At 71.3% G+C, this 114200-nt stretch carries 98 protein-coding genes, 1 pseudogene and 1 riboswitch (2 of these 100 running past the window's edge); of the genes and pseudogenes, 58 read left to right on the top strand and 41 right to left on the bottom strand.

Going from position 1 to position 114200, the window contains the following annotated elements; all coding sequences use genetic code 11:
- The 3 genes from ACIPSJ_RS14135 to ACIPSJ_RS14145 all read left to right on the top strand — a co-directional run.
- On the top strand, positions 1-210 hold the 3' portion of the coding sequence (locus ACIPSJ_RS14135; protein WP_401345740.1) for a type II toxin-antitoxin system RelE/ParE family toxin. Its footprint begins 54 nt before the window's first position; the window shows 210 of its 264 coding nt (coding positions 55-264); its start codon lies beyond the left edge, outside the window; its stop codon occupies positions 208-210.
- Positions 211-307: 97 nt separating this feature from the next.
- On the top strand, positions 308-1555 hold the full coding sequence (locus ACIPSJ_RS14140) for a hypothetical protein (RefSeq protein ID WP_401345741.1): 1248 nt from the start codon (positions 308-310) through the stop codon (positions 1553-1555).
- Positions 1556-1643: 88 nt separating this feature from the next.
- The gene (locus ACIPSJ_RS14145; protein WP_401345743.1) at positions 1644-2543 is read left to right on the top strand and encodes a tetratricopeptide repeat protein; all 900 of its coding nucleotides are present in this window, start codon (positions 1644-1646) and stop codon (positions 2541-2543) included.
- A 102-nt stretch (positions 2544-2645) separates the two neighbouring features.
- Here ACIPSJ_RS14145 and ACIPSJ_RS14150 read toward each other — a convergent pair whose 3' ends face one another.
- From ACIPSJ_RS14150 to ACIPSJ_RS14165, 4 genes are all read right to left on the bottom strand, one after another.
- On the bottom strand, positions 2646-4631 hold the full coding sequence (locus ACIPSJ_RS14150) for a tetratricopeptide repeat protein (RefSeq protein ID WP_401346256.1): 1986 nt from the start codon (positions 4629-4631) through the stop codon (positions 2646-2648).
- 88 nt (positions 4632-4719) lie between these two features.
- On the bottom strand, positions 4720-5574 hold the full coding sequence (locus ACIPSJ_RS14155; protein WP_401345745.1) for a 5'-methylthioadenosine/S-adenosylhomocysteine nucleosidase: 855 nt from the start codon (positions 5572-5574) through the stop codon (positions 4720-4722).
- Positions 5575-5631: 57 nt separating this feature from the next.
- On the bottom strand, positions 5632-6081 hold the full coding sequence (locus ACIPSJ_RS14160; protein ID WP_401345747.1) for a type II toxin-antitoxin system VapC family toxin: 450 nt from the start codon (positions 6079-6081) through the stop codon (positions 5632-5634).
- Entirely contained in the window at positions 6075-6197 is a 123-nt protein-coding gene (locus tag ACIPSJ_RS14165) for a hypothetical protein (RefSeq protein WP_401345748.1), read from the bottom strand. The genes ACIPSJ_RS14160 and ACIPSJ_RS14165 overlap by 7 nt, the downstream gene beginning before the upstream one ends.
- 94 nt (positions 6198-6291) lie before the next feature.
- On the opposite strand from ACIPSJ_RS14165, the gene ACIPSJ_RS14170 reads away from it, so the two are divergent.
- Positions 6292-6852: a hypothetical protein gene (locus tag ACIPSJ_RS14170; RefSeq protein WP_401345750.1), complete on the top strand. Its 561-nt coding sequence runs from the start codon at positions 6292-6294 to the stop codon at positions 6850-6852.
- A gap of 52 nt (positions 6853-6904) precedes the next feature.
- Positions 6905-9307 carry a tetratricopeptide repeat protein gene (locus ACIPSJ_RS14175; RefSeq protein WP_401345751.1) on the top strand — a complete coding sequence of 801 codons (2403 nt, stop codon included), beginning with the start codon at positions 6905-6907 and terminating at the stop codon, positions 9305-9307.
- Here ACIPSJ_RS14175 and ACIPSJ_RS14180 read toward each other — a convergent pair.
- Together ACIPSJ_RS14180 and ACIPSJ_RS14185 are read right to left on the bottom strand one after the other, a co-directional pair.
- Positions 9195-9872 carry a response regulator gene (locus ACIPSJ_RS14180; protein WP_355727956.1) on the bottom strand — a complete coding sequence of 226 codons (678 nt, stop codon included), beginning with the start codon at positions 9870-9872 and terminating at the stop codon, positions 9195-9197. The two genes, ACIPSJ_RS14175 and ACIPSJ_RS14180, sit on opposite strands and share 113 nt — an antisense overlap.
- On the bottom strand, positions 9872-11500 hold the full coding sequence (locus ACIPSJ_RS14185; RefSeq protein WP_359224298.1) for a sensor histidine kinase: 1629 nt from the start codon (positions 11498-11500) through the stop codon (positions 9872-9874). Before ACIPSJ_RS14185 ends, ACIPSJ_RS14180 begins: the two co-directional genes overlap by 1 nt.
- A gap of 130 nt (positions 11501-11630) precedes the next feature.
- On the opposite strand from ACIPSJ_RS14185, the gene ACIPSJ_RS14190 reads away from it, so the two are divergent.
- The 5 genes from ACIPSJ_RS14190 (at position 11631) to ACIPSJ_RS14210 (ending at position 17235) form a co-directional block, all read left to right on the top strand.
- Positions 11631-13025 carry a cation:dicarboxylate symporter family transporter gene (locus ACIPSJ_RS14190; protein WP_401345754.1) on the top strand — a complete coding sequence of 465 codons (1395 nt, stop codon included), beginning with the start codon at positions 11631-11633 and terminating at the stop codon, positions 13023-13025.
- Between the two features lie 225 nt (positions 13026-13250).
- Positions 13251-14024: a DUF2127 domain-containing protein gene (locus tag ACIPSJ_RS14195; RefSeq protein WP_355727960.1), complete on the top strand. Its 774-nt coding sequence runs from the start codon at positions 13251-13253 to the stop codon at positions 14022-14024.
- Positions 14025-14053: 29 nt separating this feature from the next.
- Positions 14054-14482, top strand: coding sequence for a MerR family transcriptional regulator (locus ACIPSJ_RS14200; RefSeq protein ID WP_401345756.1), 429 nt, complete (start codon positions 14054-14056; stop codon positions 14480-14482).
- Positions 14479-14814 (top strand): thioredoxin family protein, encoded by a 336-nt coding sequence (locus ACIPSJ_RS14205; RefSeq protein WP_401345757.1) that lies wholly within the window; start codon positions 14479-14481, stop codon positions 14812-14814. Before ACIPSJ_RS14200 ends, ACIPSJ_RS14205 begins: the two co-directional genes overlap by 4 nt.
- 180 nt (positions 14815-14994) lie before the next feature.
- Positions 14995-17235: a HelD family protein gene (locus ACIPSJ_RS14210; RefSeq protein WP_401345759.1), complete on the top strand. Its 2241-nt coding sequence runs from the start codon at positions 14995-14997 to the stop codon at positions 17233-17235.
- Here the strand turns inward: ACIPSJ_RS14210 and glgB are convergent.
- From glgB to ACIPSJ_RS14235, 5 genes are all read right to left on the bottom strand, one after another.
- Complete coding sequence (gene glgB, locus ACIPSJ_RS14215) at positions 17210-19393, bottom strand: 1,4-alpha-glucan branching enzyme (protein ID WP_401345761.1); 2184 nt, start codon at positions 19391-19393, stop codon at positions 17210-17212. The genes ACIPSJ_RS14210 and glgB overlap by 26 nt on opposite strands.
- A gap of 17 nt (positions 19394-19410) precedes the next feature.
- Complete coding sequence (locus tag ACIPSJ_RS14220) at positions 19411-20781, bottom strand: maltokinase (RefSeq protein ID WP_401345762.1); 1371 nt, start codon at positions 20779-20781, stop codon at positions 19411-19413.
- Between the two features lie 100 nt (positions 20782-20881).
- Positions 20882-22585: a maltose alpha-D-glucosyltransferase gene (treS, locus tag ACIPSJ_RS14225; RefSeq protein WP_401345763.1), complete on the bottom strand. Its 1704-nt coding sequence runs from the start codon at positions 22583-22585 to the stop codon at positions 20882-20884.
- Complete coding sequence (locus ACIPSJ_RS14230; protein ID WP_401345765.1) at positions 22582-24636, bottom strand: alpha-1,4-glucan--maltose-1-phosphate maltosyltransferase; 2055 nt, start codon at positions 24634-24636, stop codon at positions 22582-22584. Before ACIPSJ_RS14230 ends, treS begins: the two co-directional genes overlap by 4 nt.
- A 268-nt stretch (positions 24637-24904) precedes the next feature.
- Positions 24905-26107 (bottom strand): S8 family peptidase, encoded by a 1203-nt coding sequence (locus ACIPSJ_RS14235; RefSeq protein WP_359218656.1) that lies wholly within the window; start codon positions 26105-26107, stop codon positions 24905-24907.
- 192 nt (positions 26108-26299) lie between these two features.
- Between ACIPSJ_RS14235 and ACIPSJ_RS14240 the strand changes: the two genes are divergently transcribed.
- A complete protein-coding gene (locus tag ACIPSJ_RS14240; RefSeq protein WP_401345767.1) occupies positions 26300-28924 on the top strand; it encodes a glycosyltransferase family 1 protein in 2625 nt (874 codons plus the stop codon).
- A 39-nt stretch (positions 28925-28963) separates the two neighbouring features.
- Here ACIPSJ_RS14240 and ACIPSJ_RS14245 read toward each other — a convergent pair whose 3' ends face one another.
- The 7 genes from ACIPSJ_RS14245 to ACIPSJ_RS14275 all read right to left on the bottom strand — a co-directional run bounded on the left by ACIPSJ_RS14245 (position 28964) and on the right by ACIPSJ_RS14275 (position 41095).
- Positions 28964-29476 carry a DUF1990 domain-containing protein gene (locus ACIPSJ_RS14245; protein WP_359218660.1) on the bottom strand — a complete coding sequence of 171 codons (513 nt, stop codon included), beginning with the start codon at positions 29474-29476 and terminating at the stop codon, positions 28964-28966.
- 73 nt (positions 29477-29549) lie between these two features.
- On the bottom strand, positions 29550-31199 hold the full coding sequence (locus ACIPSJ_RS14250; RefSeq protein WP_359218662.1) for a M4 family metallopeptidase: 1650 nt from the start codon (positions 31197-31199) through the stop codon (positions 29550-29552).
- A gap of 251 nt (positions 31200-31450) precedes the next feature.
- Positions 31451-33484, bottom strand: a complete 2034-nt coding sequence (locus tag ACIPSJ_RS14255) for a M4 family metallopeptidase (RefSeq protein WP_401345770.1) — start codon at positions 33482-33484, stop codon at positions 31451-31453.
- 294 nt (positions 33485-33778) lie between these two features.
- Complete coding sequence (locus tag ACIPSJ_RS14260; RefSeq protein ID WP_401345772.1) at positions 33779-35521, bottom strand: ABC transporter ATP-binding protein; 1743 nt, start codon at positions 35519-35521, stop codon at positions 33779-33781.
- On the bottom strand, positions 35518-37407 hold the full coding sequence (locus ACIPSJ_RS14265; protein ID WP_401345774.1) for an ABC transporter transmembrane domain-containing protein: 1890 nt from the start codon (positions 37405-37407) through the stop codon (positions 35518-35520). Before ACIPSJ_RS14265 ends, ACIPSJ_RS14260 begins: the two co-directional genes overlap by 4 nt.
- Positions 37408-37430: 23 nt before the next feature.
- Positions 37431-39293 carry an ABC transporter ATP-binding protein gene (locus ACIPSJ_RS14270; RefSeq protein ID WP_401345776.1) on the bottom strand — a complete coding sequence of 621 codons (1863 nt, stop codon included), beginning with the start codon at positions 39291-39293 and terminating at the stop codon, positions 37431-37433.
- On the bottom strand, positions 39290-41095 hold the full coding sequence (locus ACIPSJ_RS14275; RefSeq protein ID WP_401345778.1) for an ABC transporter ATP-binding protein: 1806 nt from the start codon (positions 41093-41095) through the stop codon (positions 39290-39292). Before ACIPSJ_RS14275 ends, ACIPSJ_RS14270 begins: the two co-directional genes overlap by 4 nt.
- Before the next feature lie 192 nt (positions 41096-41287).
- Here ACIPSJ_RS14275 and ACIPSJ_RS14280 point away from each other — a divergent pair, with 192 nt between their 5' ends.
- From ACIPSJ_RS14280 to ACIPSJ_RS14295, 4 genes are all read left to right on the top strand, one after another.
- On the top strand, positions 41288-42196 hold the full coding sequence (locus ACIPSJ_RS14280; protein WP_401345780.1) for an ABC transporter ATP-binding protein: 909 nt from the start codon (positions 41288-41290) through the stop codon (positions 42194-42196).
- A complete protein-coding gene (locus ACIPSJ_RS14285; protein WP_359218676.1) occupies positions 42193-42927 on the top strand; it encodes an ABC transporter permease in 735 nt (244 codons plus the stop codon). Before ACIPSJ_RS14280 ends, ACIPSJ_RS14285 begins: the two co-directional genes overlap by 4 nt.
- Positions 42928-43012: 85 nt before the next feature.
- On the top strand, positions 43013-44257 hold the full coding sequence (locus ACIPSJ_RS14290; protein ID WP_401345783.1) for a sensor histidine kinase: 1245 nt from the start codon (positions 43013-43015) through the stop codon (positions 44255-44257).
- Positions 44247-44891 carry a response regulator transcription factor gene (locus ACIPSJ_RS14295; RefSeq protein WP_359218678.1) on the top strand — a complete coding sequence of 215 codons (645 nt, stop codon included), beginning with the start codon at positions 44247-44249 and terminating at the stop codon, positions 44889-44891. The genes ACIPSJ_RS14290 and ACIPSJ_RS14295 overlap by 11 nt, the downstream gene beginning before the upstream one ends.
- Here the strand turns inward: ACIPSJ_RS14295 and ACIPSJ_RS14300 are convergent.
- The gene (locus ACIPSJ_RS14300; RefSeq protein WP_359218680.1) at positions 44888-46285 is read right to left on the bottom strand and encodes a sulfatase-like hydrolase/transferase; all 1398 of its coding nucleotides are present in this window, start codon (positions 46283-46285) and stop codon (positions 44888-44890) included. The genes ACIPSJ_RS14295 and ACIPSJ_RS14300 overlap by 4 nt on opposite strands.
- A gap of 89 nt (positions 46286-46374) precedes the next feature.
- A complete protein-coding gene (gene glgX, locus ACIPSJ_RS14305) occupies positions 46375-48606 on the bottom strand; it encodes a glycogen debranching protein GlgX (RefSeq protein ID WP_401345786.1) in 2232 nt (743 codons plus the stop codon).
- A gap of 244 nt (positions 48607-48850) precedes the next feature.
- On the opposite strand from glgX, the gene ACIPSJ_RS14310 reads away from it, so the two are divergent.
- From ACIPSJ_RS14310 to ACIPSJ_RS14335, 6 genes are all read left to right on the top strand, one after another.
- A complete protein-coding gene (locus tag ACIPSJ_RS14310) occupies positions 48851-50086 on the top strand; it encodes an Ig-like domain-containing protein (RefSeq protein WP_401345788.1) in 1236 nt (411 codons plus the stop codon).
- Between the two features lie 157 nt (positions 50087-50243).
- Positions 50244-51479 carry an Ig-like domain-containing protein gene (locus tag ACIPSJ_RS14315; RefSeq protein WP_401345790.1) on the top strand — a complete coding sequence of 412 codons (1236 nt, stop codon included), beginning with the start codon at positions 50244-50246 and terminating at the stop codon, positions 51477-51479.
- An 88-nt stretch (positions 51480-51567) separates the two neighbouring features.
- Positions 51568-52335 carry an enoyl-CoA hydratase-related protein gene (locus ACIPSJ_RS14320; protein WP_355722952.1) on the top strand — a complete coding sequence of 256 codons (768 nt, stop codon included), beginning with the start codon at positions 51568-51570 and terminating at the stop codon, positions 52333-52335.
- A 184-nt stretch (positions 52336-52519) separates the two neighbouring features.
- The gene (locus tag ACIPSJ_RS14325) at positions 52520-53128 is read left to right on the top strand and encodes an ATP-binding protein (protein ID WP_401345792.1); all 609 of its coding nucleotides are present in this window, start codon (positions 52520-52522) and stop codon (positions 53126-53128) included.
- 55 nt (positions 53129-53183) lie between these two features.
- Positions 53184-53975, top strand: a complete 792-nt coding sequence (locus ACIPSJ_RS14330; protein ID WP_359218691.1) for a polysaccharide deacetylase family protein — start codon at positions 53184-53186, stop codon at positions 53973-53975.
- A gap of 11 nt (positions 53976-53986) precedes the next feature.
- A complete protein-coding gene (locus tag ACIPSJ_RS14335) occupies positions 53987-55180 on the top strand; it encodes a beta-propeller fold lactonase family protein (protein ID WP_359218693.1) in 1194 nt (397 codons plus the stop codon).
- Positions 55181-55192: 12 nt separating this feature from the next.
- Here the strand turns inward: ACIPSJ_RS14335 and ACIPSJ_RS14340 are convergent, their stop codons facing one another.
- Positions 55193-55876 (bottom strand): GNAT family N-acetyltransferase, encoded by a 684-nt coding sequence (locus ACIPSJ_RS14340; RefSeq protein ID WP_359218695.1) that lies wholly within the window; start codon positions 55874-55876, stop codon positions 55193-55195.
- Here ACIPSJ_RS14340 and ACIPSJ_RS14345 point away from each other — a divergent pair.
- On the top strand, positions 55875-56786 hold the full coding sequence (locus ACIPSJ_RS14345) for a MerR family transcriptional regulator (RefSeq protein ID WP_401345795.1): 912 nt from the start codon (positions 55875-55877) through the stop codon (positions 56784-56786). The two genes, ACIPSJ_RS14340 and ACIPSJ_RS14345, sit on opposite strands and share 2 nt — an antisense overlap.
- Before the next feature lie 58 nt (positions 56787-56844).
- Positions 56845-57057, top strand: coding sequence for an EF-hand domain-containing protein (locus tag ACIPSJ_RS14350; protein ID WP_355722936.1), 213 nt, complete (start codon positions 56845-56847; stop codon positions 57055-57057).
- A 56-nt stretch (positions 57058-57113) separates the two neighbouring features.
- On the opposite strand, the gene ACIPSJ_RS14355 is transcribed toward ACIPSJ_RS14350, so the two are convergent.
- Together ACIPSJ_RS14355 and ACIPSJ_RS14360 are read right to left on the bottom strand one after the other, a co-directional pair.
- Positions 57114-57902, bottom strand: coding sequence for an ABC transporter ATP-binding protein (locus ACIPSJ_RS14355; RefSeq protein ID WP_401345797.1), 789 nt, complete (start codon positions 57900-57902; stop codon positions 57114-57116).
- Positions 57899-59619, bottom strand: a pseudogene (locus tag ACIPSJ_RS14360) (2-isopropylmalate synthase). The gene ACIPSJ_RS14355 and the pseudogene ACIPSJ_RS14360 overlap by 4 nt, the downstream one beginning before the upstream one ends.
- Before the next feature lie 210 nt (positions 59620-59829).
- On the opposite strand from ACIPSJ_RS14360, the gene ACIPSJ_RS14365 reads away from it, so the two are divergent.
- Entirely contained in the window at positions 59830-60507 is a 678-nt protein-coding gene (locus tag ACIPSJ_RS14365) for a FadR/GntR family transcriptional regulator (RefSeq protein ID WP_401345799.1), read from the top strand.
- Positions 60508-60631: 124 nt separating this feature from the next.
- Positions 60632-61294, top strand: a complete 663-nt coding sequence (locus tag ACIPSJ_RS14370) for an NADPH-dependent F420 reductase (RefSeq protein ID WP_401345801.1) — start codon at positions 60632-60634, stop codon at positions 61292-61294.
- Between the two features lie 532 nt (positions 61295-61826).
- On the opposite strand, the gene ACIPSJ_RS14375 is transcribed toward ACIPSJ_RS14370, so the two are convergent.
- The 3 genes from ACIPSJ_RS14375 to ACIPSJ_RS14385 form a co-directional block, all read right to left on the bottom strand.
- The gene (locus ACIPSJ_RS14375) at positions 61827-62504 is read right to left on the bottom strand and encodes a Crp/Fnr family transcriptional regulator (protein ID WP_401345803.1); all 678 of its coding nucleotides are present in this window, start codon (positions 62502-62504) and stop codon (positions 61827-61829) included.
- 58 nt (positions 62505-62562) lie between these two features.
- A complete protein-coding gene (locus tag ACIPSJ_RS14380; RefSeq protein ID WP_401345805.1) occupies positions 62563-63123 on the bottom strand; it encodes a glycoside hydrolase family 25 protein in 561 nt (186 codons plus the stop codon).
- Between the two features lie 100 nt (positions 63124-63223).
- Complete coding sequence (locus tag ACIPSJ_RS14385; protein ID WP_401345807.1) at positions 63224-64267, bottom strand: phosphatidylinositol-specific phospholipase C domain-containing protein; 1044 nt, start codon at positions 64265-64267, stop codon at positions 63224-63226.
- Between the two features lie 211 nt (positions 64268-64478).
- Here ACIPSJ_RS14385 and ACIPSJ_RS14390 point away from each other — a divergent pair, with 211 nt between their 5' ends.
- Positions 64479-65378: a PfkB family carbohydrate kinase gene (locus tag ACIPSJ_RS14390; RefSeq protein ID WP_401345809.1), complete on the top strand. Its 900-nt coding sequence runs from the start codon at positions 64479-64481 to the stop codon at positions 65376-65378.
- A gap of 374 nt (positions 65379-65752) precedes the next feature.
- Here the strand turns inward: ACIPSJ_RS14390 and ACIPSJ_RS14395 are convergent, their stop codons facing one another.
- The 5 genes from ACIPSJ_RS14395 to ACIPSJ_RS14415 are packed head-to-tail and all read right to left on the bottom strand — an operon-like array spanning position 65753 to position 69979.
- Complete coding sequence (locus ACIPSJ_RS14395) at positions 65753-66403, bottom strand: VWA domain-containing protein (protein WP_393667425.1); 651 nt, start codon at positions 66401-66403, stop codon at positions 65753-65755.
- A gap of 14 nt (positions 66404-66417) precedes the next feature.
- Complete coding sequence (locus ACIPSJ_RS14400) at positions 66418-67524, bottom strand: hypothetical protein (RefSeq protein WP_401345811.1); 1107 nt, start codon at positions 67522-67524, stop codon at positions 66418-66420.
- A complete protein-coding gene (locus tag ACIPSJ_RS14405; protein ID WP_401345813.1) occupies positions 67521-68735 on the bottom strand; it encodes a protein phosphatase 2C domain-containing protein in 1215 nt (404 codons plus the stop codon). The genes ACIPSJ_RS14400 and ACIPSJ_RS14405 overlap by 4 nt, the downstream gene beginning before the upstream one ends.
- Positions 68732-69148 carry a hypothetical protein gene (locus tag ACIPSJ_RS14410; protein ID WP_401345815.1) on the bottom strand — a complete coding sequence of 139 codons (417 nt, stop codon included), beginning with the start codon at positions 69146-69148 and terminating at the stop codon, positions 68732-68734. Before ACIPSJ_RS14410 ends, ACIPSJ_RS14405 begins: the two co-directional genes overlap by 4 nt.
- Positions 69149-69157: 9 nt before the next feature.
- Positions 69158-69979, bottom strand: a complete 822-nt coding sequence (locus tag ACIPSJ_RS14415; protein ID WP_401345817.1) for a hypothetical protein — start codon at positions 69977-69979, stop codon at positions 69158-69160.
- 173 nt (positions 69980-70152) lie between these two features.
- Between ACIPSJ_RS14415 and ACIPSJ_RS14420 the strand changes: the two genes are divergently transcribed.
- The 3 genes from ACIPSJ_RS14420 (at position 70153) to ACIPSJ_RS14430 (ending at position 73624) form a co-directional block, all read left to right on the top strand.
- Entirely contained in the window at positions 70153-70887 is a 735-nt protein-coding gene (locus ACIPSJ_RS14420) for a Crp/Fnr family transcriptional regulator (protein WP_359218727.1), read from the top strand.
- 80 nt (positions 70888-70967) lie between these two features.
- The gene (locus ACIPSJ_RS14425; protein WP_401345819.1) at positions 70968-73376 is read left to right on the top strand and encodes a hypothetical protein; all 2409 of its coding nucleotides are present in this window, start codon (positions 70968-70970) and stop codon (positions 73374-73376) included.
- A 32-nt stretch (positions 73377-73408) separates the two neighbouring features.
- Positions 73409-73624 (top strand): hypothetical protein, encoded by a 216-nt coding sequence (locus ACIPSJ_RS14430; RefSeq protein ID WP_401345821.1) that lies wholly within the window; start codon positions 73409-73411, stop codon positions 73622-73624.
- A 55-nt stretch (positions 73625-73679) separates the two neighbouring features.
- Here ACIPSJ_RS14430 and ACIPSJ_RS14435 read toward each other — a convergent pair whose 3' ends face one another.
- Complete coding sequence (locus ACIPSJ_RS14435) at positions 73680-74474, bottom strand: FHA domain-containing protein (RefSeq protein WP_359218733.1); 795 nt, start codon at positions 74472-74474, stop codon at positions 73680-73682.
- 180 nt (positions 74475-74654) lie between these two features.
- Between ACIPSJ_RS14435 and ACIPSJ_RS14440 the strand changes: the two genes are divergently transcribed.
- A complete protein-coding gene (locus tag ACIPSJ_RS14440; protein WP_401345823.1) occupies positions 74655-76334 on the top strand; it encodes a serine/threonine-protein kinase in 1680 nt (559 codons plus the stop codon).
- A gap of 4 nt (positions 76335-76338) precedes the next feature.
- Here the strand turns inward: ACIPSJ_RS14440 and ACIPSJ_RS14445 are convergent, their stop codons facing one another.
- The 4 genes from ACIPSJ_RS14445 to gcvT form a co-directional block, all read right to left on the bottom strand.
- Positions 76339-77706 (bottom strand): L-serine ammonia-lyase, encoded by a 1368-nt coding sequence (locus tag ACIPSJ_RS14445; protein WP_401345824.1) that lies wholly within the window; start codon positions 77704-77706, stop codon positions 76339-76341.
- Between the two features lie 57 nt (positions 77707-77763).
- Positions 77764-79026 (bottom strand): serine hydroxymethyltransferase, encoded by a 1263-nt coding sequence (gene glyA, locus ACIPSJ_RS14450; protein WP_401345826.1) that lies wholly within the window; start codon positions 79024-79026, stop codon positions 77764-77766.
- Between the two features lie 14 nt (positions 79027-79040).
- The gene (gene gcvH, locus ACIPSJ_RS14455; RefSeq protein WP_401345827.1) at positions 79041-79418 is read right to left on the bottom strand and encodes a glycine cleavage system protein GcvH; all 378 of its coding nucleotides are present in this window, start codon (positions 79416-79418) and stop codon (positions 79041-79043) included.
- Between the two features lie 98 nt (positions 79419-79516).
- Positions 79517-80644 carry a glycine cleavage system aminomethyltransferase GcvT gene (gene gcvT / locus ACIPSJ_RS14460; protein WP_401345829.1) on the bottom strand — a complete coding sequence of 376 codons (1128 nt, stop codon included), beginning with the start codon at positions 80642-80644 and terminating at the stop codon, positions 79517-79519.
- 164 nt (positions 80645-80808) lie between these two features.
- Positions 80809-80906: riboswitch (glycine riboswitch) on the bottom strand.
- A 156-nt stretch (positions 80907-81062) separates the two neighbouring features.
- On the opposite strand from gcvT, the gene ACIPSJ_RS14465 reads away from it, so the two are divergent.
- The 10 genes from ACIPSJ_RS14465 to ACIPSJ_RS14510 all read left to right on the top strand — a co-directional run bounded on the left by ACIPSJ_RS14465 (position 81063) and on the right by ACIPSJ_RS14510 (position 92504).
- Positions 81063-81746, top strand: coding sequence for an AAA family ATPase (locus ACIPSJ_RS14465; protein ID WP_401346259.1), 684 nt, complete (start codon positions 81063-81065; stop codon positions 81744-81746).
- Positions 81747-81813: 67 nt separating this feature from the next.
- Positions 81814-82605: an enhanced serine sensitivity protein SseB gene (locus ACIPSJ_RS14470; protein WP_401345830.1), complete on the top strand. Its 792-nt coding sequence runs from the start codon at positions 81814-81816 to the stop codon at positions 82603-82605.
- A gap of 173 nt (positions 82606-82778) precedes the next feature.
- On the top strand, positions 82779-83534 hold the full coding sequence (locus ACIPSJ_RS14475; protein WP_401346262.1) for an enhanced serine sensitivity protein SseB C-terminal domain-containing protein: 756 nt from the start codon (positions 82779-82781) through the stop codon (positions 83532-83534).
- A gap of 354 nt (positions 83535-83888) precedes the next feature.
- Positions 83889-84887, top strand: coding sequence for an ABC transporter permease (locus tag ACIPSJ_RS14480; RefSeq protein ID WP_359218752.1), 999 nt, complete (start codon positions 83889-83891; stop codon positions 84885-84887).
- Positions 84888-84924: 37 nt separating this feature from the next.
- Complete coding sequence (locus ACIPSJ_RS14485; RefSeq protein ID WP_401345832.1) at positions 84925-86700, top strand: ABC transporter substrate-binding protein; 1776 nt, start codon at positions 84925-84927, stop codon at positions 86698-86700.
- A 72-nt stretch (positions 86701-86772) separates the two neighbouring features.
- Complete coding sequence (locus ACIPSJ_RS14490) at positions 86773-87780, top strand: ABC transporter permease (protein ID WP_359218756.1); 1008 nt, start codon at positions 86773-86775, stop codon at positions 87778-87780.
- Entirely contained in the window at positions 87777-88868 is a 1092-nt protein-coding gene (locus tag ACIPSJ_RS14495) for an ABC transporter ATP-binding protein (protein ID WP_401345834.1), read from the top strand. The genes ACIPSJ_RS14490 and ACIPSJ_RS14495 overlap by 4 nt, the downstream gene beginning before the upstream one ends.
- Complete coding sequence (locus ACIPSJ_RS14500) at positions 88865-90298, top strand: ABC transporter ATP-binding protein (protein WP_401345837.1); 1434 nt, start codon at positions 88865-88867, stop codon at positions 90296-90298. The genes ACIPSJ_RS14495 and ACIPSJ_RS14500 overlap by 4 nt, the downstream gene beginning before the upstream one ends.
- Before the next feature lie 100 nt (positions 90299-90398).
- The gene (locus ACIPSJ_RS14505; protein ID WP_401345839.1) at positions 90399-91790 is read left to right on the top strand and encodes a M1 family metallopeptidase; all 1392 of its coding nucleotides are present in this window, start codon (positions 90399-90401) and stop codon (positions 91788-91790) included.
- A 54-nt stretch (positions 91791-91844) separates the two neighbouring features.
- Complete coding sequence (locus ACIPSJ_RS14510) at positions 91845-92504, top strand: trimeric intracellular cation channel family protein (protein WP_355717010.1); 660 nt, start codon at positions 91845-91847, stop codon at positions 92502-92504.
- Here ACIPSJ_RS14510 and ACIPSJ_RS14515 read toward each other — a convergent pair.
- Positions 92413-93633: an alpha/beta hydrolase gene (locus ACIPSJ_RS14515; protein WP_401345842.1), complete on the bottom strand. Its 1221-nt coding sequence runs from the start codon at positions 93631-93633 to the stop codon at positions 92413-92415. The two genes, ACIPSJ_RS14510 and ACIPSJ_RS14515, sit on opposite strands and share 92 nt — an antisense overlap.
- Before the next feature lie 165 nt (positions 93634-93798).
- Here ACIPSJ_RS14515 and ACIPSJ_RS14520 point away from each other — a divergent pair, with 165 nt between their 5' ends.
- Together ACIPSJ_RS14520 and ACIPSJ_RS14525 are read left to right on the top strand one after the other, a co-directional pair.
- Positions 93799-94650 (top strand): thioesterase family protein, encoded by an 852-nt coding sequence (locus ACIPSJ_RS14520; protein WP_401345844.1) that lies wholly within the window; start codon positions 93799-93801, stop codon positions 94648-94650.
- 194 nt (positions 94651-94844) lie between these two features.
- On the top strand, positions 94845-95222 hold the full coding sequence (locus ACIPSJ_RS14525) for a hypothetical protein (RefSeq protein WP_359218769.1): 378 nt from the start codon (positions 94845-94847) through the stop codon (positions 95220-95222).
- A 73-nt stretch (positions 95223-95295) separates the two neighbouring features.
- Here the strand turns inward: ACIPSJ_RS14525 and ACIPSJ_RS14530 are convergent, their stop codons facing one another.
- Positions 95296-95925, bottom strand: a complete 630-nt coding sequence (locus ACIPSJ_RS14530) for a TetR family transcriptional regulator (protein ID WP_359218770.1) — start codon at positions 95923-95925, stop codon at positions 95296-95298.
- Between the two features lie 122 nt (positions 95926-96047).
- Between ACIPSJ_RS14530 and ACIPSJ_RS14535 the strand changes: the two genes are divergently transcribed.
- From ACIPSJ_RS14535 to ACIPSJ_RS14550, 4 genes are all read left to right on the top strand, one after another.
- Entirely contained in the window at positions 96048-96215 is a 168-nt protein-coding gene (locus ACIPSJ_RS14535) for a hypothetical protein (protein WP_355717023.1), read from the top strand.
- A gap of 33 nt (positions 96216-96248) precedes the next feature.
- A complete protein-coding gene (locus ACIPSJ_RS14540; RefSeq protein WP_401346265.1) occupies positions 96249-96527 on the top strand; it encodes a DUF4190 domain-containing protein in 279 nt (92 codons plus the stop codon).
- A gap of 156 nt (positions 96528-96683) precedes the next feature.
- Positions 96684-97847, top strand: coding sequence for a cysteine desulfurase family protein (locus ACIPSJ_RS14545; protein WP_359218773.1), 1164 nt, complete (start codon positions 96684-96686; stop codon positions 97845-97847).
- A 122-nt stretch (positions 97848-97969) separates the two neighbouring features.
- Positions 97970-98827 carry an intradiol ring-cleavage dioxygenase gene (locus tag ACIPSJ_RS14550; RefSeq protein WP_359218775.1) on the top strand — a complete coding sequence of 286 codons (858 nt, stop codon included), beginning with the start codon at positions 97970-97972 and terminating at the stop codon, positions 98825-98827.
- A 72-nt stretch (positions 98828-98899) separates the two neighbouring features.
- Here ACIPSJ_RS14550 and ACIPSJ_RS14555 read toward each other — a convergent pair whose 3' ends face one another.
- The gene (locus tag ACIPSJ_RS14555) at positions 98900-100225 is read right to left on the bottom strand and encodes a hypothetical protein (RefSeq protein WP_401345848.1); all 1326 of its coding nucleotides are present in this window, start codon (positions 100223-100225) and stop codon (positions 98900-98902) included.
- Between the two features lie 174 nt (positions 100226-100399).
- Between ACIPSJ_RS14555 and ACIPSJ_RS14560 the strand changes: the two genes are divergently transcribed.
- The 8 genes from ACIPSJ_RS14560 (at position 100400) to ACIPSJ_RS14595 (ending at position 109327) form a co-directional block, all read left to right on the top strand.
- On the top strand, positions 100400-101236 hold the full coding sequence (locus ACIPSJ_RS14560; RefSeq protein ID WP_359218779.1) for an SDR family NAD(P)-dependent oxidoreductase: 837 nt from the start codon (positions 100400-100402) through the stop codon (positions 101234-101236).
- Positions 101229-102158, top strand: a complete 930-nt coding sequence (locus tag ACIPSJ_RS14565; protein ID WP_401345851.1) for an amidohydrolase family protein — start codon at positions 101229-101231, stop codon at positions 102156-102158. The genes ACIPSJ_RS14560 and ACIPSJ_RS14565 overlap by 8 nt, the downstream gene beginning before the upstream one ends.
- Before the next feature lie 192 nt (positions 102159-102350).
- On the top strand, positions 102351-103721 hold the full coding sequence (locus tag ACIPSJ_RS14570; RefSeq protein ID WP_401345852.1) for an FAD-binding oxidoreductase: 1371 nt from the start codon (positions 102351-102353) through the stop codon (positions 103719-103721).
- Between the two features lie 26 nt (positions 103722-103747).
- Positions 103748-104755, top strand: coding sequence for an ABC transporter substrate-binding protein (locus tag ACIPSJ_RS14575; protein WP_401345855.1), 1008 nt, complete (start codon positions 103748-103750; stop codon positions 104753-104755).
- A complete protein-coding gene (locus ACIPSJ_RS14580; protein ID WP_401345858.1) occupies positions 104752-105519 on the top strand; it encodes an ABC transporter permease in 768 nt (255 codons plus the stop codon). The genes ACIPSJ_RS14575 and ACIPSJ_RS14580 overlap by 4 nt, the downstream gene beginning before the upstream one ends.
- Positions 105516-106340 (top strand): ABC transporter permease, encoded by an 825-nt coding sequence (locus ACIPSJ_RS14585; RefSeq protein WP_359218789.1) that lies wholly within the window; start codon positions 105516-105518, stop codon positions 106338-106340. The genes ACIPSJ_RS14580 and ACIPSJ_RS14585 overlap by 4 nt, the downstream gene beginning before the upstream one ends.
- Entirely contained in the window at positions 106337-107146 is an 810-nt protein-coding gene (locus ACIPSJ_RS14590; protein WP_359218791.1) for an ABC transporter ATP-binding protein, read from the top strand. Before ACIPSJ_RS14585 ends, ACIPSJ_RS14590 begins: the two co-directional genes overlap by 4 nt.
- 138 nt (positions 107147-107284) lie before the next feature.
- Positions 107285-109327, top strand: a complete 2043-nt coding sequence (locus ACIPSJ_RS14595) for a hypothetical protein (RefSeq protein ID WP_401345862.1) — start codon at positions 107285-107287, stop codon at positions 109325-109327.
- 202 nt (positions 109328-109529) lie between these two features.
- On the opposite strand, the gene ACIPSJ_RS14600 is transcribed toward ACIPSJ_RS14595, so the two are convergent.
- Complete coding sequence (locus ACIPSJ_RS14600) at positions 109530-110312, bottom strand: SDR family NAD(P)-dependent oxidoreductase (RefSeq protein WP_401345865.1); 783 nt, start codon at positions 110310-110312, stop codon at positions 109530-109532.
- A 32-nt stretch (positions 110313-110344) separates the two neighbouring features.
- Complete coding sequence (locus tag ACIPSJ_RS14605; protein WP_401345868.1) at positions 110345-111085, bottom strand: SDR family NAD(P)-dependent oxidoreductase; 741 nt, start codon at positions 111083-111085, stop codon at positions 110345-110347.
- Positions 111086-111192: 107 nt separating this feature from the next.
- Here ACIPSJ_RS14605 and ACIPSJ_RS14610 point away from each other — a divergent pair, with 107 nt between their 5' ends.
- The 4 genes in view from ACIPSJ_RS14610 to ACIPSJ_RS14625 are tightly spaced (at most 7 nt apart) and all read left to right on the top strand, a layout consistent with a single transcriptional unit that may run on beyond the window.
- Complete coding sequence (locus ACIPSJ_RS14610; RefSeq protein ID WP_355717052.1) at positions 111193-112077, top strand: fumarylacetoacetate hydrolase family protein; 885 nt, start codon at positions 111193-111195, stop codon at positions 112075-112077.
- Between the two features lie 7 nt (positions 112078-112084).
- On the top strand, positions 112085-112903 hold the full coding sequence (locus tag ACIPSJ_RS14615; RefSeq protein WP_401345871.1) for a fumarylacetoacetate hydrolase family protein: 819 nt from the start codon (positions 112085-112087) through the stop codon (positions 112901-112903).
- Positions 112900-114117, top strand: coding sequence for an amidohydrolase family protein (locus ACIPSJ_RS14620; RefSeq protein WP_401345874.1), 1218 nt, complete (start codon positions 112900-112902; stop codon positions 114115-114117). The genes ACIPSJ_RS14615 and ACIPSJ_RS14620 overlap by 4 nt, the downstream gene beginning before the upstream one ends.
- Positions 114114-114200 carry the beginning of a carboxylesterase/lipase family protein gene (locus ACIPSJ_RS14625; protein WP_401345876.1) on the top strand. It continues 1377 nt past the right edge of the window, so only the first 87 of its 1464 coding nucleotides appear in the window; its start codon is at positions 114114-114116; the stop codon falls past the right edge of the window. Before ACIPSJ_RS14620 ends, ACIPSJ_RS14625 begins: the two co-directional genes overlap by 4 nt.

The raw sequence follows: 114200 nt of genomic DNA on the forward strand, positions 1-114200 counted from the left end.
ATCCCTCGGGACATGGCGCTGCGCATCCTGGTGAAACTGACGGAGCTGGAGACCGACCCGCTCGGTTTCAGCACCACCGCGCTTGTCTCCCAGCCGGACCGGCGGCGGCTGCGCGTCGGCGACTATCGCGTCATCTACACCATCGACAACGGTGAACTCGTGGTGTGGGTCGTGCAGGTGGGACACCGCTCCACCGTTTATGGCGCATGACGTGACGGGGCGCTGACCGGGGCGTCGAGGAGGGACTGTCTCGCAGTGATAGCCGGCGTACCGTGCGGGCATTGGAAGATCTCGGACAGGCGACACAGTGCAGGGCGAATCCAAAGGTCCCATCTTCGGCGGTGATCACGTCGATTTCCGGGACTCCGTGTTCCTCGGTCCAGTGACCGGAAAGACCGAGCATCACCACAGTCATCATCACTGCGGTGCCGCCCCCACCGCTCTGGAATCCCTTCCCGCCATGCCGTCGGGCTTCACCGGGCGCGAAGCGGAACTGCGTACGCTCCTCGATGCCCTCGAACCCGGTGCGGCGAACGCTTCTACGTCCGTCCCGGTCACGGCGGTCTCGGGCCTCGGTGGTGTCGGCAAGACTGCGCTCGCATTGGCGGCGGCGCACGAGGCTCGCGGCAGAAAATGGTTCCCCGGCGGTGTTCTCTTCGTCGACCTGCACGGTTACGAGGGCACTCCCGTCACAGCGGACCTTGCCCTTCAGGCGCTGCTCCGGGCACTCGGCGTGCCGCCCGGCCAACTCCCCACAGGTACCGAGGAACGCGGCGCGCTGTACCGCACGAAGCTCACGGAGATTGCCCGAGACCGAGGTCCCCTCCTCCTGTTTGCCGACAACGCCTCGTCCGCCGGCCAGGTCCGGGACCTGCTGCCCGGCTGTCTCGGACACCGAGCCCTGATCACCTCCCGGCACCGGCTCGCCGCACTGGGCGCGCGCCTTCTGACCCTCGACGGGTTGCCGGCGGCCGCTGCTGTCGGCCTGCTCGACCGTGCCTTGCGGACAGCGGACCCCGCTGACACGCGAGTTGCGGACGACACGAAGTCGGCTTCCCTGCTGGCCGAGTTGTGCGGTCGGCTACCACTCGCACTGCAGATCGCCGCCGCTCTGCTGTCCACCGACCCCGGTACTCCGGTGTACGAACTCGTCACCGAACTGATCGAAGCCCAGAGTCGTATCGACTGTCTGGACGACGGCGAACTCAGTGTGCGTCTCACCTTCGACCTCTCCTACCGCAGGCTGCCCGAAGCAGAAGCCCGCCTGCTCCGTCTCTTTGCGCTTCTGCCGGGTACGGAGTCGGGCCTGGCCGCTGTCGAGGCTCTCCACGGAAAGCGGGGCCGCACGGTGCGTGTCCTGCTGGCCGCCCTCGAACGAGCGCATCTGGTGGAGCCGGGGAGTTGTCCGGGGCGGTGGAGGCTGCACGATCTCGTCCGGGAATACGCGGCGCAGGAGGCCACAGCGACGGAACGCGGGGCGGCCCGGACCCGGGTGATGTCCTTCTATCTGGAGCGTGCCAGGGCGGCGGACGTGCATGTGCGTACCGGCCCTTGACAGGCCTCCGCCGAGAAGCATCCGATTCCAGCCGTTCCGGGACCGGGGAGAGGCCCTCATCTGGCTCGACGAGGAACGCCAGAACCTGGTGGCGGCCACCCGGTGGGCTGCCGATCCGCAGTTCGCCCGCGATGCCTTCCTGTTGGCCGGCTACCTGGCCGAGTATCTCCAGTTCCGCCGTTACTCCGATGACGGAGTCGTCGTGGGGCGCGCCGCCCAGGGCGCCGCTCGGCGGGCCGGTGACAGGAAGTGCGAGGCCGAGGCCTGGAACAGGACGGGCATCTCGCTGCGGGACACAGGGCGAGTCTGGGAGGCGATCGAGGCATACCGGCAGGCATTCTTCCTCTACCGGGCCGTCGGGCAGGAGCGTGGTGCGGCCCAGGCCGCGTGCAACATTGGCTACACGCTGGGCGATGTCGGGCAGTTCGACGATGCCATCCGTGCTCTCACTGACGCACTCGGCTGCTTCCAGCGCACGGGAGACCTGCACTCCGAGGCCGGTGTCCGGACCAACCTGGCGGTCATCCTCCGTAAGTGCTGCAGGGTCCAGGAGTCGGTCGAGACAGTGCGGCGGGCCATCCAGCTCTACCGCGAGACGGGCGATCGACTTCGTGAAAGCCGTGCCTGGCACGGCTACGGCCAGGCGCTCGACGCGTTCGGGAAGCCGCGCGAGGCGGTGGACGCCTGCCTGCAGGCCCTGGCCGTGTCCGAGGAGTTCGAGGACTGGCACGGGTGCGGCAAGACCCTGTACGTCCTTGGGATGATCCATGAGAGGGCGGGCGAACCGGCGCGGGCGCGCTCGTCATGGCTGCGTGCCGCCGAGTTCTACGACCGCGCGGGCGCCGTACGGGACGCCGCACTGGCCCGCCGTGCGGCCAGGCTCACCGGCTCTGCGGAACCCGCTGGCAAACCGACTCCGGCCTCCCCACCTGTCGGCAAAACGGCTCCGAGTACCGGGTCGGCGGGTCGCGGAGCGGCGCGGAGGTGAATGCGGACAAGACCGCTGTGACGTCTGCCTGATGGCCCGCCACCCGCCCCGCGCACATCACATGCGTGTCCGCTGCCACCGACGCCCGGAGCCAGGGGGCGGTCAGTCCTGGAGCTCGGAGGCCTGGGTTCGGGCTTGGGCGGCTTCGGCGGGGGCCTTGGCTCGGGTGAAGGCTTCGGCGGCTTGGAGGAAAGCGGAGCGGGCTGCGGCTTCGGCCTGGAGGGCCGTGTGGGCGCGGCCCAGGTTTCCGAGGGTCTGGCCGGCTCCGTACCAGTCGCCGGACTCCTGACACATGGCCAGTGCTTCGCCGTATGCCTCGACGGCCTTCTGCACCAGCCCTGCCTCGCGCAAGCACACGCCGAGGTTGCCCCAAGCAATGCCCTCCTGGCGGCGGTCGCCTGCCTCCCGGAAGAGGTCACGGGCACACGTGAACGCTTCGATCGCCTCCTGCACTCTGTCTGCGTTCGCAAAGAAAGCGCCAATGTTGTTCCACGCCATGCCCGCGCCCTGGACGTCCCCGGCCTCCTCGAACAGGGTGCGGGAACGTGTAAGAGCCTCGACCGCCTCCTGCACCTGGTTCGTGCTCAGCAAGGCCGAACCGAGGTTGCCCCACACCATGCCCTCCCGGCGGCGGTCGCCTGCTTTCCCACAAAGTGAGCAGGCACGGGTGAGTACCTCGACAGCCTCCTGGCCCCGATCCACCTCTCGCAGAGCTATTCCCAGGCCGGTCAGGGCGGCGACTTGGACGTCCATGTCTCCGACTCGCCTACCTGCATCCAGCGCCAGCGACATCGCTGTGATCTTGTCATCGAAAGCCCGCCGCCGATCCAGGTACTCCGCGAGCCACAGCGCCAGATCCGCCCCCTTTCGCTCGAACCGCTCCTCCCGCGTCCAGCCGACGGCTGCAAGCAGTCCGACCCGCTCCTGGTCCAGCCAGGCCAAAGCCGCTTCCTGCCCTCTGAACAGGCCGGGTATCTGCTTGCCCGGCAGCCAGCGCAACCAGCGGTCCGCCGCCCGCGCACCCTTTCCGTAATACGCGAGCACCCGCTCCCGCGCGGCAGATCCCTCCTCGAACAGCTTCACATCCTCCCGCACCACGTCCAGTCCGAATTCGCGCACCAGATCGTGCAGCCGCCATCGCATTCCGGACTCGGTGGGCCCTGCGCCCCGGACGGGCATGACGAGATGGGCGGCTGCAAGCCCTTCCAACACCTCCAGCACATGGTGCGACGCGAGTTCCGCCAGAACCGCCGCTGTCTCCGTCGATGTCTCCGCCCCCGGCCCGCGGGCGAGCAGGCGCAACAGACGGGCCTGGTCCGCCGAGAGCCGGGCGTATGACGTCGCCAGCACAGGGCGTAGGGTCAGCGAGCGGCCGTACCAGTCGGGGCCGAGCTGCGGGCGGTCGAGGGCGCCGATCGTGCTGCCGGTACTCCTGATCTCGGCGACCAGCGACGCGATGTCCCGGTGTCGTCGGCGCAGCATCGCCGCGGCGATCTGGAGAGCCAGGGGTAAGTGGCCGCACAGGGCGGTCAGTTCGCGCAGTGCCTCCGGTTCGCGGGCCGGGCGGCCGTCGGCCGGGTCGGTGGAGTGCAGGGCGTCGGTGATGAGGGCGACGGACTCCTCCGGATCGAGTGTTCCGAGGCCGACGACGTGTACGGGGACGCCGCCCGGGAGGTCCCGGGACGTGATCAGCACCCGGTGGTGTTCAGTGCCGGGAAGGAGGGGGAGGTACTGGGAAGCAGCCGAGGCGTTGTCCAGGATCACCAGCATCCGCTCCTGCCGCTTGTCGAGCAGGTCGCGGTATACGTCGTACTGCCTTGCCGTCGTCAGCGGCAGATTCGCCCCCTGCACTCCCATCGCGTCGAGCAGGGCCAGAACCCCCTGATCCGCCGTCACGGGATTGTCGTCGTAACCGCGCAGGTCGACGAAGAGGAACCCACCCGGGAACCACCCCTCCGCACGTGCTCGATGCGCGGCCTCCGCCGCGAGCGCCGTCTTGCCGATGCCTCCCATGCCGGTGACCGCGGAGATGAGGAGTGGGAGGCCATTCTCCGAGGTAGGTGCCAGGCGGGAGAGCAGGTGGTTCAGTTCCGCCGAGCGACCGGTGAAGCCGGGAAGGCGGGGTGGGAGGGCGGTGTTCGCGACCGGGACAGCGCCGTGGACCGTACCGCTGCCGCTATCGCTGCTGTCCGGTCTGCTTGCCGACGACGGGCCCGTGGAAGGTCCCGCCCCGGAAATCGATGTGGTCGCCCCCGTACCGTGCTTGGGGATCCTCCTCGGAGTCGGTGGACTCCCGGGGCTGGTGTTTGCGCAGCACGCCCGCCGCCACCGACGCGGCACGCTCGGCGGCGAGTCGCTGTGAGCCCGAGGCGTCGGCCGCGTGCTTGTCAGCGTCGGCGTGGTCGCTGATGCCGCGGATGACCAGGGCGTCCAACTGGCCGTTGAGATGGGCCGCGTGGGCGGCGCCCGTGCCTTCCATCTCGATCGCGCAGGCGTCGTTGTAGTGGTGGCGGATGTGGGTGGTGAAGGCCGAACGGTCATCGGCCAGTACGACGTCGCCGACCGCGATCGGCTTCCGGTGCCCCCGCACCTCCGGCATGTTCCGCAACGCGGAACGCGCCGCCTGCACCAGCCGGTGCGAGCCCTGCCAGACCTCGGGCCGGGCCTGGAAGCCCTCCGGGGTCTGTTTGCCGCCGTGGATGGCGTACACCTTCGTGCCGACCACGACGTCACCGATCTCGATGTCGTCCTTGAGCCCGCCCGCAACCCCGACGAAGAGCACCGCCTCGGGGTCGAGCCAGTCGACGATCTGTGTGGTGAGCGAGGCGGCGGTCAGCGCACCCACACCCAGTTCGGCGATCGCCACGGTCCAGGAGGTGTCGGCGAGCCGGCCGAGTTCGACCCGGGTGCCGTTTCTGGGATGGGTGAACTCCTCTGCGTCGATCAGGTGGGCGCGTACGGCGTCGTACTCCTCCGGCAGTGCGGTGAGGAGGACGGCACCGGCGGTGGGGCGCGGTCGCTTCGCGGGCATCTGCCCAAGGTAGCGCCAAGTCACCCGTACGACCGGTCTGTTGGCCTGCTCCGACGATCAGACGGTGATCAGGCCGATCTCGGGCTGTTGCGGCAGTTCACGTGCGGCCGCGGTCGGCGTGGGTATGTGAGAGCGGTCCGATGTCACCAGTCGTACCGGCGGCAGACACAGAGCCGTGGTGGCGACCACGACCGCGTCCACCAGATATTCGTGGCCGTCCAGACCTGTCGTGCCCAGAAGGCGGCCCGCTGTGTGCAGGACTGCCTTGTCGACCGGTCTGACGTCGAATCGGGCGAGCAGGAATGCCAGGCGTCGGCCGGCCTGCTCCGAACGCCGGACTTCCAGGGGTGTCAGGGCCGACAACGCCACTCGGCGGCCGTTCAGCTCCGCTGCCTTGATCCGGGCGCGCATCCCCGTATCGCCGTCGACCTGGCGGGAGAGGCTCCGCGCGTCCAGTACCAGGGTGCCTCCGCCCTTGCCCGTGGCCTTGAGGCGCTTGCTTACCACTCGTCCTCTGCACGCCGCGGAGCCTCGGCGTCGACCGGGCCGATCTCCTGTTCGTCGGCCTCGACGACCTCACGCAGCTTGGCCATGGCCGGCCACTGTTCCAGGGCCTCGGACACGACGGCCGAGAAATCGTACGAACGGAGGAAAGGGGCAGTTCGGAGGCGGTATGGTCCTGCGACGTGAGTCGGCCTGTGAGGTGGGGAGAGCTGTATGCCGGAGCCGCGCGTCAGCGTCGGGCAGTTGCTGCTCGCCGAGTACCAGACGGTCAAGGACGAGCAGAAGGCGCGGATCGGGTTCCGGGACAACCTGCTGTACGTGACACTCGGCGTGGTGGCCGCCGTCATCGCCGCGGCGGCGCAGGCGAAGCAGCCGTCGATGCTGTTGGCGTTGCCGCCGGTGTGCGTGGTGCTCGGGTGGACGTACCTGGTCAATGACGAGAAGATCTCGGCGATCGGGCTGTACGTGCGGGACGAGTTGGGTCCCCGGCTGGCACAACTCGCCTCCGACGGAGCGGAGTTCGCCACCTTCGGCTGGGAGGCCTACCACCGGACCGACACCCGGCGGCGGACCCGCAAGACCATCCAGGCCGTGATCGATCTGACGGCGTTCTGCGCGGTGCCGCTGGCCGCGCTGGTGGTCTTCTGGGCGGGCGGCGACGGCGGCGGACTGCTGGTCGGGCTGTCGGTGCTGGAGGCGCTCGCCGTGATCGGGCTCGGCGTGCAGGTCCTGCTGTACATGCGGCCGGCGAGACCGGCCCGGACCCCGGCCTGACGCCGTACCGTTGACGCTCACGTAGCAGGGGCACAGGGGGACGGAACGGCACATGAGAGCGGCTTTATCGGCTCTGCTGGCGGCCCTGACCGAGGGCGCGGGCGGCGATGCCGGGCGGGTACTGGCCGAGGCGGCGGAGGGTTCTGGGCGGCCGGAGGCGTTACGGGCCTGGGGTGACCGGGTCAGGGCGCTGCTCGGCGGTGATCCGCGGGTGGCGGGTGCGGTTGCGGCGGCCATGGAACGGCATGCGCCGGGCAGCGCCGACGCCTGGTACGGCCGTGATCACTCCGACTTCCGTGGCGGGGTCTTTCTGCGCGAGGTGGTCGGGGTCCAGGTGGTCGTCCAGCAGGGTGGTGCGGCCGCGGCGCCGGAGGCGCTGGCCTCGCTGCCGCCACGGCCCGGTGGGTTCACGGGGCGGGAGCAGGAGACGGCCGAGCTGTTGCGGGCGCTCGACGACTCCGCGGCCGTTCTGGTGACCGCGGTCTCCGGGCTCGGGGGCATCGGGAAGACGGCGCTCGCTGTCGGGACCGCACATCTGGCGTGCGGGAAGGGGTGGTTCCCCGGCGGGGTGCTCTTCATCGACCTCCACGGGTACGACGAGCAGCCGGTCAGCGCCGACCAGGCTCTGCAGTCGTTGTTGCGGGCGCTCGGGGTGGCGCCGGAGCACATTCCGACTACGGCTGATGACCGGGCGGTTCTCTATCGGTCGGTGCTCGCCCAGCGCGGGGCGGTGCTGGTGCTGGCGGACAACGCCTCGTCGCCGGACCAGGTGCGGCCGTTGCTGCCGGGGGAGGGGCGGCATCGGGTGCTGGTGACGTCACGCGATCGATTGTCCCAACTCGGGGCGCGACTGGTGCCGTTGGATCAGCTCACGGCGGAGGAGGCGCGGCGACTGCTCGAACTGGCCCTGGAGATCGCTGATCCTGAGGACCGCCGAGTGGCGGACGACCCTGGGGCCGCCGCACAACTCGCTGATCTGTGCGGGCATTTGCCGCTCGCTCTTCAGATCGCGGCAGCGTTGCTGGCGGAGGATCCGGGCATGCCGCTCGCGGAACTCGTCGGAGAGTTGGCGGCCTCGCATGACCGGCTTTTCCATCTCGACGACGGGGAGCGCAGTGTTCGCGCAGCCTTTGAGCTGTCCTACCGTCGGCTGCCGCCTGGGCAGGCACGGCTGCTGCGCCTGCTTGCCCTTGCGCCGGGGCCGGAGGTGAGTGACGAGGCCGCCGCCGCGCTGGTGGGGGCTGATGTCCCCCCGCTGCGGGACCTGAGGGCATTGGCTCGTGCACATCTTGTCGAGCGGGGGAGCGAGCGCGGGTGGTGGCGGTTGCATGACTTGGTGCGGGCCTACGGGGTGGGGGTGGTGGCCGGTGATCCGGGGTTGCGTGAGGAGGGGGAGGCGGCGCGGGAGCGGGTGCTGGGGTTCTACTTGCGGTGGGCGGATGCTGCGGATGACTGGTTGCGGTGGCTGCCGGGGAGGGCGGAGCCGGAACGGTTCGGCGATCGGGTAGAGGCGTTGGCCTGGTTCGACGGGGAGCGCGCCGGGCTGGTGACGGCGGTGGGGTGGGCGTGGGAGGAGCGGTACGCGGACGCCGCCGTGCGGCTGGCAGCCTGCTTGGGCATGTACCTCGAATGGCGGCGCTACTTCGAGGACTGGCTCGCCATCGCCCGGGTAGCACTGCGAGCCACTCGTCGCTTGGGGAACCCTTTTCATGAGGGCAACGCTTGGAACAACCTCGGCGTGGCGCTGCGAGAGGTTGGCGAGACAGCACAGGCGATCGAGGCTCATGAACGCGCTCGCGACCTGCACCGGGCTGTCGGCAACCCTTACGGGGAGGGCACGGCGTGGATGAACCTCGGGATCGTTCTGCGCGGGTCGGGCGAGGCGCGAAAGGCGATCGAGGCACAAACGCGTGCCTGCGACTTGTACCGGACCATCGGAGACGGCCACCGAGAGGCGAGCGTACGAAACAACCTCGGCTCCGCGTTGCGGGAGGACGGTCGTCAGGACGAGGCGATTGACGAATACAGCCGTGCCATCAGTCTGTACGAGCAGGTCGGCGATGGTCAGCGCCATGCCGTCGCCCTCATGAACCTCGGCGCTGCCTTCGCCGAGGTGGGCCGCCTGGATGAGGCGTTCGACGCCTACGGCAAGTCACTTGAGATGCGAAGGGCATATGACGACTGGTACGGCATGGGGCTGACCTTCGTAGGTCTCGCCGAAGCCTGGGAAATGGTGGGTCGCACGGCGGAGGCATGCGCCGCCTACCTGCAGGCCGCTGACGCCCTCTCCCGTGGCAACGCCCCAACCGAAGCCGTCCAAGCCCGCATCCGGGCCGCCGCTCTCACCGCTTCCCCCACCGATACACCAACTCCGGCCTCCCCACCTGCCCGTACAGCGGACTCCGTCCGGCCCGGCCCGCCTCGACCAGATGTTCCAGGTACCGCCGGGCCGTGATGCGGGAGATGCCCACGCTCTCTGCCAGGGCTGCGGCGGTCAGCCCTTCTTTCGACTCGCGCAGGGCGACGGTCACCCGTTCCAGCGTCGGGGCGCTGAGGCCCTTCGGGAGGGCTGCGGGGGTGGGGGCGCGCAGGGCGGCCAGGGCACGGTCGACCTCGTCCTGGCCGCTGGCCTCGCCCACGGCCGCGCGGAATTCCGAGTAGCGGGTGAGGCGGTCGCGGAGGGTGGCGAAGGTGAAGGGTTTGAGGACGTACTGGACGACGCCGAGCGAGACGCCTTCGCGGACCACGGCCAGGTCCCGTGCGGAGGTCACCGCTATGACGTCCGCCTGGTGCCCCGCCGCGCGGAGGGAACGGGCGAACTGGAGGCCGTGGACGTCCGGCAGGTGGAGGTCCAGGAGGAGCAGGTCGACCGGGGTGCGGTCGAGGATGCGGCGGGCCTCCGCTCCGGTGTGCGCCTTGCCCACCGCCACGAATCCCGGGACCCGGCCCACGTACATGACGTGCGCGTCCGCGGCCACCGGGTCGTCCTCGACGACCAGGACCCGAATCGGCTCGGCCATCACACGTCACCCCCGACCGCCGCCGCCCGCAGCGGCAGCCGCACCTCGAACACCGCGCCGCCCTCCGCCGCCTCCGTCACGGTCAGGGTGCCGTCCAGCCGTGCCACGGCCTGCCGGACCAGTGCCAGTCCCAGGCCCCGTCCGCCGGGTCCGGCCGGCTTCGTCGAGAAGCCGCGCTGGAAGACCAGCTCGGCGTGGGCGGGGTCGACCCCCGCGCCCGTGTCCGTCACCCTCATCACCAGTTCGGCGTCGTCATCGTCGGCGTAGGCGGTGACCGTCACGCGCGCCCGTACCGTTCCCTGGGCCGCGTCCACCGCGTTGTCGATCAGGTTGCCGAGGATGGTGACCAGATCGCGCGCCGACAGGCTCTCCGGTAGCAAACCGTCATCCAGCCGGCTCTCGTCCGAGACCACCAGCTCCACGCCCCGCTCGTTCGCCTGGGCGGTCTTGCCCAGCAGCAGGGCGGCGAGGACCGGTTCGCTGACGGCGGCCACCACCTGGTCCGTCAGCGCCTGCGCCAGTTCCAGCTCGGCCGTCGCGAAGTCGACGGCCTCCGGGGCCCGCCCGAGTTCGATCAGGGAGACGACCGTGTGGAGGCGGTTCGCGGCCTCGTGGGCCTGGGAGCGCAGTGCCTGGGTGAAGCCGCGTTCCGAGTCCAACTCGCCCATGAGGGACTGGAGTTCGGTGACGTCGCGGAGAGTCACGACCGTGCCGCGGCGCTCGCCGCCGGAGACCGGGGAGGTGTTCACCACCAGGACCCGGTCCGCGGTCAGGTGTACCTCGTCGACCCGGGGCTCGGAGGCCAGCAGCGCGCCCGTCAGGGGCGCCGGCAGGCCCAGCTCGGCCACCGAACGGCCCACCACGTCCCCCTCGGAGTCCACGCCCAGCAGTTCCTGGCCGCCGTCGTTGATCAGCGCGACCCTGTACTGCCCGTCCAGCATCAGCAGCCCCTCGCGCACCGCGTGCAGCGCCGCCTCGTGGTAGTCGTGCATCCGGCTCAGCTCGGCCGCGTTCATGCCGTGGGTGTGGCGGCGCAGGCGGGCGTTGATGACGTAGGTGCCGACCGCGCCCAGGACCAGGGCTCCGGCCGCGACCCCCAGCAGCGCCGTGACCTGTTCCTGGACCCGGCGGCTGATCGCCTCCACCTTGATGCCGGCGCTCACCAGGCCGATCACCCGGTCGTTCTCCTCCACCGGGGTCACCGTGCGCACCGACGCGCCGAGGGTGCCCTTGTAGGTCTCGCTGTAGGTGTAGCCCTGCTGGGCGGCCTCGATATGGCCCAGATAGTGCTTGCCGATCTCGTTCTTGTCGGGGTGGGTCCAGCGGATCCCGTCCGGGGTCATGATCGTGATGAAGTCGACCTCGGTGTCCCGCATCACCTGGAGGGCGTACGGCTGCAGCCGGGCCGACGGGTCGCGGGTGTGGATCGCCGAGCGGACCGACGGCGAGTCCGCGACGGACCGGGCCACCGCCGTCGCCTGCCGGGTCGCCGCCTCCTCGGCCTGGTGACGGTCGCTGACGTAGGTGAACAGCGCGTAACCGGCGACCAGCACCGCTATCAGCACGGCCTGCATGGCGAACAGCTGGCCGGCGAGGCTGCGGGGGCGGGGGACGGACGGGAAGCGCATGTCAGCAGTGTGCCTCCCGGGTTACGCGCGAACTAAATGAACGGAAGGGTGACCGCCCTCACAGAACGGGAGATAGTCACGGCATCCCCCACATCCCCCGGACGTGAGCCGCACGCCGGTCGCAACGACGATGACGTCAAGGAGGCGAGCCGTGACGACGACGCCTACGGCCCCAGCCGCACCCACCGTGAAGAGAGACCGCACCCACTACCTCTATATCGCGGTCATCGCCGCGGTGGCGCTCGGTATCGTCGTGGGGCTCATCTGGCCCGACGCCGGTGTCGAGCTCAAGCCCCTCGGTACCGGATTCGTCAATATGATCAAGATGATGATCTCGCCGATCATCTTCTGCACGATCGTGCTCGGGATCGGGTCCGTACGGAAGGCCGCCAAGGTCGGTGCCGTCGGCGGTATCGCGCTCGGCTACTTCCTCGTGATGTCGCTGGTGGCGCTCTCCATCGGCCTCGTCGTCGGCAACATCCTGCACCCCGGTGACGGGCTGCACCTCACCGAGGCCCTGAAGGCCACCGGGCACAGCCAGGTGGACGCCGAGGCGCTCGGCCCGGTCGACTTCGTGCTGTCGATCATCCCGACGACCTTCGTCTCCGCCTTCACCGAGGGCCAGGTGCTGCAGACGCTGCTCATCGCGCTGCTCGCCGGGTTCGCGCTGCAGGCCATGGGGTCGGTGGGCCAGCCGGTGCTGCGCGGTGTCGAGCACATCCAGCGGCTCGTCTTCCGCATCCTCGGCATGATCATGTGGGCCGCGCCGATCGGTGCGTTCGGCGCGATCGCCGCCGTCGTCGGGTCCGCCGGTCTCGACGCGCTCAAGAGTCTCGCCGTGCTGATGCTCGGCTTCTACGTGACCTGTGTGCTCTTCGTCTTCGTGGTGCTCGGCGCGCTGCTGCGGATCGTCGCCGGACTGAACATCTTCACGCTGTTCAAGTACCTCGCCCGGGAGTTCCTGCTGATCCTGTCCACCTCCTCCTCCGAGTCCGCGCTGCCGCGGCTCATCGCGAAGATGGAGCACCTGGGCGTCAGCAAGGCCGTGGTCGGCATCACCGTCCCGACCGGCTACTCCTTCAACCTCGACGGCACCATGATCTACATGACCATGGCCTCGCTGTACATCGCCGACGCCCTCGGGACGCCGATGTCGATCGGCGAGCAGATCCCGCTGCTGCTCTTCCTGCTGCTGGCCTCCAAGGGCGCGGCGGGCGTCAGCGGCGCCGGTCTGGCCACGCTGGCCGGCGGTCTGCAGTCGCACAAGCCCGCGCTGGTCGACGGCGTCGGCCTGATCGTCGGCATCGACCGCTTCATGAGCGAGGCCCGCGCCCTGACGAACTTCGCGGGCAACTCCGTCGCCACCGTCCTGATCGGTACCTGGACGAAGGACATCGACAAGACGCGGGTGCAGCAGGTACTCGCGGGCGAGCTGCCCTTCGACGAGACGACGCTGCTGGACGAGGGCCAGGGCGGCACCACGCCCGAACTGCCCGAGCAGCGCGAGGAGCTGGCCAAGGCGTAGGGCCCCCGCATACCGCCGGACGTCCGGCCCGGCCTGAACCCGGGCCGGCCGTCCGGTCACCGCTCTCCGGGCGGCTGAGAACTCCCCCGTTGCTCAGCCGCCCGGAGGCATGTCCACCGGCAGTGCCCTCCCGCCCGCTTGTCGGCCGTATCCACTAACGTGCCGTTCCTGTTCCACCGGAACACCGGAACGGCACGTCGGCACGTCTGCAGGGAGGCACGGGGGATGAAGATCGACTGGGATCGGCGGCACTGCGCGCGCAAGGGACATGTGACCTATGCCCCGGACGACCCGCGGCTGCGGGTCCGGCTGCACGCGCAGACCGCCGTCGGGGACGTGTGGCGCTGTCTGCGCTGCGGGGACTTCGTGCTCGGCGAGCCGCACGGCTCGGGGCCGGCCGACGACGCCCCGCTGGTGCCGCGCGGGAAGGTGCTGCGGGACCTGTTCATCCTGCGATTCCTCGCGATCGAGCGGGCCGTGCGCGGGGTGTTCATCGTGCTGGTCGCGGTCGCGGTGTGGAAGTTCTCCAACAGCCAGGACGCGGTGCGCCGGCTGTTCAACGAGTACCTGGACACCTTCCGGCCGGTCTTCCGGCACTTCCACTACGACCTCGACCACTCACCGGTCGTCGGTTCCATACAGAAGGCCTTCGGCTACAAGCACTCCACGCTGCTGCTGGTGGCGGGACTGCTGCTGGCGTACGCGCTGATCGAACTCGTCGAGGCGGTCGGCCTCTGGTACGCCAAGCGCTGGGCCGAATACCTGACCGTGGTGGCCACGGCCGCCTTTCTGCCGCTGGAGATCTACGAACTCACCGAGAAAGTCAGCTATCTGAAGATCGCCACTCTGGTGCTGAACATCCTCGCGGTGCTCTATATCGCCCTCGCCAAGCGGCTGTTCGGGCTGCGCGGCGGGCGCCGGGCCTTCGAGGAGGAGCGGCACAGCGCCTCGCTGCTGGAGGTCGAGGAGTCCGCGGGGGTCGCGCCGGGCTTGCGTTGACGTCGGCGTCAAGTCGTACGGTCGTGGACATGCGAATCGGCGAGCTGGCCGCACGGGCCGGGACCACCACGCGCACCCTGCGGTACTACGAGGCGCGCGGGCTGCTGCCCGCGCGGCGTTCCGGGAACGGTCACCGGACCTACGACGAGAGCGATCTGAGGCTGCTCACGCAGATCCGGACGTTGCAGGACTTCGGGTTCGAGCTGGAGGAGACCCGGCCGTTCGTGGAGTGTCTGCGGGCCGGGCACCCGGAGGGCGACACCTGCCCCGCCTCGCTCGCGGTCTACCGGCGCAAGCTGGCGGAGCTGGACGCGCTGATCGGCGAGTTGCAGGCGGTGCGGGCGACCGTCGGGGCCCAGCTGGTGCGGGCGGAGCAGGCGCGGGAAGAGCTGGCCGCCGAGGCGCTGGTTCCGGGGGGTCCGGAGCCGACCTGCGAACTGGGAGGGTCCAGGCGATGATCAAGGCGGCGGGTGTGGCCGAGGTGACGGACGCGGACTTCGCGGCGGAGGTGATCGGGGCGGAGTTGCCGGTGCTGGTGGAGTTCACCGCCGACTGGTGCCCGCCGTGCCGGCAGATGGGGCCGGTGCTCACCGCGCTCGCGCGGGAGGAGGGCCACCGGCTGAAGGTGGTGCAGCTGGACGTGGACACCAACCCGGAGACGACCAACGCCTACAAGGTGCTGTCGATGCCGACGTTCATGGTGTTCCGGGGCGGTGAGCCGGTGAGGGCGATGGTGGGTGCCCGGCCCCGGCGGCGGCTGCTGGCGGAACTGGCCGACGTACTGGACTGAACCGGCCGCTTATACGAAGAATCCCCCGGGCAATTGCGCTCGGGGGATTTCTTTGCGTATATTCAAGAGTTCGCGACTTCAAGTCGACGATGAAATCGGCCGAGTCGCGAAGAAGTTCAGTGGGCACAGTATATCCGGGCGGGAGCGGAATTGTCAAACACCGAATTTCCAGATGATGAATTGCGGCACGAGCAGGAATTCATCGACGGACTGTACGCACGGGTGGACGCCCTGCGCGGCGACACCGAGGACTCGGTCGCGGACGCCCTCGCCCTCGGCGACAAGCCGATGCAGGCCCGCCTGGAGCGGGACATCCTGGTCGCCGAGCGCTCCGGACTGCTCGCCGCACTGAACGCCGTGGACGGCTCGCTGTGCTTCGGCCGCATCGACCTCACCTCCGGCACCAGGCACCACATCGGGCGCATCGGGCTGCGGCTGGACGACACCGAGCGCACCCCGGTCCTCGTCGACTGGCGTGCCGAGGTCGCCCGCCCCTTCTACCTGGCCACCGGCCACACCCCGATGGGCCTGCGCCGCCGCCGGCACATCGCCACCGACGGCCGCCGGGTCAGCGCCCTGCACGACGAGATCCTCGACCTCGGCGACCGGGAGCGCACCGGGCACGAGGACCCGTCCGGCGACGCGGTGCTGCTGGCCGCCCTCGATTCGGCCCGCACCGGCCGGATGAACGACATCGTGCAGACCATCCAGGCCGAGCAGGACGAGATCATCCGCGCGCCCCACCGGGGAGTCCTGGTGGTCGAGGGCGGCCCGGGGACCGGAAAGACGGCGGTCGCGCTGCACCGCGCCGCCTTCCTCCTCTACGAACACCGCGAACTGCTCGCCAAGCGTGCCGTCCTGATCGTCGGCCCCAATCCCGCCTTCCTCGGCTACATCGGCGAGGTGCTGCCCTCGCTCGGCGAGACCGGAGTGCTGCTGGCGACCGTCGGCGAACTGTTCCCCGGGGTGAAGGCGACGGCCGCCGACACCCCCGAGGCGGCCGCCGTGAAGGGCCGCGCCGACATGGCCGACGTGCTCGCCGCCGTCGTACGGGACCGGCAGACGCTGCCCGACCCCGTCCTGGCCATCGAGCACGACCGCGAGGTCCTGATGCTCGACGACGGCCTGGTGAACATGGCCCGGGAGCGCACCCGCGCCGCCGGGCTCCCGCACAACGCGTCCCGCGAGTACTTCGAGGGCCACATCCTCAACACCCTCACCGAGCTGTACGCCGAACGCGTGGGCACCGACCCCTTCGACGGCAGCAGCCTGCTCGACGCCTCCGACATCACCCAGATCCGCGACGAACTCGCCGAGAACCCCGAGGTCTGGTCCGCCGTCGACCAGCTGTGGCCGCTGCTCACCCCGCGGCGCCTGCTCGCCGACTTCCTCGCCGCCCCCGAGGGGTACCTCGGCGCCGAGGACGCGGCCGCGGTCCGCCGCCCGGTGACCCGGGCCTGGACGGTCTCGGACGTCCCCCTCCTCGACGAGGCGGCCGAACTGCTGGGCGTCGACGAGCGTGTCGCCCGGGCCCGGGCGGAACGCGAGCGCGAGACGCAGATCGCGTACGCCCAGGGCGTCCTCGACGTCTCCTACGCCTCCCGGACCTACGAGTTCGAGGACAAGGAAGACGATGATCCCGACTCCTCGGAGGTGCTGTCCGCGCACGACATCATCGACGCCGAGCGCTTCGCCGAGCGCCAGGAGGAGGAGGACTTCCGCAGCGCGGCCGAACGCGCGGCGGCCGACCGGACCTGGGCGTTCGGGCACATCATCGTGGACGAGGCGCAGGAACTCTCCCCGATGGCCTGGCGGCTGCTGATGCGCCGCAGCCCGACCCGCTCGATGACCCTGGTCGGCGACCCGGCCCAGACGGCGGAGGCGGCGGGCGTGGGTTCCTGGTCGGAGATCCTGCACCCCTACGTGGAGGACCGCTGGGACCACACCCGCCTCGGCGTCAACTACCGCACCCCGTCCGAGATCATGGACCTCGCGGCGGCCGTGGTCCGCGCGGAGAACCCGGACTTCGAGCCGCCCAGCTCGGTCCGCTCGACGGGCGTACGGCCGTGGATCCGGCGGGCGGCCGACGACCTGCCGAGCGCGGTCGCGAAGGCGGTCGTCGAACTCACCCCCGCCGAGGGCCGCCTCGCGGTGATCGCCCCGCGCGACCTGCACCGCTCCCTGGCCGCCCGTCTGGACGGCGTCACGGCGGGCGCCGAACCCGACCTGACGCGGACCGTCGTCCTCCTCGACCCGCGCCAGGCCAAGGGTCTTGAGTTCGACTCCGTCCTGGTGGTGGAACCGGGACGGTACGGCACCAGCGACCTCTACGTGGCCCTGACCCGGGCGACCCAGCGACTGGGGGTGCTGCACACCGGCGGCCTGCCGGACGGGCTCAGGCAGGCCGCAGCCACACCGTAGCCAGCGGTGGCAGGGACAGGCGGATGCTCGTGGGGCGGCCGTGGGAGGGGTGGTGTTCCGGCTTCACCGGGTCGGGGTTGGCGACACCGCTGCCGCCGTAGCGGGCCGCGTCCGTGTTGAGGGTCTCGTGCCAGGCGGGGATCTCGTCCGGGACGCCCAGGCGGTAGTCGTGGCGGACCACGGGGGAGAGGTTGGCGACCGCGAGGAGCGGGGTGCCGTCGGCGTCCAGCCGAAGGAACGCGAAGACGTCGTCCTCCGCCGCGTCCCCCACGATCCACTGGAAGCCGCTCGGGTCGGTGTCCCGCTGCCACAGGGCCGGGGTCGCGGAGTAGACCGTGTTGAGGTCGCGGACCAGGTCGCGCACGCCCCGGTGGTCGGCCTCGGCGCCGTAGCCGGGGTCGAGCAGCCACCAGTCCGGGCCGCGCGCCTCCGACCACTCCGCGCCCTGGGCGAACTCCTGACCCATGAACAGGAGCTGCTTGCCGGGGTGGGCCCACATGAAGCCCAGGTAGGCGCGGAGGTTGGCGCGTTGCTGCCACCAGTCGCCGGGCATCTTCGAGACCAGCGAGCGCTTGCCGTGCACGACCTCGTCGTGGGAGATGGGCAGGACGTAGTTCTCGCTGTACGCGTAGACCATCGAGAAGGTCATCTCGTGGTGGTGGTACTTGCGGTGCACCGGCTCGTGCTGCATGTACTCCAGCGAGTCGTGCATCCAGCCCATGTTCCACTTCAGGCCGAAGCCGAGACCGCCGGAGTCGGTGGGGCGGGTGACGCCCTCCCAGGCCGTCGACTCCTCGGCGATCGTGACGACACCCGGGGCCCGGCGGTACACGGTCGCGTTCATCTCCTGCAGGAACGCCACCGCGTCCAGGTTCTCCCGGCCGCCGTGCTCGTTCGGCGTCCACTGGCCCGGCTCGCGCGAGTAGTCGAGGTAGAGCATCGAGGCGACCGCGTCCACCCGCAGCCCGTCGATGTGGAACTCCTCGCACCAGTACACCGCGTTGGCGACCAGGAAGTTGCGCACCTCGCGGCGGCCGAAGTCGAACTCCAGGGTGCCCCAGTCGGGGTGGGCGGCGCGCAGCGGGTCCGCGTGTTCGTACAGCGGGCGCCCGTCGAACTCGGCCAGCGCCCAGTCGTCGCGCGGGAAGTGCGCCGGCACCCAGTCCATCAGCACGCCGACGCCGGCCCGGTGCAGCGCGTCGACCAGGTACTTGAAGTCGTCGGGGGTGCCGAGGCGGGCCGTCGGTGCGTAGAAGCCGGTGACCTGGTAGCCCCAGGAGCCGCCGAAGGGATGCTCGGCGACCGGCATCAGCTCGACGTGCGTGAAGCCCAGGTCCCGGACGTAGGCGGGCAGCTGCTCGGCCAGCTCGCGGTAGGTCAGGCCCGGCCGCCAGGACGGGAGGTGCACCTCGTAGACCGAGAAGGGGGACTCGTGGACGGGGGTGTCGGCCCGGTGGGCCATCCACTCCGCGTCGGCCCACTCGTGCCGGGACGCGTCCACGATCGACGACGTGTCCGGCGGGGTCTGGGTACGGCGGGCCATCGGATCCGCCCGCAGGGTGTGCGAGCCGTCCGGGCGGGTGATGTCGAACTTGTACAGCTCGCCCTCGCCGATGCCCGGCACGAACAGCTCCCAGATCCCGGAGGATCCCAGCGACCGCATCGGATACCCGGTGCCGTCCCAGAAGTTGAAGCCGCCGGCCAGCCGCACGCCCCGCGCGTTCGGCGCCCACACCGCGAACCGGGTGCCGGCGACGCCCTGGTGGGTCGTGGGGTGCGCGCCGAGCGCCTCCCACAGCCGCTCGTGCCGGCCCTCGCCGATCAGATGGAGGTCCAGATCGCCCAGGGTGGGCAGGAAGCGGTACGCGTCCTCGACCTCCTGGACCGTCCCGTCGTACTCCACGAGGAGGCGGTGGACCGGCACCTCGGTGAGCGGGAGCAGGGCGGAGAAGAAGCCGTCGCCGTCGTCGTGGAGTTCGGCGCGCAGGTCCTCTCCGGCGACGACCGTCACCGCGCGGGCGTACGGGCGGAACGCGCGCACGGCGACCCCGCCCGGGACGGAGTGCGCGCCGAGGACCGCGTGCGGGTCGTGATGGGTGCCGTGCAGCAGCCGCTCACGGTCGCCGTCGGCTACGGACACGGGGTTCTTGGAGGTCACGGACGCGTCTCCCGGGATCAGTTCGGGTCGGGGGTGGCCAGGCGGTGTACGGCCGACAGCGGTACGGGGAGCCAGTCGGGGCGGTGCCGGGCCTCGTAGACGACCTCGTAGACGGCCTTGTCGGTCTCGTAGGCCCGCAGCAGGACGGGATCGGTGCGCGGGTCGGTGCCGGTGATCTCGGCGTAGCCGGAACAGTAGGCCGCCCGGCAGCGGTGCGCCCAGCCGGGGTCGGCCGGGGTCACGGAGTGGGCCGCGTAGTCGAAGGAGCGCAGCATCCCGGCGATGTCCCGGACCACCGGCTGCGGCATCCGGCGCTCGGCCAGCGGGCGGGCCGGCTCGCCCTCGAAGTCGATCAGCGACCACTCGCCCGACGGCGAGCGCAGGCACTGCCCCAGATGCAGATCGCCGTGCACCCGCTGGGCGGTCCAGGTACTGCCCTCGGCGGCCAGCTGGGCCGGCGCCCGGTAGGCGGACCGCAGCCCGTCCTCGTACGGCCGCAGCGCCGGTACCGCCTGTGCGGCCGCCTCCAGCCGCTCCACCATCCCCGCGACCTGCGACTCCAGCTGGCTGCGCCCGAGGGTGACGGTCGGCAGCGCCCGGGCCAGCGCGGTGTGCACCTCGGCGGTGGCCCGGCCCAGCGCCCGCGCCTCGGCCGTGAAGTCCTCGCCCTTGGCCAGCTCCCGCAGCGCCAGCTCCCAGCCGTCGGTCGCGCCGCGCACGAAGGGCTGGAGCACGGCCAGCACATACGGTTCCCCGCCCAGCTCTGCCCGCAGCCAGGCGGTCGGGGCGGGCACCCGGGCACAGCCCTCGCGGGCCAGCGCCAGGGGTATCTCCAGGTCGGGGTTGACGCCGGGCACCACCCGGCGCAACAGCTTCAGGATGAACGTATCTCCGTAGACGACCGAGGAGTTGGACTGCTCGGCGGTCAGCAGGCGGGCCACCAGCCCGTCGCGTATCTCCTGGCCGGGGTCGCGCTCGAAGCGCAGCCCGCCGATGCGGGCCCGGGTGCGCAGGGCCTCCAGCAGCATCTCCGCGGGCCGGGGGTCGTACAAGGCGTCGTACACCGTGCGTCCGGCCAGCGGGCCGTCGGTCACGTGTCCGATCAGCGCGGGCGCCAGCCGGGGCGGCAGCGCCTCGCGCACGCCTATGAGGAGCTGGTAGCAGTCGCCGGCCCCGGCGGTGGCGGGCGGCTGGTGGGCGCGGACCAGCAGATGGTGCAGGCCCAGCCGGCTGTCGGACGGCAGCAGTTCGGTCTCGGCCACCGTGGCGAAGCCCGTGACCGGGCGGCCCTTGCCGGCGAACCAGCGCTGCCGGGGCAGCCAGTCGCGCAGGAGCGGGTCGAGCGAGGCGAGCAGAGGGGGCGTGGAGGGGGTGACCGTTTCCGCCATGGCGGTACGTCCTTTCCCCGGATCGTCGGGGGTGTGAGTGATGCGTGCCCCGGGCGGGCCGGGGGAAACCGGGCCCGCCCGGGCTCTCGTCGGTCGAGCTCTATTGGGCCGCGTCCGCGCGCAGCCGGAACCAGTAGAAGCCGTGCCCCGCCAGGGTGAGCAGGTACGGCAGCTCGCCGACCGCCGGGAAGCGCACCCCGCCGAACAGTTCCACCGGATGGCGTCCGTTGAAGCGCCGCAGGTCCAGCTCGGTGGGTTGGGCGAACCGGGAGAAGTTGTGCACGCAGAGGACGAGATCGTCCTCGTACTCCCGCAGGAACGCGATCACCGCCGGGTTCGACGACTGGAGCTCGGTATAGGACCCCAGTCCGAAGGCAGGATTCTGCTTGCGGATCTCGATCATGCGGCGGGTCCAGTGCAGCAGCGAGGACGGCGACGACATGGACGCCTCGACGTTGGTGACCTGGTAGCCGTAGACGGGATCCATGATGGTCGGCAGGTACAGCCGCCCCGGGTCGGACGACGAGAAGCCGGCGTTGCGGTCGGGGGTCCACTGCATGGGGGTGCGGACGGCGTCGCGGTCGCCGAGCCAGATGTTGTCGCCCATGCCGATCTCGTCGCCGTAGTAGAGGATCGGCGAGCCCGGGAGCGAGAGCAGCAGGGCGGTGAACAGCTCGATCTGGTTGCGGTCGTTGTCGAGGAGGGGGGCCAGGCGCCGCCTGATGCCGATGTTGGCGCGCATCCGTGGGTCCTTGGCGTACTCGGCCCACATGTAGTCGCGTTCCTCGTCGGTGACCATCTCCAGGGTCAGCTCGTCGTGGTTGCGCAGGAAGATGCCCCACTGGCAGCCGGACGGGATGGCCGGGGTCTTGGCGAGGATCTCGGAGACGGGGTAGCGGGACTCCCTCCGCACGGCCATGAAGATCCGGGGCATGACCGGGAAGTGGAACGCCATGTGGCACTCGTCGCCGCCGCTGCGGTAGTCGCCGAAGTAGTCGACGACGTCCTCCGGCCACTGGTTCGCCTCGGCCAGCAGCACCACGTCCGGGTACTGGGCGTCGATCTCCTTGCGGACCCGCTTCAGGAAGTCGTGGGTCGCGGGGAGGTTCTCGCAGTTGGTGCCCTCGCTCTGGTAGAGGTACGGCACCGCGTCCAGCCGGAAGCCGTCGATGCCCAGGTCGAGCCAGAAGCGGAGCGCGGAGAGGATCTCCTCCTGGACGGCCGGGTTCTCGTAGTTGAGGTCCGGCTGGTGGGAGAAGAAGCGGTGCCAGTAGTACTGCTTGCGGACCGGGTCGTAGGTCCAGTTGGAGACCTCGGTGTCGACGAAGATGATCCGCGCGTCCTGGTAGCGGTCGTCCTTGTCGTCCCACACGTAGTAGTCGCCGTACGGACCCCCGGGGTCCTTGCGCGACTCCTGGAACCACGGGTGCTGGTCGCTGGTGTGGTTCATGACGAAGTCGATGATGACGCGCATGCCGCGCTGGTGGGCGGCGTCGACGAACTCCACGAAGTCGGCGAGGTCACCGAACTCCGGGAGCACGGCCGTGTAGTCGGAGACGTCGTAACCGCCGTCCCGCAGAGGGGACTTGAAGAAGGGCGGCAGCCAGAGGCAGTCGACGCCGAGCCACTGCAGATAGTCGAGTTTCGCGGTCAGGCCCTTGAGGTCGCCGATGCCGTCGCCGTTGCTGTCCTGGAAGGAACGGACCAGGACCTCGTAGAAGACGGCGCGTTTGAACCAGTCGGGATCCCGGTCCTTGGCGGGCGTGTCCTCGAAGGTGTCCGGGACGGGTTCGTTGACGATCATTGTGTGGGTGACCCTCCGATCCGCGGGGACGGTCGCAGGACGGTGAGGATGTGCGCGGCCCGGTGACCCGGCTCCAGGCGCACATAGTTGGCCCTGCCCCAGTTGTAGGTTTCGCCGGTGAGCTCGTCGCGCACCGGCACCGACTCATGCCAGTTCAGGCCGAGTTGCGGCATGTCCAACGAGACCGTGGCCTCCTGGGTGTGGTGGGGGTCGAGGTTGACGACCACCAGAACCGTGTTCGATCCGCTCCGCTTGCTGTAGACGATCACCTCCTCCTTGTCGGCATGGTGGAAGTGGATGTCGCGCAGCTGCCGCAGGGCCGGGCTGCCGCGCCGCAGGGCGTTCAGGCGGGTGATGAGCGGGGCGATACCGGCCGTCTCGGCTTGCGCCCAGTCGCGGTTTTTGAGCTGGTACTTCTCGGAGTCGAGGTACTCCTCGCCGCCCGCACGCAGGGGGGTGTTCTCGCAGAGTTCGTAGCCGCTGTAGATGCCCCAGGTGGGGGAGAGGGTGGCGGCGAGCACGGCGCGGGCCTCGAAGGCGGGGCGGCCGCCGTGCTGGAGGTAGGCGTGCAGGATGTCCGGGGTGTTGGCGAAGAAGTTCGGCCGCATGTAGGAGGCGGTCTCGGCGGCGAGTTCGGTCGCGTACTCGGTGAGTTCCTGCTTGGTGTTGCGCCAGGTGAAGTACGTGTACGACTGCTGGAAGCCGACCTGGGCGAGGGTGCGCATCATCGCGGGCCGGGTGAACGCCTCGGCGAGGAAGATCACGTCCGGGTCGGCCGTGTTGATCTCGGCGATGACCCGCTCCCAGAACACCACCGGTTTGGTGTGCGGGTTGTCGACGCGGAAGATCCGCACCCCGCAGGACATCCAGTGCCGCAGCACGCGGACCGTCTCGGCGATCAGGCCGTCCAGGTCGGCGTCGAAGGCGATGGGGTAGATGTCCTGGTACTTCTTCGGCGGGTTCTCGGCGTAGGCGATGGTGCCGTCGGGCCGGTGGTGGAACCACTCCGGGTGCTTCTCCACCCAGGGATGGTCCGGGGAGCACTGCAACGCGAAGTCCAGGGCGACTTCGAGTCCGTGCGTCCGGGCCTGTTCCACGAACCACTGGAAGTCCTCAAGCGTCCCCAGGTCCGGATGGACCGCGTCGTGCCCGCCCTCCGGCGAGCCGATCGCCCAGGGCACGCCCACGTCCTGGGGGCCCGGGATGAGGGTGTTGTTGCGGCCCTTGCGGAAGGTGGTCCCGATGGGGTGGATCGGGGGCAGGTAGACGACGTCGAAGCCCATGTCCGCGATCGGCTTCAGCCGCCGGGCCGCTGTCCGGAACGTGCCGTGCGGCCGCTCCGGCGTCCCCTCCGAACGCGGGAAGAACTCGTACCAGGAGCCGTACAGGGCGCGTTCGCGCTCGACGAGCAGCGGCAGCGGCTCGGAGGCGGTGACCAGCTCCCGCAGCGGATGCCGGGCCAGGACCTTGTCGACCTCGGGGGTGAGGGCGGCGGCCAGGCGCCAGGGGGCGGGCCGTTCCTCGTCGCGCAGGGCGGCGACGGCGGCCAGCAGGATCTCCCGCTTCCTGGCCTTCGGGACCCCGGCGGCGGCCCGTTCGTAGAGCCGGGCGCCCTCCTCCAGGACCAGTTCGGTGTCGATGCCCGCCGGGATCTTGATCTCGGCGTGGTGGCGCCAGGTGGTGACCGGATCCCCCCATGCCTCGACCTGGTAGGTCCAGCGGCCCGGTTTCCCGTCCGCGGTGACGGTGGCGCCCCAGCGGTCCGTGCCGGGGGCGAGCTCCCGCATCGGCGTCCAGGGGCCCGGGCGGCCCTTGGGGTCCTTCAGTACGACGTTGGCGGCGACGGCGTCATGGCCCTCGCGGAAGACGGTGGCGGTGACCTCGAACGACTCCCCGGTCACCGCTTTGGCGGGCCGGCGTCCCTGCTGGATCAGGGGGCGGACGTCGAGGACGGGTATGCGGCCGACGGCGGTGGCCTCGTCCGCGGGGGGTGTGGCGCCGGGTGGCGTGCGCCGTATCGGAGGTGCTGACGGCTGGTGCGTGGCGGGCATGACCGCTCCTGTCCGCGGCAACGAGGGTGTGGGCGGATGGGTGGTGGGGAGATGGGTCCTGCGGGTGTGTCCGGAGGGTGTACCTGAAGGTTGTACCGGTGCGCGGTATCTGTGCTGTGTCTGCGGGGTGTACCGGAGGAGCCTTCCCACCCTATTCGGGTGGGCAATCCGGCACTTTGTTAACTACTCAGCCGTATGTCTACGCACAAGACCGGCCCCGTTCTCGACCGAACGGGGCCGGTGGCGTGATCCCACACCAGAAACCGCTTTACGCCTTCGGCACCCGCAGGAGCCTGTTGGGCGAACCGAGCCCCGCACCGGACACCTTCCCGCTCGCCGCCCCCGCAATCAGGGCCTTGGCGACCTGGGCCGGGGGCGCCTTGGAATGGCCGGAGAGATAGAGCGCGGCGGCGCCCGCCACGTGCGGTGCCGCCATCGACGTACCCGAGTAGGTCGCCGTCGCGGTGTCGCTCGCCTTCCCGTCCGAGGTGATGGCCACGCCCGGGGCGAACAGGTCGACGGCGGCGCCGTAGTCGGAGAAGCCGGCGCGGGCGTCGGTGCGGTCGGTGGCGCCGACGGTGAGGGCCTGCGGGACGTCGGCCGGTGAGGAGCGGGCGACCGGTACGCCCTCGTTGCCGGCCGCGACCGTGTAGGTCACCCCGGATGCGATCGAGTTCCGTACGGCGGCGTCGAGCTGGGCGCTGTGCGGGCCGCCCAGGCTGAGGTTGGCGACCGCCGGTCTGCGGGCGTGCGCGGTGACCCAGTCGATCCCGGCGATGACCCGGGCGGTGGTGCCCGCGCCCGTGTTGTCCAGGACCCGCACGGAGACGACCCGGGCCTTCTTGGCGACGCCGTACCGGGTGCCGGCGATGGTGCCGGCGACATGGGTGCCGTGGCCGTTGCCGTCGCCGGCGGAGCCGTCGTTCCCGACGAAGTCCCAGCCGTAGCTCGCGCGTCCGCCGAAGTCGGCGTGGGTGATCCGGATGCCGGTGTCGATCACGTAGACGGTGACGCCCGCGCCCCCCGACGCCGGCCAGCTGTAGGACCGGTCCAGCGGCAGACCGGCCTGGTCGACGCGGTCGAGGCCCCAGGACGGCGGGTTCCGCTGGGTGCGCTCCAGCTGTACGCGGCTGTCCTGGACGACGGAGGCGACCCGCGAGTCGGCGGCGAGCCGTCTGGCCTGTCTCGCGTTCGCCTCGACGGCGTAGCCGTTCAGCACACTGTCGTAAGTATGGCTTATTTTCGCCCCATAGCGGGCGGCCACGGCCTTCCCGGCCGCCGACGCCCCCTCGATCCCCGCTTTCAGGGTCACCAGATAACTTCCGCCGACCGAGCCGGGCCGGCCGGCCCCGACCACGGTCCCCTCCGAAACGGCGTGCGCGGGCAGGGTGGCCGACGACAGCACCGCGGCCGTGACGACCGCGGTCAAGCCCCCCGCCAGACGCAGACGCCGGGTGCGCGTCCGTGACATGGCTGTGAGTCCCCCTCCTCAGCTCAGGCAGGCAGGGTCTCGCGCGGGGCCGGACCCCACAAGAAGGCGTGACGGCAACCGGCCCGTCCGGCGCCGCAACCCCCGACGGCACCCCCGGCACCGGTACTGTCTGAGGGACTCCGAGCCGCACACCGCCGTACGGCTCTCACCGCGAACGCGTGGAGTGGAAACGTGAAGGCGATCCGTCGGTTCACCGTCCGTCCCGTTCTCCCCGACCCCCTGCGCCCCCTCAGCGACCTGGCCCGTAACCTGCGCTGGTCCTGGCACACCGAGACACGTGACCTCTTCCAGTCCGTCGACCCCGAGGGCTGGGCCGCCTGTGAGGGCGACCCGGTGCGGCTGCTCGGGAGCGTGCCCCCGGCACGGCTGGCCGAGCTGGCCGGCGACCGGCGGTTCCTGCGCCGGCTGACCGCGGTCGCCGACGACCTGGGCGACTACGTGACCGGCGACCGCTGGTACCAGACCCGGCCCGAGTCCGCCGGACTCCCGGCCGCCGTCGCCTACTTCTCACCCGAGTTCGGCATCACGGCCGCCCTGCCCCAGTACTCGGGCGGCCTCGGCATCCTGGCCGGCGACCACCTCAAGTCGGCCAGCGACCTCGGCGTCCCCCTCATCGGGGTCGGTCTCCTCTACCGGCACGGCTACTTCCGGCAGACCCTGTCCCGGGACGGCTGGCAGCAGGAGCACTATCCCGTCCTCGACCCCAACGAACTCCCCGTCGCGCTGCTGAAGGAGGCCGACGGCACCCCCGCCCAGGTCTCCCTCGCGCTGCCCGGCGGCCGGCTGCTGCGCGCCCGGATCTGGCTGGCCCAGGTCGGCAGGGTGCCGCTGCTGATGCTGGACTCCGACGTGGAGGAGAACGACCTCGGCGAACGCGGGGTCACCGACCGGCTCTACGGCGGCGGCAGCGAACACCGACTGCTCCAGGAGATGCTGCTGGGCATAGGGGGTGTGCGCGCCGTACGGACGTACTGCCGGCTCACCGGCCACCCGGAGCCCGAGGTCTTCCACACCAACGAGGGCCACGCGGGCTTCCTGGGCCTGGAGCGGATCGCCGAACTGGCCGCCACCGGGCTGGACTTCGACGCGGCCCTGGAGGCGGTCCGCGCGGGCACCGTCTTCACCACCCACACCCCCGTCCCGGCCGGCATCGACCGCTTCGACCGCGAGCTGGTCGCCCACCACTTCGGCCCCGACGCCGAACTCCCCGGGATCGCCGTGGAGCAGATCCTGCGCCTCGGCATGGAGACCTATCCCGGCGGTGAGCCCAACCTCTTCAACATGGCCGTGATGGGGCTGCGGCTCGCCCAGCGCGCCAACGGGGTCTCGCTGCTGCACGGCAGCGTCAGCCGGGAGATGTTCTCCGGACTGTGGCCGGGGTTCGACCCCGACGAGGTGCCGATCACCTCCGTGACCAACGGGGTGCACGCGCCGACCTGGGTGGCTCCCGAGGTGGTGCGGCTGGGCGCCCGGCAGCTCGGCGACCGCCGTACCGAGGAGGCGCTGACCGTCGGCGGGCCCGAGCGCTGGGACGCCGTCGGTGACGTCGCCGCCCAGGAGATCTGGGACCTGCGCCGCAGCCTGCGCGAGCAGCTGGTCCTGGAGGTGCGGGAGCGGCTGCGGGCGTCCTGGCGGCAGCGCGGCGCGGGCACGGCCGAGCTGGGCTGGATCGACCGGGCCCTCGACCCCGACGTGCTGACCATCGGGTTCGCGCGCCGCGTCCCCTCGTACAAGCGGCTCACGCTCATGCTGAGCGACCGGGACCGGCTGATGGACCTGCTGCTCCACTCCGAGCGGCCGATCCAGATCGTGGTGGCCGGAAAGGCGCACCCGGCGGACGACGGCGGCAAGCGGCTGGTCCAGGAACTGGTCCGGTTCACCGACGACCCCCGGGTCCGGCACCGGATCGTCTTCCTGCCCGACTACGGCATGGCGATGGCCCAGAAGCTGCTGCCCGGCTGCGACATCTGGCTCAACAACCCGCTGCGCCCGCTGGAGGCGTGCGGGACGAGCGGCATGAAGGCGGCCCTGAACGGCGGCCTCAACCTCTCGGTCCTGGACGGCTGGTGGGACGAGTGGTTCCAGCCGGACTTCGGGTGGGCGATCCCGACGGCGGACGGCGCCGGCACCGATCCCGACCACCGGGACGACATCGAGGCCGCCGCCCTCTACGACCTCCTCGAACAGCGCGTCACCCCCCGCTTCTACGAGCGCGGCCGGACCGGGCTGCCCGACCGCTGGATCGAGATGGTCCGGCAGACCCTGACCCTGCTGGGCCCGAAGGTGCTGGCGGGCCGCATGGTCCGCGAGTACGTCGAACGCCTCTACACCCCCGCGGCCCACGCCCACCGGTCCATGACCGGGGACGCGGCCCGTGAACTGGCCGTCTGGAAGGGCCGGGTGCGGGCCGCCTGGCACGGTGTCTCGGTGGACCACGTGGCGACCACCACCGCCACGGCCACCGCCGAACTCGGCACCACCCTCGCCCTGCGTGTCCGCGTCCGCCTCGGCGACCTCGGCCCCGACGACGTGGAGGTCCAGGCGGTCTCCGGCCGCGTCGACCCGGAGGACCGCATCACGGACGCCACGACGGTCCCGCTGAAGCCGACCGGCGGCCCGGACCTGGAGGGCCACTGGACCTACGAGGGCCCCCTCGCCCTGGACCGCACCGGCCCCTACGGCTACACGGTCCGCGTCCTGCCCTCCCACCGGCTGCTGGCGTCCGGCGCGGAACTGGGGCTGGTGACGGCTCCTTCGGAGGGCGCGGTGGAGGGGGCCGGGGTGCTGATGCGCTGACCCGGCACCGGGGCGAGGCAGCCGGCTTCGCCCCGCTGGTCAGTCCTCGGAGAACTCCGCGCACAATCGGCGCAGTACCGCCCCGCAGCGACGGGCGTACGCGTGCTGGAGGCCGCGGGTGGCCGGTCCTGCCGCCCGGGCGTACCACTTGGCGGGCCTGCTGAAGGCGGCGACGGTGAGCCAGACCGTGCCGTCGCCGGTGCGGTCGACGAGGAAGGCCTCCTCGCCGCTCTCGGGATGGCCGGCGAGGGTGCCGTAGGCCCAGCCGGCCCGGCGGGACTCCTCCGCCGTCCAGACGATCCGGCAGGGGGCCTTGATCAGGCCGGCCAGGGTGACGGTGACATCGACGCCGGGGGCCGCGCGGTCGGCGGCGGCGTCGATGCCCACGCCCAGGGCGCGGTGGAGTTCCCAGGTGAGGACGGCCTCTGCGGCCTTGTGGAAGACTTCCCGGCCCTCGCCTATGCGGGTGCGTACATGGAGGGGGTGGAAGCCCGGCGGGCAGGCGGCGAGGTTCTCGCGGGTCGCGCCGACCGCCTCGTACGTGAAGGACATGGGAGCCAAGAGTAGGGCGGGCCCCCGGGACGGTTGCGTCCCGGGGGCCCGTTCCGTACCTGGCGCTAGTGCGTCACGAGGCGACGTTGACCGCGGTCCACGCGGCCTTCACCGTCGCGTACTCGGTGCTGCTGGAGCCGTACAGCGCGGCCGCCGCCGACAGGGTGCCGGCGCGGGCGCCCGAGTAGTTGGTGGTGGACGTGAAGTACGTGGTCAGCGCCTTGTACCAGATCTGCAGCGCCTTGGCGCGGCCGATGCCGGTGATCGTGGAGCTGTTGTAGGTCGGGGAGTTGTACGACACCCCGTTGATGGTCTTCGAACCGCTGCCCTCGGACAGCAGGTAGAAGAAGTGGTTGGCGACACCGGACGAGTAGTGCACGTCCAGGTTCTTGACCGACGAGGACCAGTAGTTGGCGGAGCCGCCGTCCTTGCTGGGCTGGTCCATGTAGCGCAGCGGGGTGCCGTCGCCGTTGATGTCGATCTTCTCGCCGATGAGGTAGTCGCCGACGTCGGAGGAGTTGCCGGCGTAGAACTCGACGCCGGTGCCGAAGATGTCGGAGGTGGCCTCGTTGAGGCCGCCGGACTCACCGCTGTAGTTGAGGCCCGCGGTGTTGGCGGTGACGCCGTGGCTCATCTCGTGGCCGGCCACGTCCAGCGAGGTCAGCGGGTGGGTGTTGCTGGAGCCGTCGCCGTAGGTCATGCAGAAGCAGTCGTCGTCCCAGAAGGCGTTGACGTAGCTGCTGCCGTAGTGGACGCGGGAGTAGGCGCCGACACCGTCGTTCTTGATGCCGCTGCGGCCGAAGGTGTCCTTGTAGAAGTCCCAGGTCTCCTGCGCGCCGTAGGCGGCGTCCGCGGCCGCGGTCACGTCCGTGGTGGAGCTGGAGGCGGCACCGGTGCCCCAGGTGTTCGTGGTGTTGGTGAACAGGGTGCCGGTGCCGGAGCTGGTGGTGTGCTTCAGGTTGTACGTCTTGTGGCCGCCGCGGGAGGCGTCGGTCAGCGAGTACGTCGAGCCCGACAGCGTGGTGGTGAGGCTGACCGTGCCGGAGTACAGCGTCTTGCCGGTGCCGGTCGCGTTCTCGATGCCCTGGTACTCGAAGAGCTTCTTGCCGGTGGCCGCGTCGGTGATGACGTGCAGCTTGTTGGGGGTGCCGTCGTCCTGGAAGCCGCCGACGACCGTCTCGTAGGCGAGGACGGGGGTGCCGGAGCCGGCCCAGATCACCTTGCGGGCGCCGTCGGCGGCCGACTTGGTGGAGCCGAGGGTCTTGGCGGCGGACAGCGCCGTCTTCTCGGCCTTGGCGGCGGTGACCTGCGGCTTGAGCGAGGCGACCTTGATGGTGGCCTTGGTCGCCTTGGTGACGCCCTCGGTCTTGCCGGCCTTCGAGGTGTGCACGACGACATCGCCGCCGAGGACCGGAAGGCCCGCGTAGGTGCGCTCGTAGCGCGTGTGGACCGTGCCGTCGACGTCCTTGACGACGTCCTTGACGATCAGCTTCTCCTTGGCGCCGAGGCCTATCTGCTGCGCGGTCTCGGTGACGTCGGCCTGCGCCTCGTGGATCAGGGCGGCGCGGGCGGAGTTGGAGAGCAGGGTCGGGGCGCCGGCCAGGGGCTGCTTGGTGGCGGCCGAGGCGTTGGCGGTCAGACCCGTGGTGAGCAGGGCGCCGGCGGCGACAGCGGTGGCGATGGCGAGCGTGGTGCGCTTGTGACGCGCGTAGAGGGGGCTCACTCAAGCTCCTTCATGATGTGGGGAGTCCGGGCGGAGTGGGGTTACCGGCCCGGCTTTGGTGATGTGAAGTTGCTGTGCTGTGCGACGGGTGAGGGAAGAGTGACATCAAGGTCGCGTACATGTCAGGACCCTGAAGTGATGTTGGCCGAAAAGCAGGTGTTGGGTGAACGTTGCGGCCATGTAAAACGGGCGCCGCCCGAGGGCCTGAAGCCCCCGGACGGCGCCCGCGTCGCACCCTCGTGTCCTGCGGTTTACGGGAAGGTCAGCTTCCAGCTGTTGATCGTGCCGACATCCTGAGCGGCCTGGTCCTGGACCTTCAGCTTCCAGGTCCCATTGGCCGATTCCGAGGAGGCGTTGACCGTGTAGGTGTCGGTCACGTTGTCCGCCGAGTCGGACGAGCTGAAGTTCTTCAGGCGGTACGACGTACCGGACGGGCCGACAAGATCGACCACCAGGTCACCGCGCCACGTGTGGCTGATATTCGGCGTTACCTGCAAGTTGCTCGGCGCGTTGCCGGTCCGGCCGGAGACCGTGATCGACGAGGTGACCGCAGGCCCGTTGTCCGGAATCGACACGGCCGTGGTGCTCTCGTACGAGGTGCCCGTACCGCCACCGCCGCCGGAGCGCGAGCCGACCGCCACGGCCGCCCAGGCGTCCTGCACCGCCTTGTACTCGGTGCTGGTGGTGCCGTACAGCTCACCCGCCGCCGCGAGGGTGCCGGTGCGGGCGGCCGCGTAGTTGGTGGTCGAGGTGAACTTGGTGGTGAGCGCCCGGTACCAGATCTGGAGGGCCTTGTCCCGGCCGATGCCGGTGACCGGAAGGCCGTCCTTCGTGGGCGAGTTGTAGCTGACGCCGTTGATGACCTTGGCGCCGCTGCCCTCGCTCAGCAGGTAGAAGAAGTGGTTCGCGACGCCGGACGAGTAGTGCACGTCGAGGCCGCCGACCGAGGAGGACCAGTAGTCGGCGCTGCCGCCGTCCTTGCTGGGCTTGTCCATGTAGCGCAGCGGCGTCCCGTCGCCGTTGATGTCGATCTTCTCGCCGATGAGGTAGTCACCGACGTCGGAGGAGTTGGCCGCGTAGAACTCCACGCCGGTGCCGAAGATGTCCGAGGTCGCCTCGTTCAACCCGCCGGACTCGCCGCTGTAGTTGAGACCGGCGGTGTTCGAGGTGACGCCGTGGCTCATCTCGTGGCCGGCCACGTCGAGGGCGGTCAGCGGGTCCGCGTTGCCGGAACCGTCGCCGTACGTCATGCAGAAGCAGCCGTCGTCCCAGAACGCGTTCACGTACGAGTTGCCGTAGTGGACGCGGGAGTAGGCGCCGACGCCGTTGTTCTTGATGCCGCTGCGGCCGAAGGTGTTCTTGTAGAAGTCCCAGGTCTCGGCGGCCCCGTAGTGCGCGTCGGCGCCCGCGGTGGCGGCGTTCGACGTGGTGCCGTTGCCCCAGGTGTTGCTCGACTGGGAGAACAGCGTGCCGGTGCCCGAGGTGCCGTGGTTCAGGTTGTACGTCTTGTGGCCGCCGCGGTCGCCGTCGGTCAGGTTGTACGTCGAGCCCGACTGGGTCGTGGTCAGCGACACCGTCCCGCTGTACTGGGTGTTGCCGGTGCCCGTGACGTTCTCGATGCCCTGGTACTCGAAGAGCTTCTTGCCGGTGGCCGCGTCCGTGATGACGTGCAGCTGGTTGGGCGTGCCGTCGTCCTGGAAGCCGCCGACGACCGTCTCGTAGGCGAGGACGGGCTTGCCGGAGCCGGCCCAGATCACCTTGCGGGCGCCGTCGGCGGCCGACTTGGTGGAGCCCAGCGTCTTCGCGACGGCGAGGGCGGTCTTCTCGGCGCTCGCCGCGCTCTTGGCCGGGGTGAGGCCGGCGACCTTGATCGTGTTGTTGTTCGCCTTGACGACGCGCTCGGTGGCGCCCGACTTGGCGGTGTCGACGATCAGGTCGCCGCCGAGCACCGGCAGCCCGGCGTAGGTGCGCTCGTAGCGCGTATGCAGGGTGCCGTCGGCGTCCCTGACGACGTCCTTGACGACCAGCTTCTCCTGCGCGCCGAGGCCTATCGCCTCGGCGGTGGCGGCCCGCTCGGAGGTCGCGTCGCGGAGCAGCTCGGCGCGCTGCGAGGGCGAGAGCTGCAGGGCCGCGTGGGCCGGGTTGACCTGGCCGGCCCGCGGGGCCGCGGGGGCGGCGCTGGCGGCGCCCGACTGGACGGCCGCGGCGATCAGGGCGGTGACGCCCGCGAGGGCCACTACTGCGGTGCGGTGGGGGGTGCGTCTGCGAGAGGAACTGCTGCTCAACACTGACTCCTTCTGCGTGGCCGCGGGTCACACGGCCAGGGGAGATCCGGGCCGCGGGTGGGCGGTCCGGGCAGAACAGGGCGGAACCACGTGCGCGTGCAGTGCCGACCCGGCAGCAGCGAGAGGGTGATTCTGTGGGGTTGCTGTGAGTCGGCCGTGGGAAGAGTGGCACCAGAAAACGCCATCTGTCAGGACCGCGTCAGAAACTTGGCCGGAAATGGTTCGTTGACCGGATGTTCATGTTCGGTATGCGGAGAGTTCGGGCAGTCCGGACGTGCATGCGGGGGACCGGGGTCAGGGCGCCCGGTCGCCGTGCCAGGTCGCCCACAGCGCCGCGTACGCCCCGCCCGCCGCCACCAGCTCCTCGTGGGTGCCGAGTTCGGAGAGCAGGCCGTCCTCCATCACGGCCACCCGGTCGGCGTCGTGGGCGGTGTGCAGCCGGTGCGCGATGGCGATGACCGTACGGCCCTCCAGCACGGCGGCCAGCGCGCGCTCGGCGTGCCGGGCGGTGGCCGGGTCCAGCAGCGCGGTCGCCTCGTCCAGGATCAGCGTGTGCGGGTCCGCCAGCACCACCCGGGCCAGGGCGAGTTGCTGGGCCTGGGAACCGTCGGTGGCGCGACCGCCGGTGCCCACCAGGGTGTCGAGACCCTCGGGCAGTGCACGGACCCAGCCGTCGGCGCCGACGGCCGTGAGCGCCGTCCACAGGGCGTCGTCGCCCGCGGTGGGTTCGGCGATCAGCAGGTTGTCCCGGACCGTGCCGAGGAAGACGTGGTGCTCCTGGGTGACGAGGACGACCTGGCGGCGCAGCCGCTCCGGCTCCAGCCCCGCGATCGGCACCCCGCCCACGGTCACCGTCCCCGCCCCGGGCGCGTCGACACCCGCCAGCAGCCGGCTCAGCGTGGTCTTCCCGGCGCCGGACGGCCCCACCACCGCGAGCCGCTCCCCGGGCCGCACGGTGAGGTCCACCCCGCGCAGCACCTCGCCGCCGCGCTCGTAGGCGTACCGGACCTCGCGGACGTCGATCCGGTCGTCCGCCGGCGCCGGTGCCGCCCGGTCCGCCGCCGCCCGGGGCGCCTGCGCCAGCCCCTCCACCCGGGCGAACGAGGCGCTGCTGGACTGGAGTTGCTCCACCCGCACCAGGATCTGGTCCAGCGGCTCGGTGAACTGCCGCAGATACAGCGCCGCCGACACCACCACGCCGACGCCCGTGTGCAGCAGGCCGCCGACCAGCAGCACCCCGGCCACCGGCACGGTGTAGGACACCTCGACCGCCGGGAAGAACACGGTCCGCAGGTACAGCGTGTAGAAGCGGGCCTTCCGGTTGGTCTCCAGCGCGTCCCGGCTCGCCGCGATCCGCCGCTCCTGGAGCCGGAACGCCTCCACCGTGCGGGCGCCCGCCACCGTCGCCGTGACGATCTCCGCGACCCCGGAGGTGGCCGCGCCCTCGGCGAGATAGCCGTCCCGGGCCCGGCGCAGATACCAGCGCAGCGCGAACCAGATCGGGGTCAGCCCGACCACCCCGAACAGGCCGAGCATCGGGTCCAGCACGAACACCGCGCCCATCACGAACAGCGCCTGCACCGAGGAGACCAGCAGCTCGGGCCCGATGTCCCGCAGCGTGACGCCGACGGCGTTCACGTCGGAGGTGCCGCGCGCGGTCAGGTCGCCGGTGCCGGCCCGCTCCACGACCGACGCGGGCAGCGCGAGCGCCCGGTCCACGAACTCCTCGCGCACCCGGGCCAGCGTGCGCTCGCCGAAGCGGTGGCCGAGGTAGCGGGCGGAGCGGGCGAGCAGCAGCTGGGCGAGCGAGCAGAGCAGGATCCACAGGGCGAGGCGGTCCACGGCGCCGACGCCGTGGCCGGCCCGGACCGCGTCCACGATCCGGCCCAACAGCCAGGGGCCGGCGAGACCGGTGGCGGCCGCCGCCGCGTTCAGCAGCAGGGCGACGGTGAAGGCGACGCGGTCGGCCTTCACCAGGCGGACGGCCGCGCGGCGTACGGCGGCCCGTCCCGCGACGGGGAGCTGGTTCGTCGTCACCTGGCGATCTCCTCCTCCGCGTCCCGGGTGACGAGGGCGCGGTAGCCGGGGGTGTCCGCCAGCAGTTCCTCGTGTGTGCCGGTCGCCGCGACCTTGCCGTCGACCAGGTAGATCACCTCGTCGGCACGGGCCAGCATCAGGGGAGAGGTGGTGGTGAGGAGGGTGGTGCGGCCCGCGCGGGCGCTGCGGAGGCGCTCCGCTACCAGGGCCTCGGTGTGGGCGTCCAGGGCGGAGGTGGGTTCCACGGCGAGCAGGATCTCCGGGTCGGTGAGCAGGGCGCGGGCCAGGCGGACGCGTTGGCGTTGGCCGCCGGAGAGGTTGCGGGCCTGGGCGTCGATCGGGGAGTCGAGGCCGTGGGGGAGGCCTTGGACGATGTCGTTCGCCGCGGCTGCGTGGAGGGCCTGGGTGAGGTGCGCGTCAGGGGGTGGGGCCGGGGGCGCGTCGGCGGGTGCGCCGCCGTTGTGGCTGGTCGCGCAGTTCCCCGCGCCCCTTTGGGGCGCGTTGTGGCCGGCGTTCTGAGGTGCTTCGGCGGGTTGATGGGGGCTGGTCGCGCCCGCGCGGCGGCAGCCGCAGATTTGATGCAGCCCCGCGCCCCTTTGGGGCGCGTTTGCGCCTCCGGTGAGTACATGGCTCAGGGGGCCTTCGAAGAGGTCGGCGTCGTTGTCGGCGACCAGGATGCGGGTGCGGACTTCGGGTAGCGGTACGGCGTCCAGGCGTACGCCGCCCCAGGTCGCGTCCGACGGCGCGTACCTGCCCAGGCGGTCCACCACCGCCGTCGTCTCCGTGGGGCCGGCGCCGACGAGGGCGTGGAGGCGGCCGGGGCGGACGCGGACGCCGGACTCGGGGTCGTGGAGGACGGCTGGTTCGGCCGGCGGGTGTGCGGTGCCGGTGTCGGGTTCCGGGGGTGTGCGCAGGAGGCGGACGACTCGGCGGGCGGCGACCACGCCCCGGCTGAGTTCGTAGCCCATGTCGACGAAGAAGGCGACGGGGCCGACGAGGACCGCGACATAGCCGTAGACGGACACCAGCTGGCCGACCGTGATGTCGCCCTGGGCGGCCGAGCGGGCCGCGAGCCAGGTCACGACCGCCAGGTACACCGTGGGCAGGCCCACGCCCAGCGCCTGGACCCAGCTGGCGATCGCACCCACCCGGTAGCCCTGGGCGCGCAGGTGCTGGGAGTCGCGCCGGAAGGCGTCCGCGAACAGGCCCTTGCCGCCGAGGCCGTTGAGGACACGCAGGCCGCCGGCGAGGTCGCCGATACGGGCGGTGAGGACGCTCTGGCGTTCCCGGTACTGGGTCTCCCTGCCCTGTAGCCGCCGGGCCGGCGGGCCCGCCAGCAGGGCCAGCACCGGCATCCCGAGCAGCACCACGCCCGTCAGCAGCGGGGAGATCGGCAGCAGCAGGCCGGCCACCACCCCGTACACCACGACCGCGCCGACCCCGGGACCGACGACGGTCAGTGCCTGGGCGATGGTGTGCACATCGCCGACGCCGATGGTGACGACCTCGCCGACCCCGCCCCGCCGGGGCAGCTCCGCACCGAGCCGGACCGCGTGCCCGACGACCACCTTGATCGTGCGGAAGTAGGCGTCCATGCGGACCCGGGTCATCGTGCGGTGGCGCATGATGCTGATCCACGAGTTGACCGCGCCGAGGACGAAGATCGCCGCGGTCCAGCCGGCCAGTACCGCCATGTCGCCCGGCACCAGACCGTCGTCGACGGCCCGGGCCATCATGTACGGCGTCCCGGCCATCAGGGTCAGCCAGGTACTGCCCAGCAGCGCCCCGGCGAGCGAGCGGCCCGGCTGGCAGCGCACCAGCCACCACAGGTAGTGCCAGCCGCCGCGCGCGTCGGGTGTGCCCGGATCCTCGTACGCGTCGATCACCCTGAGTGCCCCCGTTCTCCCGTCTAGGCCAGGCTGTCCCGCCAGGCGCGGTGCAGATCCGCGAACCGGCCGGTCCCGGCGATCAGTTCGGCCGGGCGGCCGTCCTCGACGATCCGGCCGTGCTCCATCACCAGCACCCGGTCGGCGATCTCCACGGTGGACAGCCGGTGCGCGATCACCACCGCCGTACGGCCCTTCAGGACCGTCGACATGGCCCGCTGCACGGCCCGTTCACCGGGGACGTCCAGGGAACTGGTCGCCTCGTCGAGGATCAGCACCGCCGGGTCGGCGAGCAGGGCGCGGGCGAACGCGACCAGCTGGCGCTGTCCCGCCGAGATGCGCCCGCCGCGCTTGCGGACGTCCGTCTCGTACCCGTCGGGCAGCGCGGCGATGAACTCGTGCGCGCCGATCGCCTTGGCCGCCTGCTCGATCTCCTCGCGGGTGGCGTCCGGCCGGCCGATGGCGATGTTCTCGGCGACCGTGCCGGAGAACAGGAACGCCTCCTGGGTGACCATCACCACCCCGCGGCGCAGCTCGGGCACGGCCAGTTCGCGCAGGTCCACGCCGTCCAGCAGGACCCGCCCGTCGGACGGGTCGTAGAAGCGGGCGAGGAGTTTGGCGAGGGTCGACTTGCCGGCGCCGGTGGAGCCGACGACCGCGACCGTCTGCCCGGCGGGGAGGGCGAGGTCGAAGCGGGGGAGCACCTCGCCGCCGGTGCGGTAGGCGAACCGGACGCCTTCGAAGACGACCCCGCGGCCCGGCAGGCTGCTCTCCGGCGCGGGCAGCTCCCGCGGCACGGACGGCTCCGGCACGGTCGGGGTCTGGGCCAGCAGACCCGCGATCTTCTCCAGCGAGGCGGCCGCCGACTGGTACGAGTTGAGGAACATGCCGAGCCGGTCGATCGGGTCGTAGAGCCGTCGCAGGTAGAGGACGGCCGCCGCGAGGACGCCCAGTTCCAGCGAGCCGGACGCCACCCGGTACGCGCCCCACAGCACGATCACCGCGACCGACGTGTTGGCGACCAGCCGGGAGCCGACCACGTACCGCGCCATCTCCAGCAGCGCGTCGCCGTTGGTGCGCTCGTGGCGGCGGTTGAGCACGGCGAACTCGGCGTCGTTGGCGGTCTCCCGGCGGAACGCGCGCACCGGGCGGATGCCGTTCATCGTCTCCACGAACTTCACGATCACCGAGGCGATCGCGGTGGACCGCGCCTTGTACACCCGCACGGCCCGCCGCTGGTACATCCGCACCAGCAGGTACAGCGGGACGAACGAGGCCACGGCCACCGCGCCCAGGCCCAGGTCCAGCCAGAGCAGCATCGCCGAGATGTAGAGGAAGGAGAGGATGACCGTGATCAGCTCCTGGAGCCCCTCGCTGAGGAGTTCGCGGAGCGACTCGACGTCCGTGGTGGAGCGGGAGATGAGCCGGCCGGACGTGTACCGCTCGTGGAAGTCGATGCTGAGCGCCTGCGCGTGGCGGAAGATCCGGCCGCGCAGGTCGAGCAGCACGTCCTGGTTGACGCGCGCGGAGGCCTGGATGAACGCGTACTGGAGGCCGCCGGAGAGCAGCGCGCTCAGGGCGTAGCCGACCGCCACGGCGATCAGCGGGCCGTGGTCGTGGCGGCGGAACGCCGGTACGGCCCGGTCGATGGCGTACGCCACCAGCAGCGGGCCCGCCTGCACCGCCGCCTGCTGGAGCAGCAGGAGCCCGGTGGTGCCGGCGACCCGCGCCTTCATGGGGGCGAGCAGCGAACGCAGCAGGTCCGCCGTGGCGCCGGGCGGGGTGGGCAGGACGTCGTGGTCGAAGGGGTCGCCGGCGGCGGCTTCGGCCGGGCGGGGGAGTTCGTCGTCCTCGTCGGGGGCGGGCAGGGAGGTGGCGGCGGTCATCGGCGGTGATCCTCCCCGGACATCAGACGGGCGTACTCGGTGTTGCCGCGCAGCAGTTCCTGGTGGGTGCCGACGGCGGTGATGCGGCCGCCGGAGAGCAGGGCGACGCGGTCGGCGAGCAGCACGGTGGAGGGGCGGTGGGCGACGATCAGCGCCGTGGTGTCGGCGAGCACGTCGCGCAGGGCCGCCTCCACGGCGGCCTCGGTGTGGACGTCCAGGGCGGAGAGGGGGTCGTCCAGGACGAGGAAGCGGGGCCGGCCGACGACCGCCCGCGCGAGCGCGAGGCGCTGGCGCTGGCCGCCGGAGAGGCTGAGGCCCTGCTCGCCGACCTGGGTCGCGGTGCCCTGGGGGAGGGCGTGCGCGAAGTCGGCCTGGGCGACGGCGAGGGCGCGGGCCAGCTCGGGCTCGCCGGCGCTGTCGTCGGCTCCCATCAGCACGTTCTCGCCGACGGAGGCGGAGAAGAGGGTGGGTTCCTCGAAGGCCACGGAGACCAGGGTGCGGAGTTCCTCGCGGGACAGGGCGGTGATGTCGGTGCCGTCCAGGGTGATCCGGCCGGAGGTCGTCTCGTGCAGGCGGGGGATGAGGGCGGTGAGGGTGGTCTTGCCGCTGCCGGTGGCGCCGACGAGGGCCATGGATTCGCCGGGGCGGATGTGGAGGTCGATGTGGGCGAGGGTGGGGGTGGATTCGGGGGAGGCGTCGGGGTAACGGAAGGAGACCGAGTGGAAGCGGATGCCATCGTTGTCGGGTGCGGGTTGTCCGTGGCTGGTCGCGCAGTTCCCCGCGCCCCTGACGGGGCGCTTGTCCTCGCCCTCCTCCAACGCGTCCCGTGCCTCGAAGTACCGCTCCGTCGCCGTCGCCGCCTCCTGGCTCATCGCCAGCAGGAAGCCGATGGACTCGACCGGCCAGCGGAGGGCGAGGGCGGTGGAGAGGAAGGCGACGAGGGTGCCGGCGCTGAGGTCGCCGTCGGCGACCTGGACCGAGCCCCAGAAGAGGGCCGCGCCGATGGCCAGTTCGGGGAGGGTCACGATGACGGCCCAGATGGCGGCCAGCATCCGCGCCTTGCGCAGCTCGGTGCCCCGCAGCGTGCGGACCAGTTCGCGGAAGGCGCGGGCCTGGCTGCGGTGCCGGCCGAAGCCCTTGATGATGCGGATGCCGAGCACGCTCTCCTCGACCACCGTCGTCAGGTCGCCCACCTGGTCCTGGGCGAGCCGGGCCACCTCCGCGTACCGCCTCTCGAAGAGCACGCAGGTCCACACCATGGGGACGGCGGGGGCCAGGATGACCAGGCCGAGTGTCCAGTCCTGGGCCAGCATGATCAGCACGCCGACGAGGATCGTCACCGCGTTGACCAGCAGGAAGGTCAGCGGAAAGGCGAGGAACATGCGGAGCAGCATGAGGTCGGTGGTGGCCCGGGAGAGCAGCTGGCCGGAGGCCCAGCGGTCGTGGAAGGCGACCGGCAGGCGCTGGAGATGGCCGTAGAGGCCCGCGCGCATCGACGCCTCGACATGGGAGAGGGGTCTGGCGACCAGCCAGCGCCGCAGCCCGAACAGCAGCGCCTCCGCGCATCCGAGCAGCAGCAGGTACAGCGCGCCGAGCCAGACCCCGCCGGGGTCGCGGTCGGCGACCGGGCCGTCCACCATCCACTTCAGGACGAGGGGGATCACGAGCCCCGTACAGGAGGCGACTATCGCCACCAGCGCGGCGCTGAACAGCCGTACCCGCACCGGCCGCACGTACGGCCACAGGCGCAGCAGGGTACGGACGGCGGACCGTTCCTCGGTGGTTGCACGTGTCGGAGGCATCAGGGGCGAGCCTACGGACCGGCACTGACAACGCCTACCGAGTTTTGGCCGGACCGGATTCCGTCGCCATGGCTGCGACCAGCGCGTTCGAAGGGTCGTACAACTGGACGGGCGGCATCAGCCGATCGGTTGATGCCGGTTCGAGCGGGCCGGGCGATGTGGCGGCGGGGGGCCGGACGGGACCCTCGGGGTATGCCAACCGTCATCGAAGTGACAGACCTGCGGAAGACGTACGGCGGCCGGGCCGTCGTGGACGGGGTGGGTTTCGCCGTCGAGGAGGGGGAGATCTTCGGGATCCTCGGACCGAACGGCGCCGGCAAGACCACCACCGTGGAGTGTGTGGAGGGGCTGCGGGTGCCCGACGGCGGGCGGGTCCGGGTCGCCGGGTTCGATCCCGTCGCCGAGCACGAGAAGGTCGCCCGGGTCCTCGGCGCCCAGTTGCAGCAGAGCGAGCTGCAGGCCAAGCTCACCGTCCGCGAGGCCCTGGAACTGTACGCCTCCTTCTACGACAGCCCGCCGGCGTGGGCGCCGCTCGCCGAACGCCTCGGGCTCGCCGACAAGCTCTCCACCCGGTTCGGCAAGCTGTCGGGCGGGCAGCGGCAGCGTCTGTTCATCGCGCTGGCCTTGATCGGGAATCCGCGGGTGGTCGTGCTCGACGAGCTGACCACGGGGCTCGATCCACGGGCCCGGCGGGACACCTGGGAGCTGATCGAGGACGTCCGGGACCGCGGGGTCACCGTGCTGCTCGTCACGCACTTCATGGAGGAGGCGCAGCGGCTCTGCGACCGGATCGCGGTCATCGACGGGGGGCGGGTGGCCGCCCTGGACACCCCGGCCGGGCTGATCCGCCGCACCGCGGGTGCGACCGTCATCAGCTTCACCCCGTCGGCCCCGCTGGACGACCGGGACCTCAGCGCCCTCCCGGCCCTCGCCTCGGTCGAGCGCAAGGACGGCCGGATCACGCTCTCCGGCACCGACGAGACCGTGAACGCCGTCATCACCCTGCTCGCCCGGCACCGCGTCACCGCCCACCAGCTCCGGGTCGTGGACGCGACCCTCGACGACGCCTTCCTGGACCTGACGAAGGAGGAGACGGTATGAACACCGCCGTCCTGCGGACCGAGTTCCGCCTGTTCCGCCGCGAACCCGGCGCGGTCTTCTGGGTGTTCCTGTTCCCGACGCTGCTCCTGGTGATCCTCGGCTCCATCCCGTCGTTCCGGGACGCCGACGCGTCGCTGGGCGGGCTGCGGCCGGTCGACGCCTATGTGCCCATCGCCGTACTGATCGCGCTGATCATGTCCGGGGTGCAGACGTTGCCGCAGGCGCTGACCGGCTACCGGGAGCGGGGCATCCTGCGCCGGATGCGGCTCACCCCGGTACGGCCGTCGGCGCTGCTGTCGGCGCAGATGGCGGTGCAGGGCACGGTCGCGCTGGGCTCGGCGCTGCTCGCGCTCGCCGTCGGGCGGCTAGCGTTCGACGTACGACTGCCGAGGCAGCCGGGCGGGTACCTGCTGGCGCTGCTGCTCGCGGCCGCCGCCGCGCTCGCCCTCGGCTCCGTCGTCTCCGCGCTCTCCCGCACCACGAAGATCGCCGGTGCGATCGGCTCGGCGGTGTTCTTCCCGATGATGTTCTGCGCGGGGGTGTGGATCCCGGTGCGGGAGATGCCGCACGCGATGGCCCGCGTGGTGCAGCTGACCCCGTTCGGCGCGGCGGCCCGCGCGCTGGACCAGGCCGCCGCCGGGCACTGGCCCGGCTGGGACCACCTGGGCGTGCTCGCGGCCTGGGCCGTGCTGCTGACGGCCGGGGCCGCCCGCTGGTTCCGCTGGGAGTAGACGGCCGGCCGTGCAGACTGGGGACATGACGGAGGGGGAGATGGCGGAGGGGGGCATGAGGGAGGGGGACATGAGGGAGGGGGACATGGCGGAGGACGACGGTCGGATCGACCGGCGCTGGGAGCAGCTGCACACCTGGGTGCCGTACGGGTTCCTCGGCATCAGCGTCGTCCTCGGGATCGCCACCGCCGACCCGCAGACCGGCCCGGCGACGTGGTACACCGCCTGGGCCCTGGTCGGGGCCGCGCTCGTGCTCCAGCTGTGGTGGCACGGCACCCGGTCGCGCCGCCTCGACCGCGGCCGGACGCCGACCCCGGCCGGGACGGCGTACTACGTCGTGCGCTGGGCCCTGGCCTTCGTCCTCACCTGGCTCAGCCCGTTCTTCGCGTTCTACGCCGCCAGCGGCTACATGGACGCCGACGAGTTGCTGCCGCGCCGGTGGCGGCGGCTCGGACTGCTCGCGAGCGCGGTCACCGTGGCCGGCGCGCAGACCGGCGGCATGCCGTTCCGGAGCGCGGTCCAGTGGGTCGTCTTCACCGTCCTGCTGGTCGCCAACTCCGTCCTCCAGGTGGGGATCGCCCACCTCACCGAGCAGGAGAAACAGCGCTCCGCCGAGCGCACCGAGACCATCGCCGCCCTCCGCCAGGCCCTCGACGAGAACGCGGCCCTGCACGCCCAGCTCCTCGTCCAGGCGAGGGAGGCCGGGGTCGCCGACGAGCGCCGGCGGCTCGCCGCAGAGATCCACGACACCATCGCCCAGGGGCTGGCCGGGATCATCGCCCAGCTCCAGGTCGTCACCAACACCCCCGACCCGGACCAGGCCCGGGAGCACGTGGGCCGCGCCCTGGCCCTGGCCCGGCACAGCCTGGGCGAGGCCCGCCGTTCCGTGCACAACCTCGCCCCGGTGGCGCTGGAGCACGACGGACTGCCCGAAGCGCTACAGAAGACGGTCACCGAATGGGGCGAACGCACCGGCACCCGTGCCGAGTTCACCGTCACCGGCACCGCCGCGCAGCTGCACGAGGAGATCGCGGCGACCCTGCTCCGTATCGTCCAGGAGGCGCTGTCCAACACGGCCCGGCACGCGCGCGCCTCCCGGGTCGGCGTCACCCTGTCCTACCTGGGCGAGGAGGTCATTCTCGACATCCGCGACGACGGGACCGGCTTCGACCTGCTCGCCGTGCCCGCCCGCAGCCGCGCCGGCGGCTTCGGCCTGGACGGCATGCGGGCCCGCGCCGAACGGATCGCGGGCACCCTGACGGTGGAGTCCGAACCCGGGCTCGGCACCGCCCTGTCGGCCCGCGTACCGTTGGTCCGCGATGACCGCTGACCCGCCCATCTCGCTGCTGATCGTCGACGACCATCCCGTCGTCCGCGACGGGCTGCGCGGCATGTTCGCGTCCGCGCCCGGGTTCACGGTCCTCGGTGAGGCGTCGAGCGGTGTCGAGGCCGTCGCGCTGGCCGCGTCCCTCGACCCGGACGTGATCCTGATGGACCTGCGCATGCCGGGCGGCGGCGGGGTCGACGCCATCCGCGAACTGACCCGGCGCGGAGCCCGCGCCAAGGTGCTGGTCCTCACCACGTACGACACCGACTCCGACACGCTCCCCGCGATCGAGGCGGGCGCCACCGGCTATCTGCTCAAGGACGCCCCGCGCGAGGAGCTGTTCACCGCGGTCCGGGCCGCCGCCCAGGGCCGGACCGTGCTCTCCCCGGCGGTCGCCTCCCGGCTGGTCTCCGCCGTCCGCACCCCCGGCGCCCCCGGCAACGAACCGCTCTCCGCCCGCGAACGCGAGGTGCTCGCCCTGGTCGCCCGGGGCACCTCGAACCGCGAGATCGCCCGCGAGCTCTTCATCAGCGAGGCCACGGTGAAGACGCATCTCACCCACCTGTACGCCAAGCTGGGCGTCAACGACCGCGCGGCGGCGGTCGCGACGGCCTACCAGCGGGGGATCCTCGGCTAGCCCGGATAGGGCAGCAGGGTGGCCGCGGTCCTCTCCCAGGACGCCTTCAGCTCGGCCAGCAGCTCGGGCCGGTCCGGGGCGAGGTCGGCCTGTTCGCGGAGGTCCGCGCCGAGGTCGTAGAGGTGGTCCTTGCCGGCCGCGTCCCGGTAGTACTTCCAATCACCCCGCCGCAGCGCCCGGTTGGCCCTGACCCGCCAGAACAGGTCGCGTTCCGGGAGCCGTTCGCCGCGCAGCAGGTAGCCCGCGAGGCTGGTGCCGTCCAGCGGGTACGCCGGGTCGGGGCGGGCGCCCGCCAGTTCCAGCAGGGTCGCCGTCCAGTCCGGGGTGAACAGGGGCTCGTGGCTGACCTGGCGGCCGTCGACCCGGGCCGGCCAGCGCAGGATGGTCGGCACCCGGATGCCGCCCTCCTGGAGCACGAACTTCTCGCCGCTGAGCGGCCACAGGTACGACCAGCGCTCGCCGCCGTTGTCGCTGGCGAAGAGGACGAGGGTGTTCTCCTCCTGCCCGGACCGGCGCAGCGCGTCCAGCACCTCGCCGACGGCCGCGTCCAGGCTCTGCACCATCTCCGTGTACTTGGCGACCGAGCCGCCGTCGTAGTGGTTGAGCGCGGTACTGACCTCGGCCTGGCTCTTCGCGGCCCTGATCTTCGCGGCGATCTCGGCGCCGGTCCCGGCGTCGCCCTCGGCCAGCCACGGCCAGTGCGGGGTGGTGAAGTTGAGGTTCAGCAGCCAGGGCGTGTCGTGCTTCCGGCCCACGTACTCGACCGCCCGCTCGGTCAGCACGGTCGTGTAGTACCGCAGGTCCTGGTACTCGGCGTCGCCCTCGTAGAGGTCGTAGGTGCCCAGCTGGCCGAGCTTGGAGAAGTATTCGAGCACCCCGCCGAAGTTGCCGAAGAACTCGTCCCAGCCGGACTTGGTGGGGCTGTAGTCGGGCAGCCAGCCGCAGTGCCACTTGCCGATCAGCGCGGTCGCGTAACCGGCCTTCTTGAGGAGGGAGGCGAGGGTGGGGTGGCGGGGGTCCAGGCCCTGGGTGCGGTCCGCGACGGGCTCGGCGAGACCGCCCGGCGTACGGCCCGGGTAGCGGCCGGTGTAGAGGCTGAACCGGGTGGGGGAGCAGGTCGCCGAGCCGGAGTAGGCGTCCGTGAAGCGCACGCCCTGGCGGGCCAGCCGGTCCAGGTGCGGCGTCCTGATGTGCGGGGCGCCGTAGGAGGAGAGGTCGGCCCAGCCCAGGTCGTCGCCGAGGACGACCAGGAGGTTGGGGCGCCTGCCGGAGGCGGCCGGACGGGCCTCGAAGGGACGCTCGGCGGCCTCGGCGGCGGGGGCCGCTCCGGCGACGGCGGTGACCGCGCCGCCGCCGACGAGACCACCGAATGCACGACGGGATATCTCAGGCATGCGCTTCAGTGGATCAGCGGACCCTTCGCCCCCGCCAGCCGACCGCCCCGGATTTCACGGGCCTGCAACGTTGCCTCAGCCGACCACCTTCAGCCGACCACCTTCAGCAGCAGCACCGACCGCCCCGGCACCGTGATCGCCGTCCCGGCCTCGTGCACCACCCCCGGTGCCTCGCCCTGGTCCTCCCGCGCGGTGTCCACGAGCACCTCGTAGCGCGCGGCCCACGGCGGGCCCGGCAGGACGAAGTCCACCGGCCGGTCGCCGGCGTGCAGGACGGTCAGGAAGCTGTCGTCCAGGACCGGCGCCCCGCGCTCGTCGCGGCCGGGGATGTCCCGCCCGGACAGGTACATGCCGAGGGTGGCGGCCGGCGCGTACCAGTCGCCCTCCGTCATCTCCGCGCCGTGCGCCGTGAACCAGGCCAGGTCGCGCAGCCCGTCCGCCGAGTGGGCGCGGCCGGAGAAGAAGGCGCGGCGGCGCAGCACGGGATGGCGGTGGCGCAGCGCGATCAGCCGCGAGGTGAGGTCGAACAGCGGCCGCCACTCCGGGTCCGCCGGCAACTCCCAGTCCAGCCAGCTGATGTCGTTGTCCTGGCAGTACGCGTTGTTGTTGCCGCGCTGGGTGCGGCCCAGCTCGTCCCCCGCGACCAGCATCGGCACGCCCGTCGACAGCAGCAGCGTGGTCAGCAGGTTCCGCAACTGCCGCCTGCGCAGCGCCCGTACGCCCTCGTCGTCGGTCTCGCCCTCCACCCCGCAGTTCCAGGAGCGGTTGTCGCCCGAGCCGTCCCGGTTGTGCTCGCCGTTGGCCTCGTTGTGCTTCGTCTCGTACGACACCAGGTCGCGCAGGGTGTAACCGTCGTGCGCGGTGACGAAGTTGACGGAGGCGTAGGGGCGGCGGCCGCCCCACGCGTAGAGGTCGCTGGAGCCGGAGAGCCGGTAGCCGAGGTCGCGGACGTCCGGGAGGGCGCCGCGCCAGAAGTCCCGGACGGCGTCGCGGTAGCGGTCGTTCCACTCCGTCCACAGGGGTGGGAAGGCGCCGACCTGGTAGCCGCCCGAGCCGACGTCCCACGGCTCGGCGATCAGCTTCACCCGGCGCAGCACCGGGTCCTGGGCGATGACCGCGAGGAAGGGGGAGAGCATGTCGACGTCGTGCATCGAGCGGGCCAGCGCGGCGGCGAGGTCGAAGCGGAAGCCGTCCACGCCCATCTCCGTGACCCAGTAGCGGAGCGAGTCCGTGATCAGCCGCAGCACATGTGGCCGGACCACATGGAGCGTGTTGCCGCAGCCGGTGTAGTCGGCGAAGCGCCGGGCGTCGTCCTGGAGCCGGTAGTAGCCCCGGTTGTCGATGCCCTTCAGGGACAGCGTCGGGCCCAGCTCGCCCGCCTCCGCCGTGTGGTTGTAGACCACGTCGAGGATGACCTCGATCCCGGCCGCGTGCAGCGCCCGCACCATCCGCTTGAACTCGCCGACCTGCTGTCCGGTCGTACCGGAGGCCGCGTAGGCCGCGTGCGGGGCGAAGTAGCCGATGGAGTTGTAGCCCCAGTAGTTCCTGAGGCCGCGCCCGAGCAGGTGGTCCTCGTGCGCGAACTGGTGGACCGGGAGCAGCTCCACGGCCGTCACGCCGAGTTTCACCAGGTGCTCGACGGCGGCCGGGTGCGCCAGCCCCGCGTAGGTGCCGCGGAGCTCCTCGGGTATCCCCGGGTGCAGTCTGGTGAAGCCGCGCACATGCAGCTCGTAGATGACGGAGTCCGCCCACGGGGTCTTCGGACGGTGGTCGTCGGACCAGTCGTCGTCATCGTGGACGACCACGCCCTTGGGGACGTACGGCGCCGAGTCCCGGTCGTCGCGCACGGTGTCGGCGACCTGCTGGTCCGGCCAGTCCCGGACATGCCCGTACACCTCGGGCGGCAGCCCGAACTCGCCGTCCACCGCCCGCGCGTACGGGTCCAGGAGCAGCTTCGCCGGGTTCCAGCGGGCGCCGGTCCACGGGTCCCAGCGGCCGTCCACCCGGTAGCCGTACCGCTGCCCCGGCAGCACACCCGGCACGAAGCCGTGCCAGATCTCGTGCGTGAGTTCGGTCAGCGGGATCCGGGTCTCCCGCCCCTGCTCGTCGAAGAGGCAGAGCCGGACCGCCTCCGCCCCGGCCGCCCACAGCGCGAAGTTGGTCCCCGCGACCCCGTCCGGGCCGACCCGGAACCGGGCGCCGAGCGGCGTGGACGCCCCCGGCCAGGCCGACGGGACGGGGAGGGCCGTCCCGTTGACCGCGGGGGCGTCGGCCCTCGGGGCCCGTGCCCGTGCCCCCTGCTGCTCGGCTGCGCTCGTCACCTGTCGGCCCCTTATTGTGTCCCGCGGCTCGCCGACCGCCGGGGCGCACGCGACCCGCGTCCGGGCAGCCGACCGGGCCCGGACTCCCGGTCCCGGGCACGGTCGGCGGCTCGCTACGGACGCGCCCGCGACGGCTCTCGCACGGGCGCGGCGGCTCCCCAGCTCGTCGTCCTTCCCTCTGTTCTGCCCAGTGCCGGCGTCGCACTCACGTTTCCCCGGGGCATGCACGCTCGTTGAGCCGCGCGTGAGGCATGGACAAGGGCGCGCACGGCGCGCGGGGGCCGCGTTGGCCGCGGTACTGACATGGGCGGGACTGCTGGCGGGGGCCGCCGGCTGCTCCTCCGACGACACGGGCGGACTGGGCGTCGACCACGTCCTCGGGGGCCCGCCCCCGGCCCCCCAGGACGTCATCCGGATCTCCCCGGACGACGGCACCAAGGCCGTACGCCCCGGCCGACCGCTGACCGTACGGGTGCCCGGTGGCCGGCTGGAGTCGGTCACCGTCGTCCGGTCCCAGGACGCCCAGGACTCCCCGGTCCCCGGGCACATCGCGGCGGACGGCACGACCTGGCGGCCCGACGACCCGACTCTGGCGCTCGCCGCCAAGTACACCGTCGACGCGGTCGCCGTCGACGGCCACGGCCGCCGCTCCGCCCGCCACACCACCTTCACCACCCTGGTCCCCGGGGAACGCTTCATCGGCTACGTCACCCCGGAGAACCGCGCCACCGTCGGCACCGGGATGATCGTCTCCCTCGCCTTCAGCCGCGAGATCCAGAACCGGGCCGCCGTCGAACGCGCCGTCCACGTCACCGCCGAGCCCCCGGTCGAGATCCGCCCGCACTGGTTCGGCAAGAACCGCCTCGACTTCCGCCCCCGGCGCTACTGGGAGCCCGGCACCGTCGTCACCGTCGACCTGGGACTCCGCGACGTCGAGGGCGCCCGCGGCGCCTACGGCCTCCAGCAGAAGACGTTCACCTTCACCGTCGGCCGCAGCCAGGTCTCCCTCGTCGACGCGACCCAGCACACGATGGAGGTCCGCCGCGACGGCGAGCTGCTGGCCACCGTGCCGATCACCGCGGGCGCGCCCGACCACACCACCTACAACGGGAAGATGGTGGTGATGGAGATGCACGAGGTGACCCGCATGAACGGCAGCACGGTCGGCTTCGGCGGCGAGTACGACATCCCCGACGTCCCGCACGCCCTCAAACTCACCGACTCCGGCACCTTCCTGCACGGCAACTACTGGGCGCCGGACGCCCCCGGACGCGAGAACGTCAGCCACGGCTGCGTGGGTCTGCGCGACGTGAAGGGCGGCAGCTCGGCCACCCCCGCGGGCTGGTTCTACGACCGCACGCTGATCGGGGACGTGATCGAGGTCGTCAACAGCAAAGACAAAAAGGTCTCTCCCGACAATGGCCTCGGAGGGTGGAACATGGGATGGAAGGAGTGGAAGGCGGGCAGCGCGGTCAAGTAACCAGGTGGGGGGCCGGGTCGGTGGGGGCGGAAGTTGCGACGCAACGGTGACATTCGCCCAACACCAAGCTCAAAACCCTCCGGTTACTATGCGCCAGTGCGCCCGCCGGGACGCGCCGGGGAGGGGCCTGACCAGGCCCCTGGGAGGGGAGAACGACTTGAACGTGCGGCCGATATCGGGGGCGTCGGTGCGGACTCGGGGGAAGGGCGGACTGGCACTCATAGCCGGCGTTCTGCTCATGGCCGTCACCGCGTGCGGGGGCGGCTCCTCCGACAAGGGATCCGGTGCCGGAGACGGCAAGGCGAAGGATTCGACGACCCAGGCGAGCAAGCAGTCCGTCGCCACGGTCAGTATCAGTCCCAAGTCCGGTGCGACCGGTGTGGACACCAGCGGGGCCCTCAAGGTCACCGCCGCCAAGGGCAAGCTGACCGACGTCGAGGTCAAGGACGCCAAGGGCAACAAGGTCGACGGCGCGATCGCGGCGGGCGGTGCCAGCTGGTCGCCGTCGACGCATCTGGCCAACTCCACGAAGTACACGGTGCACGCGGTCGCGAAGGACACCGAGGGCCGGGAGTCGGCGGAGGACTCGTCCTTCACCACCCTCACCCCGAAGAACACGTTCATCGGCTACTTCACGCCGGAGGACGGTTCCACGGTCGGGGTCGGCATGCCGTTCTCCGTCCGGTTCACCCGGGGCATCACCGACCCGGCGGCCGTCGAGAAGGCGATCACCATCAAGACCGAGCCGGCGGTCGACGTGCAGGGTCACTGGTTCGGCAACGACCGCCTCGACTTCCGGCCCGAGAACTACTGGAAGTCCGGCACCAAGGTCTCGGTCACCCTCAACCTCAACGGCGTCGAGGGCCGTGACGGGGTGTACGGCGAGCAGGCCAAGACCGTGAAGTTCACGATCGGGCGCAACCAGGTCTCCATCGTCGACGCCAAGAAGCACACGATGAAGGTCATGCAGGACGGCAAGGTCGTGAAGAACCTCGCGGTCACCACCGGCAAGCCCGGCTACGACACGTGGAACGGCCAGATGGTCATCAGCGAGAAGCTGCGCGTGACCCGGATGAACGGCGAGACGGTCGGCTACGGCGGCGAGTACGACATCAAGGACGTGCCGGACGCGATGCGGCTGACGACGTCCGGGACGTTCATCCACGGCAACTACTGGGGTGGCGACGCGTTCGGCAACTACAACGCGAGCCACGGGTGCGTCGGACTGCGCGACATCCGGGGTGGGGGTGACCGGTCGGTGCCGGCCGCCTGGTTCTTCGACCACTCGATCATCGGGGACGTGGTGACGGTGAAGAACTCGAACGACGAGACGGTGTCGCCGGACAACGGTTTGAACGGCTGGAACATGTCTTGGGCGGACTGGACGAAGTAGTCGCTTGGCCGCGGGTGCGTGGGGGCTGGTCGCGCAGTTCCCCGCGCCCCTCGGGTAGGGGTGGTGAACGCCCGCTAACCTGCGAGGCATGACTGTAACCCTCGAAGTCTCCGAAGGTGTGGGCACGCTGCGGTTGGATCGGCCGCCCATGAACGCGCTGGATGTGGCCACGCAGGACCGGATCAAGGAGCTGGCGGAAGAGGCCGGCCGTCGTGCGGATGTGCGGGCCGTCGTCGTGTACGGCGGGGAGAAGGTCTTCGCGGCCGGGGCCGACATCAAGGAAATGCAGAACATGGACCACGCGGCCATGGTGCTGCGGGCCCGGGACCTCCAGGACTCCTTCACCGCCGTCGCCCGGATTCCCAAGCCGGTCGTGGCCGCCGTCACCGGGTACGCGCTCGGCGGCGGTTGTGAGCTCGCGCTCTGCGCCGACTACCGGATCGCCGCCGACAACGCCAAGCTGGGCCAGCCCGAGATCCTGCTCGGGCTGATCCCGGGGGCCGGCGGTACCCAGCGGCTGCCGCGGCTGGTCGGGCCCTCGAAGGCCAAGGACCTGATCTTCACGGGCCGTATGGTCAAGGCGGACGAGGCGCTCGCCATCGGGCTCGTCGACCGGGTGGTACCGGCGGCCGAGGTGTACACCGAGGCGCATGCCTGGGCCGCCCGGCTCGCCCAGGGCCCGGCGATCGCGCTGCGGGCCGCCAAGGAGGCGATCGACACCGGCGTCGAGACCGACCTGGAGACGGGGCTCGCCGTCGAACGGAACTGGTTCGCCGGGCTGTTCGCGACCGAGGACCGGGAGCGCGGTATGCGGAGCTTCGTCGAGGAAGGGCCTGGCAAGGCGAAGTTCCTGTGATCTTCGCCCTGTTGTGAAAGTGCCGAACCCCTTGCAATTGACGTGATGTCTGATTCCGGGTCCCTCGATGGGGCGGTTTATGGGAGCCTTAAGGCACCCTTAAGTCTGCCTTGTCGAGGGGGTCTGGCGATTGCCCGGAGAAGAGTCGTCGTCGCAGGTCGGGCGGGTTGTGGAAGGTCCCGAGATGCCGATGGCATATGCCGATCGACCGGTGTGGGGCGGGAGCTTCCCGGGGGCGTATTCCGCCGGAACGGCCCCGGAGGGCGCTCGCGGCGGCCATGATGGGGGCATGGCGGGGCTGGAGGGCATCGAACAGCCGCGGGGACAGAGCCGTGCGGCCGCGGCGCGCTGGTCGCCTGCGGTCGAGGACGAGCGGGCACTCAAGGCGATCGACCTGTTCGGCAACCCGACGGAGGCGGAGGTTCCGCTGCCGTCCCGCCCCGAGTCCGCGGCGACCGCCCGCCGGCTGGCCCAGGTGGTCGTCCTCCGTCAGTGGCGGCTCAGCCCCAAGATGACCGAGGACGCGGTCTTACTCGTCTCCGAGCTGGTCGGCAACGCGGTCCGGCACACCGGGGCCCGGGTGTTCGGCCTGCGGATGCGCCGCCGCCCCGGATGGATCAGGGTCGAGGTCCGCGATCCCTCGCGGGGGCTGCCCTGTCTGATGCCGGTTCAGGAACTGGACATCAGCGGACGGGGCCTGTTCCTGGTCGACAAGCTGTCCGACCGGTGGGGCGTCGACCTCCTGCCGCGCGGCAAGACGACATGGTTCGAGATGCGCGTGGCCGACCGCTAGCGAAGAACAACCCTTATCCGGTCAATCGCCCATTTTCTTACCTGTCCCCTTTTAAATGGTGCGGGTGACCCCCACCAACCGACGCGACCTCCTCCGCGCGGGCGCCGCCTTCACCGCCACAGGCACGCTGGCCACCGGTTGCGGCACCACCGGTACGGCCACCGCAGCGCCCCCCGCCACCACCCCCGCGCCGACGCCGCCCACGGCCTCCGCCACGCCTTCCCCCACGGCGTCCCCGGCCCGGACGCTCCCCCGCCAGATCACCCACGGCCCCCGCGCCGGCACCTCCGTCGCGCTCACCTTCCACGGCCAGGGCGACCCCGCCCTGGCCACCCGGCTCCTCACCACCGCCGAGCAGCACGGGGCGCACGTCACCGTGCTGGCCGTGGGCACCTGGCTCGACGCGCACCCCGCCATGGCCCGCCGTGTCCTCGACGGCGGTCACGACCTCGGCAACCACACCCAGCGGCACATCTCCATCAACGCCATGGCGGAGGCCGACGCCCGCAAGGAGATCACCGACTGCGCGGACCGGCTGAAGCGGCTCACCGGGTCGGTCGGCCGCTGGTTCCGCCCCTCCCGGGCGGCCACCGCGACCCCGCTCGTGGTCCGGCTCGCCGCCGAGTCCGGCTACCCGCATGTGCTGTCGTACGACGTCGACTCGCTCGACTACACCGAGCCCGGCGCGCCGGCCATCACCCGCAAGGTGCTCGCGGAGGTCAGGGGCGGCTCGGTGGTGAGCATGCACTTCGGGTACCCCGACACGGTCGCCGCCCTCCCCGCCGTACTCCAAGAACTCCACCGCCGTGGACTGCGCGCGGTCACCACCACGGAGCTGCTGAGCTGATGCGAACGCCGATGCAAGCCACGAGAGTCGCCCGTCTGTCGGTCGCGGGCACCGCCCTTGCCGCCCTGGCGCTGCTGTCCGCCTGCGGCGGCGGATCCGGCGGCCCCGAGGAACCGGCCGCCCTCAGCACCGCGCCCGCGCAGCCGCAGGCGAAGAAGGTCGAGCCGGTCGTCGACGCCCTGCCGGGCATGCCCCCGGTCCTCGACCCGAACGACGTGTACGCCGCCGACCGCCCCGGCCGGCTCTCGCCCGTGGTCAAGGACTTCCCGTCCCGGATCTACGTGCCCAACACCAACTCCGACACCGTCTCGGTGATCGACCCGAAGACGTACAAGGTGACCGGGACCATCCGGGTCGGCCGGCAGCCCCAGCACGTCGTCCCGTCCTGGGACATGAAGACGCTCTGGGTCAACAACGACCTGGGCAACAGCCTCACCCCCATCGACCCGAGGACCGGCCGGGCGGGCAAACCGGTCGCCGTGCACGACCCGTACAACCTGTACTTCACGCCCAACGGCAAGTTCGCGATCGTGATGGCCTCCATGGACCGCGCCCTGGTCTTCCGGGACGCGCACACCATGAAGACCGTCAAGTCCCTCCCGGTCAGCTGCTACGGCGTCAACCACGCCGACTTCTCCCTCGACGGCCGCTACTTCATCGTCTCCTGCGAGTTCAGCGGCGAGGTGCTCAAGGTGGACACCGAGAAGATGAAGGTGCTGCGCCAGGAGAAACTGCCGTTCCACGGGGCGATGCCCCAGGACGTCAAGGTCTCGCCCGACGGGAAACTGTTCTACATCGCCGACATGATGGCCGACGGGCTGTGGATCCTGGACGGCGACAGCTTCTCCAAGCCCACCTTCCTGCACACCGGCAAGGGCGCCCACGGGCTGTACGTCAGCCGGGACTCCCGCGAGATGTACATCTCCAACCGGGGCGAGGGCACCATCTCCGTCTTCGACTTCCCGGAGAACCGGCTGACGAAGAAGTGGCGGCTGCCCGGCGGCGGCAGCCCGGACATGGGCGGGGTGTCGGCGGACGGCAAGGTGCTGTGGCTGTCCGGCCGCTACAACTCCGAGGTGTACGCCATCGACACCGGCACCGGCAAGGAGCTGGCCCGCATCCACGTCGGCAGCGGCCCGCACGGCCTCGCCGTCTACCCGCAGCCGGGCCGCTACTCGCTCGGCCACACCGGCATCTTCCGCTGAGCCTCGTGGGTTTCAGGACTTGAGCAGCAGCGCCTCGGCGCCGACCGGCACATAGCCGGCCGCCTGGAACGCCCGTGTGCTGCGGGCGTTCCCCGGGGCGACCTGCGCCCACAGCGGTTCGTCCGCGAGCTGCCGGGCGGCGGTCACCAGGGCGCGGCCCAGCCCCCGCCGTCGTACCCCCTCGTCCACCTCCACCGAGACCTCCAGGCGGCCCGCGACGCCCCGGCCCAGCACCAGCACCCCGCCCTCCGCCGCCCAGGCCCGCACCTCGGCACGGCGGCCGTGGGCGTAGGCGACCCGGGAGTGGCCGGGGCCGGTCAGTTCCGTCAGGGGGAGCTCCGGGCGGCCGGGGAGCGGGCCGGCCACCAGCAGCGCGTCGATCGTCTCGTGCTCCCGGCCCGTACGGTCCATCAGGGCGGTGAGGAAGCGCGCGTTCATCGGCGCGCTCAGCGCGTCGGTGGGGATCGCCCGCAGGGTGTCGTACACCCACCGCGGGTCCTCGTCGACGAAGACGACCGCGTGCGCGGTGAAGGCGAGGACCCCGGCGTCCCGGGGGGACGGCTGCGGGACGACGGTCGTCCGGCCGTCGGGCGGCGGGAAGACACCCCGGGCCGCCGCGTCGAGAATGTCCCGCAGAGTCTCCGCCACCGTGCTCCTTGAGTCTCCACCCGCTGGAAGGCCCACACTCGCAGACATGATCGAAGACGGCACCGGACTTTTCACCATCGGCGAGCTGGCGCGCGCCACCGGGCTGACCGTGCGCACCATCCGCTACTGGTCCGACGAGGACGTCCTCACCCCGGTGGGCCGGTCGCCCGGCGGCTACCGGCTCTACGACGCCGGGTCCTTCGCCCGCCTGGAGCTGATCCGCACCCTGCGCGAACTGGGTCTCGGCCTGGCGCACGTGCGGGCGGTGCTCTCCGGCGAGCAGACGGTGGCGGAGGTCGCGGCGGCGCATGTGGCGGCGCTGGACGCGCAGATCCGCTCCCTGAAGGTGACCCGGGCGGTGCTGTCGACCGTGGCGCGACGCGGATCGAGTGCGGAGGAGACGACCCTGATGAACAAGCTGGCGCGGCTGTCGGCGGCGGAGCGGCGGCGGATCCTGGAGGAGTTCGTCGAGGAGACGCTGCACGGGCTCGACACCGTCGATCCGGAGATCCGCAAGCGGATGCTCGCCACCGTGGCGGAGCTGCCGGACGACCCCACACCGGAGCAGGTCGACGCGTGGGTGGAGCTGGCCGAGATGGTCCAGGACCCGGCGTTCCGCGCCCAGATGCGCAGGGCGACCGAGTTCAACGCGGCCGACCGGGGGCCGGACGTGCCGCCCGGAGCCTCGTTGTGGTTCATGAAGCGGCTCGTCGACCTGGTGGGCGAGGCGCGGCGCCGGGGTGTCGTACCGGATTCGCCGGAGGCCGACGAGGCGCTGCGCGGGGTGCTCGGCGACGCCGACCCGGCCGCCGTGCTGGCGCGGCTGGACGCGGCCTTCAACGACCGGGTCGCCCGCTACCGCGAACTGCTCTGTGTGCTCAAGGGGCAGCCCCTCGCCGTGTACGCGGAGGAGTTCGCCTGGCTGGCCGCTGCGCTGCGGGCTCGCGTGGACCGTTAATCTGACCTGCGACAGTACGTCTGCATGACGATGGAAAACGAATAAAAGGGGCGGATCGGTGGCGGACATCGACGAGGCACGCGCGCATTTCCAGCGGATCGACGCGGACGGTGACGGATTCATCACCGCCGCCGAGTTCAAGTCCGCGCTTGCGCAGGAGGGCGACTGGAACGTCACCGAGACGGTCGCCCAGGCGATCATCAACAGCCGGGACCTGAACGGTGACAAGGTGCTGTCGTTCGACGAGTTCTGGGCGCACCTGAGCAAGTAGGCGCCAGGAGTGCAGGGGGCCCGCGGATCGCGGGCCCCCTTCTCATGCCCCGGTTCTCATGCCCTGGACTCGACGCGGACGGTCCAGCGGCCGCCGTGGCGTTCCAGGGTGAGCGGCAGGTCGAAACACTTGCCGACCTGGTCGCCGGTGAGGACTTCGGCCGCCGGGCCCTGTGCCAGGGCGCGGCCGTCGCGCAGCAGCAGGGCGTGGGTGGTGCCCGCCGGGAGCTCCTCCAGGTGATGGGTGACGAGCACGGTCGCCAGCCCGGGATGCGCCCGGCGCAGCGCGTCCAGCGCCGTGAGCAGCCGCTCGCGGCCCGGCAGGTCCAGGCCGGTGGCCGGTTCGTCGAGCAGCAGCAGCCGGGGCTCGGGCATCAGCGCGCGGGCGATCAGGGTCCGCCCGCGCTGCCCCTGGGAGAGTGTGGGCCAGCGGGCCGTCCGGTGCGCGGCCAGCCCCAGCGTGTCGATCAGCCGGTCGGCGCGCTCCTCCTGTTCCGGGGTCGGACGCCAGCGCGGCAGCAGCGCCACGGAGTTGGTCAGCCCGGTCAGGACGACGTCCCTGACCCGCAGCGGCTCGCCCAGCGGGTGGCGCGGGTCGACATGGCCCACCCGTGTCCGCAGCTCGCGCAGGTCCACGCGGCCCAGCCGGCTGCCGAGGACCTCCACCGTGCCCCGCGTCGGATGGACCAGGGCCCCGAGCAGGCCGAGCAGGGTGGACTTCCCGGCGCCGTTGGCCCCCAGCAGCGCCCAGTGCTCACCGGCCCGGACGGTCAGCGACACCTCCTGGAGGATCGGCCGCCCGTCGCGCACCACGTGTACGTCCTCCGCGTGCAGGACGACGCTCATCGCACCCCCGCCCGGTTCACCGCGGACAGCACCGCGCCGACCGAGGCGGCCAGTGACGAGGGGCCCTCCGCCGCGCCCCAGACCGTCGTCGTCCCGTATACCCGGCACTCGGCGAAGGCGTGGGCCCCGCTGTGGGTGACCTCCAGGACCTGGGTGGCGTGGCCTGCGCCGGTCAGCGCGTCGGCGAGGGCGGTCAGCGGGCCGGGGCCGGTGCCCTCGTGGTCGCCGGCCCGGTCGCCCGTGCGCAGGGTGCAGACGAAGCGGTGCCGGCCCGGCGCCTCCTCGTGGACCGACCAGGCGTCAAGCCGGACCTCGCCGTCGGCCGGGTAGGCGGCGCGGAAGAGGTCGTACAGCTCCTTCGGCGTGGCCTCCCGGCCGCTCGCGTCCGTGGCCTCCTGGACGAGCCGGGCGAACTCCGGACGCATCCGCTCCGGCAGGTCGATGCCGTGGTGGGTGCGCAGCAGGTAGGCCGAACCGCCCTTGCCGGACTGGGAGTTGACGCGGATCACGGCCTCGTACGTCCGCCCCAGATCGGCCGGGTCGACCGGCAGATAGGGGACGGACCAGGGCGCCCGGGACTCGGGAACCCCCGACTCCCGTGCCCTGCGGGCGTGTTCCGCGAACCCCTTGGCGATCGCGTCCTGGTGGGTGCCGGAGAACGCGGTGTGCACGAGGTCGCCGGCGTAGGGGTGGCGGGGGTGCACCGGGAGCCGGTTGCACTCCTCGACCGTCGCGCGGACCGCGTCGAGGTCGCCGAGGTCGACCATCGGATCGACCCCCTGGGCGAACAGGTTGAGCGCGAGGGTGACCAGGTCCACGTTGCCGGTGCGCTCGCCGTTGCCGAACAGACAGCCTTCCACCCTCCCCCAGACTTCGTCCGGGGGGACCCCCAGGCACCGGCCAGCACGGCGAGTTCGGCGCAGGCGACGCCGGTGCCGCGGTCGTTGTGCGGGTGGACGGAGAGGATCACCGAGTCGCGCCGGGCCAGGTGGCGGTGGGCGTACTCGATCTGGTCGGCGTAGATGTTCGGGGTGGCGATCTCCACGGTCGCGGGGAGGTTGTGGGTGACCGGGCGGTCCGGGCTCGCGTCCCACAACTCGGTGAGTCCGTCGCAGAGTTCGAGGACGAAGTCGGGTTCGGTGAGGTTGTAGGTCTCCGGGGAGAACTGGAAACGGACGCCGGGCGTGTCCCCGGCCCGGCGCGCCATGTGCTCGGCTGCCTCGCGCACGGTCCGCCACACCTCGGCCCGGTCCCGGCGCAGCACCACCTCCCGCCACACGGGAGAGGTGGCGATGTACAGGTGGACGACGGCCCGGGGCAGCCCTTCGATCGCGTCGAAGGTCCGGTCGATCAGGCCCCGCCGGGCCGGGGTGAACACCACCGGGGTCACGTCGTCCGGCACGGCCCCGCTCGTCACCAGGTGCCGTACGAAGTCGAAGTCCGTGCGGGAGGCGGACGGGTAGCCGACCTCGATCTCCTTGAAGCCGGTGCGGACCAGCAGATCGAAGAAGCGGCGCTTGCGCGGGGTGTCCATCGGCTCGGCGAGGGCCTGGTTGCCGTCGCGCAGGTCGACCGGCACCCACAGCGGGGCGCGTTCGATCCGGGCGGACGGCCAGCTCCGGTCCGCCGTGGCGGGCACGTGCACGCGTTCGTGGAAGGGCCGGTAGCGGTCGTACGGCATCGGGCTGGGGCGCTGCGGGTTCCACAGCAGGGTCATCGGGGCGGCTGCCTCTCGGCTCGTCGGTCGGACGGTGACCGGCGGCACGGCGACCCGCGGCGGGGTGCCGGTCGCGTCAGGCCCCGCCGCGGCAGCCGAGAAGAAGACCGCGGAACGTCATGACGGGTACGCTAGCGAGTCCTCAGGTCCTCAGACAAGTGAGAATCCCTGTGAACCGGTCCGGCCCCCGAACGTAGTTGGTGACACCGCATGCCGCTTGGCCCCGTCCGCCCGAGCCCCCTGGTCGAACAGGCCGCCGCCCGGCTGCGCGAGCAGATCACCGGCGGTACCTGGCCCGTCGGCACCCGGCTGCCCGGCGAGACCACCCTGGCGAAGGAACTCGGCGTGGGCCGCTCCACCGTCCGCGAGGCGCTGCGGGCGCTCGCGGGCGCCGGACTGGTGCGGCCCCGGCAGGGCTCGGGGGTCTTCGTCATCGCCACCGAGCCCGCCGAGGACTGGCCGACGCGGCTGCGCCGGGCCGCGGTGACCGATGTGTACGAGGTCCGGACGGCCGTCGAGGTGCACGCGGCCCGGCTCGCCGCGGAACGCCGTACGGCGGAGGACGTCACGGCGATCGAGGCGGCACTGGCGGGCCGCCGGGCGGCGGGGGCGGCGGCCGACCCCGCCTTCGTCGACGCCGACATCGCCTTCCACGCGGCGGTGGTCGCGGCCGCCCACAACCCCGTCCTCGCCGACCTGTTCACCGAGTTCACCCCGGTGCTCCGCGAGGGCCTGATCGAACTCCTCGCCCTGACCGGCCTGCGCACCACCGACCCGGACACCGGGGACGCGGCCCACGAGGCACTCGTCCGGGCGCTGGCGGCCGGGGACGCGGAGGGCGCGGCGGAGGTGCTGAGGGCGGAACTGGCGGACCCGTTCGCCGGCTAGCCGGGGTTTTCCGCGCGGGGCCTCACCCGATCGCCGCGCCCGCGGAATAGGTCCCGCGCCCCCGGGGTTGTCGCCGCACAGCGGACGAATGCATGCATGTGCAACGACTCTCGGAAGGCATGTCATGAAGATCGGCATCATCGGGGCGGGCAACATCGGCGGCAACCTCACGCGGCGGCTCACCGCCCTCGGACACGACGTGTCCGTGGCGAACTCGCGGGGCCCCGAGACGCTGGCCGCGCTGGCCGAGGAGACCGGGGCGACGGCGGTACGGGCCGAGGAGGCGGCGCGGGACGCGGCGGTCGTGGTCGTCACGGTCCCGCTGAAGGCGGTCCCGGACCTGCCGTCCGGCCTCCTGGACGGGGCCGCGCCGGACGTCGCGGTGATCGACACCGGCAACTACTACCCCCGTGAGCGGGACGGCCGGATCGGCGGGATCGAGGACGAGGGCGTCGCGGAGAGCCGCTGGACCGAGCGGCAGATCGGCCACGGCGTGATCAAGGCCTTCAACGGCACCTACGCCCAGGACATCCTGGACCGCGGCCGCCCCGCCGGCGACCCCGACCGCCAGGCCGTCCCGGTCTCCGGCGACGACGAGGCCGCCAAGCGGGTCGTCCGGGCCCTGATCGACGAACTCGGCTTCGACACCGTCGACAACGGCGGCATCGACGACTCCTGGCGCCAGCAGCCGGGGACGCCGGTGTACGGCCTGCGCGCGGACACGGAGGGCGTACGGAAGGCGCTCGCGGAGGCGTCCCCGGAACGCCCGGAGAACTTCCGGGGCTGACCGCCCCCGCCCCCTCCCCTCTCCGCCGGGATCGGCTCCCTGTGCGCCAGATGGCGTAGACATCCACGTCCCCGGCAGGTTCCATCCACGTATGCGCGGGGCGCACCACGACCCGCGCCGGCGCCGTCCTGACTCCCCGCGGGCCCGGGGGACCGCCACGTGCGAGAGCGACATCGGGGGACGCTCCCGGCACGGGCAGTCCGCGGGGGCGACCGGTGGCGGGACCGATCTGGGGAGCCCGGTCCCGCCACCACCGCCGCGCGCGGAACTCCGGGGCGGGGGGCCGACTCGGTCCGCACTTGTCGGTCAGCTGCCGGGCGTCCGCTTCGCCAGTTGGTCTGCGGGCGTGGAATTCCTGGGCGGGGCCGACTGGGTCCGCCCGTGTCCGTCGGCTGCCAGGTGCCTGCTTGGCCGGCCGGTGTCCGCGTGCGGACCTCCTGGTCGGAGGCCGACCCTGGTCCGCCCCCGTCCGCCAGTAGGTCTGCGGGCGCGGAACTTCCGGTCGGGGGCGCATCCGGTCGGTACTCGTCCGTCAGTCGTTGGAGGTCTGCTCGGCCAGGCGGTCCGGTGCTCGTATCGCCAGGGACTGGCGGCCGGTGACGATCCAGCCCTGCGCTCGCCACTGTTCGAGGACCCGGCTGACGGTTCGTCGGGAGGTCAGCAGGAGGCCGGCCAGGTCGTCCTGGGAGAGGCTGAGGCCGAGGCGGCGGCCGGGGCCGTGCGGTTCCGGGAGGCCGCACCGGTCGACGAGGTCGAGGAGGAGGGCGGCGAGGCGGGCGGGGACCGGTTCGGTGATGCCGGCGCGCTGGGCGTCGGCCTCGCGCAGCCGTCGTACCAGAGTCTGTTCCAGGGCCGCGGCGATGCCGGGGCGGGCACGGGCCAGGACGTGGAAGCGGCTGGCCGGGAGGTGCAGGAGCTCGGCGGCGGTGGCCGTGACCAGGGTGGCGGAACGGCGGCCGTTCTCCACCGCCGCCTGCTCGCCGAGGAGTTCGCCCGGACCGCGCAGCGCGAGCAGGGCGCGGTAACCGGCCTGCGACTGGGCGACGACCTTGACCCAGCCGTCCAGCAGCACCACCAGATGGTCGGAGCCCTCCCCCTGGGCCAGGAACTGCCGGTCGGCGGCGAGCGGCACCCGCGTCGCCGCCCGCAGCAGCGCCGCCCGGTCACCGGCGTCGAGGGCCACCCAGAAGGAGGCGGGGCTGCTCACCACGGTTCACAGTGTCGCCCGGGCACCCCGCCCCGAAACCTGCCGGACGGTCCCCCGGCGCTCAATCCTCCTTCTTCGCCCAGGACTTGAGAGCGTCCTCGTCGTCGAAGTCCGCCACGTTCTTGTCGTGCGGGTCGCTGGTGTACTGGTGGAAACGCCACTTGGCCTTGATGCGGGGGTGGCCGGCGCTGACGTAGTCGGCGATCCAGAGGCCGTCGCCGGCGTACGAGGTGGTGTCGATGTTCAGCCAGAAGTCGCGGTTGGTGTAGAGCACGACCCGGTGGTTCGGGCGGAGTTCCTTGACCTTGCGGATGAAGGTGTCCTTCTCGGCGTTGCTCGCGTGGGTGCCGTCGCCGGTGGTCTCCCAGTCGACGGCGAGGATCTCGCCGGCCTTCTCGGGGGCGTGTTTGACGAAGTACTCGGCCTGGGCGGTGAGGTTGCCGGGCCAGAGGAAGTGGTAGAAGCCGACGACCAGTCCGGCGTCGCGCCCGGTCTTGGTCTGCGCGGCCAGCCTGGGGTTGACGTACGAATGCCCCTCCGTCGCCTTGATGAAGACGAAGGAGAGGTCATCCGTGTCGTAACTGGAGGACTGGTACGCGCTCACGTCGATTCCGTGCAGCATGTGGGAGGCTCCCTGGGTGCCAGTGGGGTGACACGCGTTGCAGTTGCGTATTCCGTATTCCCCACCTTGGCACGGGAGATCCGCGCGGGCGCGGGATTTGTCAGCTTCGGCCCGCCACCTCGCCGAGCACGGCCGCCGACTTGGTCGACCAGTCGGAGGTGATGATGCTGGCGTGGTCGGCGGCGAGCAGCGCCAGCCGGGCCGCGACCTCGGCGTCGGTCGGGCCGGTGGAGGAGATCGCCGGTGACACTCCGGCGGCGTCCGTCATGATCAGGACGTAGTGGTTCGCGGAGTAGAACGACGTGTCGTAGGCGTTGTCGACATAGGTGGCCGCGTCGCCGTCGAAGAACACGAACCAGGGCCGGATGGAGGCGTCGTAGCGGCTGGTGCGCGGGTCGCCGGCGGCCGCGCCCAGCACGGCAGGGAAGGCCTGGGCCTCGGAGATCTTCCCGGCGGCGGACAGGTCCCGCAGGTGGTCGCCGTACTCCTGGTCGGTCCAGTAGTGGTCGAAGGGGTTGGCCTGTTCGACCGTGCCCGGGATCAGTTCGAAGACGAACTTGCCCTTGAGCTGGTCGCGGGTGGGCCAGGCGTCGGCCTTGGCGGCCGCGTCGAGCGTGGAGTACGAGGAGCCGAGCAGGTCGGCCGGCTTGTACACGCTGCTGCCGAGCTTCTGCGAGACGAGCGTGTCCAACTCGTCGGGGCCGAGGCCGACGTTGTTGTTGAAGCCGACCTTCAGCTCGACCTTGACGACGACGGGCGCGTGGTCCGGGTGCAGTTGCTCCCAGGCGGCCATGTTGTCGAGGCAGCTGCCGAGGTCCTGGTTGCGGTTCTGGCTGTACAACTCGCCCGGGGTGTCGGCGTGTTCGCAGTTGTTGTCGTTGCCCCAGGGATTGCTGTGGCTGACCCGCCACCGCTTGCTGATGCTGTCCGCGTACACGTCCAGCTCCAGCAGCGAGGCCCCGGAGTCCAGTGCCTGCGCCCAGTAGGTGTACTTGTCCTTCTCGTACGCGTTGTGCGTGCCGATGGTGGTGGTCGCGGAGAACTTCGCCGCGTCCGGGTCCGTGTCCGCGTGCGCGGCGGAGCCCGCCATCGCGAACAGGGCCCCGGCCGCCACGACCGCCGCCAGCCGTCTCCGTACCCGCATGACCCAACTCCCTCGGTTCGGTGGTGAGTTGGCGGCAGCGTACGAGCAGGCGGTTACTTATCGGTAGCCCCTGGGGACAGGCGGGCCACCCTCGCCGTGGCCGACTGTGTGTGGAGGACCCCGGACAGCAGCGCCACGGTGCTGACCCGGCCCGCTCCGAGGGCGGACATATGTCTCCTGGCCGGGGAAACGGGTTGCATACACTGGCCGCGTGGCGAGGACCGAGGGGCTCTTCGTGGGCCTGTGCACCCTGGACGTCATCCAGCTGGTGGACCATGTGCCCGGGCCGGACGAGAAACTGACGGCCCGTGAGCAGGTGGTCGCCGCGGGCGGACCCGCCACCGGGGCGGCCGTGGCCTTCGGCCGGCTCGGCGGCCGGCCCCATCTGCTCACCGGCATCGGCTCGCATCCGCTGGCCCTCGGCATCAGGGCGGACCTCGACGCGCTGGGGGTGCGCGTCACGGACCTGGCCGCCGGGCGCGCGGAGCCGCCCGCGGTGTCCTCGATCCTGGTCACCGCCTCGACCGGCGCACGCGCCGTCGCCTCGACCAACGCCGCCGGCTGGCGGCTGCGCCCCCCGACCGATCCGGACGACCTGAACGAGCTGGAGGAACTGGTCGCGTCCTGCGACATCGCCGAGTTCGACGGGCATCACCTGGAACTGGCCCTCGCCGTCGCGGCCGCCGCCCGCACCGCCGACCGGCCCACCGTCCTCGACGCGGGCAGCTGGAAGGACGGCACGGACCGGCTGCTGCGCTCCATCGACGTCGCCGTGTGCTCCGCGGACTTCCACCCGCCGGGCACCGCCACCCCCGCAGACACCCTGGAGTTCCTCAGGGACCACGGGGTGACCTGGACGGCCGTCACCGACGGCGGGGCGCCGATCGCCTGGGCGGGTCCCGGGGGCGGCGGCCTCGTCGACGTCCCCGGGACCCGGGTGGTGGACACCCTGGGCGCGGGGGACGTCCTGCACGGCGCCCTCACCCATCACCTGACCGCGCACGCCGCCCTCGACGGCCCGGCCTTCGCCGACGCCCTGGCACGAGCCGCGGCGGTGGCGTCCCGCGCGTGCGCCTCCTTCGGCACGCGGGCGTGGCTGACGGAGGGGTGACCGGCATCCGCCGGCCGGCCCTGCCCTCTACTGCCTGGTGAACGAGTTCCCTGTGGCAGTGGGGGTGGGAGTGGGACTGAAACCGAAACTGGGGATGGGACTGGGACTGGGACTGGGACTGGGTAGATCGGTGGGTGAGGACGAGGGCGAATGGTGCGGCGACGGCGCCCGCGAGGTGCGGGAGCGCCCGTGGGTCGGGGGCACGGTCCTCACCGGGTGCGAGTCGCCGCCGTCGCCCTTCGCGGCGGAGTCGAGGACATTGCCCGTCACCTCGATCGCGGCGCCGCAGGTGAGCAGCGCCACGGCCAGCGCGGTCAGTCCGACGGAGGCGCGCGGTGCCCAGGACGACGCGGCACGCGGGTCGACGTCCCTCATCAGTCGACGTATTCCTGGGCGACCTGGACGTACTCGAAGCCCTTGACGTCGGTGGCGATCTGCATCTGACCGGTCTTCGACGAGGCGATCAGGGTGTTGAGCAGACCGGTGATCGCCGCGCTCAGCGCCGACTCGGTGTCCGAACCGTCGGCGATGAACAGCGCCTTGGTCGCCACCTGCTCCAGCACGTCGCGCTTGGCGCCGCCGAAGCCGTAGGCGATCACGTGCGGATGACGCGGCCAGTCCCGGTCCACCAGCGTGCGGAAGGAGTTCTGCCAGCGCGCGTCGGTCGGCCCGCCGTCGGTCAGGAAGAAGACCGTCGGCCGCAACACGCTGAAGTGCTGCGCCCTCAGGTCGCTGACGTCCTGTTCGATGCATTCCCGTACCCGGTCGAAGGTCTTGCCGTACTCCGTGCGCCCGCCGCAGATCACCTCGGGCATGGCCGGCACCTGCTCCATGTCCGACATCGGGATCACCACGTGCACATCGGTGGAGAAGGCGACCACGCAGACCCGGGCGAACTCCGAGACGCGGGGATTGGTCGCCAGGTTGTAGTGGAGACGGGAGAGGGTCGCGTTGAGCACCGCCTCGTGCGGCTTCATCGACGAGGACGCGTCGATCACCACATAGGTGGGAAGGCAGAGTGACATGGTGCACCTCTGGGCTAGTGGTTGGAGGCGATGACGAGGAGCAGGATCACGGCCACGACGAGCACGACGATCCACACGTCGTGCGAGGTGGACGAGGGCTTCTCCACGGTGGGTGCCGTGGGCGCCGATGCCGCCTCGACGGGCGCCGGCTTGTGTTTCCTCACGGCCGTGGCGGCGCCGGCGGGGGGCAGCGGAGGCAGCGCGGTGCGCGTCGGACGCGGCACGGTCCTGAGATAGGGCCCGCTGTTCAGCGCCTGGTGCAGCTGGGCGGCCGAGGGCCGTCGCTCGCGGTCTGCCGCGAGCAGCATGTCGAGCAGTACCTCGGAGACGGCGGGCTGGTTCTGCCAGTGCGACCCGGCGACGGTGTGGAAGACCCGCGCGTCGCGCTGGCCCGTCATGCTCTTCGCGACGAGCAGTCCGAGCCGGTAGCGGTCGGTGAACTCGTCCGCGTCGGTGCCCGGCGGGGTGAGCGGGTCGGCCCAGTTCGGCTGATGGATGTCGGGCATCTTCTTCGACTGGCAGCCGTCGACGTCGATGAGGTAGACGGAACGCCGGTCCGGGCTCCAGAAGGCGTTGGAGAACGACCAGTCCGAGTAGACCAGGCCCAGGCTCTCCAGGATCGCGGCGAGCTCCGTCAGCCGGCGGCAGGCGTCCAGCCTGCCCGCGAAGCCGGGGGACGGCAGCCCGATGCCCCGGATCGACTCGTCGGACTTCGCCAGCCAGTCGATCTCCACGAAGCGGCGCTCGCTGAACGCGCCGCGCCGCAGCTCGGCACGGTACTGCTCGGGCGCCATCGGGATCACGCAGCCGACGGCCGGGTTGCCGGGCCCGTGGATCCGGGCCGCGGGCCAGCAGGTCCCGGCGTACAGGGCCGCACGCTCCGCCTCGGGCAGCGTGCCCGGAGCCGCGATCAGCAGGTCGAGCCGGCGGGCGTCCTCCGGGTGCTGGTCCGGCCGGTAGAGCTTGGCCAGCCAGCCCGGATGGTCCTCCAGCGGTCGTACGGCGACGGCCTGGCCGTTGTGTTCGGAGATCGGCTCGGCCAACGGCCCGAGCTCGTCGACGCCCACGGCCCGCGGCAACTCCCAGCCTCGCGGATCGGCCAGGAGAGGGGGTTCGGTCATGCCCGGCCACCGTTCCACACCACGACGGCCGTACGGTCGTCGAGGCACTGCGGTGCGTCGAAGCCGACGTCGGCGGTGAACCGGGTGGCCGGCACCGGCGAGCGCCAGGCGTTCGCGAAGTAGGCGTTGACGTCGCCGGCCGGGTCCGCCCACGCGTCGCCGATCCCGTCCGTGACCAGGGCGAGGGCGGCGCCGGGGGCCAGCGAGACATAGTGGTCCCTGGCCAGTTGCGGGGTGTCCGGCAGCTGCCCGGCGACCTCGTTGGAGACGACCGTGGCCGCGCGGTCCTTGGTGTCGCCGGCGGATGTCCGCCACAGCGGGAGGCGCGGATCGAGTGTCCAGGCCGAACTGTCGCCGAGCCACGCGACCCAGGCCTCCGCGACGCCGTTCGCGTCCGGCTCCGCGAGCACCGCGGTGATCAGCACGGTGGCCACCTGCGAGGTGGCGACGCCGCGTCCGGCCGCGTGCGCGGCGACCGATTCCGCGATCCGTCCGTACAGTTCCTTCCCGTCGAGGCCGCCGAAGCCCCGCGTCTCGACCTGCTCGCGCAGCAGGGTGACGGCCTGGCTGGAGGCCGTGGTGGCCCCGGCGTCGGACCAGGCCGCGCTGGACAGGCCGTCGGCCACGGCGACGATCGCGTACCGGCTGTCCCGGCTCCGCCCGATCCGGTAGGAGTCCTGCCGCGGCTCGGCGGGCCGGGCGCAGCGGTGGCCGGGCCCGATGACGGAGGCCGCGCGGATGGCGAAGGCACCGACCGTGGCCTCGTCGGCGGCGATCCCGTTCTGTACGGTCCGCTCCGGCAGCAGCCAGGGATAGCCCTGGGCCCGGGCGCCCTCGCCGAAGCGGGGAACGCTCAGGTCGGTCGGCCGCTCGCGCAGGATCGGCCGGGGCCTCGGGGGCTGGGGCTGGGACCGGGGCTGCGGCGCCACCGGTCCCGTGACATAGCGGCAGATCGGAGCCGTCGTAGCGGACTGGGCCTCCTGTTCGAGCCGGTCCCGTTGCCGGGCGAGCGTCGCCACGGACTCGGATCCGAGTACGGCCGCGGCGCCGACGACCCCCACCGCCGCGAGGGCGAACACGTCCACGAACGGGCCGTACTGCCGATGCGGCGTGCCGACCTCGACGAAGGCCCCGATGACGACGGCCACGAGCAGCGCCGCCCGTACCCGTCCGTTCATCAGGCCGTCCCGCCGGCCCTCGTGCCGGCTCACGGCCGTTCCCGGGAATCGCGGGACTTCGGCCCGGCGGCGAAGTACTGGGTACCGTGCTGCACCGCGAACACCTCACCCGAATCGGTGGCGGAATTGACCTGGATCGCGATGTCCGGCCTGTCCCGTGTTCCCAGCGCGGCCAGGGCCCGGACGTCCTGGGCGAACTCCGGGTCCCGGTCGAGCAGTTGGGACAGGGCCTCGGTCCAGTAGCGCACGGACCCGGCGTCGACCGCTTCCCTCGCGGCGGTCGACTGCCGGTCCAGCGCCTCGGACAGCTCGTCGCGGCGGCCGCCGCGAGCCCGGGCGAGGATGCCGCTCATCAGCCGCTTCGCCTCCTGCCAGAGATCGGTGCCCACTGCGGTGACCAGAGCGGTGGCGCCGCTCGCGGCCAGCTCGGCGAGTTCCTCGTTCATCGGCGCGTATCAACCCCGGTCGTTGTGGCGGATGTACTGGTTGCCCCGGTGGACGGCGAAGGCCGTGCCGTTCCCGTCGGCCCGGACGAACTGCTCCGCGGTCCGCGGCCCGGGTTCCGAAGGCCGCTCGCCGGAACCGGGATCGGAGCCGGAGCCGGAGTCGGAGCCGGAGCCGGAGCCGGAGTCGGAGCCGGAGCTGGAACCGGAGTTGGAACCGGAGTCCCGGCCGGGATCGACCCGCGGTCCGACCGGGCTGCCGGGGTACCAGAGCCAGGCCCGCGCGGCGTACTCCTTGACCCGGACGTCCGCCGCGGTGAAGGCGTCGGCCTCCAGCCCCTCGTAGCCGTGCCCGACCGTCTCCTCGTAGAAGTGCCGCGAGAGGATCACGGCCACCGGGGTGCCACTGGTACCGGTCAGGGCCGCCTGCCGCAGCGGGGCCGAGTCGAGCAGCCGGGCCAGCGTCTCGAACGGGGCGCCGGAGACCGCGCCCTCCGGATCCACCAGGATCTCGCCCGCGTGCACCGCGGCCCGCACCCGCAGCCGGGCGTCCACGGGGGCCTGCCGGTTGTGCTCGCGGATCCGCGCACTCAACTCTGGGAGCAGCGGGACCAGCAGTCCGGCCTTGGGCAGCGCGGCCGGGGCGACGAGCTGGAAGCCGTCGCCGGTGTCGACGTACGTGAAGTCCCGCGCGTCCAGGCCCGCCACGTCGAGGGCGTCGGACAGCGCGGTGCGCAGGACTCGCCGGATCTCCTGCTGCCGTTGCTGGCCGCGGCCCGCGGAACCGACGATGTCGCAGGTCAGAAGGGCTCGGTAGGCGTACCTCGGATTCACAGTTCCTCCGCGATCACGACGGGGGCAGGCACTTCGACGGAGCGATGTGCCGACGTCCCGGTCATCCGATGTCGACAAGATGATGGACGCGACCGTAGAGGAGGGGTCCCCGGGTAGACCGGCTACTAATACGGCTTGTGCGGCTTCGGCGGCACGGGGAAGAGAGGTGGCCGATGAGCAACACACGGGTGCGCGGGGCCGTGGCCTACTGGCCGCCGGCCGGGCTGCTCGGCCGGGTCGACGAAGCCGACCGCGCGATCCTCATGGGACTCGGCCACGGCGTGGCCTACCCGACGGGTCAGATCACCATCCTGGAGGCCGACACCTCGGACTTCGCCCTGCTCCTGCTCGGCGGCATGGTCAAGGTGACCGCGCGGGCGCAGGACGGCCGTGAGGCGCTGCTGGCCGTGCGGATGGCCGGGGACCTGGTCGGGGAGTTCGCCGGGATCGACGGCCAGCCGCGCGTCGGCACCGTGACCGCCTGCGGCAGGGTGCTGGCCCGCCACATCCTCCGTTCCGAACTCCTGGAGTGCACGAAACAGCACCCCAGCATCGGACTCGCGCTCAGCGCGAGCGTGGTGGCCAAGCTGCGCACGGCGACCGGCCGGATCGTCGACTTCACCGGGTGTGACGTGCTCGGACGGCTGGCCAGGATCCTGCACCACCTGGCCGTCACCTACGGGCCTCCCGGCCGGAACGAAGCCCGTCTCCCGCTGTCCCAGCCGGAGATGGCCACCCTGGTCGGCGCCGCCGAGTCGTCGATCCACAAGGCCCTGCGGGCGCTGCGGGACTCGGGCGCGGTCGTGACCGGCTACCGCAGGGTCACGATCCTCGACCTGGAGCACCTCGCCCGGATCGCCGTCGCGGCCGGGCCCGCCGGATCGCCGGCGATCTCGCCGAACACGTAATAGCGCCGGGTTCGCAGGACGGGCCGGCGTCAGCATGGCCGAGTGCCGGGACCCGGGCGTTGGAGAGGACGGGGAAGCAGATGCCAGAGAACAACGGTGCTCCGGAGGCCGCCGGGGGGATCCGGGTGGGTGACGTCTCCGGAACGGTGGTCGTAGGCAGCAACAACACCGTGAGCATCGTGCAGGGGGCGCCGTTGCCGGACCCGGTCAAGCGCCGGCCGATCTCCCAGCTGCCGCGGTCCGCCGGCGAGCCGCTGATCGGCCGGGCACGGGACGTGGAGGTCCTGCGAGAGGCCGTCGGGACACGGCAGTTGGTGCAGGTCTGGGGCGCGTCCGGGGTCGGCAAGAGCGCGCTGCTGCGCCACCTCGCGCACGAGCTGCCCCGCGGACCCGAAGGCGCCGCCTACGTCGAGGCCGGCGGACGCACGGCCGACGACCTCGCCCAGGCGCTCTTCGACATCAGCTTCGACGCGCCGAACTACAAGCCGTCCCTGGAGGTGCTGAAAGAGCATCTGAAGACCCTGCGGCTGCGGATCTACCTGGACGACGCCGGACTCGACGAGAAGGACCTGCGCCGGCTCTTCGACATGGCCGAGCAGTCCACGTTCGTCTTCACCTCGCAGCAGCGGTCCGCCGTCGACGGCGTGCACGCGATCCGGCTCGACGGGCTGACGGCCCCGGCGGCGACCGAACTGGTGGAGGCGCTGCTTCCCCGCGCCCTGCGGCCGGACGAGGCGCGGATCGTCCCCGCGCTGTGCGACGCGGTGCACGGCAACCCGCTGAGGCTGCGGCGCATCGCCCTGTCGGCCGCGACCGGCAAGGGCCTGCCCGGCATCGCCGACCTCCCCGAGCTCCTTCCCGCGCTGCTCAACAGGCTCGGTCCGCAGGAACGCGACCTGCTGTACCTGCTCGGTTCGCTGTCCGGCGCCGAGCTGGCCGCCCGGCACCTGAACGAGCTGCTCGGCCTGCCGGACGCCGACGCGCTCGCCGGCGGTCTGGTGCGACACGGTCTGCTGCTCGCCTCGGAGACCGGCTACAGCTGTCCGCCGGACGTCGCCGAGTGTGTGCTGAACGTACGGAAGACGGTGTTCCCCGCCGATCGGCTCTGCCGGGTCCTCACCACGTGGGTCGAGGCGAAGGACACCACCCCGGACGACCTCGCGGCCCACTTCCAGGCACTGGACGCCGTGGTGCTGCGGGCGGAACGGAGCGGACACGCGCCGCTCGGCGCGGCGCTGGCCCGTGCCGCCTCGCCGAAGCTGGCGCTGTCCCGGCAGTTCGACGCCTGGGGCAGCCTGCTCGGAGCCGGTTGGTCGGCGGCGCGGAGCGCGGGGGACAAGGAGGGCGAGGAGTTCTTCCTGCACGAGGCCCGCACCCGCCGCAGAGCGCTCGGGCGGGCCGCGCAGACGACGGCCCTGGTGCTGGAGGCGGAGGTGCTGTGGCGGGAACTCGCCGCCCTGCACGCGCATTCGGCGGGTCAGCAGGCCGCCGGCGCGGCGTCGGCCGTCACACCGCCGGCCCATGCGGTCGCCCCGTCGGCCCATGCGGTCACCCCGACGGCCCATGCGGTCACCCCGACGCACGGCGTGGGCGGCACGCACGCCGTCACCCACTCGACCGTCCCCACGTCCGCGACTTCGGCCCCCGTGCACGCGTCCGCGCCGGCGCACGCGTCCGTGCCGGCGCACGCGGCGAGGCCGGTGATCGATCTGTCCCAGGCCTCCGCACAGCCGCAGGTCGCCGCCCATGCGACCGGCGTGCACGCGGCCGCACCGGTACCGCGGCGGATCGACCTCTCGGCGCACCCCTCCGTCACCCACTCGCCGCATGCCGCGGGCACCGCCCCGACCGCGACGAGCGCGGGCCACGCGGGGCTGTCCGCCGCCGGTGCGGCCGGTGCGGCCGGTGCCAAGGGCGGCATATCGGCACTCGCCCTCGCCTGCGCGCTCGGCGCCGTAGCCGTGCTGGGCGTGGGTGCCGCGGTCTACGCGAACGATCGGACGGACCCGTCGTCGGCCCTTCCGCCGCGCCCCGTCGTCGCATCGGTCCCGGTCGACAGCCCTTCGCCCACGCCCACGGTCGATCCGGTGTGCGCGACCGTGATCCCCGACCTGTCGTCAGAGACACAGCAGTTCAACACCGATGCGGCCATCGCGTCCGGTGCGGTCGACTCGTACAACAGCGACATGGACGCCTACAACGCGGGCGAGTCGTCCACCGTTCCCGACTCCAGCACCGTGCTCTCCGACGTCAGCACCGTCATCAGCGACCTGAACGCCATGGAGTCCACCTTGCAGGAGGCCGTCTCGCAGGCCCAGGACAGCTCCGTGCAGTCCGACCTCTACGACATGCTGACCGCCACTCAGCAGATCGAGGGCTTCTACACGTCGTACCAGAGCGATCCGGGAGGTTCCGTGGTCGACACGTCGAGCCAGGCCTCGGCGATGAACTCGGCCGCGGACAGCCTGCAGAACGACTGCGGCGCCTGACCCTCCCCGACACCGACCAGGAAAGGCCCACCATGCCCGCGGAATCCGCACACGGGGACATCCACACGGGGGATGTCTCCGGCACCTTCATCGTCGGCGACAACAACCAGGTGACGACCACGACGCACCACCCCGAACAGGAGCAGCAGCAGAACTCGGCCGAGGACCAGGCAGCCGTCTTCGCGGTCGAGCACGGCACCATGCACGTCACGTACAACGCCGGAACCGGGGGCGAGGCAGCAGGCTGAGAAACGCCGCGTGCCCCGGCCGAGGACCGGCCGGGGCACTTACCGTGCGTTCCGCTCAGTCCCTGACGACCAGCAACTCCAGGTCCTGGGCGGTCAGCGTCGCCGTCTTCAGCAGTTCCCTGATCAGGTTGACACTGAGCGTGGAGCCGACCGGCTCGCCGACCTCGTCGCGCAGCAGTCCGCGCACCCCCCGGCGGTGCAGCCGTTCGCGGACGTCCTCGACCGTGTTCGCGACCGACTTGTAGGTCCAGGACTTGGTCGCGTACGGGGAGGCGTTGACCAGACGGGCGGTGTCCTCCCAGGCCAGCGGGAGCGGGAAGGCGTCGTGGCCCTCCAGGTAGCGCCGGGCGAGCGCGGTGAGCACCAGCCGTTCCTGCGGGGAGAGTTCGTAGACCGTCTCGGGGTCCACGGTCTCCGCACCGCTCGTGGAGCGAGGATGCCGGTCGTCCTCGTCGACGACACGGACCTCCACCAGATGGGAGCGCTGCCTGGACGAGTTGATCACCAGCGGGGTGTACCCGGACTCCATGAGCCGCTTGTGGCCGGTGAGCATCAGCACCCCGTCGGGCAGCTCGATCGGCAGATTGCCGGTGTTGACCAGCCACCAGTCGCCGTCCGTCCCCGTGCAGGTGAACACGCCGTGGCGACGGCTGACGGTCGGGTCGTCGACGCCCACCGGCACGTGCACGTCCTCGCGGTCGCGCCCGAACAGCAGGGTGTACCGGCGCGGCGGTACGGCGTACCCGCCCTCCGTACCCAGGACGAAGATCGTTCCCGGCGGCGCCGAGGGCACCCTGTCGGAGGGGCTGCCCGGCGGCAGTATCTGGGGTGGGAAGTTTCCGTACGCCATGTCACATACCTCCGGCTCGGCTCGCGTCAGTGTAGGAACGCACCGCGGGGACCGGTCCTCCCGCGGACGTGTATGCCGGGCGGGGGGGCGAGGGCGATGGCGCTGTCAACTCGTCTTGCACGGCCCTGACTTGCTCGATAGCCTGCCCGCCGTGAACGCGAGCGGTCGGGGAAACTGCTGATGATGGATGGCACGGTCGCCGAACCGCTCGGCCCGGACGATCCGCAGGAGATCGGCAGCTTCAACATCATCGGCCTGCTCGGCGTCGGCGGCATGGGCGAGGTCTATCTCGGGGCGTCCGGCAAGGGCTACGCCGCCGTCAAACGGGTCCGGCCGCGGCTGGTCACCAGCGAGCGCTTCGAACGCGAGGTCGGCATCCTCTACCGGGTCCCGGCCGGGGTCGGGCCACGGGTGCTGGCCAGCGACGGCACCGCGGAACGCCCCTGGTTCGCCACCGAGTACGTACCCGGGCTCACCGTGGACGAGGCGGTCCGGCTGCGCGGCCCGCTGCCCGCCGGGGCGCTCTGGCTGCTGCTGGCCGAGACGGCCGCGCAGCTGTCGGCCGTGCACGCGCACGAGATCGCGCACCGCGATGTCAAGCCCGGCAACGTCATGCTGGTGCGTGACGGCGTGAAACTGATCGACTTCGGCATCGCGCGGGCCGCGGACCAGGCCCGGCTCACCAGGAGCGGCGGCGGCTACGGAACGCAGGGGTTCTCGGCCCCGGAACAGCAGGCCGGGGACGAGGACGTGGCCGCGCCCGCGGACGTCTACGCGCTCGGGGCGCTGCTGCTCTTCGCGGCCTCGGGCCGTACGCCCGGCGTCGTCCCCGACGCCGAGCCGCTGCGTGCCGTGGACGCCGACCTCGCCGCCCTCGTCGCGTCCTGTCTCGCGACCGGTCCCGAAGCCCGCCCCACCGCCGCCGCGGTGAGGGAGGCGGCCCACGCGCACCTGCCCGCTCCCGCTCCCTCCTGGCCGCCGGAGGTCATGGCGCGCATCGCCTCGCGACGAGCCTTCGCCGCGACGCCCGTCGGCAAGCTGGAGACCGTTCCGCCGCCGGACCAGGATGCCGATCCGACGCCCGGGACCGGGTCCCCGTCCACCGCGTCACCCCGCCACCCGCGCAAACGCCTGCTCCTGGTCGCGGCCGCCGCGGTGATCGTCCTCGGCGCCGTCGCGGCGTTCGTGTTCACCCCGTCCCTCCACTCGCGGAACGGCGCGGTGCGGTCGTCGTCCGGCGGCAGCGCGTCGGACGCCGTCGAGCCCGTGGCCGGGACGGAGCGGACGTCCTCCGCGAGCCCGAGCCGTTCGGCCTCGCCCACCGCCGGGTCCGCACGCCCGACGCCGACCGCCCCGGGCGGTACGTCCGACACATCCGGAACATCCGGAACATCCGGAACATCCGGCACGGAGACGGACGTCCCACCGAACGGGTCCGGCGCGCGCTCGCCCTCCGCCCCCGCCACGACCGCCGCGTCCTCGACGGCCGCCGTACACGTCACCTCGTCGTCGATCAGCGGCGTCAACGGCAGCGACGACCCGGCACAGGTCAAGGGCTCCGAGGCGGACACCTCCTGGGTCGGCAACGACGCCGCCTGCTCCGCCTGGCTGGACGACAACGGCTCCGGCGAGCTGGCGGGCGTGCTCAACACCTCCCTGAACCAGTCCTGCGGCGCCGAGCTCTACCGCAACGACGGCGTCGCGTACACGTTCCAGGCCTCCTGGGGCGCCGCGAAGACGAGCTTCGTCCCCGACGTCGGCCACACCATGTGGATCTGCGTCTGGAACGCGAGCGACCGGTCCGACGAGCAGTGCTCCGCCCGCTTCGGCATGAAGGGCGTCACCCCCGTCAAGCAGTGAGCCCTCAGCACTCGATGATGTTCACCGCCAGCCCGCCCCGGGCCGTCTCCTTGTACTTGACGCTCATGTCGGCGCCGGTGTCCTTCATGGTCTTGATGACCTTGTCGAGGGAGACCTTGTGGGAGCCGTCGCCGCGCATGGCCATGCGGGCGGCGGTGACGGCCTTGACCGCGGCCATGCCGTTGCGTTCGATGCAGGGGATCTGGACCAGGCCGCCGACCGGGTCGCAGGTGAGGCCGAGGTTGTGCTCCATGCCGATCTCGGCCGCGTTCTCGACCTGCTCCGGGGAGCCGCCGAGGACCTCGGCGAGGGCGCCCGCCGCCATCGAGCAGGCGGAGCCGACCTCGCCCTGGCAGCCGACCTCGGCGCCGGAGATGGACGCGTTCTCCTTGAAGAGCATGCCGATCGCGCCGGCGGCGAGGAGGAAGCGGACGACCCCGTCCTCGTCGGCGCCGGGCACGAAGTTGACGTAGTAGTGCAGGACGGCGGGGGTGATGCCGGCCGCGCCGTTCGTGGGGGCGGTCACCACACGGCCGCCGGCCGCGTTCTCCTCGTTGACGGCCATCGCGTAGAGGGTGATCCACTCCATCGCGTGGGCCAGCGGGTCGCCCTCGGCGCGCAGCTGGCGCGCGGTCACGGCGGCCCGGCGCTTCACCCGGAGTCCGCCCGGCAGGATGCCCTCGCGGGACATGCCGCGGGAGACGCACGCCTGCATCACCCGCCAGATGTCCAGCAGGCCCTCGCGGATCTCCTGCTCGGTGCGCCAGGCCCGCTCGTTCTCCAGCATCAGCGCGGAGATCGACAGGCCCGTGTCCTTCGTCAGGCGCAGCAGCTCGTCGCCGGTACGGAAGGGGTACTTCAGGACCGTGTCGTCCAGCACGATGCGGTCCGCGCCGACCGCGTCCTCGTCGACGACGAACCCGCCGCCCACCGAGTAGTACGTCTTGGAGAGGAGTTCGGCCCCGGAGGCGTCGTAGGCCCAGAGGGTCATGCCGTTCGCGTGGTACGGGAGCGCCTTGCGGCGGTGGAGCTTGAGGTCGTCGTCGAAGGAGAACGGGATCTCGTGCTCGCCCAGCAGCGACAGACGTCCGGTGGTCCGTATCGTCTCGATGCGGTCGTCGGCCGTCTCCACGTCGACCGTGCGCGGGGAGGCGCCCTCCAGGCCCAGCAGCACCGCCTTCGGGGTGCCGTGGCCGTGGCCGGTGGCGCCGAGGGAGCCGTAGAGCTCGGACCGTACCGAGGCGACCGACTCCAGGAGCCCCTCGTTGCGCAGCCGGCGGGCGAACATCCGGGCCGCGCGCATCGGGCCGACGGTGTGCGAGCTCGACGGGCCGATGCCGATCGAGAACAGGTCGAAGACCGAGATGGCCACGGGGTACTCCTTGGAAAAGGGCGGGGGCGCACGCCGTCGGGCGCCCCCACCAGGGAACTACTTGTTCAGACCGGGGTAAAGCGGGTGCTTCGTGGTGAGGGCCTCGACCCGGGTCCTCAGGGCCGCCGCGTCGTACGACGGCTTGAGGGTCTCGGCGATCACGTCCGCGACCTCCGCGAAGTCCTCGGCCGTGAAGCCGCGGGTGGCCAGCGCCGGGGTGCCGATCCGCAGACCCGAGGTGACCATCGGCGGCCGCGGGTCGTCGGGGACGGCGTTGCGGTTGACCGTGATGCCGACCTCGTGGAGGCGGTCCTCGGCCTGCCGGCCGTCCAGCTCGGACGCGCGCAGGTCGACGAGGATCAGGTGCACGTCCGTGCCGCCGGACAGGACGTTCACCCCGGCCTCGCGGGCGTCCGCCGCCGTCAGCCGCTCGGCGAGAATGCGCGCACCCTCCACCGTACGACGCTGGCGCTCCTTGAAGTCCTCCGAGGCGGCGACCTTGAAGGAGACCGCCTTCGCCGCGATCACGTGCTCCAGGGGACCGCCCTGGAAGCCCGGGAAGACGGACGAGTTCAGCTTCTTCGCGAAGGCCTGGCGGGCCAGGATGATGCCGCCGCGGGGGCCGCCGAGCGTCTTGTGGGTGGTGGAGGTGACGACGTCGGCGTAGGGGACCGGGTTCGGGTGCAGGCCCGCCGCGACCAGGCCGGCGAAGTGCGCCATGTCGACCCACAGGTACGCCTCGACCTCGTCGGCGATCCGGCGGAACTCCGCGAAGTCCAGCCGGCGCGGGTACGCCGACCAGCCCGCGATGATCACCTTCGGGCGGTGCTCCTTGGCGAGCCGCTCCACCTCGGCCATGTCGACCAGTCCGGAGTCGTCGACGTGGTAAGCCACCACGTCGAACTGCTTGCCGGAGAAGTTCAGCCGCATGCCGTGGGTCAGGTGGCCGCCGTGGGCGAGGTCCAGGCCCAGGATGGTGTCGCCGGGCTGGGCCAGCGCGAACAGGGCCGCCTGGTTGGCGGAGGCACCGGAGTGCGGCTGCACGTTGGCGTACTCGGCGCCGAACAGCTCCTTCACCCGGTCGATGGCGATCTGCTCGGTGACGTCGACGTGCTCGCAGCCGCCGTAGTAGCGGCGGCCCGGGTAGCCCTCGGCGTACTTGTTGGTGAGGACCGAACCCTGGGCCTCCATGACCGCGACCGGAGCGAAGTTCTCCGAGGCGATCATCTCCAGGGTGGACTGCTGGCGCACCAGCTCGGCGTCGACCGCGGCGGCGACCTCCGGGTCGAGCTCGTGCAGGGACGTGTTCAGGACGGACATACCTCTACGACTCCTCAGCCGGCGGTGAAGGCGGTGTACTCGTCGGCGGAGAGCAGCTCGGCCGGCTCACCCGTGACGCGCACCTTGAACAGCCAGCCGCCCTCGAAGGGGGCCGAGTTGACCAGGGAGGGGTCCTCCACGACGTCCTCGTTGACCGCGGTGATCTCGCCGTCGACCGGCGAGTACAGGTCGGAGACCGACTTGGTCGACTCCAGCTCGCCGCAGGACTCGCCCGCGGTCACCGTGTCGCCGACCGCCGGGAGCTGGACGAAGACGACGTCACCGAGCGCGTTGGCCGCGTGCTCCGTGATGCCGACCGTCGCCACGCCGTCCTCGGCGGCCGACAGCCACTCGTGCTCCTTGCTGTAACGCAGCTGCTGGGGGTTGCTCATGGCCTGAATTCTCCTGTACGCGGGGGAGTGCTGGTGAAGGGGGGACTGCTGGAGGCGTGCGTGACCAGCGGAGATGTGCGCAGGGTCACGCCCGGTGGCTACTTCTGGCGCTTGTAGAAGGGCAGGGCCACGACCTCGTACGGCTCGTGGCTGCCCCGGATGTCCACGCCGACGCCCGCCGTGCCGGGCGCCGCGTGCGCCGCGTCGACGTAGGCCATGGCGATCGGCTTGCCGAGGGTCGGGGAGGGGGCACCGGAGGTGACCTCGCCGATCACCTCACCGCCGGCGACCACCTGGTACCCGGCGCGCGGGATCCGGCGGCCCCCGGCGACGAGACCGACGAGGACGCGCGGCGGGTTCTGCTCGGAACGGGCCGCCGCCGCGGCGAGCGCCTCGCGCCCGACGAAGTCGCCCTCCTTCTCGAACTTCACCACCCGGCCGAGCCCGGCGTCGAAGGGGGTCAGGTCGGTGGTCAGCTCGTGCCCGTACAGCGGCATGCCGGCTTCCAGGCGCAGGGTGTCCCGGCAGGACAGCCCGCAGGGCACCAGGCCGACGCCCTCGCCGGCCTCGGTCAGCGCCTGCCACAGCGCCACGGCGTGCTCCGGCTTCACGAACAGCTCGAAGCCGTCCTCGCCGGTGTAGCCGGTGCGGGCGATCAGCGCCGGGACCCCGGCGACGGTGCCGGGCAGCCCGGCGTAGTACTTCAGGCCGTCCAGGTCGGCGTCGGTCAGCGCCTTCAGGATCCCGGGGGACTCCGGGCCCTGGACGGCGATCAGCGCGTACGCGTCGCGGTCGTCGCGTACTTCGGCGTCGAACCCGGCGGCGCGCTCGACGAGCGCGTCCAGGACGACCTGGGCGTTGGAGGCGTTGGCGACGACCAGGTACTCGCTCTCGGCCAGCCGGTAGACGATCAGGTCGTCCAGGATGCCGCCGTCGGCCCGGCAGATCATGGTGTAGCGGGCCCGGCCCACGCCGACCGAGGCGATGTTCCCGACCAGGGCGTGGTTCAGCAGACCGGCCGCCTGCGGGCCGGTCACGGTGATCTCGCCCATGTGGGAGAGGTCGAAGAGCCCGGCCCGGGTCCGCACCGCGACATGCTCGTCGCGTTCGGAGCCGTAGCGCAGGGGCATGTCCCAGCCGGCGAAGTCGGTCATGGTCGCGCCCAGCGAGCGGTGCAGGGCATCGAGCGCGGTACGGCGCGGTCCAGCGGAATCGGTACTGCTCATCGGTCGTTCGTCTCCCAAAGGTCCCGGGGGTTCCAGGGCATGACAGCGGGGCTGTCCTCCCCATCTGTCATCGGAACCTGAGAGGTTCGCCCTGACCACCTTCGTGATCACGGCTTGCACCTTGGGTGGGGCCACCGACACGGCGGCCCGCTTTTCAGATGTGCCTCGCCCGCGCGGTAACGGGGCCTGAGAGATTCAAGGGAGGGACTTGCTCCTTCGGCGCCCCAGTGAAGACTGCTGGGGACTCTCCCGCGCGGATTCAAACGGCCGGTATGCAGTTGGCGGCCACATCATTGCATGCCGGGCAGAGCTTTGTAACGGGGCTGTGGCCGGACGCGAACGGAACCGCGAGAGACCGTGCATTACCTTCTCTTTACATTAAGTGGGGAGAACCTTTCCTGAACCCCCGGGGAGGACGATCACGGTGACAAGGACCACGGCATACGCGACGACGACAGGGCTCGCCCTGCCCGGCCAGCCGGCGGCCCCGGCCCGCGAGCGATGCGGCGAGACCCCGGCCCGGGTCGTCCGCGACCTGCGCGACCGCGCCGGCCACAGCCCGCACGGCCTGCTCTTCGGCCCCCGTGACCTGGTCGTGGTCACCGGGCTGCCCGGCAGCGGCAAGTCCACCCTGATGCACCGCACCGTCCAGGGCATACGCATCGACTCCCAGGACACCCGCGACCGCTGGGACGCCCGCCTGGCCCGCTTCCTGCCCTACGCCGTCTACCGCCCGCTGGTCCGGCTCGCCCACTACGCCGGACTGCGCGGCGCCCTGCGCACCGGTGAGGGCGTCGTGGTGCACGACTGCGGCACCCAGGCCTGGGTGCGCGACTGGCTGGCCCGCGAGGCCCGCCGCCGCGGCGGCACCCTGCACCTGCTCCTTCTGGACGTCACGCCCGGCCTGGCCCTGGACGGCCAGCGCGAGCGCGGCCGGGGCGTCTCCCGGTACGCCTTCCTGCGCCACCGCCAGGCGGCCGGCCGGCTGCTGCGCGCGGCGGAGAAGGGGAAGCTGCCCGAGGGGGTCGGCTCGGCGTTGCTGCTCGACCGGGACGCGGCGGACGTGCTGCACCGGATCGCCTTCGCGCGCCGGACGGACTGATGGACTTGTCGGCGCCACCCGCTAGCCTTTCCAGCCTCAGCAGTGGTTTCCAGCAGGCGGTAGTGAGATGGACTTCCCGGCGGACATTCCCGCGGACTTCCCGGCACAGGCACACCCCCACCCGCACGGCGGTTGGCCCGGCAACGAACTGGAGGAGGTGCTGTCGGCCTCCCTCGGCGTGCCCGCCGCGGCGGCCCGGCTCATCGAGGTACTGAGCCGCAGTTTCCTGTGGGTCCCGTTGCCGGAGGGCGGCGGCCCGCACAGCGGCGCGCTGGACCTGCCCACCACGGAGATCGAGGGCCAGGTGTACGTCCCGGTCTTCAGCTCCGAGGAGCAGTTCCGGCTGGTCGTCGGCTCGCATCTGTCGTACACCATCGCCCCCGCCGTCGAGTTCGCGCGCGGCCTGCCGCCGCAGGTCGGCGTCGCCGTGAACCCCGGGGGAGTGGTCGGCCTTCCGCTGCCGCCGGAGGCGGTCGCCGAGCTGTGCCGGTCCCGGCGCACCGAACTGGACGGCCCCGCCTCGGGCGGCCGGGTCCGCCTCTTCGAGCCGGACTGGCAGGACGACCCGATGGACTTCCTGTCCGCCGCGGCGGCGGAGTTCGCGGCGATCGGCGTGGTCGCCTCGGCCCGCCGGTGCCTGGCCGCGGTCGAGACCGCCGACCCCGTCATGTTCGTCGGCGTCGAACTCTCCCAGTGGGAGGGCGACCTGCGCGCCCTGCCCCTGGAGGCCCTGGGCCGGGCCCTCGGCCGAGTGCCGGTCCGGTGGCCCGTGAACCTCGTCCTGCTCGACGTCGCGGACGACCCGGTAGGCCACTGGATGCGGGAGAACGTCCGCCCCTTCTATCAATACGGTCACTGAAAGCGCCCCCTTGGGGGCGCGGGGAACTGCGCGAAGTACCACGACGGGCCCGCACTCGCCCACGCACAACAGGTCCCGAGCTACTGGGCGCATAAGCTTGTCACTACACGCGGGGCAACTTCGAAGGGGCGGTACGACAGGTGAGCGCGAGCCTCAGCGGCAGCGTCGAGCACATGCTGCGCCAGGTGACCCCCGGGCGCTACGACGCCTACGAGGCACTCCTCCGCGCCCTCGCCACGCCCTCCTCCGGCCAGGTCTGGATGCTGCTCTGGCACGGCCAGTCCGGCTCCCCGGACGCCCAGTACGGGAACATGGAGGTCGACGGCCACGGCTACGCCCCCTGCGTGACCTCGGCCCAGGAGCTCTCCGCGAGCGGCTGGAACCGCTCGTACGAGGTGGTCGAGGGCGTCGACGTGGCCCGCACGCTCTACCCCGACCGCTACGGCCTCTGGCTCAACCCGCACGCCCCGGGCGGCGGCGTGGGCATCCCCTGGCTGGACCTGCGCCGGATCGCGGCCGGCCTGGACCGCCAGCCCGCGGGGCCGCTGCGGCTGACGGAACCGGCCATCGAGGTCCCGCAGTTCTACGCGCTCCTGTCGCAGAACGCCCACCGCACCCCGGCGGTCCGCTCGCTGCGGCGCGCCTGGGTGCAGCCGGCGCTCGGGGCGCCGTACCTCGCGATCGGCCTGGACGTGTACGACACCTCGCCGCCCGCCGTCGACTCGGTGCGCGCGATGATGCAGCAGTCGATCGGGGCGGTGCCGGACGGGCTGCCGGTGTCGACGGTGGCGATGACCGACGAGTACGACCCGGTCGTGATGTGGATGCGGGCGACGGCACGCCCGTTCTACGACCGGGAGGCGCACGCGGCGTTGCCGCCGGCGCCGGTGGCCGGGTACGGCTACCCACCGGCTCAGGGCGGTTACTGAACCGACAGGGCGCTCCGTCCGGGGCGGCTGAGACGGTTCACAAGTTTTACGTAACGAACACATTTCTCCGCGCGTAGATGGCGATGGAAGGTTCCGTTCCGCCCGGATTGACCTCTCTGTCCCAACTGACCCGCGTCCGAGGGGCGTTACCCACTGTTCGGATAACGGAATCCCCCGGACTGCATCACGGTTGCGCATACTTTCTCCGCCAGATCTGGCGGGTGATCGCGGCGACGCTGAAGACTCGCCAGTCAGACATGAGGTTGGTTTAAACCTCATGATCGAGCAAGTCGACAAAGCCGCAATCCGCGGCTGGCGTAGGCCGGTCACCACCGGCGAGAGGGGTCGCTCACCGTGACCGCACCGATCGAGACCACCGGGGCGGCAGCCGAGGCGCAGCCGGAGGCTGTGCTGGAGGGTGCCGGTAAGGGGCAGATCGAGGGTCGTTCCCTCGGGCAGATCGCCTGGTCCCGGTTCAAGAAGGACAAGGTGGCCGTCGCGGGCGGCGTCATCGTGATCCTGCTGATCGTCGTCGCGATCCTGGCCCGTCCCATCCAGGCCCTGTTCGGCCTCGACCCCAACGCCTTCCACCAGGACCTGATCGACGCCAACACCTCGCTGCCGACCGGCGGCTGGGGCGGCATGAGCCTCGATCACCCCCTGGGTGTGGACCCGAAGTTCGGCCGTGACATCGCCACCCGCATCCTTGAGGGCTCCTGGGTGTCGCTGGTGGTGGCCTTCGGCGCCACGATCCTCTCGAACGTCATCGGCGCGATCCTGGGTGTGGTCGCCGGCTACTACGGCGGACGCGTGGACTCCGTCATCAGCCGGCTGATGGACACCTTCCTCGCCTTCCCCCTCCTGCTGTTCGCCATCGCCATCTCCGCCACCCTGCAGGGCGGGGCGTTCGGCCTGAACGGACTGCCGCTGCACCTCAGCGTGCTGATCTTCGTCATCGGCTTCTTCAACTGGCCCTACCTGGGCCGGATCGTGCGCGGCCAGACCCTCGCCCTCCGGGAACGCGAGTTCGTCGACGCCTCCCGCGGCATGGGTGCCAAGGGCCCGTACATCCTGTTCCGCGAGCTGATGCCCAACCTGGTCGGCCCGATCATCGTCTACTCGACGCTGCTGATCCCGACCAACATCCTCTTCGAGGCGTCCCTCAGCTTCCTCGGCGTCGGCATCCAGCCGCCTCAGGCGTCCTGGGGCGGCATGCTCCGCGAAGCGGTGACGTACTACCAGGTCGATCCCGAGTACATGATCGTGCCCGGCCTCGCAATCTTCGTGACCGTGCTGGCGTTCAACCTGCTCGGTGACGGTCTCCGCGACGCTCTCGACCCGCGCAGCCGCTGACGCCTGCCGCCATCGAGAGCCCGAAAAGTTTCCGACAATGGAGGGGAACCCGCCCATCATGCGAAGGTCAGCGCTGGCCGCGATCGCGGCCATCGGCTCCGCCACTCTGCTCGTTGCAGGGTGCAGCAAGGCCGATGACAACAAGGACGGCAACGACGGCGGCAGCTCCGCCGCGGCCAACGCCGCCACCAAGGGTGTCGTCAACGCGTCCGACAAGAAGGGCGGCACGGTCACCTACGAGCTGTCCGACGTCCCGGACTCGTTCGACCCCGGCAACACGTACTACGCGTACATGTACAACTTCAGCCGGCTGTACGCCCGCCCGCTGATGACGTTCGAGCCCGGCCCCGGCTCCAAGGGCAACACCCTGGTCCCGGACCTCGCCGCGAGCAAGGGTGTCCCGAGCGACGGCGGCAAGACCTGGACGTACAAGCTGCGTTCGGGCCTGAAGTACCAGGACGGCTCGGCGATCACGTCCAAGGACGTCAAGTACGCCGTCGAGCGCTCCAACTTCGCGCGTGACGTGCTCTCCCTCGGCCCGAACTACTTCCAGCAGTTCCTGGTCGGCGGCGACAAGTACAAGGGTCCCTACAAGGACAAGAGCGCCAAGGGCCTCTCGTCCATCGAGACCCCGGACGACACCACGATCGTCTTCCACCTGAAGCAGGCCTTCCAGGAGTTCGACTACCTGGTCTCGGCCCCGCAGACGGCCCCGGTGCCGCAGGCCAAGGACAACGGCGTCGACTACGTCAAGAACATCGTGTCCTCGGGCTCGTACCAGTTCCAGAGCTACCAGGACGGCAAGCAGGCCGTTCTGGTCCGCAACAAGAACTGGGACCCGAAGACCGACCCGCTGCGCAAGCAGCTGCCGGACAAGATCGTCGTCAACCTGAAGGTCAACGCCGAGACGATCGACAAGGACGTCGAGGCCGGCGACGCGATCGACCTCGGTGGTACGGGTGTCCAGGCCGCCACGCAGGCCCAGGTGCTCACCGACTCCGCCAAGAAGGCCAACACGGACAACACCTACGGTGGCCGTCTGGTCTACATGGCGATCAACACCAAGCTGAAGCCGTTCGACAACGTCTCGTGCCGCAAGGCCGTCGAGTACGCGATCGACAAGGTCTCGGTGCAGACCGCCGAGGGCGGCCCGATCCGCGGTGACATCGCCACCACGGTGCTGCCGCCGGACATCCCGGGCTACACCAAGTCGGACGTCTACGCCACCACCGGCAACAAGGGCGACGTGGCCAAGGCCAAGGAGCAGCTGAAGGCCTGCGGCAAGACGTCGATCAACACCAACATCACGGCCCGCTCGGACCGCCCGCAGGAGATCGACGCCGCCACGGCGATCATCAACTCGCTGAAGAAGGTCGGCATCAACGCGACCCTCAAGCAGTACCCGTCGGGCAAGTACTTCACCGACTACGCGGGTGTGCCGAACTTCGCCAACAAGCAGAACGTCGGCCTGATGATGATGCAGTGGGGTGCCGACTGGCCCTCCGGCTACGGCTTCCTGCAGCAGATCCTGAACGGCCAGGCGATCAGCCAGTCCGGTAACACCAACCTGTCGCAGTACGACAACAAGTCGGTCAACGACCTGCTGGCCAAGGCGATCGGCACGCAGGACGACACCGAGCGCAACACCATCTACACGCAGATCGACAAGCAGACCATGGACGACGCGGCCCTCGTGCCGCTGACCTACTTCAAGGTCCTGCTGGCCCGCCCGACCACCTTCACCAACCTGGTTTCCACGGCGGCCTTCAGCGGTCAGTACGACTACCTCAACATCGGCGTAGCGTCGAAGTAGCAGCCCCGGAAGGCAGGTGAAGGCATTGGTGCCCGCGGGCCGAGAGGCCCGCGGGCACCAGCGCCGATCCCCGTGATCTCGTACATCCTCCGTCGGACGCTCGCAGCGGTGATCCTGCTGCTGGTCGTCTCCGCGGTCACCTTCGCCATCTTCTTCGTGCTGCCGCGACTCGCCGGGCAGACCGCTGATCAGCTGGCGCAGCAGTACATCGGCAAGAGCCCGTCGAAGGCGGACATCGCCGCGGTCAAGCACAACCTCGGTCTGGACCAGCCCGTCTATGTCCAGTACTGGCACTTCATCAAGGGGATCGTCTCCGGCGCCACCTACGACCTGGGCCCGACCACGGTGCACTGTGACGCGCCGTGCTTCGGCTACTCCTTCAAGACCCACCAGGCCGTCTGGCCGCAGCTCACCTCCCGGATGCCGGTGACCCTGTCGCTGGCCCTCGGTGCCGCCGTCCTGTGGCTGGTCTCCGGCGTGGCGATCGGCGTGGTCTCCGCGCTGAAGCCGCGTTCCATCTTCGACCGCACCTTCATGGGTGTGGCCCTCGCCGGTGTCTCGCTGCCCATGTTCTTCACGGGCAACCTGGCGATCCTGCTCTTCACCTACCAATGGCCGATCTTCGGCCGAACGTACGTCCCGCTCACCGATAACCCGGCGCAATGGGCCAACACCCTGATCCCCGCCTGGTGCTCGCTCGCGCTCCTGTATTCGGCCATCTACGCGCGGCTCACCCGCTCGGGCATGCTGGAGACGATGAACGAGGACTACATCCGCACGGCCCGCGCCAAGGGCCTGCGCGAGCGCAAGGTAGTCGTCCGGCACGGACTGCGCGCCGCGCTCACCCCGATCATCACCGTCTTCGGCATGGACCTCGGTCTGCTGCTCGGCGGCGCGGTGATCACCGAGACCGTGTTCTCGCTGCACGGCATCGGCCAGTACGCGGTGCAGGCCATCGACGACAACGACCTGCCCCCGATCCTCGGCGTGACCCTGCTCGCCGCCTTCTTCGTCGTGATCGCAAATCTCCTGGTGGACCTGCTCTACGCGGCCGCCGACCCGCGGGTGAGGCTCTCGTGACCGAACTCTCCAAGACCGGCGCGGCCGTGGGCGAGCCCACGCCGTCCAGCCCGTCCGACGCCTTCCTCGAAGTCCGCGACCTCAAGGTGCACTTCCCGACCGACGACGGCATCGTCAAGTCGGTCGACGGGCTCAGCTTCTCCCTGGAGAAGGGCAAGACCCTCTCCATCGTGGGCGAGTCCGGCTCCGGCAAGTCCGTCACCTCGCTGGCCATCATGGGCCTGCACCGGCTCGGCGCCCGCGGCAAGAACGTGCGGATGTCCGGCGAGATCTGGCTCGGCGGCAAGGAGCTGGTCAGCGCCTCCCCGGACGAGGTGCGCCGGCTGCGCGGCCGCGAGATGGCGATGATCTTCCAGGACCCGCTGTCCGCGATGCACCCGTACTACAAGATCGGCGACCAGATCGTCGAGGCGTACCGGGTCCACCACAACGTCAGCAAGAAGGTCGCCCGCACCCGCGCCATCGAGATGCTCGACCGGGTCGGCATCCCCGAGCCCGCCAAGCGTGTCGACGGCTACCCGCACGAGTTCTCCGGCGGTATGCGCCAGCGCGCCATGATCGCCATGGCCCTGGTCAACAACCCCGAGCTGCTCATCGCGGACGAGCCGACCACCGCCCTCGACGTCACCGTCCAGGCGCAGATCCTCGACCTGATCCGCGACCTCCAGAAGGAGTTCGGCTCCGCGGTCGTCCTCATCACCCACGACCTGGGTGTGGTGGCCGAGATCGCCGACGACGTGCTGGTGATGTACGGCGGCCGGTGCGTGGAGCGCGGTCCGGTCGACGAGATCTTCGAGAAGCCGCAGCACCCCTACACCTGGGGCCTGCTGGGCTCGATGCCGCGCATCGACCGCGAGACCTCCGACCGGCTCATCCCGGTCAAGGGCCAGCCGCCGAGCCTCATCAACGTCCCCTCGGGCTGCGCCTTCCACCCGCGCTGCCCGTACGCGGACCTTCCCAAGGGGAACGTCACCCGCACCGTCCGCCCCGAGCTGCAGCAGGTCGACGGCGGCCACTGGTCCGCCTGCCACCTCTCGGCCGAGGACCGGACGCGGATCTGGACCGAAGAGATTGCGCCGAAGCTGTGAGCGACACGAAGAAAACCGACGAGGCGGTCATCCCGCAGCAGGCGTCGGCTCCCGAGGAAGCGTCCGGGAAGGCGTCCGGCGAGCGGGAGGTGCTGCTGAGGGTCGAGGGCCTGCAGAAGCACTTCCCGATCAAGAAGGGCATCCTGCAGCGGCAGGTGGCCGCGGTGAAGGCCGTCGACGGTATCGACTTCGAGGTGCGCAAGGGCGAGACCCTGGGCGTGGTCGGCGAGTCGGGCTGCGGCAAGTCGACCATGGGCCGGGTCATCACCCGTCTCCAGGACCCGACCGGCGGCAAGGTCACCTTCGAGGGCCAGGACATCACGCACCTGTCCACCGCGAAGATGCGCCCGCTGCGCCGCGACATCCAGATGATCTTCCAGGACCCGTACGGCTCCCTGAACCCGCGTCACACCATCGGCTCCATCGTCTCCGCGCCGTTCCGGCTGCAGGGCGTCGAGCCGGAGGGCGGGGTCAAGAAGGAGGTCCAGCGGCTCCTCGAACTGGTCGGCCTCAGCCCCGAGCACTACAACCGCTACCCGCACGAGTTCTCCGGCGGTCAGCGCCAGCGCATCGGCATCGCCCGCGCGCTCGCCCTGAAGCCGAAGCTGGTCGTCGCCGACGAGCCCGTCTCCGCCCTGGACGTCTCCATCCAGGCGCAGGTCGTCAACCTCATGGACGACCTCCAGGAGGAGCTCGGCCTCACGTACGTGATCATCGCCCACGACCTCTCCGTCGTCCGGCATGTCTCGGACCGGGTCGCGGTGATGTACCTCGGCAAGATCGTCGAACTCGCCGACAGCCCCAAGCTGTACGAGACGCCGATGCACCCGTACACCAAGGCCCTGATGTCGGCCGTGCCGGTGCCGGACCCGAAGCGCCGGGGCCAGAAGAGCGAGCGCATCCTGCTCCGCGGTGACGTGCCGTCGCCGATCGCCCCGCCGTCCGGCTGCCGCTTCCACACGCGGTGCTGGAAGGCGACGGAGATCTGCAGGACGACCGAGCCGCAGCTCCTCGAACTCCGCCCGGGCCAGCGGGTCGCCTGCCACCACCCGGAGAACTTCGCCGACCAGGCCCCGCAGGACACGGTCCTGCTGACCGCGGCGAAGGAGGCCTCGGAGCTGGTGGGCGAGGCGGTCCTGGAGGAGGAGGCGAAGACGTCGGCGGCGGTCGCGGCAGAGGTCGCCGAAACCGAGGCTGCCGAGGTCGAGGTCGAGGTCGAGGTCGCCGAAGCCGAGGTTCCCGAGGCCGACGCTGCCGACGCTTCCGAGGCGGACGCCTCCGACGAGGACGCCTCCGACGCCGACGAGCCGGCCGCCGAGGAGGCCGAGGCGCCCGCGGCTGACGCGTCGTCCGAGACTCCCGCCTCTGCCGACGCTTCCGACGCCTCCACAGCGGCGTCACAGGAGTCACAGGAGTCAACCGACAAGTAGCCCATGACACAACTAGGTAAAGTCATGTACATGTCTTTACCGAAGGGCGCAGAGTCGACCGTGTCCGTCTACTGACCGGCACGCTCGAAAGGGACGACTCATGCGCCTCTCCCGTTCGGCACGTACGGCGGCCGTCGCAACCGCGGCGGCCGCCTCGTTCGTCATCGCCGCCGCCCCCGCCCCCACCCCGGGCGCCGACGGCATCGGCGACCCCTACTTCCCGCAGCTGGGCAACGGCGGTTTCGACGCCCGCCACTACGACCTCGACGTGGCCTACGCCCCGGACACCGGCCGCCTGGACGGTCGTACCACCCTCACCGCCCGCGCCACCCAGAACCTCTCCTCCTTCGATCTGGACCTCCAGAAGCTGGAGGTCACCCGGGTCGAAGTGAACGGCAGACGCGCCCAGTTCACGCGCAGCGGCGACGAGATCACCGTCACCCCGAAGGACGCCCTGCGCAAGGGCCGTGACTTCACCGTCTCCGTCACCTACGGCGGGATACCCGAGCCGCTCAACGGCCCCATCGTCTTCGGCTCGGACTACGGCTGGATGAAGACCGCCGACGGCGTCTTCGTCGCCTGCGAGCCCAACGCCGCCTCCACCTGGTTCCCGTCCAGCGACCACCCCTCCGACAAGGCCACCTACGACATCCGGATCAAGGCGCCCGAGGGCCTGACCGGCGTCTCCAACGGCCGGCTGGTGTCGACGTACGACAAGGGCGGCTCGACGGTCACGCACTGGCGCGAGTCGAAGCCGATGGCGACCTACCTCGCCACCGCCACCATCGGGAAGTTCGACGTGCGCACCGGGAAGACGCCCTCGGGCATCCCGATCTACGTCGCCATCGACCCGGTGCTCGCCAACAGCAACAACGTCGACGTCTACGCCGTGACGGCCGCCGCCACCGACTACTGGTCGCAGGTCTTCGGGCCGTACCCCTTCGAGGAGACCGGGGCCATCGTCGACGACATGCCGGAGGCGGGGTTCTCGCTGGAGGTGCAGAGCAAGCCGGCCTACTCGGCGGTGCGCAGCGAGACCACGATCGTGCACGAGCTGGCCCACCAGTGGTTCGGCGACTCGGTGAGCGTGGCGCAGTGGAAGGACATCTGGCTCAACGAGGGCTTCGCCACCTACGCCCAGTGGCTGTGGGCGGAGCACCAGGGCACCCGCTCGGCCCACGACTCCTTCCTGGCCGGCTACAACTCCCGGGCCGCCGACAACCCCTTCTGGCAGATCACCGTCGCCGACCCGCAGCGCGACACGATGTTCGCCTCGGCGGTCTACCAGCGCGGCGCGATGACCCTGCAGATGCTGCGCGAACGGATCGGCGACACGGCGTTCTTCAAGCTCCTGCCCGCCTGGACGAAGCTGCACCGCTACGGCAACGCCGACACCGCCGACTTCATCCGGCTCGCCGAGAAGATCAGCGGACAGCAGCTCGACGACCTGTTCCAGACCTGGCTGTTCACCACAGGGAAGCCGACTCTGTAGGCCGTGGGCCTGGCTTTGTAAGGTGCATGCACCCTGGCAGGACACAATGTCAGGGTGCAGCTCCAGCAACTCTTCTCTCCCTCGATCCAGCACACGCTCGATGTGATCGGCATCTTCGTCTTCGCGATCTCCGGCGCGCTGCTGGCCGTCCGCAAGAACTTCGACGTCTTCGGCATCGGCGTGATGGCCGAGGTCACCGCGCTGGGCGGAGGGATCTTCCGGGACGTGATCATCGGGGCGGTACCCCCGGCCGCCTTCACGGACCTGGGGTACTTCATCACCCCGCTGATCGCCGCCCTGGTGGTGTTCTTCCTGCATCCGCACGTGGAGCGGATCCAGTCGGCGGTCCTGGTCTTCGACGCGGCCGGCCTCGGCCTGTTCGCGGTCAGCGGCACCACCAAGGCCTACTCCTACGGTCTCAACCTCACCGCCTCCGCCGCCCTGGGGCTCGCCACCGCGGTCGGCGGCGGCGTGCTCCGGGACGTGCTCGCCAACGAGGTTCCCTCGCTGCTGCGCTGGGACCGCGACCTGTACGCGGTCCCGGCGATCGTCGGGGCGACGACGGTGGTGCTGTGCATCCACTACGACGCGCTGAGCCCGTTCACCAGCGGGCTCGCGGTCGTCACCGCTTTCGTGCTGCGCCTGCTCGCGATGCGGTACCACTGGCGAGCGCCGCGTGCGTGGAACCGGCGCTCGACGGTTCGAGAGGAGTAGTCCCGGACCGGACGCGGCTCTGGCCCATGTTGACCGTGAGCCACTCGAAGACCGTCTGTACCTGGGGCCGCCACAGGGCCATGTTGTGGCCGCCGTCGCTGCGCGGCAGGAACACCACGTGCACGGTCGTCGGGGCCTTGGCGATCTGTTCGAGCGCCACGGCGGCCTGGTAGCCGTCACCGGACTCGCCGGAGAGGTAGAGCGCGATCCGGGGCGGGGCGGTCGCCTTCCTCAGCAGCAGATAGGGGTTGTTCTCCTCGCGCAGGGTGATGCTCTGCGCGGCGAGCGAATTGCGTTCCCCGATCGGGTCGTTGTAGCCGGACAGGCTGATCGCCGCCCGGTAGCGGTCCGGGTGGGCGACGGCCAGCTTGACCGCGCAGTGCGCGCCCGCCGAGTAGCCGGCGGTGGCCCAGCCGGCGGGGGCGGGCGCGGCCCGGAAGTTGTCGGTCACCATCTTCGGCACGTCGATGCTGAGCCAGCTGTCGGCGTTGACCGTGCCCGGGATGTTGGCGCAGCCGGTGTCCACCCCGGCCAGCAGGTTGGTGCGCGGCGCGACCAGGATGAAGGGCGCGACCCGGCCGCTGCGCATCAGCGGTTCCAGCTGCGAGGTCACCTTCATCGAGCCGAACCAGGCCTTGGCCGAACCGGGATAGCCCGGCAGCAGCTCCACGACCGGGAACTTGTGGTTCCTGTACTTCGGCTCGTCGTACTGGGGTGGCAGCCAGACGTAGACCTCGGCGTTCACCCCGGAGATCCGGCCCTTGAGCTGGGTTTCCCGCACCCCGCGCATGCCCGGTCCGCTCGCCGCGGTGAAGGACTGCCGCACCTTGGGCAGTGTCTTCAGCGCTATGCCGCCGGTACCGTCCCGGCCGAGGTTCGCGGCCTGCTGGACGTGGTTGCCGGTGCCGAGCAGGTCGGCCCAGTTGTCGTACAGGTTGTTCTGGTTGTTGACCAGTACGAAGATCAGGGTGACCGCCGTGCCCTGGGCGAACAGCAGCATCAGGACCCGGGCCGCCGTACGCACGGCCTTGGGTCCCCGCATCCTCGACCACAGGAAGAGCGGCAGTATGAGGGCGACCACGGACAGGACGATGGTCGTGTAGAGGAACGGAGTCCCGGTGAGGCTCATGTCCCCATAGAGGGGAATCCGGAGCCCCGGGTTACGGACGTGTCCGGACACTTACCTAGAAATTGCCGGAACCTCACTCGGCGGAGGGATCCCTTACCGGCCGGTCCGCTGGTATGTGGATCACAAAAGCTACCGCTTAGTAATTTCCTATTGTACGGTTCGGGCATGCCAGAAGCAGCATCCACGCGGGCCGTGATCGGCGACAGCGAGTTCGACCGCGACACCGCGGTGACCCGGCGCTCTCCCGGGGTCTACGACATCGACCTCTCGGCCGGCTGGACCATCATCAACGCGGTGAACGGCGGCTATCTCCTCGCCGTGCTCGGCCGGGCGCTCGCGGACACGCTGCCGCATCCGGACCCGTTCACCATCTCCGCGCACTACCTGACCGCGTCCCAGCCGGGCCCCGCCGTGATCCGCACGGACACCGTCCGCACCGGCCGCACCCTCTCCACCGGCCAGGCCTCGCTCCTCCAGTACGACGACGAGGGCCACGAGGTCGAACGCATCCGCGTCCTCGCCTCCTACGGCGACCTCACCACCCTCCCCGACGACGTCCGGACGACGGCCGTCCCGCCCGCGTTCCCGGCCATGGACCAGTGCTTCGGCCCCGAGGACGGCCCTGCCCCGGTCGACGGCAGCTCCGCCATCACCGACCGCCTGATGCTCAAGCTGGACCCGTCCACCCTCGGCTGGGCCCTCGGCGCGCCCTCCGGCAAGGGCGAGATGCGCTCCTGGTTCGGTCTCGCGGACGGCCGTGACCCCGACCCGCTCTCCCTGCTCCTGGCGGTGGACGCGCTGCCGCCCACGGCCTTCGAGATCGGTCTGAAGGGCTGGGTCCCCACGGTGGAACTGACCGTCCACGTCCGCCACCGCCCCGCCCCGGGCCCGCTGCGCGTCTCCATCACCACCCGCAACCTGGCCGGCGGTTTCCTGGAGGAGGACGCCGAGGTCTGGGACAGCGCGGACCGCCTGGTCGCCCAGTCACGGCAGTTGGCCCGGGTCCGGCTGGGCTGACGCCCCGTTCTGTCACGGGCTTGTATCAGCGAGTAGACAGCGATCGTGTGGGAAGGCGCAGGTCAGCGCGGTGTCTTGGGCTGTCCTTTACCTGAATCACAGGCTGGGGACAGTGCGGCCCCAAGTGCGCCCTAAGCGCCGTTGGTTGAGTGCCACGCCTCAGGACTCCCTCATCCTTTATGGAGTTGTCTCTCATGAAGCGTGTACGTCTCGTCCCCGCGGTCGCCCTGCTCGCCGTGTCCCCGCTGCTGTTGACCGCGTGCGGCTCGGGCGACTCGTCGTCCTCCAGCAGCGGCAACTCCGGCCAGTCGCAGTCTTGTCAGCAGCCGTCCGGGATGCCGACCGGCAACGCCTCCGGCATGCCGAGCGGTGCCCCCTCCGGCGCGCCCACGGGCAACTCCACCGCCAAGCCGACCGGCACCCCGACCGGGATGCCGAGCGGCGGTCCCGGCGGCGGCGGTCAGGGCGGCGGCCCCGGTGGCGGCCAGGGCGGCGGCTGCGGTGGCGGCCAGGGCGGCCCCGGCGGTGCGGCGCCCAGCGGAGCCCCGACCCAGCAGGCGACGAAGAGCTGACGCCGCGGGCCGTACGACAGGGGCGGCGCGTCCGGTCTCACCGGACGTGCCGCCCCTTCGTGTTGCCCGCGGGTCAGTCCAGCCAGTGCTGCCGGCCGAGGCTGATCAGCCGCAGCTGACGGGTCGCCACCCGGGTGACGCGCTGCCGCTCCGTGTCCGAGGGGTCCGGTGACTCCAGGGACTCCAGGAACAGGGAGGCGGTGATGAGCATCTGGTCGACGTAGAGGTGGGCGAGCATCAGCAGGTCGTCGTCGTTCCACCCCGCGGCCTCGGGGTCCTTGGCCAGCTCGGTCTTGACCTCCTCGGCGAACCGGGCGAGCTGGCTGCGGATCTCCTCGCGCACCGGCTGCACCCCGCCGTGCCGCTCCCGGGCGATGAACCGGACGTGCGCCGGATGGGCGGACACATAGTCGGCGATCAGCCGCACCGCGTGGGTGATGCGCTCCTCGCCGGGCTTGGACACCGTCGTGCGGACCATCGGATGCAGGCTGCCCAGGGCCTCGTCGACGAGCGCGACGCCGAGGTCGGCGGTGGAGCGGAAGTGCCGGTAGAAGGCGGTCGGGGCGACGCCCACGGCCCGGGTGACCTCGCGCAGTCCCAGGCTGCTCAGGCTCTGCTCCTCCAGCAGGGCGAGCGCCGCGTCCAGGAACGCCTGGCGGGTCTTCTGCTTCTGGGCCTGTCGGATGCCGAGGGTGTGACTCATGTCATCCAGTTAACAACTGTTCTCCGGAATTGGAAAGCCGTGCGAGTTGCTAGACTCAAAGTCAGTGAACAACTGTTACTACAACCGTTCACCCAAACTTAACGGAGGGGGGATCCCATCCCATGTTGTTCCTCGTCGCCGCACTCATGCTGCTCGGCGTGGTGCTGGGCACCGTGGCCCACGCACCGCTCGACGTCACCGCCGGGCTGGCCGCAGTGATCGCCGTCTGGCTCGCCGTCTTCGCGCTCCGCGAGCGCCTCGCCCGCCGCCGCCGCACCTCGGCCAACTGACCGTCCACCACGACTCCCAGGAGCTGAGTCATGCTGCACCTCACCGCCCCGGCCACCACCCGCCCCGAAACCCGCACCCGCACCCGTGACGCCGACGGCATGGCCGTCGCCTCCTTCATCCTCGGCCTCCTCGGCCTCCTCGTCCTCAACATGTTCCTCGGCCCGATCGCCATCGTCCTGGCCCTGGTCGCCCTGTGGCGCGGCACCGGCCGCAAGGGCCGCGCCTACCTGGGCCTGACCCTGGGCGTCGCCGACCTCGCGGTCCTCGCCATCGCCATGGAGATGTCGAACACGGTCTCCTGGAGCCTGTAGAGGGATCGTTGTGAGCCCCGCGAGGGGCAGCGCCCCGTCAGGGGCGCGGGGAACTGCGCGACCGGCCCCGCACGGCCGGAAGTGACCCACCGGCCCGAGCCGGCCACGGCGCCCCTCGGTTCTGCGGCGGAGCCCCCACGTAGAATCGACGTCACCATGGCCTACCTCGACCACGCCGCCACGACCCCGATGCTCCCCGAGGCGGCAGAAGCACTCACCGCTGCCCTGAGCGTCACCGGCAACGCGTCCTCCCTGCACGCCTCCGGCCGCAAGGCCCGCCGCACGGTCGAGGAATCCCGGGAAACCCTCGCGGAAGCGCTCGGCGCCCGCCCCAGCGAGGTCGTCTTCACCTCCGGCGGCACCGAGGCCGACAACCTCGCGGTCAAGGGCCTCTACTGGTCTCGCCGCGACGCCGACCCCGCCCGCACCCGCGTCCTCGCCAGCCCCGTCGAACACCACGCCGTCCTGGACGCGGTCCACTGGCTCGGCGAACACGAGGGGGCGACGGTGGAGTACCTCCCCGTCGACACCTACGGCCGGGTCCACCCGGACACCCTGCGCGAGGCGATCGCCCGCAACCCCGACGACGTGGCCCTCGCCACCGTCATGTGGGCCAACAACGAGATCGGCACGGTCCTGCCGGTCCGCGAACTCGCGGACGTGACGGACGAGTTCGGCATCCCGCTGCACGCCGACGCGGTCCAGGCCTTCGGCCAGGTCCCGGTGGACTTCGGCGCCTCCGGCCTCGCCGCGATGACCGTCTCCGGCCACAAGGTCGGCGGCCCGTACGGCATCGGCGCCCTCCTCCTCGGCCGCGAGTACACCCCCGTACCGGTGCTGCACGGCGGCGGCCAGGAGCGGCACGTCCGCTCCGGCACCCTCGACGTCCCGGCCATCGCCTCCTTCGCGGTGGCGGCCCGCCTCGCCGCCGAGCGCCGCGAGTGGTTCGCCCGGGAGATCGGCGCCCTGCGCGACCGGCTGGTCGACGCCGTCCAGGCGGCCGTACCGGACGCGATCCTCGGCGGGGACCCGGTGGACCGCCTCCCGGCCAACGCGCACTTCACCTTCCCCGGCTGCGAGGGCGACTCGCTGCTGCTGCTGCTCGACGCCCAGGGCATCGAGTGCTCGACGGGCTCCGCGTGCACCGCCGGTGTCGCCCAGCCCAGCCATGTGCTGCTCGCCACCGGCACCGACCCGGACCTGGCCCGCGGCACCCTGCGCTTCTCGCTCGGCCACACCTCCACGCAGGCCGATGTGGAGGCCGTCGCGAAGGCGATCGGCCCGGCGGTGGAGCGGGCCCGGGCCGCCGGACTGAGCTGAGAGCAACACGCGGAATCTGCCCCAACTCTGTTCCAAAGAGGGTGAGTTGAGGGGTTCTTCCCCAGCAATCTCACAGTGCGTGGCCATGGCCTGCCTCAGGTCGTTCCCTAAGTTCTCCAGACATGACAGACAACGCCTCTGCCTCCGGGCAGACCCCCGAGCCCCTCTCCTCCGACGACTCCGCCGCCCAGGCCGGCGGCCGCCACCGTGTGGACAACACCATGAAACGGCGGCGTGTGCTGATCGGTGGCGCCACCATCGCCGCGGCCGGCGGGCTGATGGCCGCGGGCCTCGCCTCCGCCGACACCACCACCTCGGAGGCCGGCGCCGACGCCACCACCGCGACCAGCGACGCCTCCTCCGGCGTCTGCACCCTCAACGCCGAGGTCACCGAGGGTCCCTACTCGCTCGAGGGTGCGCTCGTGCGAGAGGACGTCCGCGAGGACAAGGAAGGCGTCGAGGTCCAGTACACCTTCACCGTCGTCGACCAGGCCAACGACTGCGCCCCGCTCGCGGACGCGCTGGTCGAGATCTGGCACTGCGACGCGCTCGGCGAGTACTCCGGCTTCGTCGGCAAGAACGGCCACACCGAGACCGACGACGGCACCTTCCTGCGCGGCGGTCAGCTGACCGACTCCAACGGCGAGGTGAGCCTGATCTCGATCTGGCCGGGCCACTACGTCTCCCGGGCCGTCCACGTCCACATGCGGGTGCACACCGACGTGACGCTGACCGACGACTCGTACACCGGCGGCTCGATCATCCACACCGGGCAGCTGTTCTTCGACGCGGACATCAACACCGAGGTCCAGGCGAGCTCGCCGTACTCCGACAACACCACCACGGAGACCCAGCTCGACGACGACACGATCTACGACGGCGGCGGTGCCTCCTCCGGCCTGCTGACCCTGACCGCACTGGGTGACAGCGTCTCCGACGGGTATACGGCGACGCTCACCGTGGGTGTCAGCACCTCCTGAGGCCGACGGGCCCGGAGTTCGCCGACACCGCCGGCCCGGTGACCCACCCGTCAGGGGCACCGGGCCGGCCGGTCAGCCCAGCTCCCGGGCGAGCGCCCGCAGGTCGTCGTCATCGGCGAGGCGGTTCTCCCGGGCCATCAACTGCTTCACCTGATCGAGCAGTTGGTCCAGGGCGGCCGGCGGCAGGTCGATGCCGAGAGCTGCTGTCCGGTCGGCCAGGGTGTACGGGCCGCTGTCCGGGGTGAAGGGGATCCGCCGCTCGTTGCCGACCAGGGACGGTTCCACGCAGTTGTGGAGCAGCGGGTCGACCGCCGTCTCCTGGGTGATGAAGTCCAGACCGCCCCAGCAGAAGGCGTCCGGACCCGTGATCGGATGGTTCCAGGCGGTCCGGTAGCCCGTCACCTCCGCCCCCAGCCGGGCGAGCCGCGTCAGCTCCTCGGTGCGGATCCCGGTACGGACGCCGTAGACGGCCTCGAAGGCCAGGGCGGTGGCGGCGAGATCGGCGTTGCCGGGGCCGCCGCAGTAGCCGTTGACCGACAGTTCCACGGCGCTGGCGCCCGCCCGGACGGCGGCGACCGCGCAGCCGACGGCCAGCCCGAACGTGTTGTGCGGGTGCAGGCCCACCTCGACGTCCGGCGCCAGCTCCTTCGTCCGGTACACCAGATAGCCGTAGGCCTCCGGGCTCAGCGCGCCCGGTCCGTCGAAGAGGGTCAGCTCGCCGGCCCCGGCCCCGGTGAGCGCCGCGACCGTCGTGGCGTGGTCCTCCTCCGTCAGGTACGACACCATCAGCATCGGCGCGATCACCTCCAGGCCCAGCGAGCGGGCGTACTCGATCAGCCGCGCCGCCCGCCCCAGTACGGCGGCCCGGTCGTGCGCGGCCCGAGGGGTCCGCCACTCCTCGCCCCGCCAGGCGGCCGCGTAGACGTCGGGCCGGTAGAGCAGCGCCGTCTCGCCGAAGCCCTGCACCCACACCTGGACGGCGTCGTAACCGGCCCGCGCGGCACGGTCGATGTCCTCCGTCGAGCGCATCAGCGGGCAGATCACCCGGCACTCGGGGTTCTCGCCCTTGACCAGGTCCACCTCGGCCTTCAGCACGTCCTCCGCGCGCCCGCCGGGCCCGGCGGTGACCACCTCCGGCACCCCGGTCGCCACCACCCGCCGCAGAAAGGCGCGCTTGGCCCCCGCCGGGGCGGTGACGCCCGGCAGGGTCTCCAGCGAACGCAGGGTGGCGTCCCGCAGCCGGACCGACTCCGGCAGCGAACCCACCACATCCGTACGGCGGTTGAGCGGGCTCACCGACCAGCGGCCGGGCTCGTGGGCGCCGGGCGCCCGCCGGGCGTCGAGCTCGGCACGGAAGCGGGCGATCTCCTCCGGGGTGAAGACGGGGGGTTTCTGCACGGTTGTCCTCCGGCTCGGCTGCTTCCTCGGTACCGAAGCCCATACAAGCCCTCTGTCGACACCCTTGGCAAGAAGGTGCAGGAGATCCGCTCAACAAAGCTCTCATGTTTACTTTGTGTCGACACTTGGCTATGACTGTCGGCAGGCTCCGATCCCCCATGGAGGGAGGCTCCTGTGCTTCAGGACACGCCAGAACCCCAATCCCGGCCCCGCCCGGGGCGGCTCGCCGGCAAGGTCGCCGTCATCGGCGGCGCCGGCAGCGTCGGCCCCGGCTGGGGCAACGGCCGCGCCGCCGCCGTGCTCTTCGCCCGCGAGGGCGCCGCGGTCCACCTGACCGACCGGGACAAGGACGCGCTGGAGGTCACCGCGGACCAGATCCGCGCCGACGGCGGCACGGTCCGCACCGATCTCCTGGACGTCACCGACCCCGACGCCGTCCAGGCCTACTTCACCGAGACCGCCGGCCGCGCCGGCCGGATCGACATCCTCGTCAACAACGTCGGGGGCTCCCGCCCCGGCGGCGCCGTGGAGCTGAGCCCGGAGGACTGGGAGAGCCAGCTCCGGACCAACCTCACCAGCGCCTTCCTCGCCTGCAAGCACGTGATCCCGGTGATGCGGCGGGGCGGGGGAGGGGCGATCGTCAACACCTCCTCCTGCTCCGGGCTGCGCTGGACCGGCGCCGCCCAGGTCGGGTACGCGGCGGCCAAGGCGGGGGTCATCCAGCTGTCCCGGGTCACGGCCGTCCAGTACGCGCCGGACGGGATCCGGGTGAACACCGTCGTCCCCGGGCAGCTGCACACCCCGCTGGTCGAGGCCCGCCTCGCCGGTCAGCGCGCCGGCGGTGACGTGGAGAAACTGCTCGCCCAGCGGCAGGCCCGGATCCCGCTCGGCTTCATGGGCGACGGGCGGGACACCGCCTACGCGGCGCTCTTCCTGGCCTCGGACGAGGCGCGGTTCGTCACCGGCACCGAGATCGTCGTCGACGGCGGAATGACGGCGCGCTGTGACTGAACCCGCCGCGCCCGCACCGGCCGTCCTGCCCCAGCTCCCGCTCCCCGCGCCCTCGCCGGGGTGTCCACCCCCGCACCCGTCACCCCGGGCGCCGAAACTCCTCCTGCCACCGGGCAGTTGCGACGCCCACTGCCACATCTTCGGGCCCGCGGGCCGCTTCCCGTACGCACCGGAGCGCACCTTCACCCCGCTCGACGCGCCCAAGGAACAACTCCGGGCCCTCCATGCCCACCTGGGCCTGACCAGAGCGGTGGTCGTGCAGTCGTCCTGTCACGGCCACGACCACCGGGTGCTGCTCGACGCCCTCGCGGCCGGCGGCGGCCGGGTGCGGGGCGTGGCCCTGATCGGCGAGACCACGAGCCGGGCCGAGGTGGAGGAACTGCACCGGGCGGGTGTCCGCGCCTTCCGGCTCAACTTCCTGCCGCACCTGCGGAGCCGGCCGACGAACGCCGAGATCGACGCCGTACTGGAACGCGTCGACGGCCTCGGCTGGGCCGCCCAGCTGCACGTACGCGGCGACGACCTGCCGGGCCTGACCGACGTCGTACGCGCCCTGCCCGGCCGGGTGGTGATCGACCACATGGGCCGCGTCGACCTGACCGCGGGCCGTGACACCCCGGCCACCCGCACCCTGCGCACCCTGCTCGACACCGGTGACGTCTGGGTCAAGGTCAGCGGCGTCGACCGCCTCTCTCTACAGGGCCCCCCGTTCACCGACGCCGTCACCCTCGCCGCGTCCCTGGTCGCCCACGCCCCCGAGCGCGTCGTCTGGGGCACCGACTATCCCCACGTCAACATCACCGGCGACCCCCCGGACGACGGCTTACTGGTCGACCTGCTCGAACACATCGCCCCCGAACCAGCGGTACTGCAACGCCTGTTGGTGACCAACCCAACCGAACTCTTCGACTTCGACGAGTAAGGAGCCCCGCCAGGGGCGCGGGGAACTGCGCGATCAGCCCCCACCGAGCCGCACCCGACCGACAACCCATCTGTGGCCTCCCCGGCGAAGCACCTAGTGTCGCCAGAGATGCCAGATATTTCGATGACACATCCCTTGAAGGCCGAAAGTGTCGACAGTATGGTCCCCGTTGAAACGCGTGAGGAGACGGCCATGCACCAACTGCCCCCGGGCACCCTCATCCGGCGCGGCGACGAGTCCTACGAACGGGCCCGTCTCGACGCCGTCTGGAACGAACGCAAACCCGACCGCCACCCCGACGCCATCGTGCTCGCCCGCAACGAGCTGGACGTCGTCGCCGCCGTCCGGCTGGCCCGCGCCGAGGGGCTGCCCATCGGCATCCGCTCCGGCGGGCACAGCTGGGTCGGCAACGGCGTCCGCGACGGCGGGATGCTGCTCGACCTCTCCCGTCTGACGGAGGTCACCGTCGACCCGTCGACCCGGACGGCCACCGCCCAGCCGGCGGCCACCGGCCCCGCCCTGCTCGAAGCCGCCGCCCCCCACGGTCTGTTCTTCCCCACCGGCCACGCCCCCACCGTCGGCCTCGGCGGATTCCTGCTCGGCGGCGGCTACGGCTGGGACTCCCGCCACCTCGGCCCCGCCTGCCTGAGCATCCGCGCCGTGGACGTCGTCCTCGCCGACGGCACCCTGGTGCACGCCACCGACGCCAACCACCCCGCCCTGCTGTGGGCGGCGCGCGGCAGCGGCCCCGGCTTCTTCGGCGTCGTCACCCGGTTCCACCTCGCCCTGCACCCGGCCCCGAAGCGGCTGCTGCGCACCCTGCACAGCTACCCCCTCGACCTCCGGGACGAGGTACTGGCCTGGACGTACGACATGCTCGAACTGCTGCCGGCGGAGGTCGAGTTCTCGGCCAAGGTCGGGTTCGTGGAGGGCCTCGACCGGCACACCGTGTCGGTCACCGCCACCGCCTTCGCCCAGGACGAGGACTCCGAACCGCTCGCCCTGCTGGAGACCGCGCCCTTCCGGGACCGGGCGCTGCGGGAGGTGGTGAGCGCCCCGACCACGATGGCCGAGCTGTACACGCACGCCGACCGGATGACCCCGGCCGGGATGCGCTGGGCACTGGACGGCATCTGGACCGACGAACCGGTCGACAAGGTGCTGGACGCGGCCCGGCCGCTGTTCGACTCCGCGCCGGACACCACCAGCCACGTCCTGTGGATGCTGTGGGGCGGCTTCCCGGAGCGTCCCGACGCCTGCTGGTCCAGCCAGGCCAAGCTCTACCTCTCGCCCAACGCCGGCTGGACGGACCCGGCCGAGGACCTCCTCCACGAGCGGTGGGCGCACGGCGAACTCGCCGCGATCCAGCACCTGTCCACGGGGCTTCAGTTCTCCGACAACAACCTCGCGGACCGCCCCGACCACGGGCTCAGTCCGGCCAACGCGGGCCGCCTGGAGGAGATCCGGGCCGTGTACGACCCCGACGGCCTGTTCCGCACCTACATGACCCCCGCCGAATCCACCACCGCCTACGCCGCCGCGGGCCCCGCGCGGACGCAGTGATCCACGCCCCGAAGGAGAGCCGTTCCATGCAGACTTCGAGAAACCCGCGGCGCCGCACCCTCGTCCTGCTGACCGCCCTGGCCGCCACCATGTCGCTGACCGCCACCGCCTGCGGCGGCGACTCGGCCGCCGGCACCCAGACCGCCGACGGCAAGGCGAAGATCACCGTGCTGCGCTCCAACGGCGCCATCTTCGAGCCGCTCTACATAGCCGAGCAGCAGGGCTACTTCAAGGACGCGGGCCTCGACGTCACCATCAAGGCCGGCGCCCAGGACACCTCGCAGAACGCGCCCTCCGTCCTCAACGGCGAGGCCCAGTTCGCGATGACGGACAGCTCGGGCTTCCTCAAGGGCGCGGCCTCGGGCATGGGCATCCGGATCGTCACCGGCCTGCAGTCCGCGACCACGAAGACCGACCCCACCGACGGACTCCTGGTGAAGAAGGACAGCAAGATCACGTCCTTCAAGGACCTGGAGGGCAAGACCGTCGGCATCTCGGCGCTCGGCGGCACCATCCAGTTCATCTGCGAGTACCTGACCCAGCAGGCGGGCGGCGACCCCTCGAAGATCAAGTTCGTCGCCCTGCCCACGACGTCGCTCACCGACGCCGCCAAGTCCGGCAAGACGGACGCCGTGTTCTCCTTCGGCCCGTTCTACTTCGCCGCCAAGGACAGCGGGCTGCGCTCCATCGGCAACGGCATGAACGACCTGCCCGGCATGGTCCAGGGCCTGCTCTTCGCCAGCCAGAAGTACCTGTCGGCCAACAGCGACACCGCGAAGAAGTTCATCGACGCCGTCGCCAGGGCCATCACCTACGCCGACGCCCACCCGGCCGCCGTCAAGGCCATCGACAAGAAGTACACCCAGGTCGACGCCTCCTTCATCGACGCCCACGACATCAGCTACTACGACAAGAACCTCAACAAGACGATGATGCGTACGGTGATCACGAAGATGCACGAGTTCGGCCTGCTCGACAACGAGCCCAAGGACGCGGACGTGTACTGGGACCAGGCCCCCGTGGTGACCCAGTGAGGGTCCGCCTCCTCCAACTCGGCGCGCTGGCCGCGGTGCTGGCGCTGTGGGCGCTCGTCGCGGCCGCGGGCCCGGTGAGTGCCACGGCACTGCCCGGCCCCGCCGCCGTCGCCGGCGCCCTCGGCGACCTGCTCGGCAGCGGGACCTACTGGCAGGCCATCGGCGACACCCTGGACGGCGCGGTCATCGGTCTCCTGGTCGCCGTCGCCGTCGGCATCCCGGTCGGCCTGGTCACCGGGGTCTACGCGGCGGCCGAGGAGTCCTCCCGGCTGCTGGTGGAGATCCTGCGCTCCTTCCCGGTCATCGCCCTGCTCCCGGTCTTCCTGCTGGTCCTCGGCTCCACCCCGGGCATGAAGGCCACGGTCGTCTTCATCGCCTGCGTCTTCCCGATCCTGCTCCAGTCCCAGTACGGCGCCCGGAGCGTGACCCCGGCCGTGCACGAGACCGTGCACAGCTACCGCATCCCCCGCCTGCTGCGCTTCCGCCGGGTGATCCTGCCCGGCGCCGTCCCCTCCGTGATGACCGGCCTGCGTCTGGCCGCCACCACCTCCGTCCTGGTCGCCATCGGCGTCGAGGTGCTCACCACCCTGCCCGGCATCGGCCACATGATCATGGAGTCGCAGCAGGCCGGCGCCTCCGACCGGGCCTACGCCTACATCCTCACGGCGGGCGCGATCGGCTACTCGATCACCCTGCTCGCCCAGTACGCCGAACACCGGCTGCTGCGCTGGCGGCCCCCGGTCCGGGCGGGGGAGGCCTCATGACCCTCCGCGCGGCGATCCGCCAACTCTGGCTCCCCGCCCTGGTCTTCGTGATCCTGCTGATCTCCACCGCGGGCAGCACCAGCTTCTACTTCCCGCCGCTGACCACGGTCCTGCACACCCTGTGGGACGAACTCGCCGGCGGCGGCCTCCTCGACGACCTCTGGTTCAGCCTCCGCAACATCGTGCTCGGCCTGGCCCTCGCCACCGTCCTCGGCGTCGGCGCGGGCCTGGTCATCGGCGAGGTCCGCACCCTGCGCCTGGCCCTCGGCCCGCTCCTCGACTTCGCCCGCGCCACCCCGACCGTCGGCTTCGTGCCGGTCATCATCCTCACCCTGGGCATCGGTTCGGGCCCCAAAATCTTCCTGATCTTCCTCGGCTCCGTCTGGCCGATCCTGCTCAACACCGTCGCCGGGGTGGGCCAGATCAACCCCGCCGTGCACGAGACCGCCCGCGGCTACCGCGTCCCCTGGCACCTCCAGCTGCGCCGGGTGGTCCTGCCGGGAGCCCTGCCGCAGATCTTCGCCGGCATCCGGGTCGCCCTCTCCATCGCCGTCGTCCTGATGGTCGTCAGCGAGATCTACGGCTCCCCGATCGGCCTCGGCAACTTCATCCTGCAGAGCGGATCCAGCTTCCACGTCGCCGACACCTGGGCCGGCACCCTCCTCATCGGCGTCCTCGGCTACGGCCTGAGCGTGCTGCTCCTGCTCTGCGAGCACGCCCTCCTCGGCTGGTACCACCAGCGCGCGCCCCGGACCCGCCGCCCCCTGCCCACCGTGTCCACCGAGTCCATCGAGAAGAAGAGCAACGGAGTGGTCGTATGACCCGCGGATCCGCCCTCCACGTCGAGGACCTCTGCATGACCTTCGGCCAGGGCAGCCCGCAGGAACACCGGGTGCTCGCCGGACTGACCCTGCGGGTCGACCCGGGGGAGTCCGTGTGCGTCGTCGGCCCCTCCGGCGCCGGCAAGACCACCCTGCTGCGCTGCCTCGCCGGACTCACCCCGCCCACCTCGGGCGCGGTCCGCTACGGCGACCAGCGGCTGACCGAACCGCACGCCGACATCGCCGTGGTCTCCCAGGACTACCGCGGTTCGCTGCTGCCCTGGATGCGGGTGTGGGACAACGTGGCCTTCCCGCTCCAGGGGCGGGGCGTGAAGAAGGCGGCCCGCAAGGCGACCGCGCTGGAGTGCCTGGACGCCGTCGGCCTCGCGGACGTCGGCGACAAGTACCCCTGGCAGCTCTCCGGCGGCATGCAGCAGCGCGTCGCCATCGCCCGCGGCCTCGCCTACGACGCCCCGGTGCTGCTCATGGACGAGCCGTTCGGCTCGGTCGACGCCCAGTCCCGCTTCGACCTGGAGGACCTCACCCTCCAACTGCGGCGCGGCCTCGGCATCACGGTCGTCGTCGTCACCCACGACATCGACGAGTCCGTCTATCTCGGCGACCGCGTCATCGTCCTCGGCGGCCGCCCCACGGCCGTACTCGACACCCTGACCGTGCCCTTCGGCACCGATCGGGACCAGCTCACCACCCGCGCCGACCCGCGCTTCGCGGAACTGCGCACGCGAGTGCTGGCCCGGATCCGCGGCGAGCGCCTCGACCAGGACGCCGCGCCCGCCCACAACTGACCCACCCCCCCACCGAGCCGAGCAGGGAGGGCGTGCGCCCACGGGCGCCACGCCCGGCTCACCCCTGCCCGTGCCCCCCCGTGTCGCCGCACGGCGATACCCCCTGCCCGAAAACACTGGAAGACAAAGGAGTTCACAGTGCTGCCCACCGACAACCGGACGGACCACGAGGACACCAGCTCCGCCACCGACCTGCTCGACCGGCCGATCGCCAACCGGGCCCGCCCCCGCGCCCTCATCATCGCGGTGGCCGCCGCCTTCGCCCCCACCCTGCTCGCCCCGGCCACCGCCCAGGCCGCCGGCCGCAAGAACGGCAAGGGCAAGGGCGCCAAGGCCGACACCTGCATCACCGTCGGCTCGGACGAGACCCTGACCCTCACCGAGACCACCACCGCGACCTGCCTGACCATCGAGGAGGGCGGCACCATCGCCGTCCCCGACGGCTACAGCCTCTCCCTCACCGTCAACGGCGTGGAGACCGGCAGCGAACTCGCCGCCCTCACCGACGGGAACGGCGGCGTCGCCACCGCCATCGCGGCCGGCACCTACAGCGGCACCATCGTCCTGAACGTCGCCGAGGCCACCGACGTCACCTACTCCACCCTCACCTTCCCCTTCCGCCAGGCCATCTACGTCGACGCCGACGGAGTGGACGAGTCCAAGTCCGTCCCCTCCGACGTCGTGGGCGGCACCGTCACCGACACCGCGGCCTCCGACATCACCCTGCTCTCCAACGGCGAGGCCTTCAACGGCGTCTACGTCGCCGGCGGCGGCAGCTACACCCTCACCGACCCGACGATCGCCTTCGACGGCAACGGCCGCTGCGACTTCATCGGCTACGGCGCCTCCGTCGTCGGCACCGGCTCGGGCACCACCGTCGTCCTCGACGGCGCGAACATCAGCAACGTCGGCGTGGTCCGTACGGCGGTCATCGCCGACGCCACCGCCAACGTGATCGTCAAGAACTCCACCATCCACTGCGCCGACGGTGTCGTCCCCGACGAGTACCCGTCGGCCGGCACCGGAGACACCCGCTACATGATCACCGTGCCGTGGATGCTGGGCCTGTCCGGCAACGTCCGCGCCACCAACCTGCTCGGCGCCAGCACCAAGGCGTCGTACATCAACTCCTCGATCTCCTCCGAGAAGTGGGGCGCCCTCTCGGTCGACGGCGGCAGCTACTGCACCCTCACCGCCATCAACAGCACCATCGCCAACACCGGCGGCGAGGGCTACGGCAGCTACGCCATCGGCAACGTCACCGAGCACTTCCTCGGCTGCACCTTCGACGTCGGCGACTACGCCCTGATCCACTGGGGTGCCTCGGCGCACTACGGCGACAGCACCGCCGACGCGGTCTCCGCGCTCAACGACTCCCTCGACATCGGCCTGACCAGCGCCGAGCTGAGCGCACTCCCGGAGCAGTCCACCACCATCGACGCGGGCCGCTTCATGGTCATGTGGTACGCGGCGGGCTCGGTCGCCATCGACGGCGGCACCCAGGTCAACACCGGCGAGACCACGTTCATGTGCAAGGCCGTCGCGGGCACCGTCACCGTCGACGGCTCCGACGGCGCCACCATCACCAGCGGCAACGGCGTCCTCTTCCAGCTCATGGACACCGACCGCCCGAGCAGCGTCACGGTCTCCGGTTACCCCTGGTCCAGCGAGACGACCGGCACCTACACCGAGCCGACCGGCTCCCCGACCAAGTCCTCCAGCTGGACCACCACCAGCTCCCAGTCCACCGACGCGAAGGGCACCTTCACCGACATCGCCCTCACCGGCGACTTCTACAACTCCGTCTGGGGCGGCGGCAACGCCAGCCTCCAGGGCCAGAACCTCACCCTCTCCTTCACCCGCACCACCATCGAGGGCGTCATCTCGGCCAGCACCGCCAAGCACAGCGTCTCCACCATCACCAAGACCGAGTACCGCCAGATCAGCGAGGTCACCAACACCCCGAGCGCCGTCGTCAACAACGGCGTCCTGGTGACCCTGGGCGCCGGCTCGACCTGGACGGTGACGGGAACGTCGTACCTGAGCGCCCTCACCCTGGCCTCCACGGCGGCGATCGAGGCCCCGACCGGCAAGACCGTCACCCTCACGGTCGACGGCACCGCCACCACCATCACCGCCGGCAAGAGCTACACGGGCGCCCTCACCCTGACGGTGTCGTAAACAGACCAAGAGACAAGGGCCGGCCCCCGGGGATGGATGCGAACCGAATCCCGGGGGCCGGAGCTTTTCGAGCGACGAGCCTGAGCATTTCAGCTGGGGCTGGGGAACTCACCTGTTTGGGGGCGCGGGGCTGTGTTGAATTTGCGGCTACCGCCGCGCGGGCGCGACCAGCCCCCACCCACTCGCACCCAACCCACAACCTCTACGCCCCAATCATGTTGTATCCCCCATCAGCCACCAAGAAGCCACCTGTGATGTGCCCCGCATCCTCGGTCGCCAAGAACAGCGCAGCGCCCGCCAGTTCCTCCGGCCCGGGTATACGGCCGAGCGGCGTAGCCGCCCTGAGCACATCCCCCCGCCCGCCCTTCCAGTCCTCCCGCCCCAACGTCGCCGCCGTCTCGATGAACCCCGGCGCGAACACGTTCACCCGCACCCTCGGCGCCAACGCGTGCGCATACGACTTGGTCAGCCCGATGATCCCGTACTTCGCGGCAGCGTACTGCGGCGCCCGCGCACTGCCCCGCACCACCACCGTCGACCCGATGTTCACGATCGCCCCACCCCCCTCCTGCTCCAGCATCCGCGCCCCGAACTCGTGCGTGCACAACAACGTGCCCTTGATGTCGACGGCCAGCACATGGTCGATCGACTCCTCCGTGACGTCCCGCCAGGACATCTGCTCCCGGGCGACGTCCCCCACGTTGTTGACCGCCACGTCCAGCCGCCCGAAGTGCGCCCACACCTCCTCCGCGAGCCGCGTGATCTGCGCGTGCTCGGAGATGTCGGCCTGCACGACGAGCGCCTTGCGGCCGAGCGCGGTCACGCGTTCCGCCGTCGCCTCGGCCCCCTCGCGGGAACCGCGGTAGTGGACGGCGACATCGGCCCCCTCCCGCGCCGCCCGCACGGCGATCTCCGCACCGAACCCGGTACCGGCGCCGGTGACGAGCACGGTCTTCCCTGCGAATCGTTCGAAAACGGCGGTCATACGGCCTCCAAAGCCATGATGATGGGGGGAGTTCAGACGAGCGTCCGCCCGCCGTCGACGTACAGCACCTGTCCGGTGACGAACGCCGCGGCGTCGGACGCGAGGAAGAGCACGGGCCCGGTCAGGTCGGCCGGCCGGCCCAGCCGGCCCGCGGGGACGAGGGACTCCAGGGACGCACGGACCCCCGGCGCCGCGAGGTACTCACGCGTGAGGTCGGTCTCGGTGTAGCCGGGCGCGACCGCGTTGACGGTGACCCCGCTCGCCGCCCACTCCCGTGCCATGACCCGCATCAGCTGGTCGACGCCCCCCTTGGTCGCCGCGTAGGGCGCGTGGTTCGCGTGGGCCAGCAGGCCGGACACGGACGACAGGTAGACGATCCGCCCGTACCCGGCCGGCACCATCACCCCGCCCACGGCCCGCCCCAGCCAGAACGCGCTGTCGAGGTTGACCGAGGTGATCCGCTCCCAGACCTCGTCCGGGGTGTCGAGCACCGGCCGCCGGTCATTGGTCCCCACGGCGTGCACGAACACGTCGACACCGCCGAGCAGGTCCACCGCACGGTCGACGGCGGCCCGGCAGGCGTCCACCGAAGTCAGGTCGGCGCAAAGCCCCTTGACGGCCCCCGAGGCCACCCGGGCCAGGTTGCCCTCGTCGACGTCCAGGACGACCACGGCCGCCCCCGCGTCCGCGAGCTCGCCCGCGACCACCTCCCCGATCCCGCCGGCCCCGGCGACCAGCGCCCTCGTCCCCGTGAAGTCCCATGTCGTCCGCATGGATCGGACGGTAGGTCACCGCACCGATATGTGTCCACACTTTGCACGCCTATTGACGACCAGGCGGGCTCAAGAGAGGCTGTCTGTCGACAGTTTAGGGAGGTCTGATGAAGCTGGTGACGTTCGACGGCGGCCCGGACCACGGACTGGTGGGCCGACTCGACGGAGACACCGTCGTGGAACTGGAAGTGCCCTCCACCCGTGCGTACTTCGAGCGCGAGGGCCAAGTGGGCGAGACGGGACGGACGTTCGCGCTCGCCGACGTCCGGCTCCGCGCCCCGATCGTGCCGAAGAAGTTCTTCCACACCGCGGGCAACTTCCGTGAGCACCACGAGGATCTGGTCCGCGTGGACTGGTCCCACCCGGTCAACAAGGGGATCGTGTTCTTCCAGAACGTGGACGCGATCATCGGCCCGGACGAGCCGATCGTGTACCCGGCGAACCTCACCCGGGAACTGGACTACGAACTCGAACTCGCGATCGTCATCGGCAAGCCGGGCCGGTTCTTCTCCGCCGAGCAGGCCGTCGAGCACATCGCGGGCTATGTCGTCTTCAACGACATCACCGCACGGGACATCCAGCGCCGGGAGATGGAGTCCGGGGTCTTCTCCTTCTCCAAGGCGATCGAGACCTTCTGCCCGGTCGGCCCGTACATCGTCACCGCCGACGAGATCGACGACCCGCACGCCCTGGACATGGAGCTGCGGGTCAACGGCGACGTCCGGCAGAAGTCCGACACCGGCCGGATGTCGGTCTCCATCCCGCAGCTGGTCGCCTACCACTCCCCGCAGACCTACAGCGCGGGCGACCTCGTCACCACCGGCACCATCGCGGGCGTGGCCGCGAGCACCGAGGACCCGTTCGCCAACTACCTCAAGCCCGGTGACGTCGTCGAGGCCGAGATCGAGGGCCTGGGCGTGCTGCGCAACCCGGTGGTCTCCTGGCGCGAGGCGTACGGCGAGGACGAGCCGCCGGCTGAGCAGTGGGTGTGATCGGGACATGCGCATCGCACGACTCGCCGGCCGTCCCGTCCTGCTGACCCCCGAGGGCGCCATCGACGTCCCGGCCTCCCTCGGCGCCGACCTCTTCGCCCGCTGGGACGACCTGCGCCGCTGGTCCGCCGCCGCGAGCGGCGCCCGCCCCTACGACGAGTCCGAGCTTGAACCCTCGGTCCCGGCCCCCCGCCAGATCTTCGCGGTCGCTCTCAACTACCGCCCGCACACCGCCGAGGCGGGCTACGAGGAGCCCGAGGTCCCGCTCGTCTTCACCAAGTTCGCCACCTGCCTCACCGGCCCGCACACCACGATCGCCCTCCCGCCCGGCCATGTCGACTGGGAGCTGGAACTGGTCGCGGTCATCGGCCGCGAGGCCCACCAGGTACCGGAGGAGAAGGGCTGGGACCCGGTCGTCGCGCTCACCGTCGGCCAGGACCTCTCCGAGCGGATCAGCCAACTCGCGGGAAGACCCGCCCAGTTCTCGCTCGGCAAGTCCTACCCGGGCTTCGGCCCCGTCGGCCCCGCACTCGTCAGCCTCGACGAGATCGACGACCCGGACGACCTGGAGCTGACCTGCGAGCTGAACGGCGAGACCGTCCAGCACGACCGCACCGCCCACATGATCTTCCCGATTCCCCGGCTGGTCGCCCACCTCAGCCGGTTCTGCACCCTCCTCCCCGGCGACCTGATCTTCACCGGCACCCCGGCGGGCGTCGGCAACCGCCGGGTCCCGCAGCGCTTCCTGACCCCGGAGGACGAACTGGTCAGCCGGATCGGGGGAGTCGGCGAGATGCGCCACCGCTTCTGGAGGCCGCGCACATGACCCTGTTGTTCACCGGCATCCATGTCTTCGACGGCACGGGCCGAGACCCGTTCCCCGCCCAGGTCCTGGTCGAGGGCAACCGCATCACCGCCGTCGCCGAGCACATCCCACGAGACCTGACCGCCGACGCCCGCGTCATCGACGGAGGCGGCGGCACCCTGCTCCCCGGACTCGTCGACGCCCACACCCACCTCGGCTTCGGCTCCACCGTCGAGCACCTCTCCCGGCGCCGCGACGAACCCGCCGAGGAGAAGGCGCTGCTCGTCGCGCACGCCGGCCGGGTCCTCCTCGACCACGGCATCACCAGCGCCTACTCCGGCGGCAACCGGCTGCCCGGCACGGAGGTCGCCGCCCGCAAGGCCTTCGCCGAGGGCTGGATGCCGGGTCCGCGCCTCAAGGCCGCCTCCTGGGAGGGCAGCGCGGGCATGGTCGAGCCCGGCGTCTACGACTTCCCCGGCATCGACCACCGCGCCTCCGACCCGGAGTCGGTCGCCCGGTTCGTCACCGACATGGCCCGACTCGGCGTCGACATCGTCAAGCTGTCCCTCTCCGGTGAGAGCGCCGTCGTCCAGGGAACCTCCCGGATCGTGCAGTTCACCGACGAGGAGGTGGCCGCCGCCGCGCACACCGCCGAGAAGCACGGCGTCTGGCTCACCGCGCACGCCCACGCCGCCGAGTCGATCAAGATGGCCGTACGGCACGGCATCCGTGCCGTCTACCACTGCACCTTCGCCGACGAGGAGGCCCTCGACCTCCTCCAGGCGGCCCGCGACCGGATCTTCGTCGCCCCGACCCCCGGCATCATCCACGCCAACCTCCACGAGGCCGACAGCGAACCCGAGCCCGGCATGGAGGTCGAGGCCACCCGGGACGCCGTCCGCGCGGTCGTCCCCGAACTGGTGGCGCGCGGGATCCGGGTCGTGCCCGGCGGAGACTACGGCTTCGCCTGGAACCCGGTCGGCCGCAACCTGCGGGACCTGGAGCTGTTCGTGGACTGGTTCGGCTTCACCCCGGCCGAGGCGCTGCGCGCGGCCACCGAGTACGGCGGCCAGGTGATGGGCATGGGGGAGGAGCTGGGGCTGGTCCGGGAGGGGTATCTCGCGGACCTGCTGCTGGTCGACGGCGACCCGCTCGCCGACATCCGGATCCTCCAGGACCGCGACCGGCTCCGGGTGATCATGAAGGACGGCGTGCTGCACAAGGCGGCCGGGTGATCACGACCCGCACCGCACTCGGCCCGCTGGCGGGGGAGTACGACGGTGAGGTGGCCGTCTTCCGGGGCGTCCCGTTCGCCGCA

This window comes from Streptomyces sp. NPDC090088 (genome assembly GCF_044747345.1).
Classification (GTDB): domain Bacteria; phylum Actinomycetota; class Actinomycetes; order Streptomycetales; family Streptomycetaceae; genus Streptomyces.

What these genes read in the sequence shown, in the direction of transcription:
- ACIPSJ_RS14155 (WP_401345745.1), bottom strand. Translation starts at nt 5,574, where the DNA reads ATGCCCGCGAAGCGACCGCGCCCCACCGCCGGTGCCGTCCTCCTCACC.
- ACIPSJ_RS14300 (WP_359218680.1), bottom strand. Translation starts at nt 46,285, where the DNA reads ATGCCTGAGATATCCCGTCGTGCATTCGGTGGTCTCGTCGGCGGCGGC.
- ACIPSJ_RS14525 (WP_359218769.1), top strand. Translation starts at nt 94,845, where the DNA reads ATGAAGCGTGTACGTCTCGTCCCCGCGGTCGCCCTGCTCGCCGTGTCC.
- treS (WP_401345763.1), bottom strand. Translation starts at nt 22,585, where the DNA reads ATGATCGTCAACGAACCCGTCCCGGACACCTTCGAGGACACGCCCGCC.
- ACIPSJ_RS14270 (WP_401345776.1), bottom strand. Translation starts at nt 39,293, where the DNA reads ATGACCGCCGCCACCTCCCTGCCCGCCCCCGACGAGGACGACGAACTC.
- ACIPSJ_RS14470 (WP_401345830.1), top strand. Translation starts at nt 81,814, where the DNA reads ATGGACTTCCCGGCGGACATTCCCGCGGACTTCCCGGCACAGGCACAC.
- ACIPSJ_RS14430 (WP_401345821.1), top strand. Translation starts at nt 73,409, where the DNA reads ATGCCCGCGGAATCCGCACACGGGGACATCCACACGGGGGATGTCTCC.
- ACIPSJ_RS14550 (WP_359218775.1), top strand. Translation starts at nt 97,970, where the DNA reads ATGACAGACAACGCCTCTGCCTCCGGGCAGACCCCCGAGCCCCTCTCC.
- ACIPSJ_RS14185 (WP_359224298.1), bottom strand. Translation starts at nt 11,500, where the DNA reads ATGCGCTTCCCGTCCGTCCCCCGCCCCCGCAGCCTCGCCGGCCAGCTG.
- ACIPSJ_RS14290 (WP_401345783.1), top strand. Translation starts at nt 43,013, where the DNA reads ATGGCGGAGGACGACGGTCGGATCGACCGGCGCTGGGAGCAGCTGCAC.
- ACIPSJ_RS14220 (WP_401345762.1), bottom strand. Translation starts at nt 20,781, where the DNA reads ATGGCGGAAACGGTCACCCCCTCCACGCCCCCTCTGCTCGCCTCGCTC.
- ACIPSJ_RS14400 (WP_401345811.1), bottom strand. Translation starts at nt 67,524, where the DNA reads ATGACCGAACCCCCTCTCCTGGCCGATCCGCGAGGCTGGGAGTTGCCG.
- ACIPSJ_RS14440 (WP_401345823.1), top strand. Translation starts at nt 74,655, where the DNA reads ATGATGGATGGCACGGTCGCCGAACCGCTCGGCCCGGACGATCCGCAG.
- ACIPSJ_RS14370 (WP_401345801.1), top strand. Translation starts at nt 60,632, where the DNA reads ATGAAGATCGGCATCATCGGGGCGGGCAACATCGGCGGCAACCTCACG.
- ACIPSJ_RS14535 (WP_355717023.1), top strand. Translation starts at nt 96,048, where the DNA reads ATGTTGTTCCTCGTCGCCGCACTCATGCTGCTCGGCGTGGTGCTGGGC.
- gcvH (WP_401345827.1), bottom strand. Translation starts at nt 79,418, where the DNA reads ATGAGCAACCCCCAGCAGCTGCGTTACAGCAAGGAGCACGAGTGGCTG.
- ACIPSJ_RS14275 (WP_401345778.1), bottom strand. Translation starts at nt 41,095, where the DNA reads ATGCCTCCGACACGTGCAACCACCGAGGAACGGTCCGCCGTCCGTACC.
- ACIPSJ_RS14530 (WP_359218770.1), bottom strand. Translation starts at nt 95,925, where the DNA reads ATGAGTCACACCCTCGGCATCCGACAGGCCCAGAAGCAGAAGACCCGC.
- ACIPSJ_RS14175 (WP_401345751.1), top strand. Translation starts at nt 6,905, where the DNA reads ATGAGAGCGGCTTTATCGGCTCTGCTGGCGGCCCTGACCGAGGGCGCG.
- ACIPSJ_RS14295 (WP_359218678.1), top strand. Translation starts at nt 44,247, where the DNA reads ATGACCGCTGACCCGCCCATCTCGCTGCTGATCGTCGACGACCATCCC.
- ACIPSJ_RS14505 (WP_401345839.1), top strand. Translation starts at nt 90,399, where the DNA reads ATGCGCCTCTCCCGTTCGGCACGTACGGCGGCCGTCGCAACCGCGGCG.
- ACIPSJ_RS14195 (WP_355727960.1), top strand. Translation starts at nt 13,251, where the DNA reads ATGAAGATCGACTGGGATCGGCGGCACTGCGCGCGCAAGGGACATGTG.
- gcvT (WP_401345829.1), bottom strand. Translation starts at nt 80,644, where the DNA reads ATGAGCAGTACCGATTCCGCTGGACCGCGCCGTACCGCGCTCGATGCC.
- ACIPSJ_RS14325 (WP_401345792.1), top strand. Translation starts at nt 52,520, where the DNA reads ATGCCGATGGCATATGCCGATCGACCGGTGTGGGGCGGGAGCTTCCCG.
- ACIPSJ_RS14245 (WP_359218660.1), bottom strand. Translation starts at nt 29,476, where the DNA reads ATGTCCTTCACGTACGAGGCGGTCGGCGCGACCCGCGAGAACCTCGCC.
- ACIPSJ_RS14485 (WP_401345832.1), top strand. Translation starts at nt 84,925, where the DNA reads ATGGAGGGGAACCCGCCCATCATGCGAAGGTCAGCGCTGGCCGCGATC.
- ACIPSJ_RS14600 (WP_401345865.1), bottom strand. Translation starts at nt 110,312, where the DNA reads ATGACCGCCGTTTTCGAACGATTCGCAGGGAAGACCGTGCTCGTCACC.
- ACIPSJ_RS14180 (WP_355727956.1), bottom strand. Translation starts at nt 9,872, where the DNA reads ATGGCCGAGCCGATTCGGGTCCTGGTCGTCGAGGACGACCCGGTGGCC.
- ACIPSJ_RS14340 (WP_359218695.1), bottom strand. Translation starts at nt 55,876, where the DNA reads ATGTCTGCGAGTGTGGGCCTTCCAGCGGGTGGAGACTCAAGGAGCACG.
- ACIPSJ_RS14385 (WP_401345807.1), bottom strand. Translation starts at nt 64,267, where the DNA reads ATGCGGGTACGGAGACGGCTGGCGGCGGTCGTGGCGGCCGGGGCCCTG.
- ACIPSJ_RS14355 (WP_401345797.1), bottom strand. Translation starts at nt 57,902, where the DNA reads ATGAGCGTCGTCCTGCACGCGGAGGACGTACACGTGGTGCGCGACGGG.
- ACIPSJ_RS14520 (WP_401345844.1), top strand. Translation starts at nt 93,799, where the DNA reads ATGCCAGAAGCAGCATCCACGCGGGCCGTGATCGGCGACAGCGAGTTC.
- ACIPSJ_RS14575 (WP_401345855.1), top strand. Translation starts at nt 103,748, where the DNA reads ATGCAGACTTCGAGAAACCCGCGGCGCCGCACCCTCGTCCTGCTGACC.
- ACIPSJ_RS14280 (WP_401345780.1), top strand. Translation starts at nt 41,288, where the DNA reads ATGCCAACCGTCATCGAAGTGACAGACCTGCGGAAGACGTACGGCGGC.
- ACIPSJ_RS14615 (WP_401345871.1), top strand. Translation starts at nt 112,085, where the DNA reads ATGCGCATCGCACGACTCGCCGGCCGTCCCGTCCTGCTGACCCCCGAG.
- ACIPSJ_RS14365 (WP_401345799.1), top strand. Translation starts at nt 59,830, where the DNA reads ATGCCGCTTGGCCCCGTCCGCCCGAGCCCCCTGGTCGAACAGGCCGCC.
- ACIPSJ_RS14235 (WP_359218656.1), bottom strand. Translation starts at nt 26,107, where the DNA reads ATGTCACGGACGCGCACCCGGCGTCTGCGTCTGGCGGGGGGCTTGACC.
- ACIPSJ_RS14420 (WP_359218727.1), top strand. Translation starts at nt 70,153, where the DNA reads ATGAGCAACACACGGGTGCGCGGGGCCGTGGCCTACTGGCCGCCGGCC.
- ACIPSJ_RS14345 (WP_401345795.1), top strand. Translation starts at nt 55,875, where the DNA reads ATGATCGAAGACGGCACCGGACTTTTCACCATCGGCGAGCTGGCGCGC.
- glyA (WP_401345826.1), bottom strand. Translation starts at nt 79,026, where the DNA reads ATGTCCGTCCTGAACACGTCCCTGCACGAGCTCGACCCGGAGGTCGCC.
- ACIPSJ_RS14590 (WP_359218791.1), top strand. Translation starts at nt 106,337, where the DNA reads ATGACCCGCGGATCCGCCCTCCACGTCGAGGACCTCTGCATGACCTTC.
- ACIPSJ_RS14475 (WP_401346262.1), top strand. Translation starts at nt 82,779, where the DNA reads ATGCTGCGCCAGGTGACCCCCGGGCGCTACGACGCCTACGAGGCACTC.
- ACIPSJ_RS14205 (WP_401345757.1), top strand. Translation starts at nt 14,479, where the DNA reads ATGATCAAGGCGGCGGGTGTGGCCGAGGTGACGGACGCGGACTTCGCG.
- ACIPSJ_RS14285 (WP_359218676.1), top strand. Translation starts at nt 42,193, where the DNA reads ATGAACACCGCCGTCCTGCGGACCGAGTTCCGCCTGTTCCGCCGCGAA.
- ACIPSJ_RS14380 (WP_401345805.1), bottom strand. Translation starts at nt 63,123, where the DNA reads ATGCTGCACGGAATCGACGTGAGCGCGTACCAGTCCTCCAGTTACGAC.
- ACIPSJ_RS14395 (WP_393667425.1), bottom strand. Translation starts at nt 66,403, where the DNA reads ATGTCACTCTGCCTTCCCACCTATGTGGTGATCGACGCGTCCTCGTCG.
- ACIPSJ_RS14515 (WP_401345842.1), bottom strand. Translation starts at nt 93,633, where the DNA reads ATGAGCCTCACCGGGACTCCGTTCCTCTACACGACCATCGTCCTGTCC.
- ACIPSJ_RS14545 (WP_359218773.1), top strand. Translation starts at nt 96,684, where the DNA reads ATGGCCTACCTCGACCACGCCGCCACGACCCCGATGCTCCCCGAGGCG.
- ACIPSJ_RS14230 (WP_401345765.1), bottom strand. Translation starts at nt 24,636, where the DNA reads ATGCCCGCCACGCACCAGCCGTCAGCACCTCCGATACGGCGCACGCCA.
- ACIPSJ_RS14570 (WP_401345852.1), top strand. Translation starts at nt 102,351, where the DNA reads ATGCACCAACTGCCCCCGGGCACCCTCATCCGGCGCGGCGACGAGTCC.
- ACIPSJ_RS14190 (WP_401345754.1), top strand. Translation starts at nt 11,631, where the DNA reads ATGACGTCAAGGAGGCGAGCCGTGACGACGACGCCTACGGCCCCAGCC.
- ACIPSJ_RS14425 (WP_401345819.1), top strand. Translation starts at nt 70,968, where the DNA reads ATGCCAGAGAACAACGGTGCTCCGGAGGCCGCCGGGGGGATCCGGGTG.
- ACIPSJ_RS14410 (WP_401345815.1), bottom strand. Translation starts at nt 69,148, where the DNA reads ATGAACGAGGAACTCGCCGAGCTGGCCGCGAGCGGCGCCACCGCTCTG.
- ACIPSJ_RS14170 (WP_401345750.1), top strand. Translation starts at nt 6,292, where the DNA reads ATGCCGGAGCCGCGCGTCAGCGTCGGGCAGTTGCTGCTCGCCGAGTAC.
- ACIPSJ_RS14320 (WP_355722952.1), top strand. Translation starts at nt 51,568, where the DNA reads ATGACTGTAACCCTCGAAGTCTCCGAAGGTGTGGGCACGCTGCGGTTG.
- ACIPSJ_RS14435 (WP_359218733.1), bottom strand. Translation starts at nt 74,474, where the DNA reads ATGGCGTACGGAAACTTCCCACCCCAGATACTGCCGCCGGGCAGCCCC.
- ACIPSJ_RS14335 (WP_359218693.1), top strand. Translation starts at nt 53,987, where the DNA reads ATGCAAGCCACGAGAGTCGCCCGTCTGTCGGTCGCGGGCACCGCCCTT.
- ACIPSJ_RS14620 (WP_401345874.1), top strand. Translation starts at nt 112,900, where the DNA reads ATGACCCTGTTGTTCACCGGCATCCATGTCTTCGACGGCACGGGCCGA.
- ACIPSJ_RS14585 (WP_359218789.1), top strand. Translation starts at nt 105,516, where the DNA reads ATGACCCTCCGCGCGGCGATCCGCCAACTCTGGCTCCCCGCCCTGGTC.
- ACIPSJ_RS14610 (WP_355717052.1), top strand. Translation starts at nt 111,193, where the DNA reads ATGAAGCTGGTGACGTTCGACGGCGGCCCGGACCACGGACTGGTGGGC.
- ACIPSJ_RS14330 (WP_359218691.1), top strand. Translation starts at nt 53,184, where the DNA reads ATGGTGCGGGTGACCCCCACCAACCGACGCGACCTCCTCCGCGCGGGC.
- ACIPSJ_RS14200 (WP_401345756.1), top strand. Translation starts at nt 14,054, where the DNA reads ATGCGAATCGGCGAGCTGGCCGCACGGGCCGGGACCACCACGCGCACC.
- ACIPSJ_RS14605 (WP_401345868.1), bottom strand. Translation starts at nt 111,085, where the DNA reads ATGCGGACGACATGGGACTTCACGGGGACGAGGGCGCTGGTCGCCGGG.